This is a genomic window from Legionella anisa, assembly GCF_001467525.1.
GTDB classification, from domain to species: Bacteria; Pseudomonadota; Gammaproteobacteria; order Legionellales; family Legionellaceae; genus Legionella; species Legionella anisa.
In genome coordinates, this window is record NZ_LNXS01000054.1 from 268,303 (window position 1) to 383,645 (window position 115,343).

The following is a 115,343-nucleotide window of genomic DNA, read 5'->3' on the forward strand; positions in this document are numbered from 1 at the left end:
GTTTACATGCAAGATGAAATCGGGTCTTTAAGAGATTGGCATATTCTCCTTCGCCACGCATGCGGACACCAAACCGGGCATCGTATTCTTTCCCACCGCGCATCTGGCGAATAAGACTCATCACGTGTTCCGCTCTTTGGGGGAAGTGTTCGTTGAGCCACTCTTTAAATAATTCTTTTACTTCATGAGGCAGCCTGATTAACACATAGCTGGCATGTTTGGCTCCAGCGAGTGCGGCAGCTTGCAAGATTTTTTCCAGTTCAATGTCATTGATCATAGGAATAATAGGTGCAACCATAACGCGAGTAGGTATTTTATTTTCAGTTAAGTGTTGTATTATTCTTAGCCTGCCTGATGGTGCTGTCGTTCTTGGCTCCATAATCCGTTTTAGATCGGTTGAAAGAGAAGTAATACTTATCGCTACCCTGACCAAATTGTGTTCTGCCATATCGGATAAAATATCCAAATCTCGTTCTATAAGCGCATTTTTAGTAATAATAATGACAGGGTGACGGTGATAAACTAAAACTTCTAAAAGACTACGGGTAATAGCAAGTTTTGTTTCTGCGGGTTGATAAGGATCGGTATTTGCCCCCAGGACAATAGGTTTACACGTATAACTCGATTTATTTATTTCTTTTTCCAAAAGTTTGGCTGCATCCACTTTATAGAAGATTTTAGTTTCAAAATCGATTCCTGGTGACAAATTGACATAGGAATGGCTGGGTCTGGCATAGCAATAAATGCACCCATGCTCACAACCTCGATAGGGATTAATTGATTGTTCAAAGCCAAGATCAGGAGAGTCATTTCGGCTAATTACTGATTTAGAATGCTCAGGTAATAAGAAGGTTTCTAAAGGGGGGAGAATATCTTCTTCGATGTCCCACCCATCAGCAAAATGTTCTCGGGTCTGTGGCTCAAATCGGCCATCCGGATTGCTAAGGGCACCCCGATTTTTAAGTTTTTGCTTGGGTTTCATAACAGTGTGGGATAAATCAAATGCAGTTTATTGTATCATAATGTTCAAACAAACAGACTATTTTACTCCTTAGGTCGGTTTATTACCGAAGCAGTCATTCTTGAAATACAGGTTAGTTTTCCTTTTTCATTAAAAATCTTAACTTGCCAAACTTGAGTAGAACGTCCCAGATGCAGAGGTGAGGCGATTGCTGTAACTTCACCTTCTTTAACTGAATGAATATGATTGGCATTAATTTCCAAGCCGACACAAAAAAATTGATTGAGATCAATAATGGCGTTTGCTGCAGTACTGGCTACTGTTTCGGATAATGCAACATTGGCACCACCATGAAGAATCCCTATAGGCTGTTTGGTTCGTGCGTTTACAGGCATGGTTGCTTTTAAAAAATCGTCACCAATTTCAATAAACTTAATGCCCAGAAATTCAGACATCGTATTCTTTCCAAATTGATTGAGATCTTCTAGTGTAATGTCTTTTTTAAACCATATTGCCATTTTTAGCTCCTTTCTACTATCTTGACCAAAAATGATTTGATTTTCTGCGTCCCGATGCTCACATATTACTTCGGTACTCGAAATTCAAGTTATTTTGGCTCAAACTAGCGAAATCAAAACAGACCCTATAAAATAAGATAAACTTTATTTACCCAAAAACCAACAAGAAATTTTATGATGAATCAAGCATGTATGAGATGTTACATCTCGGGAAAAGTTCAAGGAGTATGGTATCGCGCTTCAGCACAAAGAGAGGCGAAGAAACTGGGTATCACGGGTTGGGCGCAAAATCTGGATGACGGACGCGTAGAAGTATTAGCTTGTGGGACAGTTGAAAATCTGAAATTATTTTATGCATGGTTGCAGGAGGGACCGCAGCTTGCTGTTGTAGAAGAGTGTACTTATGAAAAACTCAATTGGCAAGAATATGAAGGCTTTGATACTTTTTAAGCAGATTTAAATGTAGCCCGGGTGAAGGTAAAGCCATAACCCAGGTTTCGCTGCGCTGCACCCAGGCTACACAGAATGTGACTTGAGAAAATGCTCTATGGATTCAACCAGTCGAGCAACCTGATCGGGTACAAATATTTCAAGTTGGGCAAAAACATGGATCATTCCCTTAAATTCTTCTAATTCAACGGAAACTCCTAAAGTTTTTATTTTTTTTGCAAAGGCAATTGCTTCGTCAAATAAAGGATCGTATTCAGCAGCTGCAATATAGCAGGGTGGCAATAATTCCAAATGTTTAAAATACATTGGTGATGCCTGAGTTCGATTGCCGCCATTTTTGAAATAATTGTCAAAATACCATTTAACTTTTTCTCGTGTGAGTAAAAATCCTTCTCCATTACGTTGATATGATTCATAGTTCATGGAGAAATCAACTGAAGGATAAATTAATACTAATCCTTTAATTGCGAGATCACCACATTCTTTCATTTGATGACATACAGAAAGTGCCAAATTGCCTCCAGCACTATCGCCCGCTAAAAAGACATGCTCCATATTCACTTGAAACTCGTTAAGTAGCTCAACTCTTTGTTCAAAAACTGCCATACAGTCGAGTAATCCTGCTGGATATGGAAACTCTGGAGCCAAACGGTATCCCACAGAAAGAACTACAGAGTTACTGGCAACAGCAATTCGCCGACAAAGCGCATCATGAGTTTCTATGCTTCCTGATAAATGTCCGCCGCCATGAAAATAAATAAGTAAGGGTAATTTTTTTTGTGGGGCAGGATGATAAATTCGTGTCGCTATCTCATGATCAGCGAGCTGAAGCACTGGGTTGCTGATCAGGGGGACAAATAATTTAGGTAGAGCAAAAGCTTCTGCTGTCTTTTCAGCCAGATCACGTACTTCCTCGGGGATAAAAATAGCCGGTCTTGTATTGGTCAAATCCAAAAAATTTTGTAATGATTGGGGTATATGGTCATGCGACATGGTTGCCTCCTGCTTCAATTATAGAGTTAATCTGCATCTCCAGATAACAACACTATATTATTGGTCTTTGGGACTTTTATTAATAATAGCGCAATGACAAGTAACCAAATAAGACTTACAACGATAATAAAACTTAATAAAGGATTGGCCATCAAATAGCCCATCACGATGACACTGAGTGTTGCAAAACACATGTTAACAAAACTCATCATGGCTGCAGCGCTGGCTTTGTCCTTAAGTGCATTGGAAGCAACAAACGAGCCTCCGGAAAATAAAAAACTGCTAAATAAATATAAGCTGGCTGTAATAAGAAAAAACCATAATGAGGATTGACTTCCAAAATACCACATGATTAATAAATTAATTATTCCTCCGGCTACGCCAAGAAAACCAATAGTGATGAGTTGGTTTGCTGAAAAACGAGCGAGCAATCGCTTGGCTAATAATCCACCTAAGAGCATCCCAATAATGTTAAGGATATTCCAATACCCATACTCAGCTGCCGAGAGCTTCAATATTTCTTCTGAAATTTGAGGACCAGCAGCAGAAAAGCAGTAGGATATTGCAGAGCAGCAACCGACTACTAATGAAAAAATTACCAATTTCGTAGAGGCAAGCGCAGCATAATAATCGCGAACAATAGTCATGACATCTATTGATTTAGGGTGAATCAATGTTTCACTAAATATACAAGTTCCCCACAGCATTATTAAACCATGTACAAGTAAAATCCAAAAACATCCTTGCCAATGAAGAAATTCAGTAATTACTCCACCTATGACTACAGCGATACCGATACCCAGAGCAAAGGACAAAACTGAATAAGCCATGGCCGTTTTGCGTTGTGTTTCAGGTAACCATTCATTAATTAACATGAAGGTACAGGCAAGTCCACTGGCAGAACCCAGGGCAGTGATTAGGCGTCCGCCTACAAGTAATCCAAAGCTTTCTTGCTGCAATGCGAGCAAACATACAACAAGCCCAATCAGGTTAATCACGAGGCCTATGCGTAATGCTTTTAAACGGCCAAATCGATTAGCAAGTGGTCCATAAACCAATTGACCCACTACGTAACCAATCAAAAATGCCGAGACTATCCACTCAATAATGCCGGGACTTAATGCATATTCAATTTGGATTTTTGGTAAAGCGGGGGTGATGATGGCCGCTGAAACTGATGCAATAGAAATGTAGTTAAGCAACCAAAACAGATTAAATGATGAAGTTTTTTCTGTTGCACTCATGACTATCCTTAATGTACTTTTAAAATTAAGGGATTCATTGTAAGTACTTCTTTTTCTGAGTCAATAATTCTTTTTGGCTCTTTATGGGATCAGGGGTCTTATACAACGTGCAACCGAACCAACGATCCCACATGAACCTAACTTCCTTACAATTGAACAAAATATGGCTGAGTTTTTGTTTTTTTGATGCGAAATAATTTTCTATAAACAATGCCTACAACTTATACACTACAAAGGTTTAAATGACATTGAAGCTGTTAAGTGACCTATTTTGACCCGTATCCTTACAGCCTTGGGCCTGAATAAGTAATGCTTTCGTACAAATGCAACTCATAATAAGTAAAATTAGCATGATCTGAAAAAAATCCAAATGCATACAGCATAGTATTTACATTGTTTCGTCCCATATTGTACACAACAATGTTATCATTATTTTCAATATCACCTTTATCACTGCATGCTTGTTTTAGTTCATAAAACGATTTGCATTGCTCCAAGTATGAAATATGTCTTTTAGCATCTTCCATACCTGGTTTATTAGCAATAACCTTCATTTTTTGAAACTCCATAGAATTCTCAAGAAAGATTTTTACTTCATTCCCTTCGTTCTCTTTTTTTGAACTTTCTTCTTTATAAAACATAATTTCATCCTTGTAAAAAAAATTAAGGCAATCTGCCAAGAATTACAGCACATTTAATTTTTATCAAAGATGAAACATTGAGTAAATAGGAATAGATTATTAATAGTTCGCATCACTGATCAGAAAAATAATAAGCATTTTGATATGGAAGTTAACATATAAATTTAATTGATGATTCTCGTTGTTATGAAACAGTATGAAACTCTTGCATTACTCTATGGATGCTTTGCGAAATGTCCTGACGGTGTTATTTGTCTGATTGTCGATAATCTCACCGCGGATATCATCAAAGTGTCCATTGACTTGAATTAACATCCAGGTATAAAGCTGATCAATATCGTTTCCTGTTTGGGTCGCGATTCTTTCTTCCTTACAGTAGACATTTGCAGTAAATTGCTCACTCATTTTAAGAATCCTTTGATCCAAACATCATATATATATAAGTTTAGCTTTTTTTATCTGTTTCACCACGTTATTCAAGGATATATTGCACTATAATTTATATAGGGGAGATGTTTCAGGAGTTTGTTATGTATACCAATTTTTTAGCTTCCGTACTCGGTTGGTATTTGGTAATTGTGAGTTTGCTTTTACTTGTACGACGTGAAGTTGTAGTCACCGCCATGAAAGAATTGATGGGACAACGGGCTCTCATGTTAGTTGTTGGTACAATCACATTAATAATTGGATTATTAATGGTTCTGAGCCATAACGTATGGGTAATGGGTTGGCCAGTTATAGTGACTGTCTTTTCCTGGCTAATACTCATTGGCGGCTTATTTAGGCTCTATTGTCCAGATACTGTGTATAAAGTTTGGGATAAAATGATAAATAAATCGGAAGTGTTTATCACAAGTGGAGTAATTACATTAATCATTGGTCTATTTTTATTGTATAAAGTTTATTTTGGTTAATGAAATGACCCCAAATATATATAGGCGGCCTAGTTACAGAACCGAACCTATATTTTGGGGGCGTTTTAAAGTGGGGTAAAAGAAATTTATTTTGATTCCTTAGTCAGCTCTTTGAATGTTGCAAATAAATTGGTATAAAAAATTGTAGTTGTACTTTCAAATCCAGAGTCCGTACCGAGAACTAACCATACCTCACCTTTATTATTAGTTCGAGTTGTATAGTTAGCGAGCTTGCTTTGTATTTCTTCAGAAGGTAAGTAAGGCAATGTCTTTAATCGGTAAATAGAATTTGCAGTGTCTACCCCTATGGATCCAATAGTGATCATATCTTTTCCATCAAGAGCTTGATTTCCTTTATCCAAATTGATTCTGTAATGATTAGAGTCATCCACATATCGTTGAGGTTTGTGAGATACAGCCCCAATTTTTACGTAGACTGAATCACCTGGCGAACCTCCTGAACCTATAGAACCCTCGGGAGCATTCGAGGCAAATTCTAAAGAAAAGCTGACTTGGTAGGTTGTATTGGGTTTTAAATCCTTTATTTTTTTATAAGCATACATGAATAAATCATCACTATGATTATTACCAGATATTTTTAATCCATGAAGGGACGTGTTAATTTCATGAGGTAATTTAGCATCGTTTTTAAATTGGAGTTCAAAGAATTTTTCTTCGCCTATAGGATAATCAGCGAAAGAGACCTTAAAATTTTCTTTTTTTGAGAAAGTATACTTATAGGATTTTAGTTCTGCATTATTTAAAGCAAACGTTGAATAAGATGCTATTAGAAAAATAAAAAATAAAACAGGTCTTTTCAAGATTTATCCAATTTTTGGTTGATAATGCTCCATTTTAAAATTAAACCGCCAATAGAGCAATAAAACACTGATAACTGCACCTAATGACATCCCCCACCAGAGGCCAATGCCTCCCCATTGCAGAGGAATTGCAAACAAGTAACCTATAGGTAACGCAATTCCCCAAAAGCTAATCAGCGAAATGATTAAGGTATAACGCGTATCTTTTAATGCACGTAAAGCGCCAAATAGCGAGATACGGGCTGATTCGAATATTTGAAATACGGCACTCACTGCCAGAAGTTGGATTGCAAAATGTAACATTTCCTGGTTACCAGGATCATGAATATCAAAATCAATAGCAATAAGTAATTTAGGAAAAAACCAATAAATAAGTGCAGCGCTAAACATAAAAATAACAGAGGTAAAAGTGCCGATGTAACCTACATGTTTTGCAGTAATTACATCGCCTTCCCCCAATAAATGCCCCATGCGTACAGTGATTGCCTGGGCTATTGAAAAAATAATAGACGTTAAAATACATAAATATTGTAATGTGATTTGATTGGCTGCCAACAATTGATTACCAAGCGAACCCATAATTAAAATCAAAACAAAGAAAAAGCCAATTTCAACGCAATACATTATTCCTAAAGGAGTCCCAATTTTGAGTAGCTCAATCAAATAAAATGGCTTGACGTAAGTAAAGAGTAGGCGAGTATAGGGTTTATAGTTTTTATTTGTAAAAATATACCAAGAGAAAAATAATACAGTAACCCACAAACCTATAGTTGTACCCCAACCTGCACCAGCAACCCCCATGGCTGGCAAGCCAAATTTTCCAAAAATCAGAGCAAAACTAAACAAAATGTTCAAAGAGACATTCAGCGCACTAAAGAACAATGCAAGACGAGTTTTGCCAAGTCCTATAACAAATTCCATGAGTACCACAGTAATAAAGTTTGCGAATAATCCCCATGTAAGCGCATGCAAATAAGATTCGGTTAGTTTCACTAAAGCTTGGTTTTGGCCAAGATACAAGAGCATGGGAGAAATATGCCAAAAGAAATAACATGCAGGGATGGTCAAGATACAGGCTAACCAAAATCCATCTCGAAACACTAAACAAATTCCATGTTCATCTTGAGCACCATGTCGATGAGCCACTAAGACATTAATCGCATTTAATATACCGATAACAATGATGTTAAACGTCCCAAATAGCCAGGCAACCAGTGAACCCGCTGCTAATGCATCCTGGCTAACACGAGCTAAGAATATGGTTATAAAAAAGTAAACAGAAGATTGCAATAATCCGGTGAGAATTAGTGGAATAGCTAAGCGTAATAAGGATTGAAAATTATTTTTAAATGCGTTCACAACTCTTTCTCGCCGTAGTTTATCTTTCCCGCTATTCGAAAAAAAATAATACGAGAAGAAAATTAAATTGATATGTTAAATAACCTAATTATAGTTGTTGCATCCAATAATGAGCACATGTGTGACTCAACCATGTATTAAGTTTTGAGGAAAGTTTATCAGAAATCTTAGCCGATTTGAGAACCGGCTAAGATAAATTCCAGTTAACAAGTAAGAGAAGTTGGTGATTTAGGAGCGTAATCATCATAGAAGCATTTTATGTCTTCATATAATTCTCTTAATTCTCCCATATCATAAATTTCCTTTTGCGCTTGTTTGTTTAACTCATCGTATCTTTCAATATACACTTCAAAGAGACACTTTATCTCGGAATCACTCATGCGTTCATCTCTTTGAATTGTTACAATAAAGTCATCTAATTGAGTTTTTATTCCCTCATATTCATCTTTATTTCCTAGAGTTTTCACTTTGGGTTCGGGTTTATTGAGTGCTTGATATACTAGATAGAGAGCAAGTAGTCCAACAGGAATTAAAACAATTAAACCTAAGTAAATACCGGCATAAGATGTTTCTTGTTCTGGTGCTCGGCATACAGCCATATCCTGATCGCTGCAGACTGCAATAGCTTGTGGTTGCTCTGGAAGTACAGGACATACTGCTGGTTCATAAGTCCAGTTGGGTAAACAATCACCGGTTCCTGATGGGGATTTGTTTGATTCAAAGAAGGATGGACGTAATTTTGATGGTTGATGCGCTTTTTGTCGCGATCTTGGCTGGGGTAATAATTCCAATTTTTCCGGTTCTTTTGGTGGAGCCAGACCTTTGAGTGTATATTGGAATGTGATCCAGCGATGCATCGATTCCATCAATACATTTAGCTCCTGTGCTTGTTCAGCAAGTGTTGCGAAGTCAGTGCTTTTTACTTTAGGGCCATTTAAATGACCAATAACGTAATTTACCTGTTGCTTCAGTACTTGATTGGTTTTTGCAAGCTCGGCCGCGGTTGATGGAAATTGTGCTAAAGTATCTTGATTTCCTATAAATGTGTTTAACTTTTCTTGCTCAGATGTTAACCATTTCTTTAGAAACGATAAATTTTGTTCCTCATGAATCGCTTTATGATAAGCAAGCGTATTTGCATGAATAATTTCTTCAATATGAGAAGATGATTCATCAATAAAATGTTCAATTTGCTTCAATAATAAAGAAAGTTGCTCCTTAAATTGAAAAACTGTATACACTTCACCTGCTTGTCCCAAGAGGTCCATTGTTTGAGTAATAACTTTTTGAAACTGGTTGAGCTCATTTAAATCAGTTATGGCTTTGGCATAATGATCTAACACTTTATCCTGCATGTTTATTAACTGGAAATCGGGACAATCTTTAAGTTCTTTACCAGTTAACTGCAATACAGATACAGGGCTTTCTACGACAGCAGTTGAAATTTTCCCACATTCTTTTACTGCTTGAGTGGGATATGCTTTTAAATCAGCAGGTTTATCGATTGCGAAGGTATAAGGGTGGGGATTTACCTGATTCGTGTTCAGAGCAAAATGTAATATTCTGTTGCGCTCAGTGGATAATTGCTCAATGGTTTTTGATAATTCACTGAGGCGATCTCTTAATAATTGTGATTCAATCCTATGCGTTAGCTGTGGGTGGATTTCATCCTCAATTGTGCCTCGGAAATTAGCTAAAAAGAGTCGATCCGAGCCTGCAAAGGGAGAAATGTTTTTTTCAATGGTACGTACGTAACGGGTGACATGCTCCAATTGGTCTCTTGTTTGTTTAATATTTGAGTTTTGACTTATTCCTTTCAGAATATGGTTTAGATCCAATAAGAAAAAATTCATGGGCTGATTTAAATGATTTTGGGGTAATGCCTGATTTCTTAATAATAAATAATCTCCGGTTTTTTGCATTAAGTCATATAAAGCAGACCATTGGAGACGCTGGCTATCAATAGGCTGGACATGAAAGTCATCCCGGGTTAAAACGTGGCGGGGCTTGAATGAATTAGAGTAAAACCAGGAACGCTCATAAGTATTGATTAAGGCCTGGGAGTCATCAGCGAACCAGGAGCTTGGGTTTGATAAGTAATCAGGATGAATTCCTGAGTTACTGCGCGTTTTAAGAATCCAAGTTCTTTGTTCTAATTCTTCCTCAGTATAACAGGATTCTGAATGGACCCAAAAACGAGATTGATGCTGTTGGGGTTGATATGAGGTGTAATACTCCCTTTTTTCCTTTGCCATACTTCTCACTCCTTGAGATAGAATAACCTGAACGTTATTGTACGGTTGGTAACTAAATAGAATATTTTTGAACCAATTAATTTGATAACATTCTTTACCCAAATATGCAACATTAGAGAAATTGACATTTGGAAATATGGTGCAACATTCTGTTTTTTGTTAAATTACATTTTTAACTTGAACGAGTAACTTATGCCTTCTTTTGATATTGTCTCTGAAACAAATATGGTTGAATTACGTAATGCTGTGGATAATGCTTTGCGTGAGATGGGTACTCGCTTTGATTTTCGAGGAGTAGAATCAAGTATAGAGCTTAAGGATCTGACAGTGACATTACGAGCTGAATCTGACTTTCAGGTCAGGCAATTAGAGGATTTATTCCGTAATCACTGCAGCAAACGTAATCTTGATGCTTCTGGAGTGGATATAGAAGATGAACCAGTGCACAGTGGAAAATTTTATTCCTTGAATATGACGTTTAAGCAGGGAATAGATCAGCCAACAGCTAAAGACATCGTGAAATGTATTAAAGACTCCAAAGCTAAAGTTCAGGCCTCTATTCAGGGAGATAAAGTTCGGGTTACCGGTAAAAAACGGGATGATTTGCAAGAAACAATCGCGCTGTTAAAAAAATCAGATATCAAATTGCCATTGCAGTATGAGAATTTTCGAGATTAAGCCAGTATAAGTAGCCTGGGTGCAGCGCAGCGAAACCCGGGTTCCGCTGCGCTGCACCCAGGCTACTTTTAATTTACAATTTCATCAATTTTTGCAGAAATCCTCGCTAATAAATAAGAATCATTTTTTGCAAGACTGCGGGCCACTTTAAGTTGAGCTACCGCCGCTCTTTTTTGTCCTTCAAGCAGCAAACACTGAGCCTGAGTAAAATAGGCGTAGCCTTTTTGATGCGATTGCGCTTGGGCTCGAGCTAACTCGCGACATAAAACCAGATCTTGTTTATATTTCCTACTGCCTTTAAGCAGGATGCTTGTTGCTTTTTCATGTTGGTTTGCAGCCAATAAACCTTGGGCATATGCCATAAGTGCCGCATAATTGTCCGGGTAATTTTCTTGTATTTCCTCCAATCGGGAGAGTGCCGCTTTATGTTGGGACAATCCTGTTTCAGTTTGTGCCATAGCAATTTGAAAATACAGATTGTTATTTTGTACCAATAAAGGAGTCAAAATTGCAGCTGCTTTTGCATAATTGTTGTTGTTGATTAAAGCAAGAGCATGACCATATTGACAAGCATACGCAGGAGTTTTTTTGTTACATTGATGCTCATAATAATCAAGTAGTATTTTAGGATCGCGGATGACAGAAGTGCGAACTAATTCTTTAACTAATGGATATTCGAGAGAGTCTGTGTATTTTTTGTGCGAAAATTGTGCGGTTCGGTTTTCTGATTCAGCGATCCTGTCTCCATCAAGAGGGTGAGTGCGTAAAATGGCAGGTATATTTGCAGTGTAATAATAACGAGAATTTTCCTGCATTTTTTTAAAAAAAGCGGCCATACCCTGAGGGTTATATCCTGCTTTAATCAGCATATCGATTCCAATTCTATCCGCTTCTTTTTCTTTAGAACGGGTAAAATTGATATTATCTTGGGAAAATCCTGTCATGGCTCCCATCATTCCTGCCATCCCCACTGTGGGATTGATTACACCTAAAGCAGCAGAGGCCAGTATGGAAGCAAGCATGGGGATACGCATTTGTTTTTGATGTTCGATCATCCTGTAGAGATGATGCAAACGCACATGCGCGATCTCATGGGCCATAACTCCAGCAAGCTCACTTTCACTACTTGTGGTTAAAATAAGCTGTGAATTAATCCCTATATGTCCTCCAGGGCCTGCAAAGGCATTGATTTCATTTGATTTTACTATAAAGAAATCAGGTGCTTTAATATGACCCGCATGAGCAAGATTTTTCCCAATGCGATTAATGTATTGGCTTGCCAACGGACTTCGCTCCACACTTTCCGACTGATTGATTTGCTGTACGAATTCTTTTTCTAATTGTTCCAACTCACTTGTTGAATATGGGGAAAGCCCCGCAGAGAAAGAGGGTTGAGCAAAAAAGGTTGCTAACAGCATCCAACAGATGTTTTTCTTAATTTTCAATTTAATCATTAGGCTACTCAAAAATTGAATAATTTGTTATCATTCACGCATCGTAACTACTCATCCCTTCTCGTTATCTCGAGGTCTATCCTTGGGAGGGCGTCTATTTAGCACGTGAGCAGTTACTATGCATCTTAGAAAGGTACTAAAACAATGCACAAAAAGTTTTTGCTCGCAGCACTTGAACAGGCCCGACTTGGACAAGGCCATTGCGCCCCCAATCCCTGCGTTGGCGCTGTTGCTGTGCGAAATGGGACTATTATAGCACAGGCATGCCATAGAGGTGCAGGGACCCCGCATGCAGAACAGTTATTGTTAACACAGATTCCCCCTAAAATGCCAGGGGTTACTCTATATATTTCGCTCGAACCCTGTAATCATTGGGGAAGAACGCCGCCATGTGTCGATGTAATTATTAATCATGGAGTGGAAGAGGTTGTTTTTGCTTATTTAGATCCTAATCCAATAGTAGCTAAAAATAATTCTTCGGATAAATTACGTGCCCATGGCATAAAGGTAACGTATTATCCTGTAGATGAAATTACAGAATTTTATAAAAGTTACGCCTACTGGACTTTAACCAAAATGCCAAGGGTAACGGTAAAAATAGCACAAACATTGAATGGTAAAATTGGCCGTGCCGTAGGAGAGCGTGCTATTTTGTCGAATACTCAATGCGGGGAATTTACCCATCAAATGCGTGCTGCAACAGATGTAATTCTTACTACGGCCAGAACAATACAACTGGATAATCCCAAGATGAATGTGCGTTTAGGCCAGAAAGAACAGGAAAAACCCGTTGCAATTATCGATAGGCAGTTGGGTCTTAATCAACAATCCCTAATTTTTTCCACAGCAGCTCATTGTCATATATATCATTGTAATGAGCAGGAAGCTTCTTATCCCAACAGTACTTTGCATTTAATGCCCACGAAAAATGGAGCAATGGATTTAGGTGCTGTGATCGGCCATCTGGGGGAGTTGGGATATCATGATGTTTGGGTTGAAGCCGGAGGTGCTCTTTTTAGTGCGCTGCACCAGGAAAAGTTAGTTCATCGAACTTATTTATATATCGTTCCAAGTATTTTGGAGCACGATGCAATTTCAGCATACCAGCACAGTGGGATATTTGACCGAGCGCATACTATTTCTTGGCATGCTATGGGTGACAATATGATAGCATGTCTGGATTGGCAGGAGGATTAAATGAACACTGGATCAAATGAGGTCGCGTTATGAAGTATTCATTAGCTACAATAGAACACGCAGTGGAAACACTAAAAGCCGGTAAAATGGTTATTTTAATGGATGATGAAGATAGGGAAAATGAAGGAGATCTGGTCGTTGCTGCAGAATATGCAACGCCAGAAGCAATTAATTTTATGTCTCGTCATGGTTGTGGATTGATTTGCTTGTCTATGGCTGATGAATTGATTGATAAACTACACTTGCCAATGATGGCGCAAAATAATAAATCACCTTATGGCACAGCGTTTACTGTATCCATAGAGGCAGCGGAGGGTGTATCAACAGGGATTTCAGCTAAAGATAGAGCTCGAACAATCAAAGTCGCAATTCATCCAGAGAGCGGTCCAGCTGATATCATTTCTCCAGGGCATATTTTTCCTTTACGCGCTAAGAAAAAAGGCGTTTTGGAGCGACAAGGTCAAACAGAGGGTAGTGTCGACTTGGCACGGCTTGCTGGTTTAACTCCTGCTGCAGTGATTTGTGAAATTATTAATGAAGATGGTACCATGAGCCGCCGTGATGAATTGGTTTCATTTTCCAAAAAACATAATATTCCTCTGGTAACGATTAAAGATTTGCTAGAATACCGAATTCGCCATGAAGTGTTAGTTAGCGCTGCTGCTTCAACACGCATTCCTTTGCAAAATAAAGGTGATTTTAATATGACCGTATTTGCAAACGAACTTGATGATGCAGAACATTTTGCTTTGGTAAAGCCGCCACTATTTGCGAATCGAGTGCCTTTGGTGCGTATTCATTCAGAATGTATTACAGGTGATATTTTTGGTTCCTGTAAATGCGATTGTGGCAACCAATTGGAAAAATCTTTGGCATTGATTGCTGCTGAAGGTGGTGTTTTAATTTACTTACGTCAGGAAGGACGCGGAATAGGCCTGGCGAATAAACTAAAAGCTTATGCCTTGCAGGAGCAAGGTTGGGATACTGTTGATGCGAATCATCAACTAGGTCTTCCTGTTGACAGTAGAAATTATGCTATTGCCTATCAAATACTCAAGTATTTTGGTATTGATGCAATAAGGTTATTAACCAATAACCCCTCAAAAATTGCTGCTGTGGATCGTTATGGAATAAAGGTTATGGAGAGAGTGCCTTTAGAAATAGAACCTACTAAGGAAAGTCACAGATATTTAAAAACTAAAAAAGAGAAACTGGGACATTTATTGGCGATAAATTAGGTCGATATTTTGACTCGTTGTAGCCACGGTGTATTGTAGCCTGGGTTAGGCGCAGCCGTAACCCGGGTTCCGCTGTGCTGCACCAGGCTACAATAGAATCTGAGTTTTCTATTTTTCGATGAACAGTACTTAATTAGCAGGATATAGGGTCAATTATGACAAATTTTATTTTTATTACAGGTGGAGTGGTATCCTCCTTAGGAAAGGGTATTGCCGCTGCGTCGCTTGCTGCAGTTCTTGAGGCGCGTGGTCTTAAAGTAACATTGATTAAGCTTGATCCCTATATTAACGTTGATCCTGGAACTATGAGCCCATTCCAGCATGGTGAAGTTTTTGTGACCAATGATGGAGCAGAAACGGATCTGGATTTGGGACATTATGAGCGGTTTGTAAATACAACGATGACAAAGCGTAATAATTTTACCTCAGGGAAAATTTATGAAAACGTTATTAAAAAAGAAAGAAGAGGTGATTATTTAGGGGGTACAGTTCAGGTAATTCCCCATATAACCAATGAGATCAAACGATGCATCAAATTAGGTGCCGATGGGTTTGATGTGGCGATGGTGGAAATTGGCGGGACTGTAGGGGACATCGAGTCATTACCGTTTCTTGAAGCAATTCGTCAAATGCGCATTGAACTGGGCTCACAGAGAACCTTGTTTATCCATCTTACTTTAGTCCCTTATATTGCTACTTCAGGTGAGACAAAAACAAAGCCAACGCAACACTCAGTGAAAGAATTACGCTCTATTGGTATCCAACCTGATATTTTGATTTGTCGTTCGGAAAAAGCTTTGCCTATGGCTGATCGCGCTAAAATTGCACTGTTTACCAATGTAGAGAAAGAAGGAGTTATTCCGCTTGAAGATGCGCCAAGTATTTATCAAATTCCAAGAGTATTACATGAGCACGGACTCGATGACATCGTTGTAAGAAAATTGGGTCTTGAAGTAAAGCCTGCCGATTTAAGTGAATGGGATCGTGTGGTGGCCATGAGAGCCGTTCAAACCATGACGGTAAAAATTGCTATGGTGGGCAAATATATTGAATTGAATGATGCATATAAATCCATTAATGAAGCTTTACTGCATGCGGGACTTCATACTCAAACTAAAGTTGAGATTGTTTATTTGGATGCTGAGTTAATTGAAAAACACGGTGCTTCGCTTCTGGAGGGTATCGATGCCATTCTTGTTCCAGGTGGTTTTGGCGAGCGTGGTGTTGAAGGCAAGATTAAAGCAATCCAATATGCCCGAGAGCATAAAGTTCCTTTCCTGGGCATTTGCTTGGGAATGCAAACAGCAGTCATTGAATTTGCCAGAAATGTTGTGGGTTTAAAAGAAGCGAACTCCACTGAATTTAATAAAGATACTCCATATCCTGTGCTTGGATTAATTAGTGAGTGGATGGATGCAGATGGCTCAAAACAACTTCGCGATGCACAAGGTGATTTAGGCGGTACAATGCGTTTGGGAGCACAATTGTGTCAATTGGAAGAAGGGACGTTAGCGCGAAAGGTCTATGAGAAGCCACAAATTATTGAGCGTCATCGGCACCGCTATGAAGTCAATAATAAATATGTTGAAAGCCTGGTGGAACATGGATTAATTATCTCTGGACGCTCAGCAGATAATTCTTTAGTTGAAATGGTCGAGTTACCGGATCATCCCTGGTTTTTGGCATGCCAATTTCATCCAGAGTTTACATCGACTCCAAGAGCAAGCCATCCATTGTTTAAACAATTCGTACTTGCTGCGCGTGCGAAACATCAAGGAACAAATCAAAAATGAAATTATGTGGATTTGAAGTAGGCTTAGATAAGCCTTTATTTTTAATTGCAGGACCTTGTGTCATTGAGAGTGAAGAACTGGCTTTGGAAACAGCCGGTTATTTAAAAGAAATATGCAGTCAATTGCAGATTCCTTTTATCTATAAATCCTCGTTTGATAAAGCAAACCGCTCTTCTATATCCAGTTATAGAGGCCCTGGTTTTGAAAAGGGATTGTCCATTTTGGAAAAGGTAAAAAATCAGGTGGGTGTTCCAGTTCTAACTGATGTTCATGAAGACACACCCTTGCTGGAGGTATCCAGTGTGGTCGATGTGTTACAAACTCCGGCTTTTTTATGCAGGCAGACCAATTTTATTCAGAAAGTCGCATCAATGAATAAACCGGTTAACATCAAAAAAGGGCAGTTTCTTGCTCCCTGGGAAATGAAACATGTGATTACCAAGGCAAAAGCATGTGGTAATGAACAGATTATGGCGTGTGAACGTGGTGTGAGTTTTGGGTATAACAATTTGGTTTCAGACATGCGTTCTTTAGCCATCATGCGCGAAACTGGATGTCCTGTTGTTTATGACGCAACGCATTCCGTACAATTGCCAGGAGGAAATAATGGGGTCTCTGGAGGACAACGTGAATTTGTTCCTGTTCTTGCGCGTGCCGCAGTCGCTGCCGGTATTTCAGGATTGTTCATGGAAACGCACCCTGATCCGGATAACGCCTTGAGTGATGGTCCCAATAGCTGGCCTTTGGCTAAAATGAAGTCCTTGCTGGAGTCATTAAAGGCACTGGATGCGGTATATAAAAATACAGGAGAAATTGAGTAATCAATTTCTCCTGTTCCACCATTAGATAGGGCATTATGCTATAATATTCTTAAGTAAAATTTTTTTCGAGAATATTATGGGCAATTCTAAAAGATGGGAGCAGGTTAAAGCAAATGCAGAAAAAGAAAAACCAAAGGTAGACAACAAGTTGATTGATCCTGATCTTGATCTTGATTTTGATGCAATTGATACTGCAAAAGAATTGAGAAAAATTGAGAAAATAACTCATGATCCAAACAATACTAGAGATGAAATGGACGCTCTTCGTAACACTTTAGTTGGTGGTCCAGTAAGGCTCCCAGCGCAATTGGAAGACCAGGAAAATAATTTGGGTGTAAAAGATACACCTATCGAAACGCAAGACCTTAAGCCCAATTCCCCTAAAGTCTAACCCCTGTTTTTTGTTCTTATTTTGATTTCACGCTATTTTTTAAGTTCTGCAGCCATTTTTCTCTATTTTCATTCCCCATATCTGCCTTTTTAATTACATAGTGCAAAAGATAAATGCCCTGGTCATCTTTGAGAAACAGTTCCAATTCATCTTGAACCTGGTTTTGTGGTTTCTCTATTCTCATTTCAAGAATTACTCTGTCTTCCGTATCTTCAAGGTAATTCACAACAGGTTGGTACCCTAAAGATTTTACATTTTCAACCATAGTATTTGCGAATTGTTTCAGCGTCATCTTTTTCTGTAATCCAGGGAAAAACTGGCTTGTAACCAATTCATTCCAATCATTTATGTTATCGCCTGCTGGGATGTATTCAATTGTTGTTCCAATTGAATTTTTATTGCCCCAGGCCATTTGCCAAGGACGATCATCAAATGCGATTTTTAATTGTTCATAGTTTTTTATTTCAGGATCTACAGTCTTCGTATCAGTTTTTGTTGCATCACAATAAAGTGCACCTTTATAGAGGTAGTATTGCACGCATTGAGTATCATTTTCTGAGGTTACTTTAACTAAATTGTCTAAAGAAAATGAAGCTGCTGTTGCGTTTGAACTCGTAATGACGAAAGTCCAAATATATAGAATAGCTCTGACGACTTGATACATGATGATCTTTTTTAGAATAAGTATGTTAAAGAATAGCTTAGAAATATGAAATAGAATAGTAGCCTGGGTGCAGCGAAGCGGAACCGGGAAAATTGGTAATTTAAAATCCCGGGTTCCGCTTCGCTGCACCCAGGCTACAATCTGATGCGATTACGTGAGCGGTTACGTTGATTAACTCAGTTCGCTCATAGTAGAGACAGCATGATAGCCAGCATCTACATGTACTACTTCACCAGTAATACCCGAAGCAAGATTAGAGCATAAAAACGCTGCAGTATTACCTACTTCCTCAATAGTAACATTTCGGTGGAGTGGCGTAATGTTGGCATAAGCATTTTGGATTTTACGGAAATCTTTAATTCCAGCAGCAGCAAGTGTTTTGATGGGGCCTGCAGATATGGCATTGATACGAATCCCTTTATTGCCTAGACTCGAGGCTAAATAACGTACAGAGGCCTCTAAGCTTGCCTTGGCTACACCCATAACATTATAGTTAGGTACTGCTTTTTCAGCGCCGTAGTATGATAAAGTTAAAAGAGAGCCTTCAGTGCCTTCCATCATGGGTAAAGCTGCTTGTGCTAAACCGATTAGACTGTATGCACTGATGTCATGCGCGATCCTAAAACCTTCACGAGTACAGGATTCTACGAAGTCCCCACTAATTTGATCTGCTGGGGCATATGCAACGGAATGGATTAAGACATCCAAATGATCCCAATGCGTGCGAAGATTAGAAAAAAGAGCCTTGATTTCTTCATCATAGGCTACGTCGCAGGGAAAAGTCAGTGAGGAATTGAATTCTGCTGCCATTGATTCCACGCGCTCTTTCAGACGTTCATTTTGATAAGTAAATGCTAATTCAGCTCCTTGCTCATGAAATGCCTTGGCAATACCGTAAGCAATTGATCTATTACTGGCCAGACCAATAATAAGTGCCTTTTTACCTGCTAAAAATCCCACCATTCTCTCCTCAAATTAATTAGTGTGTGACGCTAACAATTCACGCATCTTAGCTTGAATCATTTCAATAGCAATCCTGTTTTCTCCTCCACGAGGAACAATGATGTCGGCGTAGCGACTGGATGGTTCAATAAACTGCAAGTACATGGGACGTACTGTTGTTTCATATTGATGTACTACCGATTCAAAGGTTCTATGTCGTTCAACCACATCTCTCTTTAAACGTCGGGTTAAACATACGTCCAGAGGCGTAGACATAAAAATTCGAATATCCATTATTTCTCGCAATTCTTTATCGCTAAAGAGTAAAATGCCTTCAAGAATAATAATGGCATGTTGGCCAACTGTTCTGGTTTCAGGCAGACGCATGTGCTTGGAGTGAGAATAAATTGGAATTTCAACAGGCTTTCCATCTCTTAATTGACGTAAATGTTCACAAAGCAAAGAATGATCAAAAGAATCAGGATGATCGTAGTTAATTTTTTCTCTGTCAGAGAAAGGCAAATGTCCATTATCTTTATAGTAAGCATCTTCAGAAATAACCACTACTTGTTCTGAGCCAAGCTCATTAACAATAGTATTCGCTAAAAGACTTTTTCCTGATGCAGAAGGGCCAGAAATCCCAATAATTATTGCTTGCTTATTCATGATGATATCGTTAGAAATTTCGTGCAAATATTAAAGCTTTTTTGTGTTAAATTCAATCTTTATATTAGGCTTTGCTTGCAAAACCACTAGGTTTAGAGTAATAAAAAAACCATTCTTTTTTATATAAGTTTAGTTGATTTCGCTATTTTTTTGATATTCAAATGGTAGCCTGGTGCAGCGAAGCGGGACTCGGGATCTGAGGGAATCATTCCTGGGTTACGGCCTTGCCTTCACCCAGGCTACATTTCTACACAAAAAACCATTTTTTAATTAAACGCCTGTACCACTTCTTGCAAAGGTTGACCCACAGCCGCAGATGGATTTTTTATCATAAGAACAGCGGATAAAGTAGGTGCAATATCTGGCGTGTAAGTCGGCCGAAAAATGCGTTGTGCTTTAAAGTCCGGGTGGACGAAGAGCAGGGGGACATAACTGTCATATTGCCAAGGACTGCCATGAGCAACGCGATCTTTACTTTTAGTACCATACGATTGATTGGGGGGTTGAATCAGGTAAATATCCCCAGATCGATCCGGATAATACATTTTGTTGACTTTAGCGCTAAGCCAGTCTTTTTCTATATCAGTAATTGGTAATGCATATGCTTTAAATATTCCTGGTTGCCGGGTTAAAACATGGGCAAGATAATCCTTCACTTCATTAAGTTTCAGTTTATGCTTATTTATGACTTGATGATTGAGATAGATGTAAGGCGGTGTAATCGACATCAGAGTTTGCTCTGGAAGTGCATATTGTTTTTTTAATACAGTACGAATGTAGTGTTCCATTTGCAGGATATCAATGGGCATAATTTCATTCATATGATGCGCCTTGAGATACGTTGGCCCATCATTTACGCCATGATCTGCAGTAAGAACAATTAGGGTATTTTTTAGACCCACTTGTTTATCAATGACTGTAAAAAGATGTGCTAAAGTTTTATCCAATTCTAATAAATTATCTTCGGATTCAAGACTATTGGGACCAAATTGATGGCCTATCGCATCAACCCCGGAGAAACTAATACCTAAATAATCGGTTTTTCCGGGAGATTGTCCTAATCGTTCTTCAGTTAAAAGATGCTCTGCGAAATCTGCAGTTAATTGGTCGGCCTTGGGAGTTCGCGACAAGGATTTAAAAAACTCAGGGCTTGGTGCTTGTGTCACATGATGTGGAAAAGTTTGACCAAAAAGCTCATCTTCATGATGGAAAACAGGTGAGTTGGCATTTAGATACTCCACTTTTGCTCGACCAAGAATCCAATCATAGTTTTGCGGATGATAGTTTTTGTTCCAATTTTTAACCCATTGAGGGTATTGAGCATAGTAATAAGAACTGGTAATAAAACCGCCATTGGTAGTATCAAACCAAAACGCTTTGCCTGCATGACCTGCAAGGGTTATTGCAGAACGATCTTTTAAGGACACTCCAAAGGCACGCCCTTTTTGGGAGAGTATGACCTCATCACTTAAGGTTGAAGTATATAAGTTCTTAGGTGAACGTCCTGGAGTGATAATACGTGTATGAGGGGTATTTAATATCTTGGTTTTTAAATCTTCCATGCAATAGACCAGTTGTTGTGATTTTCGGTCATACCATTCATTATTTACGACACCATGTAAAGCTGGAAAACTTCCTGTTGCTACAGTCGCATGCCCTGCACAGGTTGTTGTGTTGGCATGTAGATGATGGGTATTGTGATAATCAATGGCATGACTTAATAAATAATTAAACCCGCCATTACCAAATTGTTGCTGATGTTGCTGGATTAAATCGCCACGTAATTGATCAATGACCAGTTGAACAACTAATTTGGGTTGATTGATTTGCGCATAAGTGTTCAGACAACTTAGAAAAAGAAAAATGAAGTAGATGTATTTTTTCATAACTCATCCTGCAGGATAAAAGGGTAAATTAATCAACAGGGCAGTAAAAAGCAATGAAAAAAGTTAATTTGAAGTTTTATCCCCAATTTCATAAGTCTTTTCGCATTGACTAAAAACAGAAAAAGGTATCCACTCAATCTCGGATATGTTGTGAAATATCTCTTCTATGTCATTGACTTTAAAGATTAAAAATTAATTAAGCAGTAAAAAGAAAATGCATGACGGGCTTTGTGAATTAGTTTAAACTTCCCGTTGGAGTAAATTTTACTAATCCCGATTCATGGAGTTTAAGGAGAGCAGAAATGGGTTTTCAGTATGTTGACTATGATGCGTTATCGAAGTTTATCAGGGAGAGTATTGCAACTGAATTAAAAAGTCATAAGCTTGATGCAAAAAATTTACCAAAAGCATTAAGGACTCTTTCCATTAAACATCCTGATCGAGCAATCCAATGTAGGTATTTACTTGCAGTTCTTAACTGTCTTGATAATGATAAATCCAGTAACCCAGAAAAAACAATTATACTCAACGCAGCAGCATTTTATATTCGTGATCAAATTTTTGACAGTTATCAAGGACCTTTAACTTCATTTTTCTTATATCCCGAGAACAGTACTTTATATAATGCATTAACTACTTCACTCAGCCTTACCCTGGAAAATTTTCCTGACTCCAAAGATTTACTCGATATGTATGATGCTCTAAGCAAATTTATGCATGCACATGTATATGTAGATTCAGATCCAAGAAAAGGGTACCTTGAATTAAGTAAACAGATTTTCTCAAGTCAAAAAATTAAGAATTATAAGGTAGAAAAAGTGCTGCAGGATTTGGTTAAAAAAGTAGCAAACTTTAGGTTGGAACAGATTGATCAGACTCAAGAAAAACAGTTGAAAGACTCTGATAAAAAAACAAAGAACCGTATAGGTCTATTTGCAGATAAAACTGTTTCACCATCTACATCTCCATCTGAGGTTGTTATAGAGCAGGTATCAACCAATACACCATAAGTTACGAAATGTGTAGTCTGGATACAGAGAAGCAGAATTTGGGTTTCAAACATTCGAGTTCTGCTTCCTGTGCTCAAGTTACAAATAGGTTTAGAATTACAATTGGAGCTCAGATGTTTTCTGCTGCTCTATAGGGTAACCTGACATTGCCCAATCGATAATACCACCATCAACCGAATAAACTTCGTGATATCCTAAATCTATTAAGGATTGTGCAGCAAACAAAGATCGCACCCCACCTTTGCAGTGCAAATAAATGGGTTGCTCTTTATTGGGAATTGTTGCTGCAATAGATGATGCAATGATGTCTTTAGGAATGTGAAGCGCTCCTGCTATATGAAACTCTTGCCACTCTTCCAATTCACGAACGTCAATTAAACAAAGATTGGGATTATTCGCCATCATTTCTTTTAGTTGATGCACATCAATGGTTTTAATATTAGGCTTGGTCATAGCGAACCTCTCTTATTGTCGGTCTTGTAAGTGTGGAGTGGTGCAGCAACCAATAAATTGTTGCGGTGATTACACCACCTATTAACGTTGCAAATGCCCATGTAGCTGCAGAAACCAAAACAGGTTTTTGGCCCATTCGACTCATGTTTCCTGCATCATGAGCGACAGCACCAGCAAAAATCAAATGTAAAATTCCATTGATGAGCATCATGATATATAAAAAAGTTTGTATTTGCGTGGAAAATTGTTGCACTAGCTCATTGATCATGAATAAGGTTCCTTTAGTTTGTTAATCGACTTCTGCGAAAATTCTAATCAATGTTTGCTGGACATCTAAGTCCAACAAAACTTATTCCGTTAGCAATATCATGCGATTCAAAGATTATATTGAGCATAAAAATCTAACTTGCTATATAATAACAGAAAATCAATAAGATCTTTTATTTCTGTGTTAACCTCGGTAACATCTTCGAAAAAAATAAAAAGAGAGTAAGCATGAATGTTCATGAAATCCCTGTTCCTCATTTGACCACAGCACATTCTGGACCATTGTTTCATGTGGAAAAAATTGTTTTAAATCAAATAGCAGCTATTGAAGCTTGGTTTAGACACCAATGGAAAGAAACTCCTCCGCCATTAACTTCATCTGTTGACTTGCGGCATGCTGGATTTAAACTGGCGCCTGTAGATACAAATCTATTTCCAGCAGGTTTTAATAATTTGAACCCTGAGTTTCTTCCATTATGTATTCAAGCAGCTCAATCAGTATTAATCGATTATGTTCCTGATTGCACCAGAATTTTATTGATTCCTGAAAGTCATACCCGCAATAAGTTTTATTTAAAAAGTCTTAATGTATTACGCACTATTTTTATAAGGGCTGGATTTGTAGTTCGTATCGGCAGTTTAGATCCTGATCTTAAAGAACCTACTGAAATTGTTCTTGACGGTGGAGAAGTGCTTTTATTAGAGCCCATACAGCGTCAGGGAGACCGAGTGGGTCTGGCTAATTTTAATCCATGTTTTCTTATGCTGAATAATGACTTGTCCCAAGGGGTTCCTGAAATTTTGCAAGGAATACAACAAAAGATAAGGCCTACAGCACAATTGGGTTGGTTTTCGCGATTAAAATCCAGCCATTTTAATTTTTATGATGAGATTGCTACGGAATTTTCCGAATTGGTAGGTATGGACTCTTGGTTAATCAATCCTTATTTTAGTGCTCTTGAGGGTTTGGATTTTATGGCTCAGGAGGGTATAGACAGGTTAGCAATCGAAGTAGAGAAAATTCTCACTTTAATGAATGATAAATATGCAACTTATGGAATTAAAGAGCAGCCATTTGTTGTTATTAAAGCAGATAATGGCACTTATGGCATGAGTGTGATGATGGTGCATGACGCTGAAGAAGTACGCCAATTAAATAGAAAACAACGCACAAAAATGTCGGCCAGTAAAGGCGGTCGTAAAGTAGATAGGGTAATTATCCAGGAGGGTGTGTATACCTTTGAAACGATGCCAAACGGCTCTGTGGCTGAGCCTGTAGTTTATATGATTGGCCAATTTGTAGTAGGTGGATTTTATAGGGTCCATCAAGAGCGTGGCATTGATGAAAATCTGAATGCGCCAGGTATGCACTTTGAACCTTTAGCTTTTGCTCAAGCCTGTAATATGCCTTGCGATGATTTAACTGAATTGGATGAGTCTAATCGTTTTTATGTTTATGGGGTTATTGCTCGATTGGCTGCACTTGCTGCAGCAAGGGAAATTGCAGCTATTGGAGGTGAATAATGAAACTTGCAGTGTTGCTGGATCCTTTACATCAATTGAAACCTTACAAAGATACGACTCTGGCTATGATCAAGAGAGCACAAGAGCTGGGTTGGTCTTGTGTTGTTTTCACTCAAGAAGATTTATTCTGCAGGGAAGGACGTGCTTTTGCACACGTCTATGATTTAAGCATAGGTGATGTGCACAGTAAGGATTGGGCGACAATTAAAGACTTATCTGAAAAACCCTTAGGTGAATTTGACATCATTCTGATGCGAAAAGATCCTCCATTTAATACTGAGTACATTTATACCACCTATTTTCTGGAGCTTGCGGAACGGGAAGGAGTTCTTGTAGCGAACAAGCCGCAAAGTTTACGGGATGCAAATGAGAAGTTTTTTACTTTAAATTTCCCTCAGTGTTGTCCAACAACGCTTGTTTCGAGAAATATGCAGCAGTTGAAATCTTTTTGGGAGGAGCATAAACAAGTTATTTTTAAACCTATGGAAGGAATGGGAGGAAATTCCATATTTCATGTCGAAGAACAAGGGAACAATTTGGCGGTTATTTTGGAAGTCTTAACTAAAAATCAGACGCAAACCATTATCGCTCAGCGGTATATACATGAAATAAAAAAATCAGGTGATAAACGTATTTTATTAATTAATGGTGAACCTGTTCCGTATGCATTGGCGCGTATTCCTGCGGAAGGGGACTTGCGAGGTAATTTGGCGGCGGGTGCACGAGGCGAAGTAGTAGCTATTACAGAAAGAGACCGATGGATTTGTGAGCAAATAGCACCTGTCCTTAAAACTAAAGGGTTATATTTTGTTGGCATTGATGTGATTGGTGATTATTTAACCGAAATCAATGTGACAAGCCCAACATGTCTGCGAGAAATAGAAGCAGAAACACAACTCGATATCGCGGGCGACTTTTTACGTTGTCTTGAGAAGATATGCCGCGCTTAACTCGAAATGTTTTTTATAGAACTAAAGGGGGTAATAATGAAATTTATTATCCCGCACAAATTCAATGACATCGTTAAATTAAATTTAACTTGCTTTGATCCATTCAAACAATGTCAAAGGCGAATTATCTTAAAGTAAATATCGAACGCGAAAGGTTGGCTAATTCCCTCTCTAAATTAGATTGAAACGTTTCAACAATAGATGCTTTATTAACGCAGCGCTCAGGGTCAATTAAAGAAGCAGCTTCAATACAAGCCTCTGCTATAGCTTTCTTGTATTCCTCATCAACATCCATAGCGACAATTGCTTGTATAACTAGCTCTGTTGCGTTCACAACAGTCTCTCCACTGATCTTTTCCTGGCTATTTAACCCATTTTCAAAGATTTTGGTAAGGCTTTTTTCACAAACTAGTTCATTCTCTTTCACTTTTGGCACTCATTTAAACACCGAAACCTTAATGATATATGATTTTTTTAATAACCAACACATACTTTTTTTATACAACGCATAATTTTTTAATAAGAAAAATCAATTAGAATTGTAAGATTATTGGACATAAAGGCCATATTAATTACTGAAGAGCCGTAATTAATTACCATGGAATTATCAAGAGGGACCTGCTTATTTAATTTTAAAGTGAGTCAACCCTTATGGAAATCAAGAATGAAAAGCAACGGTCACATAAGCCTGATCAGTTAATATCACGCAACCTCCGGGCAATCCGTGAAGATCTAATGAGCAGTGCTGGGCATGCATCTCATCCCAAAGCTTATTTAAATCAAATTGTTTTGGAACTAGACATGCTTTCTAAGGTTGAATCAGAAGCTGATACCACAGAGTACTTAAACTATTTAGCTGCGGTAATGCGTAAAATAGAGGGTCTGCTTTATCATCCGCTTTATATGCAATACTATGAGCAATTGCAAGCCACCTCTTTGGTCGGTCTAGAGTTCCTCGCAATACAAATTGAAAATGAAATTAAAGAATTAGAAAAAGCAATTTCTCCAGACATTACTGTAGACCCCAATCAATTATATATGGAAGAAGCTTACGTCCAAACGCTTAAAACCTTATATAAGCTCGCTGTATCAGCAACCGAAGGGAACGCTGCTACAATGTTATGTCAATTACAAGAAAATTGGGTACAAACTCAACGGAAGTTTATAGAGTCGGTTAAATTAGGCTCTTTAAACGATTCGCAAAAGACATCAAAAGAGACTCCACAACAGACAGTAAACAGGCTTATCTCACAAATAGGTGATTATCCTAAGCCTACTCATGTACATGGAGTAGCCGATTTAAGTAACGCTGGAAAAGTCCACTTATATACAGGAATTGCAGCGTATAAGAAATCGCATTCGAAACTTCCCCATAATTATCATCGAGAGCAATTCATTAAATACGTAACTCAATTAGCAAATGATAATACAACAAATTTCAAGGGTTGTACTAAGATGCGAAAAAACACCCCTGAAAACGCAACAACCACAATGGAAGCTCTTTTAGGAAAAGAAGGCCTTAAGCTCTATCAACTCGCCCTTCAAGAAGAAGCATATAGTGAGGAGTATCGAGACGCTGTTTTTAATGCTTCTACGAAGTTTATTGAAGGAAATAAATGGGATGGAGCAAAATTTATCATTATTCCTGGACCCTCAGCCAGTGGAAAATCACATGCAACGGATGCGGTAATTAGGAAAATTGACGAGCTTCCACAAAAAACAGATGATCATAGTGGTAATGTGATGGTTTGTGTGGACGGAGGCATTCCTAGAGAAATTTCGCAAATGCGTAAGCTTGCGGTTCGTTTGGCAAATAAAAAAGGTTTTTCTGGTATTAGTGATTTGCATGAGCAAAGCAAAATCTTGGAAGATATTAAAACTCATGTAAAAAATGCAGCGTTAGCGTCTCCGAATTTATCAATAGTAATGCCAGAAACTTATTCTACATGGATGGTGCCTTTTTCTGGACATGAAAAGTTTATAGATGACATCAGTAAATCCGAAAGACAGTTTATTGTTGCTACAGTAGTTGGTAAGAATGCGGGAAATTTTCGAGAGGTGGTTCGTCATATGGGAACGAGACGTGCATATAAAACGGATAATTTTGACCAAGTAGAACTTGATCTAAATAGTACTGAAGGCCTCACTGAGTCGAAAGCCTATGGACCTTCTGGCTTCGATTTTGGCGTGTATGGTTCAAATAAAGCCGTTGCTGCCTATGTCGAAATTCAAACGAAAAATCGCAAACCGATTTTAAAGCTTGAAGTAGAGAATGATTTAATTCTTCTTCGCGAAGAAAGTGAAAACTTGGGAAGTTGGGTCCCAGCTAAACCCGGAGATGAAGGTATTTTGATGGTTTCTCAACACATCTATGTACAATGGTATAGACAATCTGCTCAGCAAAAAGCAAATATGGATTTACGTGCGTATGCTAAGGCAAATCCGTATACAAAAATTAATCCTAGTCAGGATTTTGAAACATTATTAAACGCGGGCGCTGCGCCTGTTCCTTCACCTATGCCTGTAGCTGCGCCTGCAGGAGCAGTTTCGTTTTTTGGTGTAACAAGTGTTTCAAAGCCTCCTGAGACAACAAATGATGTTAAGACGCTTGGCGCAGGGGTATTGTAGTCATCATGGTTATTGAATAAATCAAAAACAACTTAAAGCACGTTTATTCTGGTTATATAAAGCATGCTTCTCTAATCAGAGAAGCATGCTTAGAGTTTTTTTGCCAATGCATATAATAAAACCCAATAAGTATTACGTTGTAATCGCCAGGTGGACCTGATTGAGTTCAAGCAATTGTTTTGCATCAGCCTGTTCCACCGTGCGACCCGTAAAATCAAAAACAGCTTTATATTCTTATAGCAATAAAGTATAACCACGCACAATCACTTATAAAATTTTGATAGAGTTAGATTGATGACACTTCTCGATTTGTTAAAAAAAATGTATTTAATGAAAGACATCATCCAGGGAGGTTTTAATCCCCAGGGTGAGCTTTTTTCTTACATACAAAGTTATCATGACAAAAAATCAGTCTTGGCTTTTTCTGAAAGCTTCAGATTCCTGTTAACAAGGACTCACCCGATTTTTGATCGAGATGCTGGAAATCGTCTAACCACACGCTTTGCATTATACCTTGAAGCCTTCATGAAATTAACCCAAGGTAATTTAAAGCCTATGCTGACCTACCTTGAGAAACACAACGATGTGACGTCATTTTTATGTAACCATTGGGGAATACTCGAAAAACTTTATTATGAATATAAGAGTCGAGGGAAAGATATAATCATACTTGAGGAGTATTCACTTTTACTTGATGAAGATTATAAGGTGATTAGAGTAGCGCTTAAAAATGGAATTCAACAAAGCGATGAACCCATTAAGAAAGAATTTTTGTATGGATTTTTTCAAAAAATCAGGGACAATAAAGAGGTTTTTTTTGGAAAAAACCAACAAGAGCCAGAAGAGTTTATAGAGAGCATGGGCTCCTTTTTCTCTTCTTTCCATATTTAAAGCTATGAACCTTATAACAACTATTGGATAAAAGTCGTAACAGTTTAAAAAGCTTTTTTGTATGCAACGGTCTCTTGATCACATCTTGACCTACGCCCCGCGGTTTGTCCGGCATTGTTGTAAATTGATACAAGCCTGGGTGCTTGATGTTTATCCAGAAACCCGGGTTACGGCTTTGCCTGTACCCAGGCTACATTACTCCCGCGGACAAACCCACGGGACGTCGGAGTAGAGCGGAACTGATTTTAGGATCAGGGATATTTAGAAGATTCAGTTGTAAGCAACCAGGAATCTATCTCTACATTTTTATTCATCAACATAATCACCACCGGTTTCTGCAGCAGCTTCCTGATCTGCTTTTTGATCATCCACATACAACGCCCCAGTATCTGGTTGGGTACCCGTGATAAGATGATTACGATATTGGAGGTAGGCATCTCTCATGAAGGCATATTTATCCAGGGCCTCATCCATTATGCGATCAGTATCTAACAGTTGTGCACGTAAATCTACTGTACGTAAAGCAAGCAGACTGTAAACTACAACATCTTCATTAATGTAAACATACGGACTGTATAATGCAAATTGGAATAGCCATCCTGCTCCATCTCGAAGAGTACTTGGACCTAACAAGGGAAGAATCAGGTAGGGAGAATTTTTATCGCCCCATTTGGCTAATGTAAGCCCTAAATCATTAGAATGAGGGGGCAGGCCAAAGGTTTTAGCTACATCAAATAAACCGCCCACACCTAAAGAAGAGTTTATAATGAATCGCCAGGAGTCTCGAATTGCCCATTTACCTTCAGCTTGTAGAAGATCATTGCCTACGGTTGGAATCAGATCTAAGTTGTTGTAAAAATTATTGATACTTTTACGAACTGGTGCAGGCAAGACGGTTCGATATACTTTTGCAGAGGGTTTTAAAATTGCGTTGTCTAAGACGGTATTAAATTTATATACTTTTCGGTTAAAAGGTTCAAATGGATCGATGGGATTAGTTCCCTTAGACACACAACCAGTTAAAACGATACTACTGGTAAAACTGATAACTATTGAAATTAATCGCATGATTTTTTTTATTATTCAACTTAATGAATGATGTTACACGAGTTTGATGTTCTTGCAAACAATCATGGTGCCCCGCACCGTTCGTTGGTATTTTGTGTAAAAATATATTTTGTAGCCTGGGTGCCGCGCAGCGGAACCCAGGTTTTCCTAGCACAGACTTCCCCGGGTTCCGCTGCGCTGCACCCAGACTACGTTCTCATTTCCTTAAGTCAAAGAGTTCACCTGAGCCCAGAGCACTCATTAGAATTTTAACAAAAAAGTCACAGGTCCATCATTGCACAAATGAACCTGCATATCAGCACCAAAACATCCACTTTGTGTATGAGGATATACCTGAGCTGCTCGCGTCAGGAGATTATCAAATAATTGTCGACCCAATTCAGGTGGTGCCGCATTTGAAAAGCTGGGGCGCAATCCTTTTTGAGTTTCGGCCATTAAAGTAAATTGAGGTACTAATAATAAACCACCTTGAACCTCTTTAAGACTTAAATTCATTTTACCTTGGTTGTCGTTAAAAATACGATAATGGATGCACTTATCTAACATTTTATTGAGGTTATGCTCTGTATCATCGGGTTCAAATCCACAGAGTACTAAAAGCCCCTGATCTATTTTTCCAACTGTTTCACCATCAATATCTACCCGAGCGTGTGTTACTCTTTGGATTACAATCAACATGCATCAAGTCCTTGCTTGGAAATTTCTTTGCTCGCATAAATTAGGGCATCAATTATACCCGACTCTCTATCTGAATGCCCTGCATCACGAACTATTCTTAAATTGGAAGCGGGTATTGCTTGATGAAGTTCAAAAGCACCAGCGAGCGGGGAAATTAAATCAAAACGACCGTGTACGATGTAAGTCGGGATGTGTCTTATTTTATGGACATTTGCCATTACTTGATTTTCTTCAATGAAAAAATGATTGTTGATGTAATGGGATTCCAATGTTGCAAGAGCCAGAGCAAAATGAGGATCACTGAATTGATCAATAACATATAAATGAGGTTGCAAACTGCTGCAACGTGCTTCCCACAAGGCCCATGATTTTGCTGCACTCATGCGTGCTAGTTCATTAGGGCCTTGCAGGCAATTGGCATAATATTTGGGAATTTGATTCAGCATGTTTTCAGGGACACTGCTAATAAATTCTTGCCAATAATCAGGATAAACCAGGTTGGCACCATGTTTATAAAACCAATCAAAATCTTGTTGTCTTCCTAAGAAAACTTGATGCAATTGCAGCGCTTTAATTTGTTGGGGAAATTTTTGAGCATAAAGCAATGCAAGCAAAGAACCCCAACCCCCTCCAGACAATACAAATTCAGATAATCCTAAAAAATCTCTGATGGCATCGATATCATCCAATAATAAACTTGTCGTATTTTCACGAACTTCCAGATGAGGAGTAGAGCGCCCGCATCCGCGTTGATCAAAAAGTATAATTCGATAATGTTGCGGATCAAAAAAACGTCTAAGGTAACCATCCCCAGTAGAAGCACCTGGTCCTGGATGTAATACCACCACAGGCAGCCCTTCTGGATTCCCAGTTTCTTCAAGATAGAGTGTATGCAGTTCACTGACTTTTAATTCATGTTGCGCATAAGGTTTAATTGATGGATAAAGTGAGTGCATTTTAGTCCTTTTAGGAAGTTTTTGTTTTTAGCATATTGTGTTATTTTGCGCTGTGAAGCGTTTTAAAGCAATAAGTATTCATTTTAAAACAAGGTTTATACTTATAATGAGTATAGCTCCAATTTTTCTTTTGCTTGCGAGAGAGTGGGATCTATTAATAGAATACAGCATCTATTTTTTCCTGGAATTTTCTTATGACACTTGCTGCAATTCTTAAAGGATTGAATGAACGACAACGTGAAGCAGTGACTTCTCCACTTGGTAATACGCTGGTCCTCGCTGGGGCAGGGAGCGGTAAAACGAAAGTTTTAGTCAGTCGCATTGCCTGGCTCATTGAAGAAGAACATATTTCGCCGCATGGGATACTTGCAGTAACTTTTACTAATAAGGCTGCTGGCGAAATGAGGACACGATTAAACAGCATCCTAAGTGCTCCGGTATTGGGATTATGGGTTGGAACTTTTCATGGACTGTGTCATCGGTTGCTCCGTCGCCATTATAAAGAAGCTAATTTGCCTGAACTGTTTCATATTTTGGATTCTGAAGATCAAGCACGTCTGATAAAGCGTGTAATTGGCTTATTAAATCTTGATGCGGAGCAATGGCCAGTGAAACAGGCCCAATCCTTTATTAATGGACGCAAAGACGAAGGGACACGGCCTCAACACGTACATACTTTGCCTTATGGACCAGGTAAAACATTGCTCAACATTTATAGCGCGTATGAGCAAGCTTGTCAGACAGCGGGAGTAATTGATTTCGCGGAGTTGTTATTGCGAACCCATGAGTTATTGCGCGATAACCCAGAGATTCTTGCCCATTATCGCCAACGTTTTCAAGCAATATTAGTAGATGAGTTTCAGGATACCAATACAATTCAGTATGCATGGATACGTCTTCTTGCTGGTGAGCATGCTGCTGTCCTGGCCGTAGGCGATGATGATCAATCCATTTATGGTTGGCGTGGAGCCAAGGTTGAGAATATTCAGCAATTTGCTCATGATTTTAAAAGCACACAAATTATTCGGTTGGAACAAAATTATCGTTCGACAGCAACGATACTCGATGCAGCAAATGCATTAATTACACATAATAATTCACGGATGGGAAAAGATCTGTGGACAGATGGAGCCGCCGGAGAAAAAATTCTTGTCTACAGTGCTTTTAATGAACTTGAGGAAGCGCGCTTTGTCTGCGAGCGAATTATGATGGAAATCAATCAAGGCATAAGTGCCGATGAAATTGCTATTTTATATCGCTCCAATGCACAATCCCGGGTTTTAGAGGAAGCGTTATTACGTGCCGGAATTGCCTATCGTATTTATGGCGGAGTACGTTTCTTTGACCGTGCAGAAGTAAAAGATGCCTTAGCTTATTTGCGCTTATTGGTTAATCCTAATGATGATACTGCTTTTGAGCGCATCGTTAATTTCCCCACTCGAGGTATTGGTGAAAAAACGCTTGATGATCTGCGTCATTATGCCAAATCAGAACAATGCTCCTTGTGGCATGCCGCAAAAACAGTGTTGCAATCAGGTGAAATGGCGCAACGGGCAGGTTCTGCACTATCAAAATTCATCGAGTTAATCGAACAGTTGCAACAGAATACAGCAGCAATGGAATTGGACGAGCAATTATCTGTAGTGATTCAGTTGAGTGGATTGTATGCTCATTTCAGTAAAATCAAAGGCGACAAGTCGGAGTCTCGTCTGGATAACTTACAAGAATTAATCAATGCGGCAAAACAATTTCGTTATGAACAAGAGGAGGAGGAAGAAATTCCTTTAGTGAATGCATTTTTAGCACATGCTTCTTTGGAAGCTGGAGAAATGCAGGCAGGAGAGCATGAGCGTTACGTACACTTGATGACTTTGCATGCTGCTAAGGGTCTTGAGTTTCCTGTTGTATTTTTAGTAGGCATGGAAGAGGGAATATTTCCGGGAAAACAGTCTTTAGAAGAGCCTGGGCGTTTGGAGGAAGAGCGTCGTTTATGTTATGTGGGCATGACACGGGCTATGCGCAAACTGGTTTTATCTTATGCTGAAATAAGACGACAATACGGGCGAGAAGAATATCATCGACCTTCACGATTTTTAAGAGAACTACCTCAGGAATTACTTGATGAGATTCGTGTCAAGGCGAAATTTCAAGCACCAGTTATATCCAGAAATAAACCATCCGTTGTACCAGAAACTTCGGGGTTGTCTTTGGGCCAAAGTGTGACTCACGCAAAATTTGGTCAGGGAGTAGTACTGGCAGTAGAAGGGAGCGGGGCCCACACCCGTGTTCAAGTGAAGTTTAGTGAGCATGGTGTTAAATGGCTTGTTTTAGCCTATGCTAATTTAGCTGTTGAAATGCAGTGAGTTAGTCGGGTGGGCAAATTGGATTTAATTCGATATAATATTGGGTTTATGCTTCGCTACATTGCCATTAAGTTAAGAGACTTAGGAAGAAATATCCACTTCACTTAATGGCAGCGATGTCCATTATTAACCTGTATAATTCTGCGATATAAAAATTAATGCAATAACACATTAACTAGGGCCTGTTTACAATCCGCCATTTGGACTCAAGATAGTAGAATTGTAAACAGACCCTATTGAATTTTCTTCAAGCGGATGCTAGGGTGCCGATTGGAAAGTTGTTGGTATTATGTTAACTATTAAAAAAGGGGAACTGTGTGAAATTTACAAATTTATTTACAGTAGGAGCGCTGGCAGCATCTTTAGTATCACCTGCAATTATGGCAGCAGATACCAATAATACAACTCCTATGTCTGATGCACAAAAAAAAGAAATTGAAAAAGTAGTGCATGACTATTTAGTAGCGAATCCAGAAGTACTCTTGGAAGCGTCACAAGCGCTGCAACAAAAACAACAACAAAATATGCAGCAGCAAGCTCAATCCGCAATTAAAGAAAATACAGATCAATTATTCCTGGGTAAAACTACAATTGTAGGTAATCCAAAAGGTAATGTGACTATCGTAGAATTTTTTGATTATCAATGCATTCATTGCAAAAAAATGTCACCAATTATTGACAGCCTGATTAAGAAAGACAGTGATTTACGCGTTATTTATAAAGAGTTCCCAATTTTTGGTAAGAGCTCTGAGTTAGCTTCTAGAGCTGCTTTGGCTGCAGGTATGCAAAATAAATATCAAGCCATGCATAATGCATTGATTTCAATTGACAAACGCTTAAATGATCAAATCATCATGTCCACTGCTAAGTCTTTAGGTTTGGATATGAAAAAATTTAAGGCAGATATGCAAAGCAAAGAAGTAACTGCTATTTTAGACGCAAACCGTGAATTAGCAGAAAAGTTACATCTGATGGGAACTCCTGCATTTATAATTGCCTCAACTCCAAATGGTCAATTTAAAGAAGGTTCTGAGCCATCATTTATACCTGGTGCTGCCAGTGAAGAGTCGCTACAAGAGTTAATTAAGAAAGCAGCAGGTAATTCATAAGTAATCACTGTTAAGTACAAAAGTAGCCTGGGTGAAGCGAAGCGGAACCCGGGTTTTTCATGATACAAATTTCCCGGGTTCCGCTTCGCTTCACCCAGGCTACATTGAGATTTTCATGACAAAACCATCTACATTTCAGGACATTATCCTCACTTTGCAGCAATATTGGGCTGCTCGAGGATGTGTCATCTTACAACCTTTTGATATGGAGGTTGGCGCAGGTACGTTCCATCCGGCAACCTTCTTGCGAGCAATAGGGCCTGAACCTTGGTCGGCTGCTTATGTACAGCCTTCTCGAAGACCTACTGATGGTCGTTATGGAGATAACCCAAATCGCGTGCAACATTATTACCAATTTCAGGTAGTGCTCAAGCCTTCTCCTATAGATATACAAGATAAATATTTGGATTCATTACGTGCACTGGGAGTTGATCCTTTAGCGGATGACATTCGCTTTGTTGAAGATAACTGGGAGTCACCTACTTTAGGTGCGTGGGGTTTAGGATGGGAGGTTTGGCAAAACGGTATGGAAGTATCCCAGTTTACCTATTTCCAACAAGCAGGTGGTTTGGTGTGTGCACCGGTAACGGGTGAGTTGACTTATGGTTTGGAACGGTTGGCAATGTATATATTAGGAGTGGATAATTTATTTGATCTGCCCTGGAGCAATACCGCAAATGGGATAATAACTTATGGCAATGTGTTCCACCAAAATGAAGTGGAAATGTCTGCTTATAACTTTGAACATGCCAATGTAGAAGAATTATTTAAACAATTTGATTATTATGAGAGTGAGGCACAAAAACTGATCGCGTTACAATTACCACTTCCAGCTTATGAAATGGTAATTAAAGCATCACACTCGTTTAACTTGCTTGATGCACGTAAAGCGATATCCGTTACTGAAAGACAGCGTTATATTTTACGCGTGAGACATTTATCAAGAGCAGTAGCGCAGGCTTATTACCAAGCGCGTGAAGCTTTGGGCTTTCCTATGCTTGGGAATCATGAAAAAGTAACTTGAACACGTAGCATCCCATCTTGCCGCGATCTTGCCTTGTTCTTAATCGCGCAAAAGCTCGATGGATAATGAGTACACCTGCGCTTTTTCGCGATTAAGAACAAGGCAATCTCACGGTAATCTGGGCGCTACATGTCCAAGTTATTTTTTTATGACTCCTTAATCAAAAGGTGTGTGATGGTCAATGATTTTATTTTTGAATTGGGTTGTGAAGAGTTACCTTCTGGTTCAGTTTGGCCTTTGGCCGATGAGTTTGCTAATCAATTATTAGCTGCATTAGATAAAGCACAATTAAGCTATGGACAAGTAAAGCGTTTTGCTACACCAAGGCGTATCGCGATTACTATTTTGGATTTGCAAGAAGAACAAAAAAGCCAGAGAGTTACCCGTCGAGGCCCCGCATTCGCTGCAGCATACGACAAAGAAGGCAAGCCAACACCTGCGTTACTTGGTTTTGCTAAATCATGTGGTGTAGAAGTGGAACAACTTTCCCAAATAGAAACCGAAAAAGGAGATTGGATTGTCTATGAAATGCAAAGCCAAGGTAATAAAACCAAAGATTTGCTGCCTGTTTTAATTAGCCAATCTTTGGCTGCTTTGCCGATTGCTAAACCCATGCGCTGGGGAGCAGGAGATGAAGAGTTTGCGCGACCTGTCCATTGGGCAGTGATGCTTTATGGTGATAAGGTAATTGAGCATACCCTTTTGGGTATTCGAAGTGACCGCAGCAGTAGAGGACACCGTTTTCATCATCCACAACAAATTGTTATTAACTCCGCGCAAAGTTACGAAGTACAAATGAAGGAATCCTTTGTTATTGCTGATTTTGCAACCAGAAAGCACATAATTAAAAAACAAGTTGAGGAGTTAGCTGCTTCCATTCAAGCTATTGCAATCATGCCTGAAGATTTGCTTGATGAGGTGACTTCAATTGTTGAATGGCCTCAGGCTTTAATGGCGAATTTTGAAAAAGAATTTCTCGAAGTGCCTGCTGAATCATTAATTGCTTCAATGCAATCACATCAAAAATGTTTTGCTTTAAAGGATAAGCAAGGGAAGTTACTGCCTCATTTTATTACGGTTTCGAACATCGCGAGCACCAATCCGAAACAAGTAATTTTAGGGAATGAAAAAGTGATGCGAGCACGTTTGAGTGATGCAGCATTCTTTTTCCGACAAGATAAAAAGTTGCCTTTAAGTCAGCATATTTCAGGTACAGAACAGGTTGTTTTCCAGGCAAAGTTAGGAAGCTTACAGGATAAAGCGTTGCGGATCGAAGCACTAATGACTTATTTGAGTCCTGCTTTGAATTTGAGCTTACAGCAGGCACAACGTGCAGCACAGTTGAGCAAATGTGATTTGTTGACAGGAATGGTTGGCGAGTTTCCTGAGTTACAGGGATTAATGGGCTATTATTACGCACTCAATGATGGTGAAGATCACATTGTCGCCCAAGCTTTAAATGAACAATATATGCCACGTTTTGCTGCGGACAGTTTACCTGAGTCTGATTTGGGGTTGGCTTTATCTTTAGCTGACCGGATCGATACTTTAGTTGGTATTTTTGGTATAGGGCAAAAGCCTTCTGGAGTAAAAGACCCCTTTAAATTGCGCCGTCATGCTTTAGCTGTTGTCCGTTTACTTTGTGCAACACCAGCACAACTCAATTTAAGTACATTAATTGAGCAAGCAATTATTCATTATGGCACCCAGATATCTGTTGGACCCAGTTTAGTGAGTGAATTGAAGTCTTTTATTCTCGAACGGTTACAATCTAATTACCAAGGCCAAGGATTAAGTGTTGATTTAGTGCACGCAGTACGAGCTCGTCAGGATGAATGGTTCTATGATTTGGATAAGCGTTTAAGTGCGCTGCAGTTGTTTGTAAAATTGCCTGAAGCCGCTTCTCTTTCTGCTGCATGCAAGCGTGTGAACAATCTGCTTTCTCAAGCAGGAAGACAAACATTGTCATCTGTTAATGAACAACTTTTTAAGGAAGAACCGGAGAAGTTTTTATATGTTCATATCAATCAAATTGCACGCGCAGTAGAACCTTTATATCGTTCTGCTGATTATGGCCCATTACTTAAATTACTCGCCAGTCTTAAAGAACCGGTCGATCTTTTCTTTGATAAAGTAATGGTCATGGTGGAGGACCCGGCAATAAAAGTGAATCGTTTAGCACTTCTGGCACGATTGCAGGAGCTATTGCAAGGAGTTGCTGATATTTCATTGTTGCAGATTGGATAATACATGTAGCCTGGGTGCAGCGAAGCGGAACCCGGGATTCTGAGCTTCATTCATATCTCGAGCCCCGGGTTCCGCTTCGCTGCACCCAGGCTACGGTTTTCTTTTGCTAACCACTTTTATGATGTCCGTGCATTATCAGATGCCTGTTATTTTAGATGAAGGGGCTCCCCAAAAGTGTGGAAAAATGGAGTCAACCAATGTAAGATGTGGGCGATTTATCATTTTTCAGCTTCAAATTTATTTCGACGGTTGAATAAACAACCCCGTGGCGAGCGCGGGGAATACTAGTCAAAATTGGAACTTAAATGAGAGGCGAGGTGACACAGTTAGATGAACACATTCTAAGAAGAATGGAGAATGTTTGGTAACCCTAATCTATCTCTCTATGCTCGTGAGATTTTAACCCCATTACATCACCTAAGGACAGCAGATGAATAGACAACATTTTATCAATAAGGTATTTACTGGTACCTGGATGATGTTTGCTATGGCCCTAGCCTATGCAGGGACTCCATTGTGGACCTTAACTCCTTTAACGGCAACGAAAATTACAGTTCCCACAAATGGCGTTGCTACGGTGAAGTATCTGGTTACCAACCAATCAAAAAGGTCTCACACTTTGATCATGACAGCTATTCCCGGAATTACTCAAGTCACTAAGACAGGAAATTGTCCCAATCCCTTTATTTTAGGTTATCAACAATCTTGTATTTTAAATTTAACCGTCAATGGAAGTGCCATAACCAGGAATATTATTGGAGGGCCGGTGGTCTGTCAGCAAGGCAATCTCAACCAATGTTATCAGCCCAGTAGTGTGAATATCTTACACATTACCCAAGCCCCTGCTCAAGAGTATACCATAGGCGGCTCTATTTCTGGTCTTACAGCAAGCGGGTTGGTTTTGCAAAATAATGGAGGGGATAATTTGTCCGTAGCGGCCAATGCCACTACATTTCAATTCAGCACTCCTGTGGCTTTTGGAGGCAGTTATAATGTCACTGTATTAACCCAGCCTAAGGGCTTAACCTGTACGGTTAACAATGGTTCGGGCAGCAATGTGATGGCCAATGTGACAAATATTGCCATTACGTGCAGTACTATCACCTATACCATAGGGGGTTCTATTTCTGGCCTTACAACTAGCGGGTTGATTTTGCAAAATAATGGAGGGGATAATTTGTCCGTAGCGGCCAATGCCACTACATTTCAATTCAGCACTCCTGTAGCTTTTGGAGGCAGTTATAATGTCACTGTATTAACCCAGCCTAAGGGCTTAATCTGTACGGTTAACAATGGTTCGGGGAGCAATGTGATGGCTGATGTAACCAATGTAGTGATTACATGTAGGGAGTTTTTTTCCTATACTGTGGGGGCAGGCAATATTATTTCTGGATCTAATATAAATGCAATCACAGGAAGCCTTACTCCACTAGGTGGTAGTCCTTTTGCAACAGGCTTAACAACTGCCAATTCAATCGTGCTGAGCCCTGACGTCCAATTTCTTTATGAGGTGGGGCCTACTAACAATGCCGTCTTTGGCTTTTCGTTAGATTTAACGACGGGTAATCTCAGCTCAATTGGTAGTTTTGCCACGGGAGGCCCGCTTCCCAGAGGCCTTGCTATCTCCCCTAGCGGTCTTTTTATTTTTGCTTCACATGGTAGCGTTTCTGCTGGTCTTTCTGTTTATACAGTCAATACGACTACAGGGGCTCTGACATCAGTCGTCGGTAGTCCTTATTCATTAGGAGGAGGAGTTCCTCGTGGCGTCGCAGTAAGTCGCGACAACAGGTTTGTTTATGCATTGAATTCTTCAATGAATACTGTCTACGCCTATTCAATAGATGCGTCCACAGGAGCTCTCACGTCGGTTCCCGGTAGCCCCTTTTTAACAGGAGGAACGACTCCTCAAAACATTGTGGTATCTCCAAATAATAATTTTGTTTATATAACAAATCAAAACACAGATACTGTTTCTGCCTTCTCAAGAAATACGATTACGGGTGCGCTCACACCAATTGTGGGGAGCCCTTTTTCAGCCGGAGATGATGCCAATGGCATTGCGATAACACCGAATGGTAATTTTCTTTATGTATCAAATTTTGGCATTGGGACTGTTACCGCATTCTCGGTAAATACGATTACGGGTGCACTCACCTCCTCGGTCCCTGGAAGCCCTTTTACAGTGGGCGCTGCGAGCCAAGGAATAGCTATAACTCCTGATGGTAGTTTTTTGTACGTCGCAAGTGGAAATGAAGCGAGTATTTATGCTTTATCAATAAATTCTGCAACAGGTGCCCTTACGCCCATTCCTGGCAGTCCTTTTGCAGTAGGATCTGGGCCCGTATCCATTGCAATAGGTTAAGTTATATTTTCATACCAGCCCCGGGCCAAACAGCACTTAGGAGGCCTCACATAACCTCAGTTCGGAGTTTTTTAAGTTTAATTTGCAGTAAGCAAGGCGGGTTCCTTTGTCAGAGGTTTAACTGTAGACAATTTGAGTGGCTCAATGGTATAAGCAGCTAAAGCAGCCATTGAATGAGACATAGCATTAAGGGCAGAACGATGTCTTGTATGCCAAAGAGGATATTTATGTTTCAAATAGTTAAATATTTTTGGTATCAAATATGGTCAAAATTTCAGCAGTAGGTTACGAACATGAAGGTTTGCACGATAAAGCAATAACAATTGCAAAACTACTGAACTTTGTTTTAGACAAAAATGCAAATCTTTGTCTCTTTGTTACTGAAGATAAACTGTCATTAAAAATACCTGGTTTTTCCCCAATCTGTGCTGAATTCAGTGCCGCTTTTTGGAGTAAAAGAAAGTCTGAGGGGAAAAAGCAAGGATTAGTTCGTGCCTGCAAACCTTCTCCTGGGCTTAAAATTATTGATGCAACTGCAGGTTGGGGGCGTGATTCCGCCATTTTAGCCAGTTTTGGTGCCGAAGTGTTAATGATTGAACGTCATCCTGTTATGGCTTCTTTATTGTCAGATGCCTTAATTCGCAGAAATGAGCCAGAGAAAGACTTCCTGCCTTTGATGCTTCATACTGGAGATGCTTATTCCTACTTGAGTTCCTTAGCAGAACAGGACTACCCTGACGTTATTTACATTGATCCCATGCATCCCGAGCGTAGTAAGTCGGCATTGGTAAAAAAAGAAATGCAAGCATTACAACAAATAATCGGCGCAGATGAGGACGCACTGAAACTCATTCAATTGGCGATAAGTCGGACGAAACAAAAGGTAGTAGTAAAATGGCCTCAAAAAACAAAGCCTTTATTGCCTGCGCATGCAGCTGTAGAGGGAAAAACAGTACGGTTTGATATTTACTTTTCTAATTTGCGGTCATTGTAGACTGGGTGCAGCGCAGCGGAACTCGGGATTCAGGACTATTTTCCCGGGTTCCGCTGCGCTGCACCCAGGCTACATTACAAGGTTAACCAAATTCAGAGAGTTCTTCTCGGAGACGTTTTTCTTCGAATAAGTCTTCTATTCTTCTTCTTCGTTCCAATTTAGTCGAAGGACTTGTTTCCGCAGTTAGGAGTGTATCGACACCAAAATCTTCCGTATCGTTAACTTCTTCATCGAATTCACGAGTGTCCATAGCTATCTCCTTAGCCTAACCCGTAGTTAATCTTATAAAATAACAGAAATTAAGTGAGCGGAATAGTGGAATTTTTTGAGCATTATTTTAGGTAAACTATCAAAAACGTCATACCTGGTTTTAAAGTAAAAAACCAGGTGGCATTTTAGTTAACTACTGAGAATGCGTTTTATTTTTTCTTCATGTTCTTGTTCTTTAGCCAAATCAGGTTCTGGTTTGCTTTCTTTAGCTCTAAATTCTTTTCTACCATCATCGAGATCTTTGCGAAATTTTGTGGTAGTTTCTTCGGAAGATACTGGTTTAGGTACTTCTACTACTTTATCGAGTTTCGCACGTGTTTTGGCTGCTTCTTGATGAAGATGATCCAATTCTTCGGCAGAGAAGAGATCTCTTGCAATAATATCATTGCCAGCTCCATCTTTTAAAACAATACCCTGTACTGGTTTTTCTTTTCCTTCTTGTCCAGGTAATGGGCCGGGAGCAAAACCAGTCTCAAGTGCTGCTTTATAGGCTTCTCGGGCTCTTGCTTTTTGGGTTTCCTTATCCTTGAAATTAATAGTTATGGTGATTGAGTCAAATCCAGAGGCTCTAACTGCTTGAGCCATCGTCAGCATGTCTACTTTAGGATTTTCCTTATTACTTAAATAGTAAAAGGGAGAAAGTATGCGAGGACTCATACTTACTGTCCACACACCAGGTTGGTCAGCTGTTCCCTTGGTCGTTTGGTATATCCGAGACCCGGATAGGGAAATGATAAAATCTAAGTCATTTGGGTTTATAGCAGAGATGGTATCTTCATCATCGCTACTACCTATGTAACCTGTTGTAAGCTCATCTGGACGAGTCATCTGTCTTCGTTTCAGATTCTCCTCTCGTGCCCGATTCATTTCGTCCAACATATCTTGCTTATCTTTGTCGCTCAGCTGTAATCTCGTCTTTTCTAATAAGACAGAGAAGAGCATTTTTCTTTGTTCCTGGCCCGCAGCTTTATGGAGTATTCCCTCATTGTCTTTTGCAGTTTTATTGAATTCAGCCAGTTGATCTTCATGGGATTTTTTTAAGTCTTTGATTAAATTATCTTGTATTTCTTGTATTTTTCCAGGATCGCTAATATTTAAAGCAGTTCCGATTTTTTGCGCTATACCTTGAGCTTTAGCTTCTAAATTTTTTAGTTCTTCTTTTTGTTGAGCGAGTAGTGCGTCTCTTCCGCGAGTAGTAATTTGTTCAAGTTGGCCTCGAAGGTTGTCTATTGTTAGTTCTGGAAACTCCTTCATCCGCTTATGAAAATACTCCATTGAATCTTTATATTGCTGCTGCGCTGCAGTAAAAAAATCTTGGGGTTCTAATATTGATTTGAGTTCATCTCTAACTTCTTTTTTCTCTTTAGGAGTATCGTCTTTGAGTAATTTCTCAAGAGTATCTCCTTCCTCTGGACCGATTGGCGTTTTAAAACCTTTGTGGTCTTGAATTCTTTTATTAACATGGTTATCAAAAGCTTCAGCTCCAAAAGTAAGGTCTTCAGATAATCCGACTTTGTCGCGATAGTCTTTATAGATTTTTTCTAGTTCATCAGGCGTAAATTGTTTTGTATATTTTCTAGAATTTAAAAGATTAAAAAATGCTTGTCGAAACGAAGGCATAGGTTGGTACCTCAAGAGCTATCTTTTTTATAAAGTATAACACTTTTTCATTAAGATAGAATTAAGGTTTGATTTGAATGTGATTTTGATGCTCTGCAGAGGATTTGATGTTTATCTCGATTTAAGATATAGCGCCACCCTTAAGTTCTATACATCGTTGCAAGCTCGTTCGGCTCAGTCATGTACTTGTAGTCACGGGGGATCGTTCACATGGGATGCATTGTAGCCTGGGTGCAGCGCAGCGAAACCCGGGTTACGCTGCGCTGCACCCAGGCTACAATATACGGAGCATAGGATGACGCTATAGAATCCTACCAGGCAGGAATCGCTGAATCTCCAAATAAAGTTTTAGCTTTTTCTTTAACTTCTTCGGAGTTTAACGCTTTTACAAAGAGCTCCAGTTGTGCTTTTTTAGGGGAGTTGCTGCGAATGACAATAATATTGGCATAAGGCGAGTTCTTATCTTCAGTAAATAATGCATCACGTGAAGGATTTAAACCTGCAGGTAAGGCAAAGGTTGTATTGATTACTGCGGCATCCACGTCGGGCAAAACTCTTGGTAATTGTGCGGCGTCCATTTCTTTGAACTGTAGATTATGTGGATTTGTTGCAATATCTTTTAGACCCGCATTTTGAGTCGGTTTTAAGGTAATCAATTGTGCTTTTTCCAATAATTGCAGCGCACGCATTTCATTGCTGGGGTCGTTGGGGAGTGCTATTACCGCTTTTTCTGGTAATTGGTGTAACGTAGTGTATTTTTTGGAATAAATACCCATAGGATAAACAAACGTTCTACCTATTGGCTCTAAAGTATATCCATGGGCTTTAATAGCTGCATTTAGATAAGGTAAATGTTGGTAAACATTAGCATCTAAACTCCCATCCTGTAATGCTTCATTGGGTAAATTGTAATCATTGAAGGTCACAATTTTTATATTTAAGTCGTATTTGTTCTTTGCTACTTCTTTTGCTGTTTCAACCAGTTCGGTTTCAGGACCAGCAATAGTTCCTACTACCAAAGTATTTGGTGAGGGTTTGTTACATGCAACAAGACTCAATAATAAAAAGCAATAAGCTAAAATACGCATTTAATACTCCAAAAAATAACACAGGGGTCTGTTTCCATTTCTACTATCTTGGCCAAACTGCCCTGATTTTCTGCGCTCCGATGCTCACATACTTCATGTATGCTGCGCTTCGGTACTCGAAAATCAGGCCATTTTGACTCAAGATAGCGAAATGTTAACAGACCTTTAGTGATGTAAAAAACGTTTTGCTAAATAATCTCCGGCCATTTGCATCAGTTGTACCATCAGAATCAAAATGATTACTGTAGATATCATGACTCCGGCATCAAAGCGTTGATAACCGTAGTTAATTGCCAAAGTACCCAACCCGCCAGCACCAACGGTTCCTGCCATTGCTGAATAATTGACTAAAGTAATCGCTGTAACAGTAATAGCATGAATTAATGCAGGTTTCGCTTCGGGTAATAAAATATGCAAAATAATTTGTTGGGTGTTTGCCCCCATTGCATAACCTGTTTCGATAAGGCCTGAAGGTAAGCTACGATAAACATTATCTACCAAGCGAGCAAAAAAGGGTGTTGCGCCAAGAGTAAGAGGTACTATTGCTGCGTTCATTCCAATTGAAGTACCAACGATGAGCCGGGTGAATGGAATAATTGCTACCAATAAAATAATAAAAGGTATGGAGCGTGCCATGTTAATGAAGGCAGATAATGCCTTATACACTTTAGGCATTGGTTTAATATGACTGGACGAATAGAGCCACGTTCCTAAAGGTAGGCCGAGTATCACTGCAAATAAAGTACTAATGGCTACCATATACAGTGTTTCGCATGTTGCAATGAATAAATCATATGCCATCGGGAAGGACATAACCTAAAACCTCCACAGTTAAATTGGCTTGTTCACAGCGTTCAATGAATGCTTCAAGTAGAAATTGATGTGCAGTTAATTCAACAACTAAAACACCGCAAGTTACTGTATCATAACGATCTATATTGGCGAGCAGGATGTTAATGTCCAGATTTAACTCACGACTTGTTTGACTAATAAAAGGTACTGTTGCTTCTTCACCCTGGAAGAATAAGCGCAGTAAAGGTTTATCCGTTACGTAATCTGCGAGTCTTTTAGTAAGACATTCAGGCAGTTGTGGGCTGAGTTGTGCATAAAGCATACTTCGAGCCAGACTGTCTTTTTTATTAAATACATTAGCGAGGGCGGTGGTTTCAACCAACTCGCCATCAACCATTACTGCCAACCGGTTACAAATACGTTTCACTACATCCATTTCATGAGTGATAAGGATTATCGTGATGCCATAAAGTGCATTAATCTTTTTTAGCAGCGCTAAAATAGAATCTGTTGTTTCGGGGTCTAATGCCGAAGTTGCCTCATCGCAAAGCAGAATTTTAGGTGAGCAACTTAAGGCACGAGCAATAGCTACCCTTTGTTTTTGACCGCCACTGAGTTGTGCGGGGTATGCCAGTTTTTTATCGGTTAATTCGACAACTGGCAGTAATTCTTCAATTTTATTACGAATGACCTCTTCGTCAATTCCTTGAATGCGCATAGGAAGCGCGATGTTGTCATAAACATTTTTTGAGTTGAGTAAATTGAATTGTTGAAAAATCATTGCCATTTTGTGGCGGGCTAAAGCCAAATCTTTTCTTGAAAGACGTGTCAAATATTGGTTATCAATAATGACATGACCTTCATCAGGCCGTTCTAGAAGATTAATGCATCTTAATAAGGTTGATTTTCCTGCACCACTTTTACCAATGATTCCGAAAATTTCACCTTCTTGGATAAATAGATTAATGTTACACAGAACAGATTTACCCGAAAAGGATTTGGATAATCCACTTAATTCAATCATTATTATAACCTGAGACTATGCGTACGGACGGGGACTTAGAGGGATGTAATCATATCCGCTTTAGCCGTATTTTCAAAAAAGAACTCTTTTTTGAGCGTCCGCAAGCTGAATTTCAAATCGACGCCATTGCAATATTATACACAAATTGTTGGCATAAACAACGTAACGCTTTATGATTTTAGTGATATTTTGGTTTTTTAAGAGGTAAAGTAGCCTGGGTGCAGTGCAGCGGAACCCGGGTTTTCTAAACACGAATAAAGTTTCTAACCCCGGGTTCCGCTGCACTGCACCCAGGCTACTTTTTATTTTTGTAATTCTTCGCGATTTTTAAAATAATCCAATGATTGAGGATTTGCCAGAGATTGCAAATTATTTACAGGTAAACCATGAACTACTTGCCTGACCGCTACCTCAACTATTTTACCACTAATTGTTCTTGGAATATCTTCAACTTGTACTATTTTCGCTGGGACGTGTCTTGGTGAGGCATTCTGACGAATCGTTAAACGTATTTTATTTATTAGCTCTTCTGTGAGCTCCATGTCGGCACGTAATTTAACAAACAAAACGATACGCACATCATCTTGCCAATCTTGACCAATTACAATGCTGTCGACTACTTCATCTATTTTTTCTACTTGTCTATAAATTTCAGCGGTACCAATGCGCACGCCTCCAGGATTTAAAACAGCGTCGGAGCGTCCATAAATGATTAATCCATTATGAGCAGTAATCTCTGCAAAATCTCCATGAGCCCATATTCCCGGAAACCGTTCGAAATAAGCACGTTGATACGCGGTTCTTTCGGGATCATTCCAAAAACCTACAGGCATGGACGGGAAGGGGGCTGTACAAACTAATTCTCCCCGCTCTTCACGAACGGGATGCCCTTCCTCATCAAATACATCAACAGCCATGCCAAGACCAAGGCATTGCAATTCACCTCTGTAAATTGGAAGCATTGGATTACCTAAGGCAAAACAAGAAATAATATCAGTACCACCTGAAATAGAACAAAGCTGCACATCCTCTTTGATTTGTTCGTAGACATAATCATAATTTTTAGGTAGAAGTGGTGAACCTGTAGAGAGTATGCAGCGCAAGTGAGTTAAATCAAACTCCTCTTTGGGTTTAACTCCTGCTTTTTCTACGGAGGAGATAAATTTGGCACTTGTGCCAAAAACAGTGACCTGCTCTTCCTCAATGAGTTTGAATAAACGATTGCTCTCGGGATAAGTTGGAGAACCTTCGTATAAAGTGAGAGTTACTCCTAAGGCAAGTGCAGAAACAGTCCAGTTCCACATCATCCACCCGCACGTAGTATAAAAAAATAAGTTGTCCTTAGCGTGCAGATCGGTATGCAATCCTAATTCTTTAAGGTGCTGTAATAGGGTGCCACCTGCTCCATGAACAATGCATTTGGGTTTTCCAGTAGTTCCTGATGAGAACATAATGTAAACCGGATGTTCAAAAGGCATGGAAACAAATTCACAGAAACTTGTTGGACGAAGAAAATTCTTCCAATGTTGTGCTTTGGGTAGTGCAGAAATATCGATAGGTTCATTTATATTAGGACAAATTACAATTTGGATGAGTGAGCTAATGGCATCATTCAGTTGTTTGATTTTTTCCGCCCCGCTGTGTTTTTTTCCTTGATATTGATGCCCATCACAGATAAACAATACTTTGGGATCAATTTGGCCCAATCGATCAATCGCTGCTTGGGCGCCAAAATCAGGTGAGCAGGAAGACCAAATCGCTCCTAATGAGGTAGTAGCGAGCATGGCGATAATTGTATGCGCGGTATTGGGCATTAAAGCTGCTACTCTGTCGCCGGCATTAACTCCAATCGCTTTTAAACCTGCTGCACATTGTGCGACTAAATCATGCAATTGTTCGTAGCTAATTACTTGCTTGCTGTTGTCTTCATTAAGACTAATTAAAGCTGGATGTTTGTCTTTACGTGATAACAACTTTTCAGCAAAATTAAATTGAGCCCCAGCAAACCAATGTGCATTGATCATTTTATTTTCATGATTCAGGATCTGGTAAGGCTCTGTATTAAACTGCACATGAAAGAAATCACAAAGTGTTGGCCAAAAAGAATCGGGATGTTTAATGGACCAGGTATGCATATCTTGGTAATTTTCAAAAATCTGGCCGTTTTGTTTGGCAGCGAATTCCATAAATTGCCACATTTTACTTTTTTTAGGATGTTTGGGCTTCCATAAGATGTCATTCATTTCATTCTCTCTTATTGTAAGTGCTCAGTCCCTATGAGGGAACGGCCGTATTTGGCACATCTTGCAAGAAAATTTTCCCAATCAATGCTCACATACTGATGTATGCTGCGCTTGCTTAAAAAAATTTCTCACAACCTGCACTCAAATCCGATCGTTCGATTAACACAGGAATTTGAGTTATTACCTCTTATTTATTACTTTCAGCCAGACTCTATGTAATAGAGACAGTCTGGGAGAAGTGCGCATCACTTGATAAATGTTCTAATTACAGGGATTTGCTAACATAGCATTCGCGACTTTTGATTGATTTTTACGTCCTAAAATCTTACAGATCATGTCGCCAGCTGCCACAATTTTAAATATATCTACACCGGTATTTATTCCTAAACCATGCATTAAGTATAGAACGTCTTCGGTGGCTACATTACCGCTTGCTCCACGAGCATAAGGGCAACCACCAAGCCCAGCAACAGAACTATCAAAACGGTGGACACCGTGTTGTAAGGAAGTATAAATATTTGCTATGGCTTGACCATAAGTGTCATGAAAATGCATTGCCAATTGGTCCAGTGGCAATATTTTAAGTACTTGTTCGAGTAATAGATGGGTTTGATATGGGGTTCCAACACCTATAGTATCTCCTAGTGAAATTTCATCTACACCCAAATCCACTAATTTTTTCGTTACTTCTACTACTTTTCCGGGAGCTATACTTCCTTCATAAGGACAACCAAGGACACAGGAAATATACCCTCGTACCTTGATGTGTTTTTCTTTTGCTAAAATGAGGACGGGCATAAAACGAGAAATACTTTCATCGATGGAGCAATTAATATTTCGTTGGTTAAATTGTTCACTTGCCGCAGTAAATACGGCAATTTCTTTAACGCCAGCCTCCAGTGCTTTGAGCATGCCGTGCTCATTAGGAACTAATGCAGAATAATGTATGGATGGGATTTTATCTATGGCACGGAATACTTCATTATGGTCTGCCAGTTGTGGAATTGCTTTTGCAGATACAAAACTAGTTACTTCGATATAGTGCAAGCCAGATTCACTAAGTAAATTGATTAATTCAATTTTGTGTTTGCTGGATACAAAAGAAGACTCATTTTGCAAGCCATCGCGCGGGCCTACTTCTATAATGGTTACGTTTTGCGGATAGTCCATAATTATCTCTTTTAATGTTCCAGGGTGGTCCTACTTTGCTGGTATAGCATATCTGTAGTCATGTGCTCTTTTGGGTTAGTTTCGTTTCATCAAGCACTATATTTTAAGAATCTTCTTCACTTAATGACAGTAGTTCCTCTCCTTCATTCACTTGTGCCCCCACAGCATAGAATATATCTAATAAAGTGCCGTCAGTGGGGGCATGAATGGTATGTTCCATTTTCATTGCTTCTAAAACAATTAAACGGTCACCCGCTTTTACCTTTTCACCAATATTTTTTAAAATTGCGACTACAGTAGCTGGCATTGGGGCTGTAAGTTGTCCTTTATGTATGTTGGTTTGTGCACCAATTGTTCCCCAGTTAAACCGTTCAATAGTAATTTGCCCTTGACTCGTATACAAGGTTAAGGATTGTTTTTTATTTTCAACTGTAGCGTGATGTTTTTGTATCTTTGTTTCAACATAGATTTTATCGCCACTTAAATGAGCATAAATCAAAAATTCCTGTGTTTTGAATTGAACTTTAAAGTGATTTTTATCAATAGGAGTGATAAATGCTTCAATCTGTTCATCCTGATCTTTATAGCGCCATATCCAATGGCTTGATATTTGAGATTGCCAGGCAAATGTTTCTTGCAGTAGGGGATCCTGAAATGTATTGAAGTTGTTTAAATAATCAAAGCTCACAGCCATGACTAAGGCGATTTCTTTGTCTGTTGCAGGGAGTTTGATTTCTTCCTGGCTTAAAAAATCGGTACTGAGTTTTACCTGCTTGAATTTAGGATGTTGGCAAATAGCTTTTAAAAATGGAATGTTTGTTTTGACTCCGCCAATAAAATAATTGGATAAAGCGAGCCCTAATCGAGATAATGCTTCATCGCGATTAGCTCCCCACACGATAAGCTTGGCAATCATAGGGTCATAGTACATGGTAATTTGTGATAAACGTTGTACCCCAGTATCAATGCGTATTCCATCTCCAGAAGGTTCTTGCAAAAAGTGGATTTGTCCTATCGATGGAATAAAGTCATGATACGGATCCTCTGCATAGATACGGCATTCGATTGCATGACCCTGTGCTTGAATTCTATCTTGTGTTAAGGGTAACGTTTCATTAGCAGCAATTTTCAACTGCCAGGCGACTAAATCAAGCCCGGTGATCATTTCAGTCACTGGATGTTCTACCTGCAATCGAGTATTCATTTCCATGAAATAGAAATGTTCAGAAGCATCTACTAAAAATTCAACAGTACCTGCGCCACTGTATTTTATAGATCGGGCTACTTCACAAGCTGCCTCAGCAAGTTTTTGTCGTAAAGACATAGACAAATTGGGTGCTGGAGCCTCTTCAATAATTTTTTGGTGTCGCCGTTGAATAGAGCAATCGCGTTCGAATAAATGAACTACATTGCCATGATTGTCTGCCATGATTTGTAATTCAACATGGCGAGGATGAAGCACCAGTTTTTCTATAATCATTGTGTCATCGGCAAAACTTGCCATTGATTCACGTTTTGCTCCTGCCAGGGCAGCACTAAACTCTGATTCGTGATGAACGGCACGCATCCCTTTACCACCACCGCCATTAGCCGCTTTGAGTAGGACAGGAAATCCTATTTTTTTTGCTTCAGCCAGTAATTTGTCTTCAGTTTGTTCGCTGCCGTGATAACCTGGAGTTAATGGGACTCTGGTTTTTTCCAGTAATTGTTTGGCCAATTGTTTGGAGGCCATTGCTTCCATTGCTTCGACTGAAGGACCAATAAATACAATGTCAGCTTCTTTACATGCTTTCGCAAACTCAGGGTTTTCAGATAAAAATCCATAACCGGGATGGATGGCTTGTGCTCCACTTTCCTTGGCAATATGAATAATTTTAGCGATATTTAGATAACTGTCTTTAGCAGGTGCGTCGCCCACACAATATGCGCTGTCAGCACTTCGTACATGCAGACTGTCTTTATCAACCGAGGAATAAATAGCTACTGTGTGTATGCCCATAGATCGAGCAGTTTTGATAATTCTGCACGCAATTTCACCGCGGTTGGCAATAAGAATTTTATTAAACATTAGTGCCTCATTAATTTTTACTTTTATAACCACTTATACATTATTTAACGTAGTCCCAATGCATTGTAACCTGGGTGAAGCGAAGCGTAACCCGGGATCTATGACGAATCATTCCCGGGTTACGCTTCGCTTCACCCAGGCTACACTATTTGAGGGCTCCGATTTTAGCTCCAATTCGGTGTTTCTTTCTTTAAAAATGCATTAAGTCCTTGTTGTCCTTCAACTGATACTCTTTTTTGAGCGATTAAAGAAGCAGTGTAATAAACAAGTTCTTCATTTATTTTTTTATTTGCTACATAGCTTGCCAGTTGTTTTGATGCTCTGACTGCGTCGGGTGCATTATTGCTGATTTGTTTTGCATAATTCAGTGTAAATTCCAACACGCTTTCCTCAGGAACACAGTGTTGTACTAAATGTAATGACAATGCCTTAGCAGCATCAAAAACCTCAGCACTCATAAATAATGCTTTAGCGCTACGTTCGCCAATCGCTTGCACGACGTATGGACTAATTACTGCCGGTATTAGTCCCAATTTAACTTCCGAAAAACAAAAACGTGCTGATTGCGAAGCTATAGTAATATCACATGCAGCTGCAAGTCCTGCTCCACCACCAAAAGCAGAGCCATGCACCATAGCCAAAGTAGGTTTAGGGCTTTTATTTAAAGTGTACATCAGATTACCAAGCACCATGGCATCCTTGAGATTTTCTTCTTCATTATAACGCGCCATGTTTTGCATCCAGGCTAAGTCAGCGCCTGCAGAAAAATGTTTTCCATTTGCTTTGAGCACTATGACACGAACATTAGAATTGGCAATAGCAGCATCAAGCTGATGTTGCATCTCACTTAAAAGCTGATTATCGAATGCATTGTGTTTATTCACACGATTTAAAGTGAGTAAACACAAGCGATCCTGAATTTCAAACAACAAGTCGCTCACCTAGGGACTCCTTACATGCGAAATACGCCAAAGCGCGTTGATTCAATAGGGGCATTTAATGCGGCTGATAACCCTAGCCCTAATACTTTGCGTGTATCCTGGGGGGCAATAACCCCATCATCCCACAATCGGGCACTGGCATAATAAGGATTTCCCTGAGCCTCATATTGGGAGCGTAATTTCTCTTTAAAACGTTCCTCCTCTTCTACAGGCCAATCGTTTCCTTGCTTTGCCAATTTGTCTCGATTAACTTGTGCCAAAACATTAGCAGCCTGTTCTCCTCCCATGACTGAAATACGTGAGTTAGGCCAAGACCAGAGAAAATTAGGATTATAGGCGCGTCCGCACATGGCATAATTCCCTGCGCCAAAACTACCACCAACGATTACTGTAAATTTAGGGACATTGGCGTTGGCGACTGCGGTTACCATTTTAGCACCGTGTTTAGCAATACCGGAGGCTTCATATTTAGAGCCAACCATAAAACCAGTAATATTTTGCAGAAACAATAAAGGAATTTTACGTTGGCAACAAAGTTCTATAAAGTGGGTTCCTTTCAAAGCACTTTCGCTAAATAGGATGCCATTATTTGCAATAATTCCTATGGGATATCCGTATAAGCGTGCGAAGCCACAAACCAATGTTGTGCCAAAGAGTGCTTTAAATTCATCAAATTCAGAACCATCAACAATGCGTGCAATAATTTCTCGAATATCAAAGGGTTTTCGGGGATCAGTAGGGACTATGCCATTTAATTCTTTACTGTCATAGAGTGGCTCTACGGTTTCAATCCGCGTTAATTGTTGTGGTTTTTTACGATTTAAATTGCTCATGGTGGTTCGTGCTAGATGGAGCGCATGAGCATCATGTTCGGCGTAGTGATCAGCTACACCTGAATGTCGACAATGGACTTCAGCACCGCCTAACTCCTCAGCACTGATGACTTCCCCTGTAGCTGCTTTGACAAGAGGCGGTCCGCCAAGAAAAATTGTGGCTTGATTTTTAACCATAATTGATTCGTCGGCCATTGCAGGAACATAAGCGCCACCAGCAGTACAAGAACCCATAACTACTGCAATTTGCGGAATATTTTGCGCAGACATTTGCGCTTGATTGAAAAAGATTCGTCCAAAATGATCACGATCAGGGAATACTTCATCCTGATGGGGTAAATAGGCTCCTCCGGAGTCTACCAGGTAAATGCAAGGCAAATGATTCATTAGCGCGATTTCTTGTGCCCTTAGGTGTTTTTTTACGGTTAAGGGATAATAAGTACCGCCTTTTACCGTAGGGTCATTCACAACAATAACGCACTCCATACCTGAAACCCAGCCGATCCCGGTGATAATCCCTGCAGCAGGGACTACATCATCATATACTTGATAGGCGGCAAGTTGTGATAGTTCAAGAAAAGGACTTCCAGGATCAAGTAATTGTTGCAATCGTTCTCTTGGCAATAATTTACCATGTTTTAAATGACGGGCACGTGCTTTCTCATCACCACCTAAAGCAATGTACTGAATTCGATTGTGTAATTCATCTACTAAGGATTGCATGGCTGTTTGGTTTTCTTTGAATTCTTGACTGCTTGTGTTGATTTGACTAATTAATTTTGCCATGCCTGTTCCTTATCGTAGTACCAAAATATCGCTTAAAACAATGATTGTCCAAATAATCCAAGTAATCGCAATAAAGTGAGGCATATTGCCTCCTTTTATGAATTTGTAAATAAGCGCTGGAACGGCAGTAATCACTACAGGTAATACAACAAGAACCAAAATTTTGCGAACTACAAGTCCCCAGCCTGTTTGGCTGAATATAGGGGTCAATTTCAAATTAACGTAGGTAAAAAACATATCAACATAGACAATAACAAGATGCGCGTATTTTGCGAATAGTACTACCAAAATACTCAGTATCAGGTAAATAAGACTGTGTCGTAGCATGAACATCCTTTTTTGTAAGTGCTCAGCCCCTACCGGAAACGTTGTATTTGACGCATCTTGCGAGAAAATCCAACCGTTTAATATGGGACCTGAGCTATTACCTTTATAAGAAGATCCCCTATCCCATTTATGGGCGAGGGGGACTTTTTGTTTTAAATTAATTCAATTGCCATAGCAGTTGCTTCACCACCACCAATACACAACGAAGCGACACCACGTTTTTTTCCTTGATGTTTTAGAGCGTGTATTAAAGTTACTAAAATACGCGCACCGGATGCACCAATTGGATGACCCAAAGCACAAGCTCCACCGTGAATATTAACTTGTTCTGGGTTTAATTCAAGTTGTGTCATAGCAGCCATTGTTACTACAGCAAATGCTTCATTTATTTCATATAGATCCACATCATTTTGTTTCCACGATGCTTTATTCATAACTTTGCGAATGGCATCTACTGGCGCTGTAGTAAACCACTCGGGTGCTTGTGAATGACTTGCATGAGCAACAATGCGGGCGATGGGTTGAATGCCGCGTTTTTCTGCCTGTCCAGCACTCATTAAAATCAGACTTGCTGCACCATCAGATATGGAACTTGAATTGGCTGCGGTAACGGTTCCGTCTGCTTTAAAAGCGGGTTTTAATTGAGATATCTTAGCGATTTTTGCAGCATCAGGACCTTCATCCACATTCACTGTAATATCACCCTTACGCGTATTAATCGTTATGGGGGCAATTTCTTCTTTAAACGATCCATTTTCTATTGCATCGATTGCTCTGCTCATGGAGCGAGTAGCAAATTCATCCTGTTGCTCTCTGCTAAAATGAAAGTGACTCGCTGTAGCTTCTGCGAAAACACCCATTAATTTTCCTCTATCATAGGCATCTTCTAATCCGTCGAGAAACATATGGTCTTTTAATTCACCATGTCCTAGCCGGTATCCTGAACGTGCCTTACTCAATAGATAAGGAGCATTACTCATGCTCTCCATACCACTGGCAAGAATAATATGTGCAGTGCCTGCTCGAATTAAGTCATGAGCTAACATAACTGCCTTCATTCCTGAGCCACACATTTTATTGATGGTGGTCGCTCCTGAGGAGTTGGGCAATCCAGCCTTAATTGCTGCTTGTCGTGCCGGAGCTTGACCAATTCCAGCTTGTAAGACACAACCACTGATTACTTCGTCGATTTCTGCGGGGCTAATTCCTGCTTGAGATAGAGCAGCTATATGTGCAATTGCTCCTAATTCTGGAGCTGAAAGAGCTGATAAATTTCCTAACATGGCTCCCATAGGAGTTCTTTTTGCCGCAACGATTACTATGTCATTCTGTTCCATTTTCATTTTTCCTTATGCTGTTTCTTTAAAAAGTTCTCGTCCAATAAGCATTCTTCTGATTTCAGAAGTACCAGCCCCTATTTCATATAATTTTGCATCACGCAGTAAACGCCCTGTGGGATACTCATTAATATATCCATTACCGCCAAGAATTTGAATGGCTTGTAATGCCATTTGTGTTGCTCTTTCAGCAGTATATAAAATCACGCTTGCAGCATCTTTACGACTTACTATACCTTGATCACACGCTCTGGCAATAGCATATAAATATGCTCTTGAGGCGCTCAGGTCAGTGTACATATCGGCTAATTTACCTTGGATGAATTGAAATTCACCTATGGGTTGTTCAAATTGTTTTCGTTCATGTACGTAAGGTAAAACAACATCCATACACGCTTGCATAATTCCTACTGGGCCTGCAGCCAGAATGGTACGTTCATAATCCAGTCCACTCATTAATACTTTAACACCTCGATTGACTTCACCCAAAACGTGCTCGGCTGGAACTTCACATTGTTCAAATACCAACTCGCAGGTATTTGATCCACGCATTCCTAGCTTGTCGAGTTTTTGAGCTGTCTTAAAGCCTGGCATTCCTTTTTCAATTAGAAACGCAGTGATTCCCTTGCTTGCAGCGTGTTTGTCAGTTTTGGCGTAAACAACTAGGACATCCGCATCAGGTCCATTGGTGATCCACATTTTGGTGCCGTTGAGAATATATTTGTTGCCTTCTGGACGAGCATGTAATTGCATACTGACTACATCGGATCCTGAGTTGGACTCACTCATAGCCAGAGCCCCAACATATTCTCCACTAATAAGTTTAGGCAGATATTTTTGTTTTTGCGAATGCGTACCATTTAAATAAATTTGGTTAACGCATAAATTGGAGTGAGCACCGTAACTTAGGCCTACAGATGCAGAGGCTCTGGAAATTTCTTCCATAGCGATGACATGAGCAAGGTACCCCATGTTTGCGCCGCCATACTCTTCATTGACAGTGATTCCTAACAATCCCATTTCACCTAATTTTTTCCATAAATGGTGAGGAAAGGTATTGCTTTCGTCAATTTGGGCAGCAAGTGGAGCAATTTCAGCACGAGCAAATTGGTGGACACTGTCGCGCAACATGTCGTAAGTTTCACCGAGTTGATAGTTCGGTCCTGTGTACATAGCTGGCTTCCTGTTGTTATAACTACTTACCTGGGCAAGAATTCTGATGACGCCTGAATTTGACGCATCGTGATGCAAAGTAAGTGGTCTGTTGTTTTTTACAAATGTGTTAGACTATACCCAATCAAATTGAAGATGCAAATAGAATTTCTCAGATCTTTTTTCCTCACGAGAAAATTAAGGAAATGAATTGTGTTTCTTAGAGTAGATTTCATTCAAGAAAATAATAACTAAAGATTTCCTGGGCTACCCATTCGCTTTTTCGACGGATACTCACGAAAGATCTTCTGATGTGCTATTGCAATCACACGAGATCATTTCCCCTCATCAGAAAATTGTTCCATTCAATCAATTAGGGGTAAATTTCCCAGAGGTATTGTCACTTTTTTTAAGCAGTTCATTGATCCTTTAATGAGCATAGTGGTTGTATATCGTGTCATTTCCCCGAAGGCGGGAATCTATCCAGCAAATTAATTCCTTACTTTGCTTGTGGAATGGATTCCCGCCTGCGCGGGAATGACATAAACATAGATTATTATTACCATTAATATGGATTATTAAAAACTCTTATGTGTAAAAAGGTAACGATACCTCAGGGTAAGTTTCCCCGGGTCGATAGACGTTGTTCTTCTTCTCCTCGACTGTCAAGCCAATTCATATTCAAAGTGAAAATATTAAGGCCATAATCTTTTTATAGGATCAGAATAAATTTTATACAAAACACTAATAAACCCTTAACAATTTTTTCTTAAAATCACTGGAGAGCAATTTGATTGAAAATTAAACATAAAATGCGCTAAACAAGATAAATTTTGCCCATATATGATAATTGCCAATCAAATTGTGACTAATTAATTTAATTGTTTTTAGAGGTATATTATGTCTTATTCTAAATATGATCCTGTCATAGAAGAAGTGTCGAATAATCAAACTCATGATGAGTATGATGCGTATGGTGCCAATCGTTGGGACCATGTAGATTTTTATGATCTTGACCAGGTTGAAGCTGAAGCATCCAAGTTTATGATCGCACAGGCCAAGCAATTCGTCGGTGGATTCGTAGCGGCTGCGTATTATACGGCGAAGGGTGAAGCAATGGCAAATCCGCCTGCTGGTAATAAATTCGAACAGGGAAATAGGCAAAAGTTCGATAGTGGTTTAACAACACTTATAAATGATCCACGCGTTAAGGCATCCGAACGCGCTTTAGATTCAGCTAAAGTAATGCAAGGACAAAACTATGCTCAGGAAGCTCAAGGTGAGCCAATGCCAAAAAATACTATTCCTATTTTTATGGAACAAGTTATGGGACATGCTTTGTTGGATGAGAAAGCAAGAGCAAAAGGAAAGAAATGTGCGCCCCACAATATACATAATGATTGGGATATTAAATGTCATCAAAAGCATCAGGCGGCTTTTAAAAGAGCTGGTTTTATAAGTGGTCCTTGGTTGCACTGGTTTGGAGAGAAGAAAGAGCAGTTGACAAAAGAAGGCCGATTTGATTTTCCTCCGACTTGTTCTACCGACGATCCTTTAAGCTTTCACGCATATACAAAAGAGGACTACAAAAGAATGGAAAATTCTTATAATAGTTCTGATTCTGATAAAGAGGAAAGTACTGTAGAAAAGTCATCGAAACCTTCAGTAGAACCATCGGTCCACGTATCGGTAGAACCATCAGAAAAACAACCTGAAAAAACAGAGCCTGAAGATGTAAATGTTTCAAACTATAGCGGTTCATTTTTTAGTGTTATTGCGCAAAAAGAGGAAGAAAACGATATGGATTATTTGTCAAGATTAGATAGCATTTTAAATTAATGAATAATTTTAAACTGTCTGAAAAAATATCAAAAGATCTCCTAAGTTGCTATGCAATTAAAGAGATCTTTCTCTACGTTAAATACTTAGCACATTCTATCGCTTCATATAGTGGGTAGCTATAATCGCAGTCTTATCCTGATCACCTAATTCTTTAATTTCTTTTGCAAGCTCTTTAAACGCATTGCACGGGTGCTCTCGAGGAGGAAAATTTGCGCTAAAAGAATAGCAAGACTCCCCATGTTTACTTTTTCCAAAAGCAATTGTATGGTTTGCCCGAGCCTGTTTAACTGGGTAAGTTACAATGTGGTTAGGACCGGCCTGATTAACTAATGCTGCAAGATTTTCGGAGTTCAGATCAGAAACTTTTACTGTATCGGTACTGGAAAAATAAGGGGTTTTTGTATCAACAAAAGCACTATGTAACCCATCCTCACCTTGTTTGAATAAATCTTCCTGATGTCTTCGTTCTTTTAATGCTGCATTATAAATTTCTTGTGGGGTTCCCTTTAGGAAATCAGGTGAATTCGATTTTCCACCAATCTCATATTTTGTATAGAGATTGGCTAATTGTGCGCAAATACCTTTTTCACCTTTCTCAGGATGAACATGACTTAATACATCTGCTTGATTGGTGAAGCCTTTACTCGCATTAGCCTCCTCTTTTGTTGTATTAGAAAAAAAAACTAAATTTCCCAAACATTGGTAGCGCTCCTTTAGGATAAGTTAAGAGGTCGATTAAAATGATCGCATATTATTCTAGTTGCTTGATAAAAAGTCAATGATTGTCTGAAAACTAAGCGCTGTAAGCAATCGAGTGATTCTTTGTTATAAAAGCTTTTTATTCCAATTAATACTACAAAATAAACAGTGTCTTAAGATTGCTTAATTCAACTTTTACTCATCTATCCGGGGTATCTCAGCTTTTATATAGATTTTAACCAATCCATAATAGAATAGCTTGGCATGATCTAGAGTTTAAAGATAGGATTTACATTTCATCCGTTATAATTTCGTGATAGTTTTTACAATTAGTTAGTTATAAAAAACAAAAACTTGCTCAACGTATAGGTAAAGATTAAATGTCTAATGTTTATGTCAAGATTAAAGAAAGCTATTTCATTTGGAGTTTAATCAATTTTTTTGGGGATTGCAGTGCTTATATCATCAATCAATTTTATTTATTCAAAAAAAAATTAGGGTGGGCATTAACCAATGAGTTAGCTTCTATTTCTCATAATCGTTCTTATCGTCACACATTAAAATCTTTTATCAGATATTGCCAACAGCAGCAGCCGCAACCAATTTTTTTCCCGAATGCTCATAAAGATATCGATGTCTCTATTATTATTCCTGTCTATAATCAATGGAAATTAACGTGTGCCTGTATAAACTCTATTTTGAGCACATGTGATGGTGATGTTAATTATGAGCTAATTTTGGCTGATGATTGCTCAACAGATGATACAATGAATGCAGCTACAGTATATCCAGGTTTAATTGTAATTAAGACTGAGAAAAATAGTGGTTTTTTGCAAAATTGTAATCATGCTGCACGAATAGCTCGAGGGCGTTATATTCTATTACTTAATAATGACACTATAGTATTACCCAATTGGTTGGAAAATTTATATAAGACCATTGAGTCTGATAAACATATTGCAATTGTTGGGTCTAAGATTTTATACCCCACTGGCCTGATTCAGGAAGCTGGCTCAGTAATATTTCATAATGGAGCTACTTTAAATATTGGGCCAGATAGTAGTCGTGAGTGGTTTTTTTTCAATACTCAACGTGATACCGATTATATTTCAGGCTGCTCTATTCTAATTCGAAAATCATTTTGGGATTCTGTAGGAGGATTTGATCCTCGTTATAAAAATGCTTATTATGAAGATACAGACTTGGCAATGACTGCCCATGCACAAGGGATGAGAGTAATTTACCAACCCAATTCTGAAGTCGTGCATTTTCTCCATAAAACTTACGCACACACACATCGAAATCTTTTAGAACAGAATAAAAAATTATTTATAGAGAAGTGGGGAGATGTTTTAAAAAATCATTCTAAGTTTGGTTCCTCCTGGCATATAGCAATGACTCGAGCTGAGCAGAAACCGTCCCAGGAAGCGCGTCAACGTCGTGCAAATAATCGTTTAAATATATTATATTATTCTCCTATCCCAACTTACCCATCTAATCATGGTAATCGAGTTCGGATGTGCAATCTTATTAAGAAATTTGAGGAAATGGGCCATAAAGTCCACTTCGTTATGTTAGAAAATCCCGAATGTGATCAAGCGATTTTACGGGCAATGAAAAATCAATTTAGCACGCTGGATGTTATACCGTGCAAAAAATCTTTATTTAGTGCGGGGACCGTTCCCTATGATGGATGGTACGTGAATGGGATAGGAGAGCATATCCACTTTTTATGTAAATATTACGATATTGATCTTGTTGTATGTTCTTATGTATACCAATCAAAACTACTGGAATTTGTGCCTAATTACATTTTAAGAGTAATCGATACTCACGATAAAATGGGAAATCGTTCCGAAATGTTGCGTTTGAATAAATTACCAACTAGAAGTTTTTCATGTAGTCAAGAAGAGGAAGGAGCTTATCTTAGAAGATCTGATCTGGTCATTGGAATAACTGAGGAAGAGGCCGGATACTTTGAGACGATTTCTGGTCAGAAAAATACAGTCGTAATTTCTCATGTTGAAAAACCCAAATTCTTAAAACATAATTTTTCCTCATTAAATAATGTGGGTATTGTTGCAAGTAATAATTTATTTAATTTAGCCATGGTGCGGAAGTTTTTGGAACGTATCGATCGGTATTTACAAGGAAAAGATAACATACCCTTCGTAGTCCATATTGCGGGAGAAGTAAAAGAAGCAGTTGCTAAAAAAAGCTCTGTTTCTGAAATGAGAGTCTTTAAAAAACCTTGGGTCAACTCGCATGGGTATGTCACAAATATTACTGAATTCTATAGTCAAATGGATTTGATCATATCTCCTATGACGTGCGGTACTGGAATCAATATTAAGACCGTTGAGGCAATGGCATATGGGATGCCATTGTTAACCACCGTGCATGGTGGTAGGGGAATAGATTTGGATGATGAGATGCATAATCATAAAGACATTGATGCTTTAGTTAATTCCTTATTTGCTATCAGTGAGAATCCTATTGCGGAACTTAAACGGCTTGCGGACTTAAGCCAAAAAAAATACACGCAATTTTATGAGAAAAATGAAAGTAACATTAAACTTTTGTTTGAACATCCAAAATTAAAGATAACTTAAGAAATTATCAATAGACCCTAATTATTGTGTATCTCATTGACTATTACAATGAAACAAATGGTGCGTGGGGCAGAGCATTTTGCATAGGTGATTGGGTTCATCAAACTGTAATAATTCTACTGTTACAGCATCAATTATTCATTCTCGAACCACACGAGAAAATAAATTAATTTTTTTTGAACATATAAATTCTTTCATAAACCCAAGCCATGAACTATGCACATACAAGCTGTTATAATATTCTGGAGCTATTTTTCTTAATTGAGGGGTTCTTGACCAGGGGATGCCTGGAAAATCATGATGCTCAACATGATGTCCAAAATTAAAAGTAAGATAATTCAATGGACCGTAGTAGGAATACGTTTCCTGTTGTTTATGCGCTACATAATGCTCGGCGATAAAATGAGTAGCCAGGGGATGAAGGCTCATGCCAACTAAAGTAGATAAAATTAAAAAGCCTAAAAACTTCCAACCAAATAAAAAAGTCACTAAAACATTAAACAATAATTGCAAAGTAATATTACTTATCTCCCAGGAAGACATTTTTTGTGGCCATTTAATTATTGGACGAAGGCTATATGTCAGAGGTTGAATAAGTAACCAGAATAGTTTGCCTGTCATGGAATTGAATATTTTTGCTTCAACCAATACAGGAACATCGCCATCTTTTTTCTTATCACCTAGATGTCGATGATGTAAATGATGATATTTTTCAAAACTGATTGCCGCAGGAATTCCTAATGGCAGATTAACTAAGAGTGCAAAATAACGATTAGCCTTTTTTGATTTAAATGCTAAATTATGAGTTATTTCATGAATCGCAGTAAAAATGGCATGATTTATTGTGGCTCCTATAAAATATAAAATAAATAGCCACCAAAATAGAGTTGTTGCTCTGCACCAATAAGCTAATGTTAACTGAAATGATACTAAAGCCAAACTAATATATATGGTTTTGGATTCATGACCAAATAAATCTTTAACTTCAGGATACTTTAATAATATTTCTTTACGCCGCCGCCTATGAAAATCGGCTTCATTCACAAAAATAAATGAAGAGTAACTCTTATTTGTCATGGATTTCCAATTCCCTCTTGTTCCAGGTTTTTGTATATATAATATATGCTAGCTAATGTAAGATTCATAGCGATTTAAAATTGCATCTACCGGTCTTGAGGGAAGTAAATGAGCTAATTTGATGAGCATGTGCAAAGGCCATGGAAAGACAATGGACGCTTTGTTTTTTAGCAATCCTTTTTGAATCATTTTTGCCGCTTTCTCGCTTGACATTAAAAAAGGCTTCAGCCCAGTAAGCCGATCAGACATATCCGTCTTAATATACCCAGGGCAAATCACATTAACATGGATCTGATATCGAATAAGCCAAGCACGTAAGGACTGACCGTATATATGAAGCGCTGCCTTACTGGCGCAGTAGCTTGGAGACTGAGGTAATCCACGTAAGCCAGCAATGGAACTCATCATTGCTATTTGACCCTTTTTTCTTTCTATCATTCTGGGAATTAGCGGGGTAACGGTATTCATAGTCCCTTGCAAATTAATAGCAAAAACCTGGTTAATATGTTCTTCTTTTTCTGGTTGCCAATTAGGTTGTAATGTAGATGAGATCCCCGCGTTAGCAATCACCAAGTCGATAGGCATTTTATTATCAACCTCAATAATAAATTTTTTTAGTTGAGTTGCATTTTGGACATCAATACTTTCATAAATTGTATTTGCACCTTGTTCTTGACAACGTCGGGAAACATTGTCCAAAGTGTTGAGATCTCGTGCAACTAAAATCAAATTTATATTGGGTGCAGCATAAAGTATTGCCAATTGCTCGCCAATACCACGACTTGCTCCCGTAATTAATATTGTTTTTTCATTCATGCGGTTGACACTCTTTTTATATCCCTTCTGCTGAAAATATTTTAAATTCCCTGTTAAATTCCGAATGATTTATTTTTATACAAGACGAATGATTTAAAAATTGTTACAAAAGTTAGCAAGGAAATCAATAAAAAATAGGAGGCAATTGATATCCTTATAAATGATTTAGACTAGGGTCTGTTTCCATTTCTACTATCTTGGCCAAAATGACATGATTTTCTGTGTTCCGATGCTCACATACTTTGTGTATGCTGCGCTTCGGTACTCGAAACTCAAGCCATTTTGACTCAATCTAGCGAAATGTAAACAGACCCTAATTTATTAAAAGCAAGTTAGTGAGATGACGGTCTTGTAATTGTTTGTTATTATCTTCATATTAATTAAATTGCAATTTAGGATGCTGCTGCAATTGTTATAAAAATCTATCAAGTTTTTATATATGTTTAATTGGATTTAATCATGATAAAAGAAAAATCACGGACTTGGCAAAAGACCTCCATGTGTCTCGGCAAATTTTTTGCAAAATATAGTCCTTTTCCTGCGGGATTTTATACAATAAATTCTTTAATTTTAGCAGCGATCGCTGTTTTTTATTCTTATTTTCATTACTATGTTACTGCCATTTTACTTTTTCTTTTAGCAGGTATTTTTGATGTTATTGATGGTTCTGTTGCCCGAGCTCGAAATAAAGCATCCAATTTAGGGGCATTTGTTGATGGAACCATTGATAGGTTTGTTGATTTTGCTATTATTTTTTCCTATTTCTTTTGTGAAATTAAAGCATTTTATTTAAGCTTGGATCAATTAATCTGTATTACTTCTTTTGTGGTTATTTTGCCATCATTTATAGTTGCTTATGCCAATCATCGTGGTGCAGTATCCGATGATAATGAAACATTAATTTGGCGTGTTATGAATCGTGGAGAAATGCTTTTTTTCATGATAGGAATCTTGATTACCTCCCTATTTAGTTCTTATTGGGCAGGAGTCTTGCTCATATTTTTAATTTTTCTGTCAACATTTACGATAATGCAGACAATTTTTTTGACTATTTATCATGCGAGTAAACATAAATCTGCCTGAGTGGTCATAAGTAAAGTACTAAAAATTTGGATTATTCACTTAGGTTGAATTTATGTTAACAGTAGCTTTATTGGTTATTACTTATCTCATTATTTCGACTTTTATCTTAGGAATGTCTAACCCTGAACAAAAGAGGCTACGTCTTTTTTTTATTTCCATTAATTGTATTGTTATATTATGGGAAGCTTTTCCATTTTTTAAACCGATTCATTCAAACACGTTAAAAATCTTATATGATTGGTCTCCTTTATTATTTTTACCCTTGTTACATAAAGAAACTGAGCTATTGGCATCTGCATTTAATAAAATTTATTACGATGAAAAACTCATACATTTTGAGAAAAAATATTTTGAGTGGGTACTAAATTTTCATCATAACAATCGTGCAAACTCACTATTTCTTTCTGAGTTCTTGCATTTATGTTATCTAAGTTTTTTTATACTGATTTATGGAGTGCCTTTATTTTTTTATCTTCGCCAAGAATTTATACCATTCTATGAGTGTCAATTTGTTATCTTATTGCTACTTTTTTCATGTTACATAACCCATAGCATTATTCCAGCTTATGGGCCTCGTAACATTTTTGAGAAAATTAAAGATCATCGTAGTCATGGTTTTTTCTTTCGACTTACTCATAAATTATTACAAGATGGCTCAACTCCAGGCACTGCATTTCCGAGTGGTCATACAGGCGTATCTTCTGCTGTGTTATTAACAACGTGGCATTTACATACCCCATTATTTTATTACATCTTACCTTTTGGAATAGGATTGATAATTAGTACAATTTATGGAAGATTTCATTATGTTATTGATATGATATTTGGTTTTTTGTATGCGTTGATTGTTTTTTTTGTAGCAACATCCTTAATGCCCTATTATTCATAACATAGATAAATCAGCGGGAAATTTAAATTGTAGTCTGGGCTGCACCCAGGCTACAAAATATCCATGTATGAACTCAGACACACTGATCTTCTAAACTCAGCGAGTTGGCTTTGCTATTCGCATCGTGTGCTTTTTTAACTTTATGTTTGAATAATACATAGTTTCTCAATAGGCTTACAGTTTTATAGAGTTGCTCGTCTGTATGGAAACAATTCATAAATAATCTTACTCTTGCTAAATTTTTTTCTACTGCAGGATAAATAATAGGTAAAGCCAAGATGTGATTTTCTTTTAAGTAATGGCTAAGTTGGATTGCTGCTGAGTCTTCGCCAACCACAATAGGAATAATTGGAGTGTTATTGCTTAATCCTGTTGGGATATTTTGCTCTTTTAATAAAGACAATAACAGCGTATGCCTATCACGCAGCATACTTACTCGTTGAGGCTCTTTCTTCATTACCTCAATCGCCGCTAATGCAGCGGCAGTATTTGCAGGTGATATGCCTGCTGAATAAACAAAACCAGCTGCGGTATACCTAAGATTTTCAATTAATTCATGAGAGCCTGCTAGGTAACCGCCGCAACTTGCAAATGCTTTACTTAGTGTTCCCATCCAAATATCGACATCTTTGGAGTCTAAATTATAATATTCACGAATGCCTTTGCCTGTTTCTCCTAATACACCAATAGAATGTGCTTCATCTATCATTAAAAAAGCATGGAATTGCTTTTTAATCGTAATAAGATCGGGAACATCAGCAATATCTCCATCCATGCTAAAAACCCCTTCCGTGACAATTAATACCTTTCTATATTGATCGCGATATTTTTCAAGAAAATCAATGAGGAATTGATGATTATTATGTGGAAAGGCAATACGTTCAGCTCCAGAAAACACAGCAGCTTGAATAATACTATTATGTGCGAGTTCATCATGAATAATAAGATCATTTTTGCCAAACAAATGCGTAATAACAGTAATGTTGGTTAAATATCCGGAAGGGAACACGAGACAATCTTCTGTACCGATTAAATCAGCGATTGTTTTTTCTAATTCTCCATGAAGTGATTTTTCACCTGAAACCAGACGACTGGCAGAAACAGAAGTTCCCAGTTTTTTTACTGCAGCAAGTACCGCCTCAGTAACACTAGGTTCACCAGATAAGCCTAAGTAATTATAACCCGAATAATTAATATAATGTTCTCTATCGATTATTGTTGTATTGCTGGATATGCCTTCATTAACATTGAAGTAAATTTTTTTTATATCACTAATAAAATGATTATCTAACTTTGTCTCAGCATTTTGAATCAAACTTCCTAATCCAAATGATACTGGAAAATCCACAAGCCTAAATGACTCACCATTGACTGATGATTTATTCATGAATACCGGTGCATTTTGAATTTGTTTTAAATCTTTAGCAGGAGTGTTTTCCACCAAAAAAGCGATGAGTTGATTTAAAGAATATTGTTCAAATAAAGGCAGTAATTCAATCTGTTTTCCTATCTTAGTTTGTAAATCATTGGATAATTCCACTGCTGCAATAGAATTTATACCTAAAGCAGTAATTGATTTATCATAATCATGTTCGGATAAAACCATATTGAGACGCCGCATTAACCATTCGGTTAACCATCTTTTAACTTCATTGACTGATAAGGTTAGAGAAAAGCCATCGTTTTGATTTGTGTCTTCTTTTTCCCACAATGCGATATTTTTTAAAGTCTTATCGAGAAATGACTTACGGGCAAGCCAACGTTGGATTTTTCCACTTGAAGTTTTAGGGAGGGTATAAGGTTTTATTAAAACGATAGAATAGGGCACTAATCCAAATTGATCCAAAAGAATGGCTCGAATTTCAGAAAATAATAAGTCAAATTCAACATGATTTAGTGCAATACGTTTGACCTCTTGTACTACAATTAACTCCTGTCTTTCATCCACCTCTATAGCAAAAGCAGCCGCGCCTTGGGGTTCAAAGACTGCCTGATTCTGAGTAATGGCTTGCTCAATATCTTGAGGATAATAATTTTTACCATGAATAATAATTAAATCTTTGATTCGTCCTGTAACGTATAAATTTCCTTGGTGGATGAACCCAAGATCTCCGGTTCTTAAATAGAATAGATCGGGAGTATTAGGTAGCTGGTTTTCAAAAGTGGCTTTAGAGAGGTCTGTTTTATTCCAATAGCCTTTTGCTATACTTGGTCCACTTGCCCATATTTCACCTATACTACCCTCAGGCAATTCATTTAATGTATGAGGTTCAACAATGCGAATACTATGATCCGAGAGGCAATGGCCACAGTTTACTATATTCATAGTAGAATGATTTAAGGACTCCGGTGCAATGGATATCGTTCCTGATTCAAAATTCGATTTAATTAATTTTAATGAAGTATCTGGTACATTATATTGTTTTGCTGTGAGCATTAAGGTAGCTTCAGCAAGACCATAACAGGGATAGATTGTTTGTGGCGATAGGCCTGTGATAGCAAATGTATTAATAAATTGCTGAACGGATTCAAATTGAATTGGTTCAGATCCATTGTATATACAACGCAAAGAGCTTAGATCCAATTGCTTTATTTGAGCAGGAGTAATTTTCTTTACACAGAAATCAAAAGCAAAATTAGGAACACAGGTGAGTGTAATACGTTCTTGAGAAATAATTTCTAACCAGCGTACGGGCGAATGTAAAAAGTAAGCTGGCGGCATTAAAATAAGCTCAAATCTTTTATATATCGATGTAAGTACACATCCAATTAAACCCATATCATGATAAGGAGGCAGCCAGGAACACACTTTATCTCGCTCCGTTTCTTTAGATGGGGTAAAGCTGAGTATTCCCTTAATATTTGCAACAAGATTTAAATGACTGATGAGTACACCCTTGGGTGTGTTTGTAGATCCAGAGGTATACTGCAAAAAAGCAATTTTGTTTTGTTCAACAGGAAAGGAGCGGTATTTCTCAACAACTTCTTTATCTATGGAATCAATGTCTATAACCGTATAATCCATAAACTCAGCGGCAAGAGTTTGATTTGTAATCACAAATTTCGCTTGTGAATCATCAAGAATAGAAAAGACACGATTTTTATGCTGATTTCTTCTGGGTGGATATACTGGAACAGCGATTACTCCTGAGTAAAGGCAAGCAAAAAAAGCAACAACGTAATCTAATCCAGGTGGTAACAGAATGACAGCACGCTCATCATAATAAGATTCACGTTGTTGCAATATATAAGCCAATCGACGAGCTTGTTGGTCAAGTTCTTTATAAGTCAATGTTTCATAGTTTTTTTGTGTTAAAAATTTAATGGCGATACAATCAGGATATTCTTTTACATGTCCTTGGAGAGCATCAACGATAGAAATAAAATCTTGCATTGAGTTTTTATCCATTTTATAAACTGCATACATCTAGTATATTTTTGCTTGGTTGATAAATACTAGTTCCTACTTTATCTCATTCGAACACGGTTACAATTCAAATCTACTCAAAAAAGCAGGTTTTAATTTGAGTGATATTCCTTTATAAGTCATTTTATTCGTTCCTTGATAATGTGTTTACGCCTATGATAAGTTGAATGGGATCTAAAAGTAAATATTTGTTAAAATAGCTGTTTTTTCCTAAGTGGAACTATAACGGCGTAAAGCAAGAACAGCATTTAGCCTCCAAAAGCAAAGGATGGGCATAAGGCATATTCAATTGAATATGGATAAGATTTGTTTGTTAGGAGCCTTTTCTATGAGATTTAGAGTAAGGTCACACAGCACTGTTCTCAGTGGCTTGTTGCACTAAAGTATCAATGCACGCAATAATATCATAAACGGTTTTAGCTTCTTTTACTTTATCTGCAATATCGAGGTTAAACTCCTCTTCTAAAGTAAATACTAAATTAACCAAATCCAGAGAGTCATCACAAATCTCATTTATGGGTTGAGTGATCTGTATATTTTCAGGTGAAAGCGTAAGAACCTTTGCTATAACTTGTAAAACACGTTTTTGAACTTGCTGACTCATAAAAATCCTTATTTAGATAATCAAATTTAAATCGTATTAACGAATCTGAGTCGCATAATGCGCTTCAAAAACTTAGATTCTATGTGAACAATTTTAAATTGAAACTTAGCAATACTTATTAAGGAGATCTTACAACTTCTGCTTTTTTATGCAAGTAACAGGTTGCATAAAATAAGTAAAGACCGCATACTCAAATCCTGCATTTAAATGAAAGTGACAACGTTTTAAAATGGAGATTTTATGTCAATTGATGTGGTTTTATGCGAAAAATCGAAACACTTTAATGATTTTTTACACGTTCCATTTCAATTACATAAATACAACGAGAACTGGGTTCCACCATTACACCATACTATAAAACGTATTCTAGATAAAAAAAATCCATTTTATAAAGAGGCGGAAATCAACCATTGGGTTGCATACCATGGAAATAAAGCTGTGGGTAGAATATCGGCTATTATTAATAAATTGCATCACAAAATACATGATGAAAAAATTGCTTTTTGGGGTTTTTTTGAATGTAAAAACTCGAATGAAGTGGCGAGTGCTCTTTTTAAGCATGCAGAACGATGGGTTGTTGAACAGGGCATGCAGGGTATGCGTGGACCAATGAATCCTTCAATAAATTATGAATGTGGGTTACAAATTTCTGCTTTTGATACGAAACCCTATATTATGATGCCTCAAAATCCTGAGTACTATATAAATTTAGTAGAACAAGAAGGGTATAAAAAAGTAAAGGATCTTCAGGCATGGACTGTGGGTATGGATGAGATTGCATTTGATCCTAAAAAAATACAGATCATTAAAAAAATATGTGAGAAATATCGTATTACAATCAGAACAATCAATATGAAGGATTTTAAAAATGAAATCAAATTGATTGTTAAAATTTATAATGATGCCTGGGCAAAAAACTGGGGTTACTTACCTCTAGATGTCGAAGAATTTTATTATTTAGCTTCAGAGTTAAAATCTTCAATTTTACCTAATTTAATATTTATTGCTGAGGTAGAAGGGGAACCATGTGGATTTTCAGTGGGACTTCCAGATCTGAATCAATTATTAATTCATGCAAGAAATGGTAAATTATTTCCTTTCAATTTCTTAAAGTTACTTTGGCAATTCAAAGTAAAAAAAACAATTAATCAAGGCCGAGTTCCATTATTGGGTGTACTTCAAAAATATCAGCATCTTCCAATAGGAGGGCTGCTTTATTATGAATACTTCCGAAAAATAGATCAGCTCGATTATCAACAAGGAGAGCTTTCATGGATATTGGAGGACAATCATGCCATGCAAGCAGGACTTGAGTTAATTAACGCAACACACTATAAAACCTATAGAATTTATGAGAAAAGCTTAGTCAACATCTCCTAAAGTTTTTATTACCTTAGAACTATAGTTCTCTCTTGTGAAGGGAATTTAAATCGTATGATGATATTTTTTTCAGGAGATTGGGAAAAGAAAAAGGAAAAATCTACGTTTTTTAAGCGATTGCTTGGAATAGAGAATGAAACAAATATTGCTTGGAATGTCTCGATTGTTATTACATGGGATTTTAGGACGTCGTCCAACAGGAATTGATCGAGTGATTATCTCCTATTTACACTATTATAAAAAAAACGTGCGGGGAGTATTTCAACTTAAGCTCGCTCATTGGCGATTTAATTTTGTTTTATCGCATGATGCTACGCGCCAGATAATGCAATTGATAGATTCCAAATCAAAGTTTTATAGGTTCAAGATAGCATTATTGTTGATTAAATCGATTTTGCGCCAACAAAATAAACAAAATTTAGCGGGAAGTTTTTTGTTGAATATTGAACCTACTCGATTTGATGGTTATCCTCAAATAAGTAAACAAGCAGGAGTCATGAATCTGTTTATGGTACATGATTTAATTCCTTTGAAATATCCTGAATATTGTCCCCCCAAAAGACCTAAAAAGTTTTTAGCGATGGTTGATCATGTAGTAACATATGCACATGGCATCTTGACTAACTCGAGATCAACGTTAGAAGAACTGCATGTTTTTACCTCATCTCAGTATAAACAACTACCCCCGGCCGAGGTTGTATTATTAGGTAGTAATACTTTGTTCCACTCTTCAACCGTGATGGCAAAGCAGCCGCTCTCTCAACCTTATTTTGTAATACTGGGAACTATTGAACCTAGAAAAAATCATTTACTGTTGTTCCAGGTGTGGCGTCGTTTGGCGGAACGAATGAAGGAAAAAACACCGCGATTGGTCATAATTGGTAAAAGGGGTTGGGAGTTAGAAAATATTGTTGACTTTTTAGAGCGATGTGACATTTTACGAGAATTAGTTATCGAATGTTTTGTAGATGATAGTGAGTTAGTGAATTATTTAACTCATGCGCAGGCTTTATTATTTCCAACTTTTGCAGAAGGTTATGGGCTACCGTTAGCAGAAGCTTTATCTTTAAAAGTACCTGTCATTGCCAGTGACTTACCTGTATTTAAAGAAATTGCTGCTGATATTCCAGAATATATTGATCCACTTGATGGATTATCCTGGTTGGCAATGATTGAAGCCTATACTGACAACAATAGCGTACAACGAGTATCTCAGCTCAAAAGATTATCTCATTATAGCCTTCCTACATGGGCAGATCATTTTACAAAGGTAGATGCTTTTATGGACAGTTTACGAAGGAGAGAACCCTTGACTTAATTTTTCATTATAATATTCCAAGGTTTCTTTTGCTAAATTTTTCCATGAGTAACGCTGTACGCTTATTTTAGCCTGTTCAATTAATCTCCGACGCAAAACCGGATCGTCGATAAGTCGTTTTATGGCCTGTGCTAATGCATTACTGTCTTTGGGTGGAACGAGCAACGCTTCATGATTATCACGCACAACACTCATATAACCTTCAATCTTTGTAGTAACAATGGGGATGCCTGCTGCCATTGCTTCAATTAGAACAATACCAAAACTTTCATTACCAATTGATGGGGCGCAAAAAATATCTGCTGTTTGATAAAGGGCTACTAACTCTTCATCACTTACTGTCCCTAAATAGAGAATGTCTTGTAGATCAAAATGATTCAACTCAGTGGGAACAGAAGCTCCTGTCCATCTTGTTCCAGTTACTATCAGTCGTAGTTTAGGGTAAGTTACTTTTAAAAGTTGATAAGCTTCCAATAAATAGCGCAAGCCTTTTCGTTTGTACTGCGCATGGCCAACAAATAATAAATTAATATAGTCCGAATCATCTAACTGGGGAATGGATGGGACCGGTGAAGAAAACTTATCTAAGTTAACTCCATTAGGAATAATTTTATAATCATAAGGAAAATATTGTTCGATATATTTTGTTGCCGGTTGGGAAACGGTGATTCGCCCATGTAGCCGGTTTAACCATGTGTTTAATACAGGACGAAACATTCGATAAAGCGGTTGCCCTTCTTCATAATATGTATGAAAAGTAGCAAATAAGGGAGTTTTTTTGTGGAACAATGCAGAGATACACAACGGTGGTATTAAAGGTTCTTGGATATGGACTATATCAAAGTTCTCGGAGTTTAAAATTTTATATAAACGAGAGATTGCTTTGGGACTGAGTAAGATATGTGGGGGGATGTGTTTTCCTGTTTTCGCTGCCGAAGGAAAAGAAGCAATCTGAATAAAATTGGGTATACGTGAGGTTATTGATGGTTTCGAAGATGGTCCGATAATATAAACCGAGTTTCCTTGATTTGTTAACTCATACGCTAGGTCGCAGACATGATTTTTAACACCGCTAGGGGTAGCGTAGTCACAAGTTGATACAAAGGCTATTCTCATTTTAGTCGATTCACATTTTTATAAAATAGACAAAGCTTACTTATTAAAAGTCAATTACTGATTTAACGAAACAATCTAAAAACGGCCCACCACTATTAAGGAACAGTTCAGATTGAACTCACAGTATCATAACAATGAAAGTTTAAAATAGACTTTAATTCTACTCCTGTCAATGAGATAACTTGCTTATAAGTATTCTGTAAAAAATGGTTAATTTTCTATAGATTAGGGTCTGTAAACAGACCCTAATAAAGAGAAATTCTTTAGTTTAAATATAAATCTTGCATTACCCGATGAAATACATCTAGATTTTTATTATTAACAACTAAACCGTCGTTAATACAGAACCTGGTTGGCTTATCTTCTTTTATTGTATTTAGATTTTTCCCCAGATTACGGCTATCTAGACGAAAAAAATAATCTTTCTCTTGGATGAGATAAGCTTTATTAAAATACAAGTTTATGAAGCAAGATAAAAAGATAGCATGTATGTTGTTATCGGTTCTAAAACGAGATTGACTTGTTGCTAAAAGTTTTTCTTTGATTGCATTGTTTTCCCACATGTGTTGATAACTGCTTTTAAATAAAGGAGTACATTGATGTATTGGAAATTGAAAAAAAGAATAGCCCAAGCGTTTAGGAGGCATATATATTTTTTTAAAAATTTGATATGCATTAAAATAATGACGATCATGACCTGTTATGACACTCTTAGGTAAAATATAAGGCAGGATTTTAGTACTTACAGCGAATCGAGCTTGATTCTTATCAAAGAAATACTGCTCTGGTACTAGTCGACCAAGAAACATGTCATTATTAAAATAAATAAATTGCTCATTAAGTGCCGGAATTCTGTGTAAGTTTGCCTCGATAGCAAGACTATTAAATGTTGGAGAAAATTGCTCAACAGGTATTTCCGGAGGACAAATGTCGATTTCATCGATCCAAATAATTTTATTTTTAATGTGTTGCGATAAACCATCAATTTTAGGGAATTGATAGCGTTTTTTTATAATAAAGATTTTTTCTATCCAAGGAGCAAATTTTTCTAGGCTTAATAGACTATAAAATAGTTCTCCATAATCTCGGAAACGAGCTTTATGAATGGAGTTTGATAAATTTGGTATGTTTTTGTATCGGTTAAATTCATTGAGCCATTGAGGATCATTACAGTTTACCCAGGTATATACTGCATCTATTGGTTGATGCATTTTTTGCTTCCCCTAATGGCGCACACTTTGTGATTTATACGCGTTGTTTTCAAAGAGAGTTTCAACTCCGATCATTTAAGAGTCCTTATCATCCTCTATCAATTGCACTTATGCGCTACAGTCACTTTTGTTCTCGAGGGGGAACTACATTTCCTCCCAAGGCTTTATAAAGATTAATTTGAGCCGTTTGAAGTCGAACTATATTTTGTAAGTAAGCAAACTCTATGGAATTCAATTCTTCTTCTGCACGAAGCACTGTATTAAAATCAGTAGAGGCTTTGTGATAAGCAGCTCGAGCTAATTTTAAAGCAAGACGTTTTTGCTCCACTGCACGCTTGAGATGACTGAGACTTTTTTTATAATGCTGAAAAAAATCATATTGAGTTTCAACCTCATGTAATGCACGCATTACAGCGATTTGATATTGGATGACTGCAATAACTTTTTCACGTTTTCGTAACTCAATGCTATTGAATAAGCCTACATTGAATAAGGGCGCTCCAAAAGTTCCAAAGAATCTGGATTCTGGATCTTGTACTGTGAAAAAATTACGGGCGGTAATAATACTGCCTGCAATAGTTTGTGTTTGCCATCCTAATAACCATCCTACAGTGATTTGAGGTAATAAGTTCGACATAGCTACACGAATATTAGCATGAGAAGTTGCTATCCGTCGTTCCGCTGCCCTAATATCTGGCCGTCGACGTAAAAGCTCAGCAGGAATTCCTAGATTAATATTTTGAGTGATTTGAGGAATTGGTTTAGGTGGTAATAATTTTTTTGCCAATACTCCTGGATTATTTCCAGTTAATAATTCTATTTTGTGCAGTAGACCAGTAATGTATGCTTTATTTTGTTCTAATTGGGCTGCTTGCGTTTCAATCAATCCGTCTTGTTGTGATATATTTAAGTAACTTGCATATCCTGCTTTATGAAGTGACTTGATAAATTGCAGTGTTTGTTTGTTGCCTGAAATACTATTGAGTAATACTGTATTTCTTGCTTGTGCTTCACGTAACTCCAAATAGGAGGAAGCAATTTCTGAATATAAATTAATCAAGGAAAAATCTAGTTCAGCTTGCTCAGCTTGTAAATTTGCTTTAGCCATTTGTTTCATTTGGCGGTGTTTTCCAAAAAAATCAGGATCTAAAGAACCGCTTAACGCAATCAGTTGATTGATATCAAATCCTGTTCCAGTAGGGGGGGAAGCAGTAAGACCTAATGATGGCAATAATTGTGCTACAGCTACAGCGTGCTGAGCTCTTGCAACATTTACTCTGGCTTGTGCCATTTTTAAATTTAAACTATAGACTGCTTTTTGTTCAATAAGATCGTTTAATACAGGATCGTGAAAATTTCGCCACCAAGCCTCTTCGTTTTTTACTAAACTGACACGTTGCACATTGTGTCCCCAACTGGCTGGCATAGGGGTGCTAGGCGGAACATATTTTGGACCGATGGAACATCCATTCAGAATTAGAGTAACAACTAATGTAAAATAAGAAGTAAAATATTTCATCGGATGATCATGTCTTCTTTTTAACAGCAATATGGGCATCAAGTTGTCGTCCTGCTGCAAGATCAGGGTAATCTTGTCGATTAAAAAAGTATAAGGCTTCTTGTACTCGCGCGTTGAGGCGATCATTGGTAATAATATACCGATCAAGCTGAATAAAGGTTAAAGGGATCTTTAGTTTATCTTCAGTTAAATAAACGGAGGCTTTAGGGGAATATTTTTTCGCATCTCGCTCTTCTATAGAAACACGTACCACCACTTTTTGAGCATCTCCTAAGAGTATAACTTGACTTCCTGCGCCAACAAATTCATCAACATGCGCATTAATTTGTAAAACAATTCCATCTTTGGGTGATGCAATGTTAAATTGATTGAGTGCCAATTTTGCATTTCTAAGATTTGCTTTTGCAACATCGATACCATGCTGTAATTGTTTGATTTGAATTTTACCCATTTTCACATCATATTCTTTTTCTCGTAATTCAACTGGATTAATAGCACGCTTATCAATACTCTTTAAGCGTTTTAATTGCGATTGGACATGCTTTAAGTTTTTTGCTTGAATTATGAAATTATTTTCTGCTTGTTGAAGCGCAATCTTATTGACGGTTACATTATGCAGTCCTATGGTGTCATCGAGTGAAAATAAAATCTCTCCCTTTTTTACCATTTGCCCCACTGTGACATTTATTTTTTTTACAATTCCACTTTGAATGCTCGGAACATGAGTCATGTCGTTTCCGGAGTCAAGAATCGCAGGGGCAATTATTTCTTCAGTTGCTGGAACTGGAACTGATATATTTTGAGGGATTATCATTTGGCGACTCAATAAAAAAGATAAGCATACGCCAATGATCAAAAGTAACAGAAAACCCCCACCAATAATTTTTCTTTTCATACTGTTTCCTTTTGATAAGTTACCTGATAATCATTTAATCCTTTAAACTCAAGTATTTTATCCGCGTGGGACATAATACGATAATCATGAGTAGAAATTAAAAAAGTACATCCGTACATTTGAGCGTATTCCCGTATCAACGAAAAAACTAAGTTACTACTATCCTTATCTAAATTACTGGTGGGTTCATCACAAAGAATTAAACGGGGGGCGCGAATTAATGCGCGCCCCATTGCTATTCTTTGTTTTTGTCCACCAGATAGAGTATCTAATTTAGAATGAATATGGATTTCAAGTCCTAAACGAATCATCAATTGTTTTGCTTTCTGATGGGCTTTCTCAGGTGACTCTCCATCAATCAATAAGGGCAATGCTATATTTTCAAGAGCAGACAAGGCAGGAAATAAATGAAGATGTTGAAAAAGAAAACTGATATGGGTGGCACGAAAAGCAACTTTTTTTTTCGGCGACATTTTATAAAGGTCATTCCCGGATACCGAGCAAATTCCTTGATCAGGAGAGAGAATCCCTCCAGCGATCATGAGCAACGTTGTTTTTCCACATCCAGATGCACCCATTAACATACCTATTTCGCCTGGATTAAGTGCTAATGAAAAATTATCTAATACAGAGAGTGTTGTGGTGCCCGTTTGGTAGGTTTTGCCAATACCTATACAATGTAAGACAGGAGATTCACTGGTATCGATTAATTTGAGTCGCGACATAATTCTACCGTATCCAAACGTAAGACTTTTAAGATAGCAAAATAAGATGAAAAAACAATGACTATTGTTGATCCTAATGCACCTAATAAAATGATCTGCCAAGTGAGATGGAATGCAACAGTAGTATCATGAAGAATAAATCCAAATAGGGCTGTTAATGTTAGCCCAATAAGATAACCCAATCCACCGATAATAGAAGCTTGAAATAATACCATGTTAATTAATGATGAGCTGGAAACCCCTAACATTTTCAACATACCAAATTGATGAAGATGGGTTAAAACAAAATTAGTAAAAATCTGCCACATCATAACAAGTCCAATAATAAACCCAACAATGGCTATAGCAATAAACGCAATAATAATAGGTGTTTTTTCGCGAAAAAATTTACTGGCACGATCGACGAATTGAGAGGGGGGTAATGGGAGAAATCCCGTTGCATTGCGAATTGCAAAGGCGACTTGATAGAGATTAGCTGAAGGTTTTATTTTGACTAAAATAAAAGAAGGCTTATTAGAAATATTGGGAATATGATTGCTCGTCATATAAGCTTTAGGCTCGTACATATAAGTACGTAGAGGTTTTGTAATCCCTGTTATGACCCACTTATTTCGTCCTTCAACCAATTTGTCACCAAGTCGTAGTGATTTTTTATTCGATATTTCAAACTGTTTTAATGCATAACCATCAATGATAATTGAATTGGCACTGTGGATTGTGGAGCGAGCGCCCGCAATCATTGTTTCAGGTAAGCCCAATAGAGTGTCAGGATCTACCCCAATTAGCTCCCATGTGGTCATTTTCGAAGTTTTAGGATGAATCATCGTTTGCCAAGTTCGATATATTTGTTTCGCCCAAAGTACTCCAGGAACACTACGAACACGATAGACATCTATAGGCCTAAAACGCACAGGGTCAGCAAATGTAAATGAGCTGTCATTCATAACCCATAAATCAATTCCAGTGACCGCTCGAATAGGCGCTACAATGCGATCAGTTACTCCTTGGTAAATAGCCGGTTGTTGCATGATAATGAAGGCAGAAAATGTCGCGCCGATCACCATGCCAATAAACTTGCGTTTACTGTTCACGAGCATTTTAAAAGCGACTGAAAACAAATTGATATGTGTTACATTAAATAATGAGCGAGCTATTTTACGAATCATTTCTCTAAACTTGGTGCTCTGCGGCAACCCTAATATGTTTGTCCTTAACCATAACAGCACTAATTAGTTTAAACATACCCTTTAGAGAGTACAAGCTAATTTGAAATATTAAGTAAAGTGTTTGCATAAATTATATAGTAAACAATGAGTTAACATGATTTATTTGTACGATGACTTAGGAGTTATATGTATTTTTATTGAATGTTGTTGTATAGTTCCAACCTGGATGGGTACTTGTTAGGGAATGAAATGGGTCGGTCTTTATCAAAAAATCACCCTGCGCAGATGTTTTTAATGTTATGGCGTCACCATGATCTTATTTTTCAACTCATTAAGCGAGATATCTTAATGAGATATCGTGGTTCTTTTGCCGGAATATTGTGGCTAATACTCGCTCCTTTACTGATGCTAGGCCTTTACACGCTTGTATTTAGTGTTTTTATGCATATCCAATGGCCAGGCGTTACTAATAATCTGATGTATTCATTACTGATCTATGTCGGTTTAATCATTTTGAATTTTTTTTCTGAATGTATGAATCGCTCACCCATTATGATTATAAGTAATGCAAATTTTGTAAAAAAGGTGGTTTTCCCTGTTGAAGTTTTCCCATGGGTGATCGTTGGAACCACTCTTTTTCATGCAATGGTTAATACGTTAATATTAGTAGTATTTTCTTTCTTTTTACTAGGAAAAATTAACATAACGATTTTGTTACTTCCTTTTTTGTTTGTCCCTTTAATTTTATTTACTTTAGGTTTGAGTTGGTTTCTTTGTTCGGCAGGGGTATATATAAGAGATATTGCTCATATGATGGCTTTTCTTTTACAAATTGTGATGTATCTTTCGCCTGTTTTCTATTCAATTAGTATGTTACCTGAGATGTTTCAAAAGATTTTACTGCTCAATCCATTAACTTTTATAATTGAACAAGCTCGAAGTCTTGTTATTTTTGGAACATTTCCTCAATGGACTACTCTGAGTATCTTTTTTGTAATTAGTATATGTGTTGCCTATATAGGATTTCTTGGATTTCAGAAAACAAAGGATGGTTTTGCAGATGTATTGTAGTAGGGGCTGTTTACATTTCGCTAGCTTGAGTTAAAATTGTTTGATTTTCGAGCAACGAAGCGCCGCATACATGAAGTATGTGAGCATCGGAGCACAGAAAATCAAACAATTTCGGCCAAGATAGTAGAAATGTAAGCAGACCCTAGTAGGAAAAGCAATTGTTATGCGAAAATTTTGTTGTGACTTGTTTGATACTTTTCATTACTCAAAAAATCATGGTAAGTTTTTACAATTCCTTCTCGTAAAGCAGTCCGAGCCACCCAGCCAAGTTCTTTCATACGATCGATATTTAATAGTTTCCGTGGCGTGCCATCAGGTTTCTCCGGGTCAAAAGCGATGGTTCCAGTAAAACCAATCACATCCATGATGAGTTCAGCTAGCATTTGAATACTCTCATCTACACCGCTACCAATGTTAAAGATCCCTTGAGCGGCAGGATGCTCCATAAGAAAAACACAGGCATCTGCCATATCATCTACATAAAGGAACTCTCGCTTAGGTCTACCTGTACCCCAAATAAAAAGTTGTTTATCACCCCGCAATTTTGCTTCATGTGTTTTACGGATCAGTGCGGGTAACACATGGCTATTATGCAAATCATAATTATCATTGGGACCATAGAGGTTCGTTGGCATGGCACATACATATTGTGTCCCATACTGACGGTTATAACTTTCACAGAGCTTAATACCGGCAATTTTAGCTATGGCATAAGGTTCATTCGTTTGTTCCAAAGAACCTGTTAATAAATAGTCTTCACGAATAGGTTGAGAGCAATCTCGTGGGTAAATACAACTGGAACCCAAAAACAATAATCGCTTAACTCCAGCCTGCCAAGCTGCATGAACCACATTGGTCTGTATCATTAAATTTTGATAGATAAATTCGGCACGATAATGATTATTGGCGTGAATTCCACCAACTTTTGCAGCTGCTAAAAAAACATAATCAGGTTTTTCTTGATCAAAAAAATCCCTGACAGCCATTTGGTTTGTAAGATCCAATTCAGCACGGCTACGAAGAAGCAAATGCTTATATCCTTTCGCTTGCAATTGCCGAACAATCGCTGACCCCACCATGCCGTGGTGTCCTGCGACATAGATTTTTGATGAAGTGTCTATCATCATATCTTTATTCGTGATAGTCATAAGCTGCAAATCCATGTTGTTTTACTAACTCATCTCGTTGCGCTATTTTGAGATCTTCCAACATCATTTCAGAGACCAATGATTGGAAGCTTGTTTTTGGGATCCAACCCAATTTTTCTCTTGCTTTAGTCGCATCCCCTAATAAATTATCTACTTCAGAGGGGCGGAAATAACGCGGATCCACGCACACAATATTATTACCATTTTGATCACAACCAATCTCTTTATCACCTTCACCATGCCAAGTAATGTTAATATTAACAACATGTGCAGCTGCTTCTACGAACTCTCTGACACTAAATTGTTGACCCGTAGCAATTACGAAATCTTCCGGTTGTTCCTGTTGCAACATGAGCCATTGCATTTCCACATAATCTCGTGCATGCCCCCAATCCCGCATTGCATCTAAGTTTCCTAAATAGAGGCATTTTTGCAAACCAAGCTTAATTCTTGCCAGAGCTCGTGTAATTTTACGAGTTACAAAAGTTTCGCCGCGGATCGGACTTTCATGATTAAATAAAATTCCGTTACACGCATAGATACCATAGGCCTCTCGGTAATTAACTGTTATCCAATAAGCATAGAGTTTGGCAACTGCATAGGGGCTGCGCGGATAAAATGGCGTGCTTTCCTTTTGTGGCATTTCTTGCACTAAACCATAAAGTTCTGACGTAGATGCTTGATAGAAACGAGTCTTGTCATTCAGTTTAAGCAAACGAATGGCTTCTAAAATTCTTAATGTGCCAATACCATCCGCATTGGCTGTATATTCTGGTGTTTCGAAACTGACAGCAACATGACTCATGGCGGCAAGATTATAAATTTCATCTGGTTGAACCTCCTGAATAATGCGAATCAAATTCGTAGAATCGGTGAGATCTCCATGATGCAAAATAAATCTTCGATCCTCCAGATGAACATCTTGATAGAGATGATCAATTCTATCGGTATTAAATAAAGAAGAACGACGCTTAATTCCATGAACTTCGTAGCCTTTACGAAGTAAAAGCTCTGCCAAGTAAGTTCCATCTTGCCCTGTAATTCCAGTAATTAATGCTTTTTTCATTTTTTCCCTTATGAAATACTTTTCCTTAAAGTAACGTTATATCCCACTGCCTTTATTAAGCACGTCCATAATTATCCTGAAAGCGAACAATATCATCTTCACCCAGATATTCACCGCTTTGTATTTCAATCATTACCAAATCAATCACGCCTGGATTTTCTAAGCGATGTTGATGACCTGCTGGAATATAAGTAGACTCATTGGTATTGACAAAAAAAGTCTGCTCACCATTTACTACTTTGGCCATACCACTTACCACTACCCAATGTTCACTGCGATGATGATGCATTTGTAGGCTTAAACTGGCTCCTGGTTTTACTTCAATACGTTTAATTTTGAAACGATGGCTTTCTTCCAAGACGGTGTATGTACCCCATGGACGATGAACAGTACGATGCACCTTATGTGCTTCATGCCCTTGCATCTTGAGTTGTGTATAAATGTGTTTGACATCTTGTGCACGAGACTTATCTGCCACCAACAATGCATCGGGAGTATCAATGATAATGAGATTCTCAACGCCAACTGCCCCTACAAGACGCTCATCACTTTGAATATAACAATTAGCAACATCATGCAAAAAAGCCTCACCTTCGATTCGGTTCCCTTGATTGTCTGCTTCAATCAGATCACCTAATGTGGCCCATGACCCCACATCTGTCCAGTTGATATCACATGGAACCACTGCGATTTCTGACGATTTTTCCATCAAAGCATAATCAATTGAAATATCAGGTACTAAATTAAAACTCGCGGCATCCAATTCTAGTTGACTAAATCCTTTTCCTTCCGCATGACTGGATTGGTCAATACAATGTTTGGCTGCAGATAAAATAGCAGGACAATGTTTTTCCATTAAATGTAATAGGCTCTCTACGGTAAAAAGAAACATACCGGAATTCCATAGAAATCGATTTGTTGCCAAATAGGTTTGGGCTTTCTCAAAGGAAGGTTTTTCAATGAAACGAAGTACCTGGGAACCTTCTGCTTCAATATAACCATAAGCGGTGCTTGGCGCATCGGGTTGAATACCAAAAGTGACTAATTGACCCTGCATTGCCAATTCACTTGCTTGTGCTACCGCGTTTTGAAAAGCATCTTGATCATGAATTAAATGATCTGCTGCTAAGACCAACATTAAAATATTTTCACCGTATATTTTGTTAATTTGCAGCGCTGCAATAGCAATAGCGGCTGCTGTGTTCCGGCCAAAAGGTTCTAGAATAAAAGAAGTTGAAACTGCGTTTTTATTAATTGCCCGATATTCGTCTTCTATCTTAAAAAATAACTCGCGATGAGTTACGGTCATTACTTCTTTAACTTCAGGCAATAGTGTTGCACGTAAAAAAGCTTTTTGTAATAAACTCTGTCCATCATGTATTCGAATAAAAGGTTTAGGATGTAATTCTCGAGAGACTGGCCAAAGACGCGAACCTGCACCACCACAAAGAATGATAGGTATTAACTGCATAAACTTCCCCTGTATTTTGATAACATGCCTTTGTTTTTTACTAAATGCTAAATTTAGCTTGCTCGTTAATGTAATTTAATTTTACTAAATTGTCGATGGATCGAAGGATGTTTATCCCTTAAAATTTTTAAATTGCATAAAAAAATCAAGTACATTAGAATGAGCGTGCATAAGCTAAGGGACCGAATCAACATCTTACAACGTGCCACTAAAGATTGATTAAAAACGATTGTATTAAGGAAAAATTTGTGTTGATTTAGATGGGAATAAGGAGTGATACCCATGTACTTGTTGCCTTTTGAACAAGCGCTTGCTGGAAAAAAAATATTGGTCACAGGACATACAGGGTTTACAGGGGGGTGGACTTGTCTTTGGCTGCAACAGATTGGGGCCTCCGTTGCGGGCTTTTCTCTTCCCCCTGACACGAAACCCTCATTGTTTGATGCCTTACAGTTGGAAGGTTCTGTTTTAACAACTTTTGGCGATATTTGTCATTTTGATGAATTCTTTCATGCAGTGGAACAATTTCAGCCTGATGTTATTTTGCATTTAGCAGCTCAATCGTTAGTCAGACGCTCTTATCATCTCCCTGTTCGAACTTTTCACGTGAATACTCAAGGAACAGTTCATGTTTTAGAAGTGGCACGTTTGATCAAAAGCGTGCGGGCTGTGCTCTGTGTTACCACAGATAAAGTGTATCAAAACCACGAATGGTTATGGCCTTATCGTGAGAATGATCCACTTGGTGGAAAAGATCCCTACAGCGCATCTAAAGCTGCAGCTGAAATGGTGATTCATAGTTATTCTACTTCTTATCCCTTCGCAGAAGGCAAGGGGCCTGCCATTGCTACCGCTCGTGGTGGCAATATTATCGGAGGTGGTGATTGGTCTGAAGATCGTTTGATTCCTGATTTTGTCCGAGCGATTATTGAAAATACTACCTTAACATTGCGCTTTCCTGATGCAACACGTCCTTGGCAACATGTGCTTGCTTTAACTCACGGTTACCTTATGTTAATGGCAGGGTTGCTCTCTGAACAACCCAATCGTTTCAGCCGTTCCTGGAATTTAGGACCACAAGAATCCTCTCAATATACCGTGAGGAACATGCTCGATCTTATAGGCCAACACTGGGCTTACCCCGAATTAAATTACATGGAAAGTCCTTTGCCAGAAGCAGGCTCACTGGCTTTGGATAGCACGCTTGCTAGAGAAACGCTTGGTTGGCGTCCTGTCTGGAATACACAACGCATGATCGCTGAAACAGCAATGTGGTACCGTGATTATTATCAAAATCCCAGCAATGCACGCCAACTCACATTAAATCAAATTCAATCATGGCGTGAAGGGATTGAATGATGAACGTTATTATAGGTGCACGTAGTCGTTTAGGCCGCTCATTGGCACAATTCTTATCGCTCGATAGATCCATTCTTTTAGATCGTAAGATCTACGATGAATGGTGGCGAGAGAATAGTGCAGATAAAATCTCATATTTTTTCGAAGATCTGCATAAAAAATGGAGAGTTAATACGGGTGAGCAAACACCGGTGTTATTTGTCCCTGCAGGGATACTTGATCCCAATCGATCGGAGAGGGAACATATCCAGGTTAACTTCTCATTAGCTAAAAACATAATAGAAGGAGCAGGTCGATTAGGTTTCCAGACGGTGACTTTTGGCACAGTAATGGAAACGTTAATTGGTTCTCAGACGAGCAATCCCTATATTGCAAGCAAAACGCGTCTAGGGGACTATGTTACTGATTATTCAGTGAAGCATGCGACAGCATTACATATCCGTCTTCATACTCTATATGGAGTGGGGTTGCCCAGCCCGTTTATGTTTCTTGGGCAAGTACTTCATGCTCTTTTGCATCACATCGATTTTAAAATGTCACCAGGAAATCAATTACGGGAATATCATCACATTGATGATGATGTACGTGCACTAATTAATTTAGTTCTTCTTAAGAAAAGTGGTGTTATTGAGTTAAGTCATGGACAGCCATTAACTTTAAAAGCCCTTGCTCATTACATTTTTGCTGCGTTTGGATGTTTGGAGTTACTACAGGTTGGCGCCTTATCTGAACCCCTAAAAGATAACTGTCATCAAGTGTTTTCCCGCTCTACTTTTTTACGGGATGAAACGTTTAGGGATTCTTTTCCCGCTATTGTTTCCTATTTACGGTCATGTCTACAGTACATCAAGGAGGGTGAGCATGTCTAAATTAGAAGAGACAAATCCAAAACAACAAAGACTACCGTTAATTTCCATCTCTATTCCTGTTTTAAATGAAGCGCTTAATTTAGATGCTCTTTATGAACGCTTATTCTCTTTAGGTACACGATTGGCAGGGAAATGCCATTTAGAATTTGTATTCTCTGATAATCATTCTAATGATGAAACCTGGGACAAGTTATCTGCTTTGGCGACAAAAGATCAACGAATAAAAGCCATTCGATTTTCTAAAAATTTTGGATTTCAACGTTCTATTCTTGCCAATTATTTTCATACGCGCGGCGATGCAGTGATGCAGATTGATGCTGATTTGCAAGACCCTCCCGAAATGTTGGAAGATTTTTTTGGATATTGGCAAAAAGGGTACATGGTGGTTTATGGTATTCGCAAAAAACGACAAGAAAGCTGGCTATTAAATAAGTTCCGACAATTTGGTTATTGGGTAATTGATAAAATTAGTGAACATCCGATACCGAGAGATGCGGGAGATTTCAGGCTTATCGATCGTAAGGTAATCACCGCACTTTCTCAAATAAAAACCTCAAACCCTTATATTCGTGGGATGATAGCAAACTTAGGATTCAAACAAATCGGAATTCCTTACGAACGTGAAGCGCGCGTTGCTGGTCATAGTAAATTCAATATTCCCCGTCTTGTCAGTTTGGGATTAACTGCCGTTTTTAATCATTCGTCGGTTCCGCTTCGGTTTGCTTCCTTTACTGGTATTTTGATGCTTGTCATGAGTTTGTTGGGAAGTATTTACTATGTTTTTTTGAGGGCGCTATATCCTGATTTACCACGAGGCCTTGCCAGTATTCACATACTCGTTCTTTTTGGCATCGGTTTAAACTCTATTTTATTAGGTATCATTGGAGAATACTTGCTACGCATTTATCTTACTTTGCGTTCTGAACCTATTGCTGTTATTGAACAAAGCCTTAATTTTTCTGAAACGGAACTTAAATATTAACTAGGACAATATTATGAAAGCAGTTATTCTTGCTGGCGGATTAGGAACAAGAATCGCAGAAGAATCCGATTTAAAACCAAAACCTATGGTAGAAATCGGGGGGCGACCTTTACTATGGCATATTATGAAAACTTATGCACATCATGGTGTCAATGATTTTATCATTTGTCTTGGCTATAAAGGATATCTCATTAAAGAATTCTTTTTTAATTATTATCGCCATATGTCAAATATGTCGATTGATCTCCAGACAGGAGAGTATCAAGTTTTGGATAATCGATCAGAAAACTGGCGCATCACACTGATTGATACAGGATCCGAAACCATGACAGGAGGACGATTGAAGCGAGTAGCACCTTATTTGGATAATGAAACATTTTGCCTAACCTATGGTGATGGTTTAGCAGATATTGATATTACCAAGAGTCTAGTATTTCATCGACAGCAAGGAAAATTAGCTACCGTTACTGCCGTTCAGCCTCCAGGCCGTTTTGGCGTATTGAATCTTGATTCTCGTAATCAAGTACTCAGTTTTGAAGAAAAACCGAGTGACGAAATTGGCTGGATTAATGGTGGTTTTTTTGTGCTTGAACCGCAGGTAATTGAATACATCCAAGATGATACTATTTCATGGGAACGCGAACCTCTCGCTAATTTAGCACGTGATGGCCATTTAGCTGCATACATTCATAATGGTTTCTGGCAGCCATGCGATACATTACGTGATAAAAGGATGCTCGAGCAACTTTGGAATCAAGGCAATGCGCCTTGGCAACTATGGGTAAACTAATGACCAAGAAAAAATCCCATTGGCTTCGGCACATTTTAGGTCTGTTATTAACCATAATTTGTCTTGGTGTAATCTTTAAGAATGTGGATCTCAAAGGCTTAAAAACAGCCTTGGCACAATTTCATTGGGGCTATTTGATACCCGCTGTTTTATCTCTTTTAGTTGGCTATTCATTCCGCGTGCTACGTTGGGCTATTATGCTGCAATCTGCTGGATCAAAGATCAAAGTTAGAACTTGCGTTGCACCATTTTTTGGTTCTTTCGCATTGAATAATGTATTACCACTGCGTCTTGGCGACGCGATGAGGGCTTTTATCTTTCCATCAGCTATAGGTGTTGACAAAATCACAGCAACCAGCAGCCTCTTAATAGAGCGTTTGATTGATTTAATGACATTATTAGCCTGCTTACTTATTAGTTTATTGATTATTAAAGATATAAAACTGCCCTCTTGGTTAGTACATTCCATAGTGAGTTTGGTGATTTTAGGGGGCACTACGTTTATCTTTTTATTACTGTTTAGTGCTAAAATTGCGAAAATAATCATGCAATCGGTGAGTAAAAACTCAGGAAAAGAAACGTTGCTAAGAAAACTATTAGCTCTATTCGCGAAGCTTCTTCAAGATATTACCTTAATGTCCAAAAGTTCAGTACTCTTAACTTTGTTTGGATTGTCTTTATTGGCATGGTTTTTTGAATCCGGGTTATACCTATTTATACTCATGGGATTTGACCTCAGTAAGGGGCTTAGCTTAGCTGTCCTCATCATGGCTATGGTTACCTTATCTACATTGCTCCCTTCTTCTCCTGGGTATATTGGTCCTTTTCACTTAGCTGCTTTTACTGCGTTAACCATGTTAGGCGACAGCACGGAACAAGCCGCCAGTTATGCGGTTTTGGCTCATATTACACTTTGGTTGCCAATCACAGTGATAGGTGGCCTCGTTGTATTATTTACCCCTGAGTTATTCCGTGCTGTATGGCGATACTCGAGTAAAAGTAATACCGGTTTTAACTAATCATTAAGGTATGGATACATGGAACACTATGATGTTGTTATTATTGGCGCAGGATTTACTGGACTTACTGCAGCTTATGTTCTATCAAAGCAGGGATATCGTGTGCGCGTCATTGAAGTAGATGATACACCTGGAGGTTTAGCAGGGACATTTGAATTTGCAGATGGAGTTAGATTAGAAAAATTTTACCATCATTGGTTTAATAACGATCTGCATGTTCCTGAATTGGTAAAAGAATTGGGCATGCAAGAGGACATTATCACATTACCTTCCCGTACTGGTATGTATTTTAACGGTCGAATGTGGAAATTATCGACCCCCATGGATTTGCTCCGCTTCAAAGCATTATCTTTTATAGATCGCATTCGCTTAGGCTTACTTGTCTTTCAAGTACGCAAAGTAAAGAATTGGCAAAAAATTGAACATTTGACGATCCGTGAATGGTTAGAACCACTATGTGGTAAAAACGTATATCGAACCGTCTGGGAACCTTTAATTACGTCCAAATTTTCCCTCTTTGCTGAAGAAGTATCTGCTGTTTGGTTTTGGAAAAAGTTATTACTGCGGGGCAGTACGCGCGATAAAAAAGGAGGGGAGGAGCTTGCTTATTTTAAAGGCGGATTTGGACGTCTTGCAGAAGCAATGGTTAAGGCAATACACGCAGCCGGAGGTACTGTTAGCTTTAACGAAAAAGTAATCAGCGTCAACAACCAGGACCAATATCTAAGCTCAGTGACTACAAATCAAGGAGTTATTGGGGGGAAACAATTTCTTTTTACTCCTGCTTTTTCCATCATTGCCAATTTGTTTGAAGGTACTGCTGATCCTATTTGGATTGAACGCCTAAGAAGGGTTAAATATTTAGGTAATCTATGTCTCGTCTTACGCTTAAAAGAAAGTTTATCAAATATTTATTGGACGAATGTTAATGATCCCGGGTTTCCTTTTGTGGGAGTGATAGAACATACCAATTTCGATTCTCCTGATAACTATCGTGGAACACATATTGCGTTTTTATCCCGCTATCTCGCAGTTGAGGATCCGCTCTGGAACTATAGCGATGAACAATATCTTGAATTTGCTCTACAGCATTTAAAACGTATGTTTCCTAAGCTTGATCGAAGTTGGATTTTAGAATACAAATTATGGCGTGCTGAATATGCACAACCAGTTACCGAACGAAACTATTCACAGTATTTACCTAATGAGAAAACACCATATTCTAATGCGTGGATATCTACTATGGCTCATATCTACCCTGAAGATCGCGGAACTAATTATGCAATTCGTGAAGGACGAAATATTGCTGAGAAAATAAGGTTGGGTCTTTTAAGTACTCCAATGGAAAATGTAAATTCTACCAAAGTATGCGAGATGGTATAGCTGACATATAGAGGTGGGCAAGGAAATAAAATTTATTTACATCATTATACTTTTAAGACTATTAAAGGGATTTTATTATGTTGTTTACCACCCCAATATTTTTATTTTTCTTTCTACCGATTTTTATTTCCCTATATTATCTATGCCCAGCTCAAGGAGAATGGCGCAATGTGTTTGCGTTAATTGGAAGTATTATTTTTTTTTCTTGGGGGGAGCCGGTTTATGTTTTTCTTTTATTGGTCTTGGTTTATTTTGATTATCTTTTGTCAAAAGCTATATCGACAACATCTCCTCTAACCCTTCCAAGAAAAAAAATACTTTTAGGTTTGGGTATTTTGCTGAACGTGAGTATCTTGATCGGATTCAAATATACTGCATTTATACTTAAAGATATTTTGTATCCATTAAATTTATATCATGGAGTCTTGCCTGAAGGCCGTGGGCCATTATTATTAGGAATTTCTTTTATCACTTTTCATAAAATAAGTTATTTGGTAGATAGTTTTAAGGGTAGGGCTACTCCGCCGAGAAGTTTTTACGACTGCGCATTGTATATTTTTTTATTCCCTCAATTGATTGCAGGACCAATTATTCGATACCATGATATTGGTAACCAAATCCAAAAAAGGACATATCCTAGTTCATTGTTTTTAGTGGGATTTTTTCGTTTTTGTGTCGGATTTTCTAAAAAAATATTAATTGCTGATCAATTAGGATTCGTTGCTGACCGTATTTTTGCTCTCCCTGTACCTGAGTTGTCTTTGGGGGCAGCCTGGGCGGGAGCCTTTTCTTATATGTTGCAAATTTATTTTGATTTTTCTGGATATTCGGATATGGCCATTGGTTTAGGTGCTATGATGGGATTTCGTTTCCCTGAAAACTTTAATCAACCTTATTTATCTAGAAGTATCAGTGAATTTTGGCGACGGTGGCATATTAGTTTATCCAGCTGGATGCGTTTGTATTTGTACATTCCTCTTGGGGGTAATCGAGCTTCTAAGTTCAGGGCTTTTACAAATTTATGGATTGTTTTTCTGATTTCTGGTTTTTGGCATGGAGCGAATTGGACTTTTATCGCATGGGGAGCCTATTATGGTTTTTTCCTTTGCTTGGAAAAATATTGTTCAGAACTCTATCCCAATCTAAAGGATTATTTTCCTGACATGTTGCGATTTGCGATGACGATGATCATTGTGTTATTTGGTTGGGTACTTTTTAGATCTCCTACATTGGCTTATGCCCTCGATTTTATAAAAGTGATGTTGGGCATTACCACGTTGAAATTTAATCCTCATCCCTGGGGCTTATTGATTGGTAACCGTGATTTGTTTTTATTACTTCTTGGTTCAATGATTGTATTTTTTAAAGTTCCTGGAACTACATTACGTTTACCATCGTGGTGGCATAGTGCTTGGAGCGATACGATGGTGATACAGGGTATTAGGCAGCAATCATTTCTATTTGCTGCAACTGTGGTTTTGTTAGTATTGGCAACTATGGGGATGTTTAGTTCAGATTATACGCCTTTTCTTTATTTTAGGTTTTAGATCATGAACAATAAAGAAAAGGGATTTACTCGAATAGTTTCAATTATTATCGTACTGCTGTTATGTCTACCACCCCTTCAATCAGTTTTTCACATATTCCATGAAAAACCGTTGTATGGTTATGCGGAAAAAAATTTGGAAAAGCCCGGTAGTTTAGTAAAGGGTTGGTTTGATAGAAAATGGCAGAAATATTGGGAAAGCATGTTTGATGAGAAAGCGGGATTTAGAACAGTTCTAATTCGCGGTTTTAATGAATTATCTTTTCGTCTTTTTTCAGAGATGCCACACCTAAACCTTTATTCTACCAAGGAACATGGACTGTACTTCAGAGTATCGATTGATCAATTAAACAATGCATACATAAATCGCAAGAAATTAACAAAGTCTTATAATGAATTTGCTAAAAAAGTTCAGAAGCTTCAACAATTGCTGGAAGCCAATGGCAAGCATTTTATCGTTGTTATTAGTAGTTCAAAACCTTATGTTCATCCCCAAGGGCTAGGCAAAAGATTATTGGTTTCTACAGATAAAAATCTATTTCGAGAAATAGCTAATCTTGGTTATGAGTTGAAAAGGCAAGGAGTGAATGTTATAGATTCTGCGCCGTTTTTGCGCACATTTTATCGGAAGAAGGCTATTGAAACCCATGCGAATACAGGAGTTCATTGGAACTATTATACAGGATGCATGGTGGCTCAGCAGTTATTTTATAATTCCAAGAAGACCTTAATCGATATTCCTAAGCTTAAATGTGGTAATCCAATTTATAAAAAACCAGAAATGGTTGATTTGGATGGCTTATTGTTGATGAATGTATTTTCAAATGTTAATTTGGCAAAACCCAACCCATATCCCCAACCCTCCGCGAAATTTTTTGGTAATTACCGACCTAAAATTCTTCTCGTAGGTGATAGTTTTATGGATCAAATGATACATGCACTGGATCGTTCAAAAGCTTATGAAAATTTAGTTTATTCACGCTACTTCCAAACCCGAACACTTCATAAACCAGAACGTAGTTTCGTTTTTAATGATTTTCCTTCATTGACTGAACAACAAATTCAAGCGGATATACTAGACGATGTGATGAAGAGTGATTTGATTGTATTACAAATGGTTGATTACAATATTAATCGATTGGGCTACGGGTTTATAGATGCTTTATTAGAACGGTTAAAAAACAGTACTAATCCCGAGGTTCAATCCCATATACCCCCTATAGCTGGGATAAAAATTATTAACGTTAATAATGCATATCCTCAAGAAAAAAATGAGGAAAATTGGTGGTATTGGGTTAAGAATAAAATTATCTTTCAACTACAACCTCTGGATGTATTTTTAGAAATGAAAAGTACACGATTATATTTTGAATACGATCTTCATGGTGCACAACAATTAATCGTTTATTTGAAAGGAAAGGGTATTAAACATAAAATTATTATTGATCAGCCTACAAACGGAAAGAAGGCGGTCTATGATCAGATACTTGGTATTCCTCCTGCATCTCTAACCAGAATTATCATTATGGCAAATGGGACCGCAACGCGTTTAAGTGAAACTGATTCCAGACTTGCTGCTTATGCCATTTTTAATCTAAAAATTATCCCAATAAGTTGAACAATTGTGCTATCTCATAGTTCCGATACTACCTTTTTTCTATGGCAGTTTCCCCCAGCCTAAGACAAGAATCCTAAGCATCAATTGTCACAGGGTGGACTGATAAATTTCGAATGATCCATGCTGCTTTTCGTTGATCACTTGTACTCAAAGGAGACGCTTTGCCATTGGTTTCAATAACAATTTCTGTTAACTCATTGGGAGAAAGATTGATAATTTGACTAAATTTTAATAACTCATCTCCTTTACTATCCATTACACGTTTTTTTATAGCACCCTTTTTAGTCATGATATGCAATGTTAGCTGCTGTTGTCCTCTCGTTGAATATTCAAATTGTAACTGAGTATGTTTTATTTTTTTAGAAATAAAGAGGGGGAGTAATTTAAAATGTGCTTTATGTTCTACCCAATGCCACCAATTATATTTATCGTTTTCTTTATCATATGTCCCACTGACATCAACAATGTGTACCCGACCTTCGCCAGAGAGTATGCCTAATTGAATTGGACCAATGACCATACCTTTTTCCAAAAGCATTTTATGATTAACAGATTCAATGACACACTGCTTCGCTTGCAAGCGCGGAGACTTTTTTGCCAATGGCAGCCAAGGTGAAATATATCCGTCATTACGCCAATCTGAATTTAATTCGCGATCCGCCAAAAAATAAGCCATCATTTGTTTTAACTTATCATTTTTTTGGATCGCAAGATAAATGGGTACACTAGGCGGACAATTGGCCAAGACTTCTTTACGCAAATTGAGATAAAAATGATCTAAATTGTTTATGCCCTCATACTCCGCTAACAAGGGTTGAATTCGCATCATGCTCATCCATAAAGCACTCGATAAACCGATAAATAATACTGCACTTACTGTCACATAAAATAGCCATTTCCTAAAATGCCACCAACTGGCAAAAGCGAAAAGCAATATTGCCATCAGAAAAGGATGCGACCAATCAGACAATTTAAATTGACTCCAACTTTGTCGTTTACCTATTGGAAGCGGTGTTTGCACAAAATAACGAAAGTAGATAAATCCTGCTCCTAAAACAAGTAAAACCATAATAGTGGGTAAAAAAACTCCATTTAATACAAAGCGTTTGAGCTGCTTAAGCCGTAGAGTCAGGCATGCGAGTACCAATAGCAAAATACAATATCCAGATAAAATATACCTGTCTGCATAACTAGGATCAGTCCACTGAAAAATATCCTTGCCCATATAATCAGGTTTAGTCCATTGGAAAATATCCCAGGCGCCGCCATGGACTCCTAATGCATGGGCTAGAAAGCCAATTAACTTCCAATGCACAGGTGTACCTACAGTTGTGTTAGATTGAAGAAGCAATGCCGTATAAGCTCGCAGTAATTCGGTATTCAATATCACCAGAGAAAATAAAAGAAATACTAAGCAAAAAAGAATGAAATTTTTCCAAGCATGGAAACGCCAGGCCATGAACAAACTGCTTGCAAAAACTCCAAACCAAAGGAATGGCAGAAACTCAGAATAAGCATAAACAGCCGCAGAGAATAATAAAGCACAAGGGAGTGCCGGTTGAAGTATTAGAATAGGTTGTCGTATTGTACTCAATCTCTGAAATAAGGGCCCAAGAGTGAACAGTAAAGCGGCACCTAAAGCAAGGCCTAATGTTTGCGGTAAAAAACCAAAATGAGCGCCAAAAACCAGCCCACCTAAACTAAATCCAGGTAATGATAAAAGCACTAATTGTAGCAACCGGGGCATAGTTCTTAATACCCCCAGTAATGGAAATCCAATTGCCAAGCAACAACTGGCTATACTGACAATGGCAACCGTAGGATAAGCCTCATATGACCATTGAAGATGAAGTAATGCTTGTACCAAAGCCAGTAAAAAACTCGCTCCCATACGTAAACCTAAAGTTTGATAAAGAACAACCTGGGTCGTTGATGGTGTTATATTATCTGGGGTAATCTGTTCATAAAAAGCATGCACTTGTAACCAATTGCTATGTACTAAATAGGTAAAGGCATCATTATGGGCATTAAATCCGCCATACAGATACAGCGGCAATAATAAGCTACTTCCACAAAGAAAAGTAAAAGCGCTCACCATTAGAGCGTGAGATGACAATTGCCAAGGATCTCGCTCACGTAGAATAACGCCAAGGAGCAATATTATTAGTAATAGGGGTAAAAAAACAGTATTGCCCAGCGGTAAGTAACGTCCGAGAAGCGACGCGATAATGGTAAGCAGTGCCAAACCTAATATAGGAGATAGAAAAAATAAAGCAGGTGCATTTAATCGATAAGGAACAAAAGCGGCACAACCTCGTCCTAACACCGTAGCGATAAATGTTAACACGGTAATTCCCGCGATAGTTATCCAAAATATACTGGTTCCTAAAAACATTGTCATTTCTCTATCTTCCTATTGAGAGCAGCAGATTCCTAACACAGCGCTGGTAATCAATTTATCATTTTTAATCATAATCTGAACATTTGTCGTTGGCTTCCAATTAAGTGGTTTGGCCTGTCTATCTATTTTTTTTCATCATTAGGAACAAATAGCATCCAGTGGGGAAAACTGGAAGAAGTACTACTGATACGAATATATCCTGGTAATTTCACTGTATCAAACTCTTTTATAAATTGTCTTGTTGAAATAGTTATCACTGCGAGGCTGTATTTTTTTGCAGAAGCTTTTTCTATAAATGATCTTAAACTATCTACTAGCTCGATATTATTTTGATGTTTTTCACCAAAAAATGGTAAAACTGCTGAACCAATTTTATTGAATAATAAAATATTAGAATGATGCATATTAGCCAAATTCGCCTCTTTTAGATTATTGTTTAAGTTAGTCCATAGAGCAGGATGAAGCGCTACTTTTCTTTCCATTTCTGATTGATTTTTCGCTGTAGTGTATGGAACGGGAAACATTTCACCCGCTTGTAAAAAAGTAAAAATACAATTAGCCATTATTATGACAACGGTACAAATTACCAGTAATCTGTTGCGATGATAATTCGACGTTTTAAAACGAAATGGCCATGCTATTATAAAAGTCACAAGCACCAACAGATATGGAGCAAAATAACGAAACGACCACGGACGCCACGGTAGGTTAATTAATAAATAACTAAAGCCTATTCCCATGAAAAAAATAACAATCCAATATCGATAGTTTTGCAAGTGCAATTTTTTTGGGGTCTCAATACGAGTGCTTTTTAACCATAGACTATAAATAAACCAAAGCGCTATTGGAACTGCTAAAAATCCAAGACCATATTTCAATACATAATATTTTTTCGGAGGCGAAAAAAGAAAGGAAATACTGCTTCCTGATTTAATTATTCCATTTAAATTACCAATAATATTGTTAAATGAGGGAGCTGGTGATTCAAGATGCTTAAAAAAATCCCCAAAAACAAAATAATTTAAGAAATACCTACTGTTTGCAATGCCAAACAGAAAAATGCCACCTAGAAATATTAGCCAGTTACTTTTTTTATTAGGCAAAAAAATAACTATGAAAAAGAGTAAACTTAGGGTTAGGCCTACAAAAGGTAAAACTATTATTTTTGCCCCCATAGCTAGTCCAAATGAAGCATAGGCAAAGAGTAAATTTAACGAATTGTTTTGTGAATCTTCTTTAGCTAAAGCACGAAAAGTAAATCCTAGGCCGATTGCAAAACAAGTGACTGCCAATAGATCGCCTTTAATTGTAGCAGTTAAACCTAAAATAACTGGAGTTGAAGTTAACAATAAACCTGAGAAAAATCTAAAGCGTGCAGGAATACCAAATAGGCCACTTAACCAACTATATCCCAAAAAACTAAGCAACCAAATTTCAACATTGCCGAAAGAACTCGCTTGCTCATTACCAACGCATAACAAATAAAATAAAGAGTTTAATTCACCGTTCCATTCGTTACTAAAAATATTTATCGCCTGTGTAGGTTGGCTAACAAATAAAGTGTGATAATGTGCGTAAAATTCAATACGCGTTAGTCCATAGGTAATGGCGTCCCAAGTATTATCATAATAATATAAACTTCGATAAGTAAGAATCAGAAAAATTGTAACTGCACCAACGATAGCGATTAAACCATTAGTGCTCATTAATAATTTGTAATTGCTTAGTTTTAATTGTGGACTCTCTTTTATTCTCATACAAAAAATCAAAAGAATAAAATTAAAAAATATTAATCCTATCCACATGTAGAAAGTAGTTAACATAGTAAAACTGGATAAAATCAACATCAACAAAATATAAATGCACTCGGTGATTGACCACGCACCAAGAATACTACCGAGAAGATCAGAATATCTATTTAAAAACAGCCGCGTAGTCAAACCCACAGATAAGAGCTTAAGAAAAAAAACAAGTAATAAAATAGAAGCGAACTGACTCATTTGTTACCTATTAGGATAGTTTACGAATTAATATGTCATTTAATTGAATATGACCACGACCTTGTGCCCAACCTCCCAAACCAAAGGATAAAAAATATTTATTTTTAGTTTTATCATTGATTTGAACAATAGTGGAGAATTTTGTTGGCTTGGTATAACTTCCAACAGGAATATTAATTAATTTTTTTAAACCATGAAGGGAAATATGCCCGCTTCCTGCTACAACTTGACCTGTTACTTCCGCGGATATTTGGTAAACTCCTACAGGTAGTGTTACAGGAATAATTAATGCCGCATCCACCAAATGTTTCGTACTTTTTATACCCAAAGTTGAAGTATCAAAACTAACTTTTAATCCTGATTTTATAAATGGACTTTGCCATGGTTGCCATTTTGTCAATTGAGATAAGGTTATCGGCTTTATAGAACTGGATGTAGGAGGCATTACAATGAGTTCATTATTTGAAAAGATAGCATTTATTTTTTTATTTTTAAGTTCTATATTTTCTTTATTAAAAAAAATATTTGCTTTTATTCGTTCATTTTCAGGTAGGTATGCATCTTTTCGGTATGGTTTAAAATCCATATAAACAAGATGTCCACTCAACGCAGCTCGCTGCATATCAGAGTCTTTAAACAAGATTATTGAATTAAAAGGCAGCTTTTGCATTTTTTTTAGTACTATTCTTTCGTTTTTAGAGTAGGGTATGTAGCTATGTACCATGTAAAAACCAATTAGAACTGAGCTTAAAGAACAGAAATAAGCAAGAGGAGTTACTAATAACCACTTCAGTGAATTACGGTTTCCAAGTTTACTCCATATCCATGTATATCCTATTATTGAGACAACAATCGACAAAGTGTGGATAAGGAAGGCCGATTTAATGGCAAAATCTTCATCTTCCGAAATAATCAGTACTAATACTGCTGCAGCAAAAGGAATGGCATAACTAATACCTAACTGGGTCCATCTTTTTCCTCTGAGCGAAATAAAAAATAGCAGTACCCCTAAAAATAAAATAAACTCACTTAAAATAAAGTAGTGCAATCCATGAAGGGGCCAGAGCCCCAGTAACACTGAATGGCCTGACCATTTTTTAGCTTGCCATATAAAATAACTGGTACTGCCTAGAAATAAAATAAGCGCTATTATTTGATATTTAGGCGTGCTATAAGATTTCCGATAATCCCATATCCAGTATAGAAGAAAAGTGATAAAGATAATTGGGGTTAGAATAAACCCTGATAATGCAGCGGAACTCAACAGTAAAGGGTATAGTACAACTCGCAATAGGGAGGAGGGCATGTTGTATACTACCCAAGAACCTATGATACAACAACTGACAAAAAGGTATTGCGGTAGATAAACTGAATAGGTTAGGGGTTCTTCCATCCAAAAATCAGCCATTTTGTTTACCTTAAGTAAAGCTCCCATTGGCTCATCTGTAGAAAATATCAAGGGTAATAGACTGCTTAAAAAAGTTGCAAATAGTAATCCAACTATTTTTTGATACTTGCTAAATTTGAACCGATCCATAGTGATTTCAAGCATACCCAGTGCTTGCCATGAAGCCCATAAAACAGCACAACTATAAATTGGTATGACATAATTGGCTTTCGCAATACAGCGAACGATTAGCCCTAAAGGGAAATAAAATAATAAATTGTATGCAAAACTTAGATCTGGGAAATAAGGATTAGGGACGGGCCATTGTTCTGCATGAGCAGCAGCTATAACTGCAGCGATTCCCTTCGGTAAATCAACAATAGGTGGTAAGTGAAATACTGTACTTTTTCCAAAAAGGCAGGGTAAATAAATAATAAAAATGATACTTAGATAAGTAATTTTTATAATGAGCGCTGGGGTAAAGCGAAAAGGTTTTCTAATGCTTAACTGTTGCTTTTTATAAAGATAGTATAAGGCAACACATGAGCAGATAGAGGCTATTAATCCTCCATAAACTAATGTCCCCAAGGTAATTAAAGAAAGGAAACACAACAATGCGGTCAAAGCATAACCGGTTACATATTCTAACGCATCTGGAGTAGTACGATTATTTAATTTTTGTGGATAAAATACTAGAAACAACCACCTAACAGCATAGCCACTAAAAAAAAATAAATGTGTCCCGAATAACAAAGACAAAAGTAGCTTCAAAAAATCCATATTTTCATTTATCCCTAAAAATATTGTCTTTTCTCTAAAATTTTATTGAGCAAGGACTCCCAAAAGCCTCGTGACTTGTACATCTACCATTTTTTGAATCATGTCTTGAACATTTACCGTTGGTTGCCAATTTAAAACCCGTCGTGCTTTGGATGCATCAGCAACGGTTTGTAATGTTTCCAAAGGTCGAATCAGGGCAGGATCACTGATGACATGTGCTTGCCACTCTTTGCCCACATGTTGATATGCGATAGCACATAACTCTGCCAATGTGTGTAAAGTTCCAGTGCCAATCACAAAATCTTCGGGTTTATCTTGCTGCAGCATGAGCCACATTGCGTACACAAAATCTGGTGCATACCCCCAATCACGTGCAATGCTTAAATTACCTAACGCTAATTTACCTTGTGATACCAGTGTAAAACCTTTTTCGTTTACATCAGGTGAGTTATTAATCCCGAGCTTAGCGCAGGCAGCACCATATGCAATCTTTTGTGTCAGAAAATGCAGTGGGCGACGTTCGCTTTCGTGATTGAACAAAATACCATTAACAATAAATAATCCATAACTTTCGCGATAGATACGCATCATCTGATGGCTAAATACTTTGGAGGCAGCGTAAGGATTGCTTGGATTAAAAGGTGTTTCTTCATTTTGAGGGGATATTTTAGTGTGTCCGAACATATCTGAAGATGAGGCATGGTAACATCGTGCTTGGGGGCAAAACCGACGCAAAGCTTCCAAGAGATGAATCGTTCCCATGCCATTCGCATTCAAAGTTTGATGTACTTGTGTCCAAGATTGGCCAGGGCGTGATTGTGATGCGAGATGGTAGATCTCATCGGGTCTTGAAATATCAATCGCAACAGAAATATCCGCTTCATTGACAATATCCCCATAGATCATCTGTACGTTGCTTAATGGCTCTGGCACCTCTGGAGAATTTGCATGAGATGTTTTACGAGCAAAGCCAAATACTTGATACCCTTTTTTTAATAACAACTCTTTGAGAAAAAAACCATCTTGGCCATTAATTCCTGTGATCAAAGCACGTCGCATAAAGACCCCACTTAAACTATGTTCAGCATCCCATTTAAAACTTTTGGTAACTATTCACCACGTTCAACCTCCACTCAATTCTGACTTTTCCTCTAAAGCATTCAAAAAGTGGTGAATGGATACAACTGTTGTTTTATTTTTTTGCCAGTTTATTTGTAAAGCCGCAATAGGGTCTCTTATTGAATTTAAGAAGTCAATCTTTCGATGAGTCTTATTGTGATTACTTCTTGATTTTATTGATTCTTAATGAACTTTATATTATCTTAAAAAGTGGTTGAACCCTAGGCATATTGGGTTTTAAAAAGTGGAAAAAGGATTTGCGGATGTTCTTTAAATGATTTATTACTTTGTAACCATGAAAGGTAATTGTCACGATCCTCAAATAACAAGAAATCATACATGTTGAGCATATACCCGTGACTTCTGAAATTGTTATTGATGTTGCTAACGTTAGCAAGCGTTATGAGTCTTACTCAACCCCTCAAGATAGATTGAAGCAAGCTGTAATGCCACGCCTATACCAAACAGGCGCGTCTTTAGGAATTGTAAAAAATAAAAAGCCTATTTACTTCCGTGAGTTTTGGGCATTACAAAATGTATCGGTTCAAGTGCATAAAGGGGAAACCTTCGGGATCATTGGTCGCAACGGCAGCGGCAAAAGTACATTATTGCAAATCATTGCAGGTATTTTAACCCCTACAAGTGGAAACGTTATTGCTAAGGGGCGGCTCGCGGCACTCTTGGAATTAGGTAGTGGCTTTAATCCTGAATTCACAGGAAAGGAGAATATCTTCCTTAATGGGTATATATTAGGACTCAACCAAACAGAAATTCAGCAGCGATACGAGCAGATTGTCGAATTTGCTGATATTGGCGACTTCATTAATCAACCTGTAAAAACATATTCCAGTGGAATGTTTGTAAGGCTTGCATTTGCAGTACAAGCACATGTTGATGCTGATATCGTTATTATTGATGAAGCACTCGCTGTTGGAGATATATTTTTCCGTCAGAAATGTTATGCACATTTAGAAAAATTAAAAGAGTCGGGTACCGTTATTTTATTGGTATCTCATTCTATGAATGAAATAGAACAACATTGTGAGCGAGCAATTTTGTTGGAAAATGGTAAACCATTTTTTCTTGGTAGTGCTGTCGAAGCGACAAAACACTATTATTTATTGCATCAACCTAGCGGGCAAGAAACACAACAATCTACGACAAATCAACTCGTTTCAAAACAGCATACACAAAAGATTAATACGAAAAAAACAGATATTTGGGATGATAATTCTATATTTGTAAATGCGTCAAAACTAAAGCAAGTTTCCAATCACATGGCTAAATGCACACGTTATGCGCTATGCGACAATTCGGGTAATCCATGTACCCGATTTTCTCAAGGCGACGTAGCAGTTTTTTATTATGAATTTCTTTTATTACAGTCGATTGCTATCCCTCTAGGGGGTATTGTCATTCGAAATGATAAAGGCATTATTGTACATGGTAAGGGTTCTTTAGAATACGATGTAGATATTTCTTCGGAACATTTCAAAGCGGGTACTCTTATTCGCTGTCAGCAAGCAGTAACCTTAAAATTACAGCCTGGTGAATACAGCTTTGAATTAGGATTCGCTAGTATTGATTCTAAAACCTATAAAGAGAAGTCCTTCCTGAACCATGATGAATTATTTGGGCAGATTATGCGAATCTGTCATTTACCCGATGCTGGCATTCTAAGTGTAAGGATGCGCACTGGGGCTCGTACTGGCCCACAATTAACTCACCATGGAATTGCTGATTTACCAGGAAAGTTTGGGTTTGCTTTTTCGAAATACGATGAAAAATTTTTGTTATCTCAGCCAACTGAGACATCCAGTACTTAACAATATGGAGTATTTATTAACGTGAGTATCTACCAATGAATTTTGTTTCCTATGCTCAGAATTTTGAAGATGTGATGCTTTGGCGAGCCCTAAAGCATATTAAAAATGGATTTTATGTTGATGTTGGAGCTAACGATCCCACTCATGATTCTGTTACCAGAGCATTTTATGAAAATGGGTGGACAGGAATTAATATAGAGCCTGTTTCGCAATGGTTTCAAAAGCTAAAAAAGGAAAGACATCGAGATATTAATCTTCAGGTTGCCGCTGGTGAAAAACAAGGTGAGATATTTTTTTATGAGTTGCCTAATACAGGTCTTTCTACCACCAACAAAACAATCGCTGAAAAACATGAAATTGAACATGGATACACTAAGATAGAAAGAAAAGTTCCAGTAATGATGCTTACTGAAATTATTTGTGAACATCGAATAAAACAAATTCATTTTCTTAAAATTGATGTTGAAGGGGCCGAAAAAAAGGTATTAGAGGGATTAGACCTTACAAAAATCCGTCCATGGATAGTTTTAGTGGAGTCAACACTTCCTAATACCCAAATAGAAGATTTTATAGAATGGGAAACTCTTTTACTCAATGCTGATTATGACTATGTATATTTTGATGGATTGAATCGTTTTTATATTGCTAAAGAACACGATAATTTGTCACATAATTTCAAAACACCACCCAATTACTTCGATGGGTTTTTAATGAGTGAAACTCAATCCTTTTGCCGTAATATGATGAATGAAAAAAATCAATTAAAAGCTGAGCTTATAGAAACAATTGAATTAAAAGAATATAAATCAAATGCCGAGAACCAAATTCACTCATTGACCACATGGCTCGCTGATGCCCGTCAAGAAGCAGCGGTTCTTCAAGAGTATAAAACAAATGCTGATGCTCAAATTCACTCATTGACCACATGGCTTACTGATGCCTGTCAAGAAGTAGAGGTTCTTCAAGAGTATAAAAAAAATGCGGATACCCAAATTCACTCATTGACCAAATGGCTTACCGATGCGCGTCAAGAAGTTGAAGTTCTTCAAGAGTATAAAAAAAATGCGGATGATCAAGTCCACTCATTGACCACATGGCTTACTGATGTGCGTCAAGAAGTTGAAGTTCTTCAAGAGTATAAAAAAAATGCGGATGCTCAAGTTCATTCATTGACCACATTGCTCACTGAAGCGCGTCAAGAAGTCACAAATGCTGATGCTAAAATTCAATTATTGACAGCTCAGCTAGCCGACGCACAGAACTTGCTCTCCTTACCGCTAATAAAAATTGCTCTTAAGGTTATCAACACAAGTAATAACCTTTTCACAAAAGTACAATTTTTTAAGGGAATTAAAAATGAAGCAAAAAAATAATTCGCCAAAAATTTCTATTGTGACCCCTTCATTTAACCAAGGCCCTTTTCTTCGACAGTGTATCGAGTCGGTACTTTCTCAAAATTATCCAAACTTAGAATATATTATTATTGATGGTGGATCCGATGATGATTCATTATCAATTATTCATGAGTTTGAGCCCTATCTTACGTATTGGGTCAGTGAGCCAGATAAAGGGCAAAGCGATGCAATAAATAAAGGATTCATGAAAGCATCTGGAGAGTTGGTTGCCTGGCTTAATTCTGATGATTATTATCTCCCTGGTGCGTTTGAAAAAGTGATCAATGCGTATCAAATCAATCCACACGCTCCCTTTTTTTTCGGAGATGGATTTCGAGTTTCAAAAACAGGGGAAGTATTGGCTCATTTCTTTCCCAAAAACAGTCTAACGTTTGACCGTCAAGCATTAGTTATGGGTTTGAATTATATTTTGCAACCTTCAACATTTATGAATCGCCATTGTTTAGAACAAATAGGATATCTTAATGTGGAATTAGAGTATGGAATGGATTCTGATCTGTGGATGCGTCTTTCAGCATTAGGCACCCCATATCCTATCGATGAGGTTTTGTCCGCAAGTCGAGAATATGCGGCTACTAAAACCTCTATGGGTTTATTCAAACGCATCGAAGAACTCCGACGTATCTCAATGCAACATTCTGGGTTAGAAATGACCCCTGGTGTTCTATGTTATCTGCTTGATACCTTGTATCAATTTGCAAAAAATAACGAAGAGATTTTTCCTGGATGGTATCAAGAAGACATCATCAAACTTTGGGAACGAACAGGAAAGTTGATGGCCCAATTTAATGTAAGAAGTGATGGGTTCCCCCAAAAATCGTCATAAGTCTTTTTTTCTTCAACATAAGATAAATCGATAGGCGTAAATTGTTCAATAATAGGCATATAGTGATAGTTAATGAATATATTAGATACAAAAATATCCGAAGTGAAAATTATAGAACCTCGTGTTTATGGTGATGAGCGTGGTTTTTTTTACGAATCATTTCAAGCTACTCGATACGCGGCATTACTTGGCATACACGATACTTTTGTTCAGGATAATTTATCGAGGTCGTGTAAAGGGGTTTTGCGAGGCTTACATTACCAATATCAACATGCCCAGGGAAAATTGGTTTCTGTTTTGGCTGGAGAAGTCTTTGATGTGGCTGTTGATATCAGGTTAGGCTCACCCACTTTTGGATTGTGGGTAGGTGTCATTCTTTCTGGAGAGAATAAGCGTCAGCTTTGGATTCCCAAAGGCTTTGCCCACGGGTTTTATGTTTTAAGCACTACCGCTGATTTTTTTTATAAATGCACGGATTTTTATCATCCAGAAAGTGAATTGTCGATTCATTATCAAGATCCAGAATTGGCTATCGATTGGCCTCTATCTGATGATGTGCAGCTCTCAGCAAAAGATATTCAAGCAAGCCCTTTGAACTTAATTGATCGCCAATTTCTGCCGAGATTTCTATGAAAATATTAATTATAGGGGCTAATGGTCAAGTTGGTTCAGAAATTATTCAGCTGTTTATGTCAACTGAACATCAAATTGTCCCTTTGACGAGAAAAGAATTGGACTGCGTTCATGTCAGTGAAGTGATCTCAACTCTTTCTTTGATTCAACCGGAACTGATTATTAATGCATCTGCCTATACGGCTGTAGATAAAGCTGAAGATGAAGTGATGTTGGCTCATAGGATTAATGAAGAGTTTGTGCGGCAGTTAGCCCTATATTGTGCGCAGAAGAAAATAGCCTTAATTCATTTGTCTACAGATTATGTTTTTGATGGTACTAAGAAAGGTGCTTACAGCGAAACAGATAGTACTCATCCTCAAGGTGTTTATGCTCAATCCAAATTAGCAGGCGAGCAAGCTATCACATCACTACTCAACGAGTATATTATTTTACGAGTGAGTTGGGTGTTCGGGGTTTATGGGGCTAATTTTGTAAAAACAATTTTAAAATTGGCTTCATCGAGAGAGGAGCTAAGTGTCGTTGCTGATCAATGGGGTAGGCCAACTGCAGCGCAAGATATTGCCAGAGTATTACTGGCGATTGTAGCGAAAATAAGTACGCCACCTTTTAATGATTGGGGCGTTTACCATTATGCTGGGGCGGGTGTAACTAACTGGTATGAGTTCTCATGTTTTTTCATTGACCTGGCTAAGAAAAAGGGAATGAGTTTGACGCTCTCTCATTTAAGGCCCATAAAATCGGAAGAGTATGTGACTAAAGCAAAAAGGCCAAAAAATTCAGTTTTAAATACAACAAAAATCGAACAAATATTAAATATTCAGTGCCGGAGTTGGAAGGATTATTTACCGGGAGTAGTGGAGCGTTTCATGGAGCAAAATATCTCATAACGACTCACTTGGCAAAATTCTACATCTGCCTATCAGTACATCAACTGCTCGATACCAAATTCGTCTTTTGTCATTTTTGCTCAATTAACTGAAGTAAATAAGTCCCATAACCATTTTTACTTAGTTTAAGACCAGTTTCTTTAAGCATTTCTGCGCTTATCCAATTGTTTTTATAAGCGATTTCTTCTAAGCAAGCGATTTTCAATCCTTGGCGATGTTCAATAGTTTGTACAAAAGAACTTGCGGCTAAAAGACTTTCAGGGGTACCAGTATCTAGCCAGGCGAATCCACGTCCAAGCAGTTCTACATGAAGATCCCCGCATTCAAGATAGAACTGATTAATACACGATATTTCCAATTCACCTCGATAGGATGGACGTATTTGTTTGGCAATGTTTATCACTTGATTATCATAAAAATAAAGTCCGGTTATTGCAAAATTTGATTTAGGATTGGTTGGCTTTTCTTCAATTGATATAGCCTTCATTTGATCGTCAAAAGAGACAACGCCAAAGTGTTCGGGGTCTTTTACTGGATAAGCAAAAATAGTGGCCCCTTTTTGACGTGCAGCAATTTCTTGCAGTTTTTTTGTAAATCCAAGCCCATAAAATATATTGTCACCTAATACCAAACACACATTATCTTGACCTATAAACTCTTCACCAATAATAAAGCCTTGGACTAAGCCATCTGGACTGGGTTGCAATGCATACTGTATTTTTATGCCAAATTGTTCCCCATTTCCTAAGATTCGTTGATATGCTGGGCGATCTTCTGGAGTGGTAATCACAAGAATTTCACGAATACCCGCTAACATTAGAACGGATAAGGGATAATAAATCATAGGCTTATCATAAATTGGAAGTAATTGTTTTGAGATACCCTGAGTTATAGGGTAAAGACGTGTACCAGAGCCTCCTGCGAGCACAATTCCTTTCATATGGGTAATTCCTTTTCAGTAACTCTTAATTGTTTTTTTTGTAGAACTTTGTTTAGCGTATTTTGGCACCAATTTTGATTATTTAGATACCATTCCACCGTTTTCCGCATTCCTGTTTCAAAAGTTTCTCTGGGCTTCCATCCTAATTCCCGATGAATTTTTGTTGCATCAATGGCATAACGCAGATCATGACCTGCTCGGTCTTTAACATACGTAATTAAATCTTTGTAAAAAGAAATATGTGGTGGTTTTTGGGGGACTAATTCTTCTAATAGATCGCATACTGTATGAACTACTTCAATATTTTGTTTCTCATTATTTCCGCCAATATTATAGGTAGAACCTATTACTCCATTTTTTAAAACCATGTAAAGAGCATGCACGTGATCATTGACATACAGCCAATCCCGAATTTGAGTTCCATTGCCATACACGGGTAAGTTTTTTCCAGCAAGTGCATTGAGAATTATAACCGGAATTAATTTTTCAGGATATTGATAAGGACCATAATTATTAGAGCAATTCGTTATTATTGTTGGTAATCCATAAGTTCGATGCCATGCCCTAACTAAATGATCGGAACTTGCCTTACTTGCTGAGTATGGAGAGCTGGGTGCATAAGGAGTTGTCTCAGTAAAGAATTCATTTTTATTTTCAAGATCGCCAAAAACTTCATCTGTAGAGATATGATGAAAACGAAATGATTGACGTTGTATTGTCGGCAATGATTGACAATAAACACGCGCGGCTTCAAGTAAGTTATAAGTCCCAATAATATTTGTTTGTATGAACTCAGCTGGCCCATCAATGGAGCGATCGACATGACTTTCTGCTGCTAAATGCATGATTGCATCTGGCTGAAATGTAGAAAAGAGATGATTTATTTGATCGTGGGAGCGAATGTCTACTTGTTGAAAAATATGACGTGGATTGTTGATGATGTGATGAAGCGAATCTAAATTTCCAGCATAGGTCAGTTTATCAACATTGATCACTGTATCCGTAGTACTCTCAATAAGATATCGAACGATTGCGGAACCAATAAAGCCCGCACCACCAGTAACTAGAATTTTCATTTTACTACCTTGTAAAACGTTCCTATTATCCCATCTCTAAGATATTTAAAGGTATTTATCTTATTGATTATTGCCATTATTCTCAATGCAAGAGGAAACTGTCAAGATTAAAATTATTTATCGCTTTATTGTTTCATTTCTTACGCTGAGGTTTCATCAAAATTTAGATAGATCTATATCTGCAGTATGTCCTAATGAGAGCATTTTGTTCAAAACTGCATGAATGTTTTTAAAAATGCTCCTTTACCTGATTTAAAAAATCGCCTAATCTTAAGCCAAGGAAAACTACCAACGGGTAGTTCGAGTCAAAATTTCAGCGTTTCAGGTTATCTATTTAGGAGAGTCATTCATGCGTAAATTAGTACTCTGGGGACATAGTGTTGATGAGTATCGTGAGATGTTTGATTTGTCTCAAGAGGATATGAATTCCAAGATTTTAGAATATGGATGTGGTCCCAGTGCAGTAAACGCCCAACAGTTTCAGGAAGCGCATCAAGCCGTAAGTTGTGATCCTTTGTTTGTTTTGGATAAAGATACATTATCCTCTAAGGCGGTTATGATTTTTGCACAAATGGCAGATGAAGTACGCCGAGAACAAGATCAATTTGATTTCAGTCGCACTGGAGGTTTAGAGCAATTGCTGGAGAACCGTCGTAATGGCATGAAAAAATTCTTTGCCGATTATGAGCAGGGTAAGGCTGAAGGACGATATTATGGTGCAGCAGATTACCATTTACCTTATCCAGATTTCTCTTTTGATTTTGCATTAAGTGCAAATTACTTGTTTGCTGATTTGGAAGATCAAACAGTCAAATTTCATGTAAATGTAATTCGTGAATTAGCAAGAGTAGCCAAAGAAGTAAGAATTTTTCCCTTAAATGACATGGAAGGTAAGACCTCTGAGTTTTTAGGTCCCGTATTGCTTGAATTACAAAAAGAAGGATATGGTGTAGAAATTAGAGAAGTAGATTATCATTTGCATCAGTCTGAAAATGCAATGCTGCGTGTTTGGGCGCAGAAATGTGATATTTAATTAATGTAGCCTGGGTGTAGCGAAGCGAAACTCAGGTTTTGTGTTAACTCTGAACCCCCTGGTTTCGCTTCACCCAGGCTACAAGGTTTTTTATGTATTCAATGTTACGTCCTTTACTTTTTACTATGGATCCTGAAAGTGCGCATACTTTTAGTTTATCTGCTTTACATTATGTACCTAAGTTTTGTTTTAAAAAGGCTAAGCCTAAACCTACTACAGCCTTAGGATTGCAATTTCCTCATGTTGTTGGTTTGGCAGCAGGTTTGGATAAAAACGGAGAACATTTGGATGCATTGGCCAAATTGGGTTTTTCCTTTATCGAATTAGGAACAGTTACACCAAGACCACAAATAGGTAATCCCAAACCACGATTATTTCGATTACCGGCGGCTGAAGCGATTATTAATCGCATGGGGTTTAATAACCAGGGTGTGGATGCTTTGATAGAGCATGTAAAAAAAGCACGTTATAAAGGAATCCTGGGCATTAATATCGGTAAAAATAAAGATACTTTGTTAGAGCATGCCGCAAATGATTACATTCATTGTTTGAGAAAAGTGTATGAATATGCTTCATATGTAACCATCAATATTTCTTCACCGAATACTCCGGATCTTCGCCAATTACAGCAGGAAGAGTATTTTGCCAATTTATTGTCGCAAATTCATGCTGAACAAATTAAATTATCCGATAAATTCCAGCGCCGTGTTCCCTTGGTGGTTAAAATATCACCAGATGAAGATCCGGAAACATTAAAGCAAATGACTGAAGTGATTTTGAATTATGGTATTGAAGGAATTATTGCAACGAATACAACTTGTTCTCGCAACGGAGTGTCTCATTTACCTTCTGCTGAAGAAACCGGAGGGCTAAGCGGAAAACCTGTGTGGGAGCTCTCTACTCAGTGTTTGCGTCTGCTAAAACAGTATGTAGGTAACGACGTAACTTTAATCGGAGTCGGAGGCATTGACAATTGCAGCAGTGCACAGGCGAAGTTGGATGCAGGTGCTTCATTAATCCAAGTGTATACGGGGTTGATTTACAAGGGGCCTGATTTGGTATATGAGTTAGCAAAAGGATTAAAATAAAAACAGTAGAGAAAGGAGTTCTGCACCTCATCTCTTCTGCCTAATGTGCTTTATGCGCGGTATCCAGGACGATGCATTCTACGGTTACAGTTATGGTTATGCTAAAAAACTGTCATCCCTGCATAGGCACACTACTGTCCGGTAAAAGGAAAAGGCAAGTAGGTTGGGTCATTTTGACCCAACAACTTAAGACGCTCGCCGAGGCCTCGATGAATTGGACGTGTGAATGAGAGTGCAATAGGTGATTGTGAGTTGTGTTTGTTGGGTCAACGACCCAACCTACTCGCTTAATTTGAGCTGTGAACTATTTTGATGGATGGATCCCTGCCTACGCAGGGATGACAGGCAGCAAATGACATTCTTTCTGGTTAAGTTTTGTGAGGATCTCTCTGGATTCGATGGGAACTATTTAAGATGAAATGTATTACTAAAGATCTGGCAGCACAAATGGAGTCTTGCATCAAGCAAACTCATATCGAAGTAACCGAGCAGTATCCTCAAGGAACGATATTGGAAATTAATGGAGGCGCTGCCTGTTTTTCAGGATTTGATTCATACTTGTCACAAGTAGTAGGGTGGGGATTTAATACAAAGTTTAAGCATTTTCAGTCTGAAATTGAATGCATAGAACAATTTTATAGGGCATTAAATCATAAACGAGTAGATATTGAATTATGTCCTTTTGTAGGAAATGAGCTCACCGCATTTTTAAGTCAGCGTGGTTATTGCATTAGTGAATTAAATAATGTCTCAGTCCTGGATTTAAAAACATATCAGCCGCGTGATTGCGTTGATCCTTTAACGATTAGAGAAATAAAATCGAGCGAAACGAAGGAGTGGGCCAAAAGAGTAGCTCTAGGCTTTGATGCTCCTGAGGCTGAAGATCAATTTTTTCGTTATGTACAATCTAAGGGGGTCAGTGCCTATGCTGTTTATGATAAAGAGGTCATTGTTGCTGGAGCAACACTTGCCATGCACGGCGATTTTTGTGATTTAGGGGTTACCAGTGCTTTACCGGCTTACCGAGGGAAAGGGTTGCAAAAAAAATTATTAATGGCTCGATTGAATACCGCAAAACAGCATGGATTGTCTTGGGCAACGGTTACAACAGAACCTGGAAGCGTTTCCGATTGTAACGTGCAAAAAGTAGGGTTTCATTGCGCTTATACACGAATCAAAATGACCTTGGAATGATGTTTATTGCCAATATGTAGCCTGGGCGCAGCGGCAGCGAACCTGGACTCGAATATTCGTTCACATCACCCACCCCGGGTTACGCTGCGCTGATCTAGGCGATCTATGTGTTATAAGGAATATTAGCACTTCCATGTAATAACAGTTACAATAACCCATTTTGCTTGAACTGCTTGAGTCATGAAAAAGAAACTTACTGTTAAAACCAGCATTTTATACAAACGGTTGTTAGCTTATGTGAAACCGTTTTGGCCCATACTGGCGTTAGGTATTTTTGCCAATATTTTGTATTCCCTGATTGACGCAGGTTTTACCTACATGATGCGCCCTTTTTTTGATAAAAGTTTTATTAATGTTGATATGGATTTTATTAAAAAAATTCCTTATATCATTCTAATCGGGATTACTTTGAGAGGGCTGGTCAGTTCCCTGGGTAGTTATTGCATGACTTGGGTTGCCCGATCTGTGGTTAAAATATTAAGGGAAAAAGTTTTTAACCATATTCTTCATTTGCCTGCTGATTTTTACGATGAAGCAACGTCAGGACAAATGCTTTCTAAAATTCTTTATGATGTAGAACAAGTAGCTCAGGTTAGTGCAGAGGCCCTGACAGATATTGTTCAAAATACGTGTTTAATTATAGGCTTTCTCACGGTCATGATGGTGATTTGCTGGCAATTATCCCTTATGTTTCTGTTAACCATTCCCTTTGTTGGTCTTATTGTGAACTACACCAATAAACGTGTGCGACGAATCAGTCATAAAGTACAAAAAACAATGGTCGAGGTGACTGAGATTGCGAGTGAAGCAATTGAGAGTTATAAAGTAGTGCGCATTTTTGGCGGTGCTGCTTATGAATCTGAAAAATTTACTAAAGCCATAGAGTATTCACGTCAGAACGACATGAAAGTCGCAGCAAGTAAAGCACTCAATGTCTCTGGGGTGCAAATTGTTATCGGTATAGGGATTGCTGCAATCATTGCGGCAGCCATTAAATTGTCTACGGTAGTGATTATTTCTGCAGGGTCTTTTTTAGCAATTATCGCGGCAATGATACAGTTAATTAAACCGATGAAAACCCTAACTACCCTAAATGCCGTAATACAAAAAGGCTTGGCCGGCGCAGAAAGTGTATTCAATATGTTGGATTTGCCTATAGAGCAAGAGCAAGGAATCGTTTTGTCTCAAAGAGCACAGGGTACTCTTGAGTTTAAGCACGTATCTTATGCTTATAGACAAGGGGATATAGTATTGCATGATGTAAGTTTTACGATTGAATCGGGTAAAACAGTGGCATTGGTAGGACATTCTGGGAGCGGTAAAACGACCATAGCCAGTTTATTACCCCGTTTTTATGAAGTAACTCAAGGTATGATTACTCTCGATAATATCCCCATCAACCAAATAAGTTTGGCCAGTTTACGTGAGCAAATGGCGTTGGTAAGCCAAAATGTGACGCTTTTTAATGATACGTTGGCTAATAATATTGCATATGGCCGCTCTGATGTAAGCCGACAACAAATCATACACGCCGCTAAAATGGCTTTTGCCGATGAGTTCATTAGTCGTTTACCCGAAGGATATGATACACGTGTTGGTGAGAATGGTGTGTTGCTTTCTGGGGGGCAGCGGCAAAGGATAGCGATTGCGCGTGCCATTTTGAAGAATGCGCCCATTTTAATTCTTGATGAGGCCACATCTGCGTTGGATAGTGAGTCAGAGCGATACATACAAATTGCTTTAGAAGAAGTAATGAAAAATCGAACGACTATCGTCATTGCGCACCGTTTATCGACGATTAAACATGCAGATAAAATTATTGTAATGCAACACGGATGCATTGTGGAACAAGGCACCCACCAAGAATTACTTGACTTACAAGGATATTACGCACAGCTTCAGGGCATACAACACTCAGATACAATTCATGAGGATGCAATAGTCTGATGCCTTCTTTCCTAGAGAAACTATGG

Annotated in this window: 97 protein-coding genes (2 of these 97 only partly in view); 44 read left to right on the top strand and 53 right to left on the bottom strand. The window is 38.0% G+C overall.

Going from position 1 to position 115,343, the window contains the following annotated elements:
- Both Lani_RS17640 and Lani_RS17645 read right to left on the bottom strand, forming a co-directional pair.
- Nucleotides 1-982, bottom strand: the 5' portion of a protein-coding gene (locus tag Lani_RS17640; protein WP_019235455.1) for a PA0069 family radical SAM protein. The gene continues 104 nt to the left of window position 1, outside the view; the window shows 982 of its 1,086 coding nt (coding positions 1-982); the start codon lies at nt 980-982; its stop codon lies beyond the left edge, outside the window.
- Between the two features lie 62 nt (nt 983-1,044).
- The gene (locus Lani_RS17645; protein ID WP_019235454.1) at nt 1,045-1,479 is read right to left on the bottom strand and encodes a hotdog fold thioesterase; all 435 of its coding nucleotides are present in this window, start codon (nt 1,477-1,479) and stop codon (nt 1,045-1,047) included.
- A 174-nt stretch (nt 1,480-1,653) separates the two neighbouring features.
- Here Lani_RS17645 and Lani_RS17650 point away from each other — a divergent pair, with 174 nt between their 5' ends.
- Nucleotides 1,654-1,929: an acylphosphatase gene (locus Lani_RS17650; protein WP_019235453.1), complete on the top strand. Its 276-nt coding sequence runs from the start codon at nt 1,654-1,656 to the stop codon at nt 1,927-1,929.
- A 66-nt stretch (nt 1,930-1,995) separates the two neighbouring features.
- Here Lani_RS17650 and Lani_RS17655 read toward each other — a convergent pair whose 3' ends face one another.
- From Lani_RS17655 to Lani_RS17670, 4 genes are all read right to left on the bottom strand, one after another.
- Nucleotides 1,996-2,922, bottom strand: coding sequence for an alpha/beta hydrolase (locus Lani_RS17655; RefSeq protein ID WP_058388732.1), 927 nt, complete (start codon nt 2,920-2,922; stop codon nt 1,996-1,998).
- Between the two features lie 26 nt (nt 2,923-2,948).
- Nucleotides 2,949-4,166 carry an MFS transporter gene (locus Lani_RS17660; RefSeq protein WP_019235450.1) on the bottom strand — a complete coding sequence of 406 codons (1,218 nt, stop codon included), beginning with the start codon at nt 4,164-4,166 and terminating at the stop codon, nt 2,949-2,951.
- A 284-nt stretch (nt 4,167-4,450) separates the two neighbouring features.
- Nucleotides 4,451-4,807, bottom strand: coding sequence for a hypothetical protein (locus tag Lani_RS17665; protein WP_019235449.1), 357 nt, complete (start codon nt 4,805-4,807; stop codon nt 4,451-4,453).
- Between the two features lie 210 nt (nt 4,808-5,017).
- Nucleotides 5,018-5,212, bottom strand: coding sequence for a hypothetical protein (locus Lani_RS17670; RefSeq protein WP_019235448.1), 195 nt, complete (start codon nt 5,210-5,212; stop codon nt 5,018-5,020).
- Nucleotides 5,213-5,337: 125 nt separating this feature from the next.
- Here Lani_RS17670 and Lani_RS17675 point away from each other — a divergent pair, with 125 nt between their 5' ends.
- The gene (locus Lani_RS17675) at nt 5,338-5,721 is read left to right on the top strand and encodes a hypothetical protein (protein WP_019235447.1); all 384 of its coding nucleotides are present in this window, start codon (nt 5,338-5,340) and stop codon (nt 5,719-5,721) included.
- Between the two features lie 86 nt (nt 5,722-5,807).
- Here Lani_RS17675 and Lani_RS17680 read toward each other — a convergent pair whose 3' ends face one another.
- From Lani_RS17680 to Lani_RS17690, 3 genes are all read right to left on the bottom strand, one after another.
- Complete coding sequence (locus Lani_RS17680) at nt 5,808-6,542, bottom strand: hypothetical protein (RefSeq protein WP_223499425.1); 735 nt, start codon at nt 6,540-6,542, stop codon at nt 5,808-5,810.
- Nucleotides 6,543-6,545: 3 nt separating this feature from the next.
- Nucleotides 6,546-7,901 carry an MATE family efflux transporter gene (locus Lani_RS17685; protein ID WP_019235446.1) on the bottom strand — a complete coding sequence of 452 codons (1,356 nt, stop codon included), beginning with the start codon at nt 7,899-7,901 and terminating at the stop codon, nt 6,546-6,548.
- Between the two features lie 203 nt (nt 7,902-8,104).
- Nucleotides 8,105-10,156 carry a hypothetical protein gene (locus Lani_RS17690; protein ID WP_019235445.1) on the bottom strand — a complete coding sequence of 684 codons (2,052 nt, stop codon included), beginning with the start codon at nt 10,154-10,156 and terminating at the stop codon, nt 8,105-8,107.
- Between the two features lie 192 nt (nt 10,157-10,348).
- Between Lani_RS17690 and Lani_RS17695 the strand changes: the two genes are divergently transcribed.
- Nucleotides 10,349-10,834 carry a YajQ family cyclic di-GMP-binding protein gene (locus Lani_RS17695; protein WP_019235444.1) on the top strand — a complete coding sequence of 162 codons (486 nt, stop codon included), beginning with the start codon at nt 10,349-10,351 and terminating at the stop codon, nt 10,832-10,834.
- Between the two features lie 68 nt (nt 10,835-10,902).
- Here the strand turns inward: Lani_RS17695 and Lani_RS17700 are convergent, their stop codons facing one another.
- Nucleotides 10,903-12,288: a M48 family metalloprotease gene (locus Lani_RS17700; RefSeq protein ID WP_019235443.1), complete on the bottom strand. Its 1,386-nt coding sequence runs from the start codon at nt 12,286-12,288 to the stop codon at nt 10,903-10,905.
- Nucleotides 12,289-12,432: 144 nt separating this feature from the next.
- Here Lani_RS17700 and ribD point away from each other — a divergent pair, with 144 nt between their 5' ends.
- The 5 genes from ribD to Lani_RS17725 all read left to right on the top strand — a co-directional run bounded on the left by ribD (nt 12,433) and on the right by Lani_RS17725 (nt 17,728).
- Nucleotides 12,433-13,485, top strand: coding sequence for a bifunctional diaminohydroxyphosphoribosylaminopyrimidine deaminase/5-amino-6-(5-phosphoribosylamino)uracil reductase RibD (gene ribD / locus Lani_RS17705; RefSeq protein ID WP_019235442.1), 1,053 nt, complete (start codon nt 12,433-12,435; stop codon nt 13,483-13,485).
- 29 nt (nt 13,486-13,514) lie between these two features.
- Nucleotides 13,515-14,723: a bifunctional 3,4-dihydroxy-2-butanone-4-phosphate synthase/GTP cyclohydrolase II gene (locus Lani_RS17710; RefSeq protein ID WP_019235441.1), complete on the top strand. Its 1,209-nt coding sequence runs from the start codon at nt 13,515-13,517 to the stop codon at nt 14,721-14,723.
- A 155-nt stretch (nt 14,724-14,878) separates the two neighbouring features.
- A complete protein-coding gene (locus Lani_RS17715; RefSeq protein ID WP_019235440.1) occupies nt 14,879-16,516 on the top strand; it encodes a CTP synthase in 1,638 nt (545 codons plus the stop codon).
- Nucleotides 16,513-17,337 carry a 3-deoxy-8-phosphooctulonate synthase gene (gene kdsA, locus Lani_RS17720; protein ID WP_019235439.1) on the top strand — a complete coding sequence of 275 codons (825 nt, stop codon included), beginning with the start codon at nt 16,513-16,515 and terminating at the stop codon, nt 17,335-17,337. Before Lani_RS17715 ends, kdsA begins: the two co-directional genes overlap by 4 nt.
- A 76-nt stretch (nt 17,338-17,413) precedes the next feature.
- Nucleotides 17,414-17,728: a hypothetical protein gene (locus Lani_RS17725; protein ID WP_019235438.1), complete on the top strand. Its 315-nt coding sequence runs from the start codon at nt 17,414-17,416 to the stop codon at nt 17,726-17,728.
- A gap of 16 nt (nt 17,729-17,744) precedes the next feature.
- On the opposite strand, the gene Lani_RS17730 is transcribed toward Lani_RS17725, so the two are convergent.
- From Lani_RS17730 to Lani_RS17745, 4 genes are all read right to left on the bottom strand, one after another.
- Nucleotides 17,745-18,392, bottom strand: a complete 648-nt coding sequence (locus tag Lani_RS17730; protein ID WP_019235437.1) for a hypothetical protein — start codon at nt 18,390-18,392, stop codon at nt 17,745-17,747.
- 171 nt (nt 18,393-18,563) lie between these two features.
- Nucleotides 18,564-19,355, bottom strand: a complete 792-nt coding sequence (locus Lani_RS17735) for an enoyl-ACP reductase FabI (RefSeq protein ID WP_019235436.1) — start codon at nt 19,353-19,355, stop codon at nt 18,564-18,566.
- 12 nt (nt 19,356-19,367) lie between these two features.
- Nucleotides 19,368-20,000, bottom strand: a complete 633-nt coding sequence (udk, locus tag Lani_RS17740; RefSeq protein ID WP_019235435.1) for a uridine kinase — start codon at nt 19,998-20,000, stop codon at nt 19,368-19,370.
- A gap of 266 nt (nt 20,001-20,266) precedes the next feature.
- Nucleotides 20,267-21,886 (bottom strand): alkaline phosphatase family protein, encoded by a 1,620-nt coding sequence (locus Lani_RS17745; RefSeq protein ID WP_019235434.1) that lies wholly within the window; start codon nt 21,884-21,886, stop codon nt 20,267-20,269.
- A gap of 302 nt (nt 21,887-22,188) precedes the next feature.
- Here Lani_RS17745 and Lani_RS17750 point away from each other — a divergent pair, with 302 nt between their 5' ends.
- On the top strand, nt 22,189-22,896 hold the full coding sequence (locus tag Lani_RS17750) for a hypothetical protein (protein ID WP_019235433.1): 708 nt from the start codon (nt 22,189-22,191) through the stop codon (nt 22,894-22,896).
- Nucleotides 22,897-22,992: 96 nt separating this feature from the next.
- On the opposite strand, the gene Lani_RS17755 is transcribed toward Lani_RS17750, so the two are convergent.
- Together Lani_RS17755 and Lani_RS17760 are read right to left on the bottom strand one after the other, a co-directional pair.
- A complete protein-coding gene (locus tag Lani_RS17755; RefSeq protein WP_019235432.1) occupies nt 22,993-23,349 on the bottom strand; it encodes a rhodanese-like domain-containing protein in 357 nt (118 codons plus the stop codon).
- Nucleotides 23,336-23,617 carry a hypothetical protein gene (locus tag Lani_RS17760; protein WP_019235431.1) on the bottom strand — a complete coding sequence of 94 codons (282 nt, stop codon included), beginning with the start codon at nt 23,615-23,617 and terminating at the stop codon, nt 23,336-23,338. The genes Lani_RS17755 and Lani_RS17760 overlap by 14 nt, the downstream gene beginning before the upstream one ends.
- 227 nt (nt 23,618-23,844) lie before the next feature.
- On the opposite strand from Lani_RS17760, the gene gshA reads away from it, so the two are divergent.
- Nucleotides 23,845-25,140, top strand: a complete 1,296-nt coding sequence (gene gshA / locus Lani_RS17765; protein ID WP_019235430.1) for a glutamate--cysteine ligase — start codon at nt 23,845-23,847, stop codon at nt 25,138-25,140.
- Nucleotides 25,140-26,090 carry a glutathione synthase gene (gshB, locus tag Lani_RS17770; protein WP_019235429.1) on the top strand — a complete coding sequence of 317 codons (951 nt, stop codon included), beginning with the start codon at nt 25,140-25,142 and terminating at the stop codon, nt 26,088-26,090. The genes gshA and gshB overlap by 1 nt, the downstream gene beginning before the upstream one ends.
- Before the next feature lie 124 nt (nt 26,091-26,214).
- Here the strand turns inward: gshB and Lani_RS17775 are convergent, their stop codons facing one another.
- Nucleotides 26,215-26,517: a hypothetical protein gene (locus Lani_RS17775; RefSeq protein ID WP_019235428.1), complete on the bottom strand. Its 303-nt coding sequence runs from the start codon at nt 26,515-26,517 to the stop codon at nt 26,215-26,217.
- 224 nt (nt 26,518-26,741) lie between these two features.
- On the opposite strand from Lani_RS17775, the gene Lani_RS17780 reads away from it, so the two are divergent.
- Nucleotides 26,742-28,718: a hypothetical protein gene (locus tag Lani_RS17780; RefSeq protein ID WP_019235427.1), complete on the top strand. Its 1,977-nt coding sequence runs from the start codon at nt 26,742-26,744 to the stop codon at nt 28,716-28,718.
- Nucleotides 28,719-29,012: 294 nt separating this feature from the next.
- A complete protein-coding gene (locus Lani_RS17785) occupies nt 29,013-29,609 on the top strand; it encodes a hypothetical protein (RefSeq protein WP_019235426.1) in 597 nt (198 codons plus the stop codon).
- 306 nt (nt 29,610-29,915) lie between these two features.
- Here Lani_RS17785 and Lani_RS17790 read toward each other — a convergent pair whose 3' ends face one another.
- The 3 genes from Lani_RS17790 to pip all read right to left on the bottom strand — a co-directional run bounded on the left by Lani_RS17790 (nt 29,916) and on the right by pip (nt 32,311).
- Nucleotides 29,916-30,677 carry an MlaA family lipoprotein gene (locus Lani_RS17790; RefSeq protein WP_019235425.1) on the bottom strand — a complete coding sequence of 254 codons (762 nt, stop codon included), beginning with the start codon at nt 30,675-30,677 and terminating at the stop codon, nt 29,916-29,918.
- 240 nt (nt 30,678-30,917) lie between these two features.
- Nucleotides 30,918-31,355: a D-aminoacyl-tRNA deacylase gene (gene dtd, locus Lani_RS17800; protein WP_019235424.1), complete on the bottom strand. Its 438-nt coding sequence runs from the start codon at nt 31,353-31,355 to the stop codon at nt 30,918-30,920.
- Nucleotides 31,349-32,311 (bottom strand): prolyl aminopeptidase, encoded by a 963-nt coding sequence (pip, locus tag Lani_RS17805; RefSeq protein WP_019235423.1) that lies wholly within the window; start codon nt 32,309-32,311, stop codon nt 31,349-31,351. Before pip ends, dtd begins: the two co-directional genes overlap by 7 nt.
- Before the next feature lie 194 nt (nt 32,312-32,505).
- Here pip and uvrD point away from each other — a divergent pair, with 194 nt between their 5' ends.
- From uvrD to Lani_RS17840, 6 genes are all read left to right on the top strand, one after another.
- A complete protein-coding gene (uvrD, locus tag Lani_RS17810; protein ID WP_019235422.1) occupies nt 32,506-34,674 on the top strand; it encodes a DNA helicase II in 2,169 nt (722 codons plus the stop codon).
- Between the two features lie 317 nt (nt 34,675-34,991).
- Entirely contained in the window at nt 34,992-35,783 is a 792-nt protein-coding gene (locus tag Lani_RS17815) for a DsbA family protein (protein WP_058388735.1), read from the top strand.
- Nucleotides 35,784-35,898: 115 nt separating this feature from the next.
- Entirely contained in the window at nt 35,899-36,807 is a 909-nt protein-coding gene (glyQ, locus tag Lani_RS17820) for a glycine--tRNA ligase subunit alpha (RefSeq protein ID WP_019235421.1), read from the top strand.
- A gap of 174 nt (nt 36,808-36,981) precedes the next feature.
- On the top strand, nt 36,982-39,054 hold the full coding sequence (glyS, locus tag Lani_RS17825; protein ID WP_019235420.1) for a glycine--tRNA ligase subunit beta: 2,073 nt from the start codon (nt 36,982-36,984) through the stop codon (nt 39,052-39,054).
- Nucleotides 39,055-39,484: 430 nt separating this feature from the next.
- Nucleotides 39,485-41,416, top strand: coding sequence for a lactonase family protein (locus Lani_RS17830; protein ID WP_019235419.1), 1,932 nt, complete (start codon nt 39,485-39,487; stop codon nt 41,414-41,416).
- A gap of 262 nt (nt 41,417-41,678) precedes the next feature.
- The gene (locus tag Lani_RS17840; protein ID WP_019235418.1) at nt 41,679-42,410 is read left to right on the top strand and encodes a class I SAM-dependent methyltransferase; all 732 of its coding nucleotides are present in this window, start codon (nt 41,679-41,681) and stop codon (nt 42,408-42,410) included.
- Between the two features lie 82 nt (nt 42,411-42,492).
- Here Lani_RS17840 and Lani_RS20570 read toward each other — a convergent pair whose 3' ends face one another.
- From Lani_RS20570 to Lani_RS17900, 13 genes are all read right to left on the bottom strand, one after another.
- Entirely contained in the window at nt 42,493-42,660 is a 168-nt protein-coding gene (locus Lani_RS20570) for a PA3496 family putative envelope integrity protein (RefSeq protein WP_019235417.1), read from the bottom strand.
- A gap of 149 nt (nt 42,661-42,809) precedes the next feature.
- Nucleotides 42,810-44,300: a hypothetical protein gene (locus Lani_RS17845; RefSeq protein WP_019235416.1), complete on the bottom strand. Its 1,491-nt coding sequence runs from the start codon at nt 44,298-44,300 to the stop codon at nt 42,810-42,812.
- A gap of 311 nt (nt 44,301-44,611) precedes the next feature.
- Nucleotides 44,612-45,388, bottom strand: coding sequence for a MetQ/NlpA family ABC transporter substrate-binding protein (locus tag Lani_RS17850; protein WP_019235415.1), 777 nt, complete (start codon nt 45,386-45,388; stop codon nt 44,612-44,614).
- 165 nt (nt 45,389-45,553) lie between these two features.
- On the bottom strand, nt 45,554-46,201 hold the full coding sequence (locus Lani_RS17855) for a methionine ABC transporter permease (protein WP_040523397.1): 648 nt from the start codon (nt 46,199-46,201) through the stop codon (nt 45,554-45,556).
- Entirely contained in the window at nt 46,179-47,204 is a 1,026-nt protein-coding gene (locus tag Lani_RS17860) for a methionine ABC transporter ATP-binding protein (RefSeq protein WP_019235413.1), read from the bottom strand. Before Lani_RS17860 ends, Lani_RS17855 begins: the two co-directional genes overlap by 23 nt.
- Nucleotides 47,205-47,506: 302 nt before the next feature.
- Nucleotides 47,507-49,447: an acetoacetate--CoA ligase gene (locus tag Lani_RS17865; RefSeq protein WP_019235412.1), complete on the bottom strand. Its 1,941-nt coding sequence runs from the start codon at nt 49,445-49,447 to the stop codon at nt 47,507-47,509.
- 261 nt (nt 49,448-49,708) lie between these two features.
- A complete protein-coding gene (locus tag Lani_RS17870; RefSeq protein WP_019235411.1) occupies nt 49,709-50,617 on the bottom strand; it encodes a hydroxymethylglutaryl-CoA lyase in 909 nt (302 codons plus the stop codon).
- A gap of 103 nt (nt 50,618-50,720) precedes the next feature.
- Nucleotides 50,721-52,685, bottom strand: coding sequence for an acetyl/propionyl/methylcrotonyl-CoA carboxylase subunit alpha (locus Lani_RS17875; RefSeq protein WP_019235410.1), 1,965 nt, complete (start codon nt 52,683-52,685; stop codon nt 50,721-50,723).
- 164 nt (nt 52,686-52,849) lie between these two features.
- Nucleotides 52,850-53,626, bottom strand: coding sequence for an enoyl-CoA hydratase-related protein (locus Lani_RS17880; RefSeq protein ID WP_019235409.1), 777 nt, complete (start codon nt 53,624-53,626; stop codon nt 52,850-52,852).
- Between the two features lie 11 nt (nt 53,627-53,637).
- Nucleotides 53,638-55,245: a carboxyl transferase domain-containing protein gene (locus Lani_RS17885; protein ID WP_019235408.1), complete on the bottom strand. Its 1,608-nt coding sequence runs from the start codon at nt 55,243-55,245 to the stop codon at nt 53,638-53,640.
- A gap of 9 nt (nt 55,246-55,254) precedes the next feature.
- On the bottom strand, nt 55,255-55,572 hold the full coding sequence (locus tag Lani_RS17890; RefSeq protein WP_019235407.1) for a hypothetical protein: 318 nt from the start codon (nt 55,570-55,572) through the stop codon (nt 55,255-55,257).
- Nucleotides 55,573-55,724: 152 nt separating this feature from the next.
- Nucleotides 55,725-56,909: an acetyl-CoA C-acyltransferase gene (locus Lani_RS17895; RefSeq protein ID WP_019235406.1), complete on the bottom strand. Its 1,185-nt coding sequence runs from the start codon at nt 56,907-56,909 to the stop codon at nt 55,725-55,727.
- Nucleotides 56,910-56,921: 12 nt separating this feature from the next.
- Nucleotides 56,922-58,082, bottom strand: coding sequence for an isovaleryl-CoA dehydrogenase (locus Lani_RS17900; RefSeq protein WP_019235405.1), 1,161 nt, complete (start codon nt 58,080-58,082; stop codon nt 56,922-56,924).
- Nucleotides 58,083-58,961: 879 nt separating this feature from the next.
- Here Lani_RS17900 and Lani_RS17905 point away from each other — a divergent pair.
- Nucleotides 58,962-59,900, top strand: coding sequence for a hypothetical protein (locus Lani_RS17905; RefSeq protein ID WP_019235404.1), 939 nt, complete (start codon nt 58,962-58,964; stop codon nt 59,898-59,900).
- A gap of 96 nt (nt 59,901-59,996) precedes the next feature.
- Here Lani_RS17905 and Lani_RS17910 read toward each other — a convergent pair whose 3' ends face one another.
- A complete protein-coding gene (locus tag Lani_RS17910) occupies nt 59,997-60,599 on the bottom strand; it encodes a hypothetical protein (protein ID WP_058388736.1) in 603 nt (200 codons plus the stop codon).
- Between the two features lie 383 nt (nt 60,600-60,982).
- Between Lani_RS17910 and Lani_RS17915 the strand changes: the two genes are divergently transcribed.
- The gene (locus tag Lani_RS17915) at nt 60,983-63,214 is read left to right on the top strand and encodes a glycosyltransferase (RefSeq protein ID WP_058388737.1); all 2,232 of its coding nucleotides are present in this window, start codon (nt 60,983-60,985) and stop codon (nt 63,212-63,214) included.
- 138 nt (nt 63,215-63,352) lie between these two features.
- On the opposite strand, the gene Lani_RS17920 is transcribed toward Lani_RS17915, so the two are convergent.
- Nucleotides 63,353-64,291, bottom strand: a complete 939-nt coding sequence (locus Lani_RS17920; RefSeq protein WP_019235401.1) for a fatty acid desaturase — start codon at nt 64,289-64,291, stop codon at nt 63,353-63,355.
- A gap of 48 nt (nt 64,292-64,339) precedes the next feature.
- On the bottom strand, nt 64,340-65,107 hold the full coding sequence (locus Lani_RS17925) for an SDR family NAD(P)-dependent oxidoreductase (RefSeq protein WP_019235400.1): 768 nt from the start codon (nt 65,105-65,107) through the stop codon (nt 64,340-64,342).
- A 459-nt stretch (nt 65,108-65,566) separates the two neighbouring features.
- Between Lani_RS17925 and Lani_RS17930 the strand changes: the two genes are divergently transcribed.
- A complete protein-coding gene (locus tag Lani_RS17930) occupies nt 65,567-66,190 on the top strand; it encodes a CDP-alcohol phosphatidyltransferase family protein (protein WP_019235399.1) in 624 nt (207 codons plus the stop codon).
- A gap of 52 nt (nt 66,191-66,242) precedes the next feature.
- Nucleotides 66,243-67,079: a phosphatase PAP2 family protein gene (locus tag Lani_RS17935; protein WP_019235398.1), complete on the top strand. Its 837-nt coding sequence runs from the start codon at nt 66,243-66,245 to the stop codon at nt 67,077-67,079.
- A 73-nt stretch (nt 67,080-67,152) separates the two neighbouring features.
- Here the strand turns inward: Lani_RS17935 and Lani_RS17940 are convergent, their stop codons facing one another.
- Entirely contained in the window at nt 67,153-70,488 is a 3,336-nt protein-coding gene (locus tag Lani_RS17940; RefSeq protein ID WP_160163613.1) for an aminotransferase class I/II-fold pyridoxal phosphate-dependent enzyme, read from the bottom strand.
- Between the two features lie 364 nt (nt 70,489-70,852).
- A complete protein-coding gene (locus tag Lani_RS17945) occupies nt 70,853-71,110 on the bottom strand; it encodes an acyl carrier protein (RefSeq protein ID WP_019235396.1) in 258 nt (85 codons plus the stop codon).
- Nucleotides 71,111-71,350: 240 nt separating this feature from the next.
- Between Lani_RS17945 and Lani_RS17950 the strand changes: the two genes are divergently transcribed.
- Nucleotides 71,351-72,490, top strand: coding sequence for a GNAT family N-acetyltransferase (locus Lani_RS17950; protein WP_058388738.1), 1,140 nt, complete (start codon nt 71,351-71,353; stop codon nt 72,488-72,490).
- 133 nt (nt 72,491-72,623) lie between these two features.
- Nucleotides 72,624-73,808 carry a glycosyltransferase family 4 protein gene (locus Lani_RS17955; protein WP_019235395.1) on the top strand — a complete coding sequence of 395 codons (1,185 nt, stop codon included), beginning with the start codon at nt 72,624-72,626 and terminating at the stop codon, nt 73,806-73,808.
- Here Lani_RS17955 and Lani_RS17960 read toward each other — a convergent pair.
- The 6 genes from Lani_RS17960 to Lani_RS17985 form a co-directional block, all read right to left on the bottom strand.
- Nucleotides 73,782-74,924, bottom strand: a complete 1,143-nt coding sequence (locus Lani_RS17960; RefSeq protein ID WP_019235394.1) for a glycosyltransferase family 4 protein — start codon at nt 74,922-74,924, stop codon at nt 73,782-73,784. The two genes, Lani_RS17955 and Lani_RS17960, sit on opposite strands and share 27 nt — an antisense overlap.
- A 263-nt stretch (nt 74,925-75,187) precedes the next feature.
- Nucleotides 75,188-76,135 (bottom strand): Stealth CR1 domain-containing protein, encoded by a 948-nt coding sequence (locus Lani_RS17965; RefSeq protein ID WP_019235393.1) that lies wholly within the window; start codon nt 76,133-76,135, stop codon nt 75,188-75,190.
- Nucleotides 76,136-76,256: 121 nt separating this feature from the next.
- Complete coding sequence (locus tag Lani_RS17970) at nt 76,257-77,693, bottom strand: efflux transporter outer membrane subunit (protein WP_058388739.1); 1,437 nt, start codon at nt 77,691-77,693, stop codon at nt 76,257-76,259.
- Complete coding sequence (locus Lani_RS17975; RefSeq protein ID WP_019235391.1) at nt 77,662-78,549, bottom strand: efflux RND transporter periplasmic adaptor subunit; 888 nt, start codon at nt 78,547-78,549, stop codon at nt 77,662-77,664. Before Lani_RS17975 ends, Lani_RS17970 begins: the two co-directional genes overlap by 32 nt.
- On the bottom strand, nt 78,546-79,274 hold the full coding sequence (locus tag Lani_RS17980) for an ABC transporter ATP-binding protein (protein ID WP_019235390.1): 729 nt from the start codon (nt 79,272-79,274) through the stop codon (nt 78,546-78,548). Before Lani_RS17980 ends, Lani_RS17975 begins: the two co-directional genes overlap by 4 nt.
- Entirely contained in the window at nt 79,256-80,440 is a 1,185-nt protein-coding gene (locus Lani_RS17985; RefSeq protein WP_019235389.1) for an ABC transporter permease, read from the bottom strand. The genes Lani_RS17980 and Lani_RS17985 overlap by 19 nt, the downstream gene beginning before the upstream one ends.
- Before the next feature lie 249 nt (nt 80,441-80,689).
- Between Lani_RS17985 and Lani_RS17990 the strand changes: the two genes are divergently transcribed.
- The gene (locus tag Lani_RS17990) at nt 80,690-81,511 is read left to right on the top strand and encodes an ABC transporter permease (RefSeq protein ID WP_202803987.1); all 822 of its coding nucleotides are present in this window, start codon (nt 80,690-80,692) and stop codon (nt 81,509-81,511) included.
- Between the two features lie 161 nt (nt 81,512-81,672).
- Here Lani_RS17990 and fcl read toward each other — a convergent pair whose 3' ends face one another.
- Genes fcl through Lani_RS18005 form a run of 3 tightly spaced genes read right to left on the bottom strand, consistent with a single transcriptional unit; the run spans nt 81,673 to nt 85,196 of the window.
- A complete protein-coding gene (gene fcl / locus Lani_RS17995; RefSeq protein ID WP_019235387.1) occupies nt 81,673-82,659 on the bottom strand; it encodes a GDP-L-fucose synthase in 987 nt (328 codons plus the stop codon).
- A complete protein-coding gene (gmd, locus tag Lani_RS18000; protein ID WP_019235386.1) occupies nt 82,643-83,725 on the bottom strand; it encodes a GDP-mannose 4,6-dehydratase in 1,083 nt (360 codons plus the stop codon). Before gmd ends, fcl begins: the two co-directional genes overlap by 17 nt.
- 55 nt (nt 83,726-83,780) lie before the next feature.
- On the bottom strand, nt 83,781-85,196 hold the full coding sequence (locus Lani_RS18005) for a mannose-1-phosphate guanylyltransferase/mannose-6-phosphate isomerase (RefSeq protein WP_019235385.1): 1,416 nt from the start codon (nt 85,194-85,196) through the stop codon (nt 83,781-83,783).
- A 282-nt stretch (nt 85,197-85,478) separates the two neighbouring features.
- Here Lani_RS18005 and rfbG point away from each other — a divergent pair, with 282 nt between their 5' ends.
- From rfbG to Lani_RS18045, 8 genes are all read left to right on the top strand, one after another.
- Nucleotides 85,479-86,555, top strand: a complete 1,077-nt coding sequence (rfbG, locus tag Lani_RS18010) for a CDP-glucose 4,6-dehydratase (protein WP_019235384.1) — start codon at nt 85,479-85,481, stop codon at nt 86,553-86,555.
- Entirely contained in the window at nt 86,552-87,424 is an 873-nt protein-coding gene (locus tag Lani_RS20360) for an NAD-dependent epimerase/dehydratase family protein (protein WP_202803986.1), read from the top strand. Before rfbG ends, Lani_RS20360 begins: the two co-directional genes overlap by 4 nt.
- The gene (locus Lani_RS18020; RefSeq protein ID WP_019235382.1) at nt 87,417-88,406 is read left to right on the top strand and encodes a glycosyltransferase family 2 protein; all 990 of its coding nucleotides are present in this window, start codon (nt 87,417-87,419) and stop codon (nt 88,404-88,406) included. Before Lani_RS20360 ends, Lani_RS18020 begins: the two co-directional genes overlap by 8 nt.
- 13 nt (nt 88,407-88,419) lie before the next feature.
- Nucleotides 88,420-89,196: a glucose-1-phosphate cytidylyltransferase gene (gene rfbF / locus Lani_RS18025; protein WP_058388740.1), complete on the top strand. Its 777-nt coding sequence runs from the start codon at nt 88,420-88,422 to the stop codon at nt 89,194-89,196.
- Complete coding sequence (locus tag Lani_RS18030) at nt 89,196-90,215, top strand: lysylphosphatidylglycerol synthase transmembrane domain-containing protein (protein ID WP_019233267.1); 1,020 nt, start codon at nt 89,196-89,198, stop codon at nt 90,213-90,215. The genes rfbF and Lani_RS18030 overlap by 1 nt, the downstream gene beginning before the upstream one ends.
- A gap of 18 nt (nt 90,216-90,233) precedes the next feature.
- Nucleotides 90,234-91,598 (top strand): NAD(P)/FAD-dependent oxidoreductase, encoded by a 1,365-nt coding sequence (locus Lani_RS18035; RefSeq protein ID WP_019233266.1) that lies wholly within the window; start codon nt 90,234-90,236, stop codon nt 91,596-91,598.
- Nucleotides 91,599-91,675: 77 nt separating this feature from the next.
- Complete coding sequence (locus Lani_RS18040) at nt 91,676-93,145, top strand: MBOAT family O-acyltransferase (protein WP_019233265.1); 1,470 nt, start codon at nt 91,676-91,678, stop codon at nt 93,143-93,145.
- A 3-nt stretch (nt 93,146-93,148) separates the two neighbouring features.
- Entirely contained in the window at nt 93,149-94,762 is a 1,614-nt protein-coding gene (locus tag Lani_RS18045) for an alginate O-acetyltransferase AlgX-related protein (RefSeq protein ID WP_019233264.1), read from the top strand.
- Between the two features lie 73 nt (nt 94,763-94,835).
- On the opposite strand, the gene Lani_RS18050 is transcribed toward Lani_RS18045, so the two are convergent.
- The 4 genes from Lani_RS18050 to Lani_RS18065 form a co-directional block, all read right to left on the bottom strand.
- On the bottom strand, nt 94,836-97,163 hold the full coding sequence (locus Lani_RS18050; RefSeq protein ID WP_019233263.1) for a hypothetical protein: 2,328 nt from the start codon (nt 97,161-97,163) through the stop codon (nt 94,836-94,838).
- 122 nt (nt 97,164-97,285) lie between these two features.
- Nucleotides 97,286-99,163 carry a hypothetical protein gene (locus tag Lani_RS18055; RefSeq protein ID WP_019233262.1) on the bottom strand — a complete coding sequence of 626 codons (1,878 nt, stop codon included), beginning with the start codon at nt 99,161-99,163 and terminating at the stop codon, nt 97,286-97,288.
- 10 nt (nt 99,164-99,173) lie between these two features.
- On the bottom strand, nt 99,174-101,330 hold the full coding sequence (locus Lani_RS18060) for a hypothetical protein (protein ID WP_019233261.1): 2,157 nt from the start codon (nt 101,328-101,330) through the stop codon (nt 99,174-99,176).
- A 42-nt stretch (nt 101,331-101,372) separates the two neighbouring features.
- Entirely contained in the window at nt 101,373-102,389 is a 1,017-nt protein-coding gene (locus tag Lani_RS18065) for a GDP-mannose 4,6-dehydratase (protein ID WP_019233260.1), read from the bottom strand.
- A gap of 416 nt (nt 102,390-102,805) precedes the next feature.
- Between Lani_RS18065 and Lani_RS18070 the strand changes: the two genes are divergently transcribed.
- From Lani_RS18070 to rfbD, 5 genes are all read left to right on the top strand, one after another.
- Entirely contained in the window at nt 102,806-104,275 is a 1,470-nt protein-coding gene (locus tag Lani_RS18070; protein ID WP_019233259.1) for an ABC transporter ATP-binding protein, read from the top strand.
- Nucleotides 104,276-104,310: 35 nt separating this feature from the next.
- Nucleotides 104,311-105,648 carry an FkbM family methyltransferase gene (locus Lani_RS18075; RefSeq protein WP_019233258.1) on the top strand — a complete coding sequence of 446 codons (1,338 nt, stop codon included), beginning with the start codon at nt 104,311-104,313 and terminating at the stop codon, nt 105,646-105,648.
- The gene (locus Lani_RS20995) at nt 105,632-106,516 is read left to right on the top strand and encodes a glycosyltransferase family 2 protein (protein WP_058388741.1); all 885 of its coding nucleotides are present in this window, start codon (nt 105,632-105,634) and stop codon (nt 106,514-106,516) included. Before Lani_RS18075 ends, Lani_RS20995 begins: the two co-directional genes overlap by 17 nt.
- Nucleotides 106,517-106,588: 72 nt before the next feature.
- Nucleotides 106,589-107,149 (top strand): dTDP-4-dehydrorhamnose 3,5-epimerase, encoded by a 561-nt coding sequence (rfbC, locus tag Lani_RS18085; protein ID WP_019233252.1) that lies wholly within the window; start codon nt 106,589-106,591, stop codon nt 107,147-107,149.
- The gene (rfbD, locus tag Lani_RS18090) at nt 107,146-108,039 is read left to right on the top strand and encodes a dTDP-4-dehydrorhamnose reductase (RefSeq protein WP_019233251.1); all 894 of its coding nucleotides are present in this window, start codon (nt 107,146-107,148) and stop codon (nt 108,037-108,039) included. The genes rfbC and rfbD overlap by 4 nt, the downstream gene beginning before the upstream one ends.
- Nucleotides 108,040-108,109: 70 nt before the next feature.
- On the opposite strand, the gene rfbA is transcribed toward rfbD, so the two are convergent.
- Entirely contained in the window at nt 108,110-108,979 is an 870-nt protein-coding gene (rfbA, locus tag Lani_RS18095) for a glucose-1-phosphate thymidylyltransferase RfbA (RefSeq protein ID WP_019233250.1), read from the bottom strand.
- On the bottom strand, nt 108,976-110,055 hold the full coding sequence (gene rfbB / locus Lani_RS18100; protein ID WP_019233249.1) for a dTDP-glucose 4,6-dehydratase: 1,080 nt from the start codon (nt 110,053-110,055) through the stop codon (nt 108,976-108,978). The genes rfbA and rfbB overlap by 4 nt, the downstream gene beginning before the upstream one ends.
- A 349-nt stretch (nt 110,056-110,404) precedes the next feature.
- Between rfbB and Lani_RS18105 the strand changes: the two genes are divergently transcribed.
- The 5 genes from Lani_RS18105 to lpxK form a co-directional block, all read left to right on the top strand.
- The gene (locus tag Lani_RS18105; protein ID WP_058388742.1) at nt 110,405-111,088 is read left to right on the top strand and encodes a hypothetical protein; all 684 of its coding nucleotides are present in this window, start codon (nt 110,405-110,407) and stop codon (nt 111,086-111,088) included.
- 92 nt (nt 111,089-111,180) lie between these two features.
- The gene (locus tag Lani_RS18110; RefSeq protein WP_019233247.1) at nt 111,181-112,176 is read left to right on the top strand and encodes a quinone-dependent dihydroorotate dehydrogenase; all 996 of its coding nucleotides are present in this window, start codon (nt 111,181-111,183) and stop codon (nt 112,174-112,176) included.
- 414 nt (nt 112,177-112,590) lie between these two features.
- The gene (locus Lani_RS18115) at nt 112,591-113,370 is read left to right on the top strand and encodes a GNAT family N-acetyltransferase (protein ID WP_019233246.1); all 780 of its coding nucleotides are present in this window, start codon (nt 112,591-112,593) and stop codon (nt 113,368-113,370) included.
- 180 nt (nt 113,371-113,550) lie between these two features.
- Nucleotides 113,551-115,317, top strand: a complete 1,767-nt coding sequence (gene msbA / locus Lani_RS18120) for a lipid A export permease/ATP-binding protein MsbA (protein ID WP_019233245.1) — start codon at nt 113,551-113,553, stop codon at nt 115,315-115,317.
- A protein-coding gene (gene lpxK, locus Lani_RS18125; RefSeq protein WP_019233244.1) for a tetraacyldisaccharide 4'-kinase crosses the window boundary here: on the top strand, nt 115,317-115,343 show its 5' end (the start). The gene runs 948 nt beyond the window's last position; only the first 27 of its 975 coding nucleotides appear in the window; it begins with the start codon at nt 115,317-115,319; its stop codon lies off the right edge, out of view. The genes msbA and lpxK overlap by 1 nt, the downstream gene beginning before the upstream one ends.

Excerpts from the sequence above, each read along its gene's own strand:
- Lani_RS17645 (WP_019235454.1), bottom strand. The coding sequence starts at position 1,479 with ATGGCAATATGGTTTAAAAAAGACATTACACTAGAAGATCTCAATCAA.
- Lani_RS17650 (WP_019235453.1), top strand. The coding sequence starts at position 1,654 with ATGATGAATCAAGCATGTATGAGATGTTACATCTCGGGAAAAGTTCAA.
- Lani_RS17655 (WP_058388732.1), bottom strand. The coding sequence starts at position 2,922 with ATGTCGCATGACCATATACCCCAATCATTACAAAATTTTTTGGATTTG.
- Lani_RS17660 (WP_019235450.1), bottom strand. The coding sequence starts at position 4,166 with ATGAGTGCAACAGAAAAAACTTCATCATTTAATCTGTTTTGGTTGCTT.
- Lani_RS17665 (WP_019235449.1), bottom strand. The coding sequence starts at position 4,807 with ATGTTTTATAAAGAAGAAAGTTCAAAAAAAGAGAACGAAGGGAATGAA.
- Lani_RS17670 (WP_019235448.1), bottom strand. The coding sequence starts at position 5,212 with ATGAGTGAGCAATTTACTGCAAATGTCTACTGTAAGGAAGAAAGAATC.
- Lani_RS17675 (WP_019235447.1), top strand. The coding sequence starts at position 5,338 with ATGTATACCAATTTTTTAGCTTCCGTACTCGGTTGGTATTTGGTAATT.
- Lani_RS17690 (WP_019235445.1), bottom strand. The coding sequence starts at position 10,156 with ATGGCAAAGGAAAAAAGGGAGTATTACACCTCATATCAACCCCAACAG.
- Lani_RS17695 (WP_019235444.1), top strand. The coding sequence starts at position 10,349 with ATGCCTTCTTTTGATATTGTCTCTGAAACAAATATGGTTGAATTACGT.
- Lani_RS17700 (WP_019235443.1), bottom strand. The coding sequence starts at position 12,288 with ATGATTAAATTGAAAATTAAGAAAAACATCTGTTGGATGCTGTTAGCA.
- ribD (WP_019235442.1), top strand. The coding sequence starts at position 12,433 with ATGCACAAAAAGTTTTTGCTCGCAGCACTTGAACAGGCCCGACTTGGA.
- Lani_RS17710 (WP_019235441.1), top strand. The coding sequence starts at position 13,515 with ATGAAGTATTCATTAGCTACAATAGAACACGCAGTGGAAACACTAAAA.
- Lani_RS17715 (WP_019235440.1), top strand. The coding sequence starts at position 14,879 with ATGACAAATTTTATTTTTATTACAGGTGGAGTGGTATCCTCCTTAGGA.
- kdsA (WP_019235439.1), top strand. The coding sequence starts at position 16,513 with ATGAAATTATGTGGATTTGAAGTAGGCTTAGATAAGCCTTTATTTTTA.
- Lani_RS17725 (WP_019235438.1), top strand. The coding sequence starts at position 17,414 with ATGGGCAATTCTAAAAGATGGGAGCAGGTTAAAGCAAATGCAGAAAAA.
- Lani_RS17730 (WP_019235437.1), bottom strand. The coding sequence starts at position 18,392 with ATGTATCAAGTCGTCAGAGCTATTCTATATATTTGGACTTTCGTCATT.
- Lani_RS17735 (WP_019235436.1), bottom strand. The coding sequence starts at position 19,355 with ATGGTGGGATTTTTAGCAGGTAAAAAGGCACTTATTATTGGTCTGGCC.
- udk (WP_019235435.1), bottom strand. The coding sequence starts at position 20,000 with ATGAATAAGCAAGCAATAATTATTGGGATTTCTGGCCCTTCTGCATCA.
- Lani_RS17745 (WP_019235434.1), bottom strand. The coding sequence starts at position 21,886 with ATGAAAAAATACATCTACTTCATTTTTCTTTTTCTAAGTTGTCTGAAC.
- Lani_RS17750 (WP_019235433.1), top strand. The coding sequence starts at position 22,189 with ATGGGTTTTCAGTATGTTGACTATGATGCGTTATCGAAGTTTATCAGG.
- Lani_RS17755 (WP_019235432.1), bottom strand. The coding sequence starts at position 23,349 with ATGACCAAGCCTAATATTAAAACCATTGATGTGCATCAACTAAAAGAA.
- Lani_RS17760 (WP_019235431.1), bottom strand. The coding sequence starts at position 23,617 with ATGATCAATGAGCTAGTGCAACAATTTTCCACGCAAATACAAACTTTT.
- gshA (WP_019235430.1), top strand. The coding sequence starts at position 23,845 with ATGAATGTTCATGAAATCCCTGTTCCTCATTTGACCACAGCACATTCT.
- gshB (WP_019235429.1), top strand. The coding sequence starts at position 25,140 with ATGAAACTTGCAGTGTTGCTGGATCCTTTACATCAATTGAAACCTTAC.
- Lani_RS17780 (WP_019235427.1), top strand. The coding sequence starts at position 26,742 with ATGGAAATCAAGAATGAAAAGCAACGGTCACATAAGCCTGATCAGTTA.
- Lani_RS17785 (WP_019235426.1), top strand. The coding sequence starts at position 29,013 with ATGACACTTCTCGATTTGTTAAAAAAAATGTATTTAATGAAAGACATC.
- Lani_RS17790 (WP_019235425.1), bottom strand. The coding sequence starts at position 30,677 with ATGCGATTAATTTCAATAGTTATCAGTTTTACCAGTAGTATCGTTTTA.
- dtd (WP_019235424.1), bottom strand. The coding sequence starts at position 31,355 with ATGTTGATTGTAATCCAAAGAGTAACACACGCTCGGGTAGATATTGAT.
- pip (WP_019235423.1), bottom strand. The coding sequence starts at position 32,311 with ATGCACTCACTTTATCCATCAATTAAACCTTATGCGCAACATGAATTA.
- uvrD (WP_019235422.1), top strand. The coding sequence starts at position 32,506 with ATGACACTTGCTGCAATTCTTAAAGGATTGAATGAACGACAACGTGAA.
- glyQ (WP_019235421.1), top strand. The coding sequence starts at position 35,899 with ATGACAAAACCATCTACATTTCAGGACATTATCCTCACTTTGCAGCAA.
- glyS (WP_019235420.1), top strand. The coding sequence starts at position 36,982 with ATGGTCAATGATTTTATTTTTGAATTGGGTTGTGAAGAGTTACCTTCT.
- Lani_RS17830 (WP_019235419.1), top strand. The coding sequence starts at position 39,485 with ATGAATAGACAACATTTTATCAATAAGGTATTTACTGGTACCTGGATG.
- Lani_RS17840 (WP_019235418.1), top strand. The coding sequence starts at position 41,679 with ATGGTCAAAATTTCAGCAGTAGGTTACGAACATGAAGGTTTGCACGAT.
- Lani_RS20570 (WP_019235417.1), bottom strand. The coding sequence starts at position 42,660 with ATGGACACTCGTGAATTCGATGAAGAAGTTAACGATACGGAAGATTTT.
- Lani_RS17845 (WP_019235416.1), bottom strand. The coding sequence starts at position 44,300 with ATGCCTTCGTTTCGACAAGCATTTTTTAATCTTTTAAATTCTAGAAAA.
- Lani_RS17850 (WP_019235415.1), bottom strand. The coding sequence starts at position 45,388 with ATGCGTATTTTAGCTTATTGCTTTTTATTATTGAGTCTTGTTGCATGT.
- Lani_RS17855 (WP_040523397.1), bottom strand. The coding sequence starts at position 46,201 with ATGTCCTTCCCGATGGCATATGATTTATTCATTGCAACATGCGAAACA.
- Lani_RS17860 (WP_019235413.1), bottom strand. The coding sequence starts at position 47,204 with ATGATTGAATTAAGTGGATTATCCAAATCCTTTTCGGGTAAATCTGTT.
- Lani_RS17865 (WP_019235412.1), bottom strand. The coding sequence starts at position 49,447 with ATGAATGACATCTTATGGAAGCCCAAACATCCTAAAAAAAGTAAAATG.
- Lani_RS17870 (WP_019235411.1), bottom strand. The coding sequence starts at position 50,617 with ATGGACTATCCGCAAAACGTAACCATTATAGAAGTAGGCCCGCGCGAT.
- Lani_RS17875 (WP_019235410.1), bottom strand. The coding sequence starts at position 52,685 with ATGTTTAATAAAATTCTTATTGCCAACCGCGGTGAAATTGCGTGCAGA.
- Lani_RS17885 (WP_019235408.1), bottom strand. The coding sequence starts at position 55,245 with ATGGCAAAATTAATTAGTCAAATCAACACAAGCAGTCAAGAATTCAAA.
- Lani_RS17890 (WP_019235407.1), bottom strand. The coding sequence starts at position 55,572 with ATGCTACGACACAGTCTTATTTACCTGATACTGAGTATTTTGGTAGTA.
- Lani_RS17895 (WP_019235406.1), bottom strand. The coding sequence starts at position 56,909 with ATGGAACAGAATGACATAGTAATCGTTGCGGCAAAAAGAACTCCTATG.
- Lani_RS17900 (WP_019235405.1), bottom strand. The coding sequence starts at position 58,082 with ATGTACACAGGACCGAACTATCAACTCGGTGAAACTTACGACATGTTG.
- Lani_RS17905 (WP_019235404.1), top strand. The coding sequence starts at position 58,962 with ATGTCTTATTCTAAATATGATCCTGTCATAGAAGAAGTGTCGAATAAT.
- Lani_RS17915 (WP_058388737.1), top strand. The coding sequence starts at position 60,983 with ATGTCTAATGTTTATGTCAAGATTAAAGAAAGCTATTTCATTTGGAGT.
- Lani_RS17920 (WP_019235401.1), bottom strand. The coding sequence starts at position 64,291 with ATGACAAATAAGAGTTACTCTTCATTTATTTTTGTGAATGAAGCCGAT.
- Lani_RS17925 (WP_019235400.1), bottom strand. The coding sequence starts at position 65,107 with ATGAATGAAAAAACAATATTAATTACGGGAGCAAGTCGTGGTATTGGC.
- Lani_RS17930 (WP_019235399.1), top strand. The coding sequence starts at position 65,567 with ATGATAAAAGAAAAATCACGGACTTGGCAAAAGACCTCCATGTGTCTC.
- Lani_RS17935 (WP_019235398.1), top strand. The coding sequence starts at position 66,243 with ATGTTAACAGTAGCTTTATTGGTTATTACTTATCTCATTATTTCGACT.
- Lani_RS17940 (WP_160163613.1), bottom strand. The coding sequence starts at position 70,488 with ATGGATAAAAACTCAATGCAAGATTTTATTTCTATCGTTGATGCTCTC.
- Lani_RS17945 (WP_019235396.1), bottom strand. The coding sequence starts at position 71,110 with ATGAGTCAGCAAGTTCAAAAACGTGTTTTACAAGTTATAGCAAAGGTT.
- Lani_RS17950 (WP_058388738.1), top strand. The coding sequence starts at position 71,351 with ATGTCAATTGATGTGGTTTTATGCGAAAAATCGAAACACTTTAATGAT.
- Lani_RS17955 (WP_019235395.1), top strand. The coding sequence starts at position 72,624 with ATGAAACAAATATTGCTTGGAATGTCTCGATTGTTATTACATGGGATT.
- Lani_RS17960 (WP_019235394.1), bottom strand. The coding sequence starts at position 74,924 with ATGAGAATAGCCTTTGTATCAACTTGTGACTACGCTACCCCTAGCGGT.
- Lani_RS17965 (WP_019235393.1), bottom strand. The coding sequence starts at position 76,135 with ATGCATCAACCAATAGATGCAGTATATACCTGGGTAAACTGTAATGAT.
- Lani_RS17970 (WP_058388739.1), bottom strand. The coding sequence starts at position 77,693 with ATGCCCATATTGCTGTTAAAAAGAAGACATGATCATCCGATGAAATAT.
- Lani_RS17975 (WP_019235391.1), bottom strand. The coding sequence starts at position 78,549 with ATGAAAAGAAAAATTATTGGTGGGGGTTTTCTGTTACTTTTGATCATT.
- Lani_RS17980 (WP_019235390.1), bottom strand. The coding sequence starts at position 79,274 with ATGTCGCGACTCAAATTAATCGATACCAGTGAATCTCCTGTCTTACAT.
- Lani_RS17985 (WP_019235389.1), bottom strand. The coding sequence starts at position 80,440 with ATGATTCGTAAAATAGCTCGCTCATTATTTAATGTAACACATATCAAT.
- Lani_RS17990 (WP_202803987.1), top strand. The coding sequence starts at position 80,690 with ATGGGTCGGTCTTTATCAAAAAATCACCCTGCGCAGATGTTTTTAATG.
- fcl (WP_019235387.1), bottom strand. The coding sequence starts at position 82,659 with ATGACTATCACGAATAAAGATATGATGATAGACACTTCATCAAAAATC.
- gmd (WP_019235386.1), bottom strand. The coding sequence starts at position 83,725 with ATGAAAAAAGCATTAATTACTGGAATTACAGGGCAAGATGGAACTTAC.
- Lani_RS18005 (WP_019235385.1), bottom strand. The coding sequence starts at position 85,196 with ATGCAGTTAATACCTATCATTCTTTGTGGTGGTGCAGGTTCGCGTCTT.
- rfbG (WP_019235384.1), top strand. The coding sequence starts at position 85,479 with ATGTACTTGTTGCCTTTTGAACAAGCGCTTGCTGGAAAAAAAATATTG.
- Lani_RS20360 (WP_202803986.1), top strand. The coding sequence starts at position 86,552 with ATGATGAACGTTATTATAGGTGCACGTAGTCGTTTAGGCCGCTCATTG.
- Lani_RS18020 (WP_019235382.1), top strand. The coding sequence starts at position 87,417 with ATGTCTAAATTAGAAGAGACAAATCCAAAACAACAAAGACTACCGTTA.
- rfbF (WP_058388740.1), top strand. The coding sequence starts at position 88,420 with ATGAAAGCAGTTATTCTTGCTGGCGGATTAGGAACAAGAATCGCAGAA.
- Lani_RS18030 (WP_019233267.1), top strand. The coding sequence starts at position 89,196 with ATGACCAAGAAAAAATCCCATTGGCTTCGGCACATTTTAGGTCTGTTA.
- Lani_RS18035 (WP_019233266.1), top strand. The coding sequence starts at position 90,234 with ATGGAACACTATGATGTTGTTATTATTGGCGCAGGATTTACTGGACTT.
- Lani_RS18040 (WP_019233265.1), top strand. The coding sequence starts at position 91,676 with ATGTTGTTTACCACCCCAATATTTTTATTTTTCTTTCTACCGATTTTT.
- Lani_RS18045 (WP_019233264.1), top strand. The coding sequence starts at position 93,149 with ATGAACAATAAAGAAAAGGGATTTACTCGAATAGTTTCAATTATTATC.
- Lani_RS18050 (WP_019233263.1), bottom strand. The coding sequence starts at position 97,163 with ATGACAATGTTTTTAGGAACCAGTATATTTTGGATAACTATCGCGGGA.
- Lani_RS18055 (WP_019233262.1), bottom strand. The coding sequence starts at position 99,163 with ATGAGTCAGTTCGCTTCTATTTTATTACTTGTTTTTTTTCTTAAGCTC.
- Lani_RS18060 (WP_019233261.1), bottom strand. The coding sequence starts at position 101,330 with ATGGATTTTTTGAAGCTACTTTTGTCTTTGTTATTCGGGACACATTTA.
- Lani_RS18065 (WP_019233260.1), bottom strand. The coding sequence starts at position 102,389 with ATGCGACGTGCTTTGATCACAGGAATTAATGGCCAAGATGGTTTTTTT.
- Lani_RS18075 (WP_019233258.1), top strand. The coding sequence starts at position 104,311 with ATGAATTTTGTTTCCTATGCTCAGAATTTTGAAGATGTGATGCTTTGG.
- Lani_RS20995 (WP_058388741.1), top strand. The coding sequence starts at position 105,632 with ATGAAGCAAAAAAATAATTCGCCAAAAATTTCTATTGTGACCCCTTCA.
- rfbC (WP_019233252.1), top strand. The coding sequence starts at position 106,589 with ATGAATATATTAGATACAAAAATATCCGAAGTGAAAATTATAGAACCT.
- rfbD (WP_019233251.1), top strand. The coding sequence starts at position 107,146 with ATGAAAATATTAATTATAGGGGCTAATGGTCAAGTTGGTTCAGAAATT.
- rfbA (WP_019233250.1), bottom strand. The coding sequence starts at position 108,979 with ATGAAAGGAATTGTGCTCGCAGGAGGCTCTGGTACACGTCTTTACCCT.
- rfbB (WP_019233249.1), bottom strand. The coding sequence starts at position 110,055 with ATGAAAATTCTAGTTACTGGTGGTGCGGGCTTTATTGGTTCCGCAATC.
- Lani_RS18105 (WP_058388742.1), top strand. The coding sequence starts at position 110,405 with ATGCGTAAATTAGTACTCTGGGGACATAGTGTTGATGAGTATCGTGAG.
- Lani_RS18110 (WP_019233247.1), top strand. The coding sequence starts at position 111,181 with ATGTATTCAATGTTACGTCCTTTACTTTTTACTATGGATCCTGAAAGT.
- Lani_RS18115 (WP_019233246.1), top strand. The coding sequence starts at position 112,591 with ATGAAATGTATTACTAAAGATCTGGCAGCACAAATGGAGTCTTGCATC.
- msbA (WP_019233245.1), top strand. The coding sequence starts at position 113,551 with ATGAAAAAGAAACTTACTGTTAAAACCAGCATTTTATACAAACGGTTG.